At 72.6% G+C, this 115,343-nt stretch carries 80 protein-coding genes (2 of these 80 running past the window's edge); 47 read left to right on the top strand and 33 right to left on the bottom strand.

The window, feature by feature from the left end; genetic code table 11:
- From WMF26_RS14330 to WMF26_RS14305, 6 genes are all read left to right on the top strand, one after another.
- On the top strand, positions 1-7,795 hold the 3' portion of the coding sequence (locus WMF26_RS14330; protein WP_438000793.1) for an amino acid adenylation domain-containing protein. Its footprint begins 4,697 nt before the window's first position; 7,795 of the gene's 12,492 nt are visible here — the last part of the coding sequence; its start codon lies off the left edge, out of view; its stop codon occupies positions 7,793-7,795.
- A gap of 105 nt (positions 7,796-7,900) precedes the next feature.
- On the top strand, positions 7,901-8,491 hold the full coding sequence (locus WMF26_RS14325; protein WP_061623551.1) for a cysteine hydrolase family protein: 591 nt from the start codon (positions 7,901-7,903) through the stop codon (positions 8,489-8,491).
- Positions 8,492-8,609: 118 nt separating this feature from the next.
- The gene (gene hypE, locus WMF26_RS14320; RefSeq protein ID WP_437337598.1) at positions 8,610-9,638 is read left to right on the top strand and encodes a hydrogenase expression/formation protein HypE; all 1,029 of its coding nucleotides are present in this window, start codon (positions 8,610-8,612) and stop codon (positions 9,636-9,638) included.
- On the top strand, positions 9,610-12,000 hold the full coding sequence (hypF, locus tag WMF26_RS14315; RefSeq protein ID WP_438000792.1) for a carbamoyltransferase HypF: 2,391 nt from the start codon (positions 9,610-9,612) through the stop codon (positions 11,998-12,000). The genes hypE and hypF overlap by 29 nt, the downstream gene beginning before the upstream one ends.
- On the top strand, positions 11,997-13,637 hold the full coding sequence (locus WMF26_RS14310; protein WP_438000791.1) for a cyclic peptide export ABC transporter: 1,641 nt from the start codon (positions 11,997-11,999) through the stop codon (positions 13,635-13,637). Before hypF ends, WMF26_RS14310 begins: the two co-directional genes overlap by 4 nt.
- Before the next feature lie 50 nt (positions 13,638-13,687).
- Positions 13,688-14,326 (top strand): glutathione S-transferase family protein, encoded by a 639-nt coding sequence (locus WMF26_RS14305; RefSeq protein ID WP_061623547.1) that lies wholly within the window; start codon positions 13,688-13,690, stop codon positions 14,324-14,326.
- Positions 14,327-14,467: 141 nt separating this feature from the next.
- Here the strand turns inward: WMF26_RS14305 and WMF26_RS14300 are convergent, their stop codons facing one another.
- From WMF26_RS14300 to glgX, 4 genes are all read right to left on the bottom strand, one after another.
- Positions 14,468-15,880 (bottom strand): c-type cytochrome, encoded by a 1,413-nt coding sequence (locus tag WMF26_RS14300; RefSeq protein WP_438000790.1) that lies wholly within the window; start codon positions 15,878-15,880, stop codon positions 14,468-14,470.
- Positions 15,877-18,234 carry a PKD domain-containing protein gene (locus WMF26_RS14295; RefSeq protein ID WP_438000789.1) on the bottom strand — a complete coding sequence of 786 codons (2,358 nt, stop codon included), beginning with the start codon at positions 18,232-18,234 and terminating at the stop codon, positions 15,877-15,879. The genes WMF26_RS14300 and WMF26_RS14295 overlap by 4 nt, the downstream gene beginning before the upstream one ends.
- Positions 18,235-18,237: 3 nt before the next feature.
- A complete protein-coding gene (locus WMF26_RS14290) occupies positions 18,238-19,941 on the bottom strand; it encodes an Ig-like domain-containing protein (RefSeq protein WP_438000788.1) in 1,704 nt (567 codons plus the stop codon).
- 608 nt (positions 19,942-20,549) lie between these two features.
- A complete protein-coding gene (gene glgX / locus WMF26_RS14285; RefSeq protein ID WP_438000787.1) occupies positions 20,550-22,880 on the bottom strand; it encodes a glycogen debranching protein GlgX in 2,331 nt (776 codons plus the stop codon).
- A gap of 292 nt (positions 22,881-23,172) precedes the next feature.
- Between glgX and WMF26_RS14280 the strand changes: the two genes are divergently transcribed.
- From WMF26_RS14280 to WMF26_RS14265, 4 genes are all read left to right on the top strand, one after another.
- Positions 23,173-24,825, top strand: a complete 1,653-nt coding sequence (locus WMF26_RS14280; RefSeq protein ID WP_438000786.1) for a 4-alpha-glucanotransferase — start codon at positions 23,173-23,175, stop codon at positions 24,823-24,825.
- A 351-nt stretch (positions 24,826-25,176) separates the two neighbouring features.
- Complete coding sequence (locus WMF26_RS14275) at positions 25,177-25,497, top strand: ArsR/SmtB family transcription factor (RefSeq protein WP_061623556.1); 321 nt, start codon at positions 25,177-25,179, stop codon at positions 25,495-25,497.
- Complete coding sequence (locus WMF26_RS14270) at positions 25,490-25,921, top strand: SRPBCC family protein (protein WP_437337590.1); 432 nt, start codon at positions 25,490-25,492, stop codon at positions 25,919-25,921. Before WMF26_RS14275 ends, WMF26_RS14270 begins: the two co-directional genes overlap by 8 nt.
- A 199-nt stretch (positions 25,922-26,120) precedes the next feature.
- On the top strand, positions 26,121-27,431 hold the full coding sequence (locus WMF26_RS14265) for an ammonium transporter (protein WP_437337589.1): 1,311 nt from the start codon (positions 26,121-26,123) through the stop codon (positions 27,429-27,431).
- A 251-nt stretch (positions 27,432-27,682) separates the two neighbouring features.
- On the opposite strand, the gene WMF26_RS14260 is transcribed toward WMF26_RS14265, so the two are convergent.
- The 3 genes from WMF26_RS14260 to WMF26_RS14250 form a co-directional block, all read right to left on the bottom strand.
- Positions 27,683-28,426: a hypothetical protein gene (locus tag WMF26_RS14260; RefSeq protein WP_438000785.1), complete on the bottom strand. Its 744-nt coding sequence runs from the start codon at positions 28,424-28,426 to the stop codon at positions 27,683-27,685.
- A gap of 39 nt (positions 28,427-28,465) precedes the next feature.
- Positions 28,466-32,374, bottom strand: a complete 3,909-nt coding sequence (locus tag WMF26_RS14255; RefSeq protein WP_438000784.1) for a protein kinase domain-containing protein — start codon at positions 32,372-32,374, stop codon at positions 28,466-28,468.
- Positions 32,375-32,621: 247 nt separating this feature from the next.
- The gene (locus WMF26_RS14250; protein WP_438000783.1) at positions 32,622-34,796 is read right to left on the bottom strand and encodes a substrate-binding domain-containing protein; all 2,175 of its coding nucleotides are present in this window, start codon (positions 34,794-34,796) and stop codon (positions 32,622-32,624) included.
- A gap of 469 nt (positions 34,797-35,265) precedes the next feature.
- Between WMF26_RS14250 and WMF26_RS14245 the strand changes: the two genes are divergently transcribed.
- The 7 genes from WMF26_RS14245 (at position 35,266) to WMF26_RS14215 (ending at position 42,667) form a co-directional block, all read left to right on the top strand.
- The gene (locus WMF26_RS14245; protein ID WP_438000782.1) at positions 35,266-36,336 is read left to right on the top strand and encodes a hypothetical protein; all 1,071 of its coding nucleotides are present in this window, start codon (positions 35,266-35,268) and stop codon (positions 36,334-36,336) included.
- Positions 36,336-36,941, top strand: coding sequence for an RNA polymerase sigma factor (locus WMF26_RS14240; RefSeq protein WP_061621260.1), 606 nt, complete (start codon positions 36,336-36,338; stop codon positions 36,939-36,941). Before WMF26_RS14245 ends, WMF26_RS14240 begins: the two co-directional genes overlap by 1 nt.
- Positions 36,938-37,678, top strand: a complete 741-nt coding sequence (locus tag WMF26_RS14235) for a hypothetical protein (protein WP_438000781.1) — start codon at positions 36,938-36,940, stop codon at positions 37,676-37,678. Before WMF26_RS14240 ends, WMF26_RS14235 begins: the two co-directional genes overlap by 4 nt.
- Positions 37,679-37,982: 304 nt before the next feature.
- The gene (locus WMF26_RS14230) at positions 37,983-38,228 is read left to right on the top strand and encodes a hypothetical protein (RefSeq protein ID WP_438000780.1); all 246 of its coding nucleotides are present in this window, start codon (positions 37,983-37,985) and stop codon (positions 38,226-38,228) included.
- 316 nt (positions 38,229-38,544) lie between these two features.
- The gene (locus tag WMF26_RS14225; protein WP_438000779.1) at positions 38,545-40,536 is read left to right on the top strand and encodes a hypothetical protein; all 1,992 of its coding nucleotides are present in this window, start codon (positions 38,545-38,547) and stop codon (positions 40,534-40,536) included.
- Between the two features lie 295 nt (positions 40,537-40,831).
- Positions 40,832-41,398, top strand: a complete 567-nt coding sequence (ssuE, locus tag WMF26_RS14220; protein ID WP_437337582.1) for an NADPH-dependent FMN reductase — start codon at positions 40,832-40,834, stop codon at positions 41,396-41,398.
- 108 nt (positions 41,399-41,506) lie between these two features.
- Positions 41,507-42,667 (top strand): sigma 54-interacting transcriptional regulator, encoded by a 1,161-nt coding sequence (locus WMF26_RS14215; RefSeq protein ID WP_438000778.1) that lies wholly within the window; start codon positions 41,507-41,509, stop codon positions 42,665-42,667.
- Positions 42,668-42,857: 190 nt separating this feature from the next.
- Here the strand turns inward: WMF26_RS14215 and ssuD are convergent, their stop codons facing one another.
- Positions 42,858-43,997: an FMNH2-dependent alkanesulfonate monooxygenase gene (ssuD, locus tag WMF26_RS14210; RefSeq protein WP_438002408.1), complete on the bottom strand. Its 1,140-nt coding sequence runs from the start codon at positions 43,995-43,997 to the stop codon at positions 42,858-42,860.
- Between the two features lie 359 nt (positions 43,998-44,356).
- On the opposite strand from ssuD, the gene WMF26_RS14205 reads away from it, so the two are divergent.
- From WMF26_RS14205 to sfnG, 3 genes are all read left to right on the top strand, one after another.
- Positions 44,357-45,565 carry an acyl-CoA dehydrogenase family protein gene (locus WMF26_RS14205; RefSeq protein ID WP_437946735.1) on the top strand — a complete coding sequence of 403 codons (1,209 nt, stop codon included), beginning with the start codon at positions 44,357-44,359 and terminating at the stop codon, positions 45,563-45,565.
- 157 nt (positions 45,566-45,722) lie between these two features.
- Positions 45,723-46,904: an acyl-CoA dehydrogenase family protein gene (locus WMF26_RS14200; RefSeq protein ID WP_438000777.1), complete on the top strand. Its 1,182-nt coding sequence runs from the start codon at positions 45,723-45,725 to the stop codon at positions 46,902-46,904.
- 32 nt (positions 46,905-46,936) lie between these two features.
- Entirely contained in the window at positions 46,937-48,091 is a 1,155-nt protein-coding gene (gene sfnG / locus WMF26_RS14195) for a dimethylsulfone monooxygenase SfnG (protein WP_438000776.1), read from the top strand.
- A gap of 87 nt (positions 48,092-48,178) precedes the next feature.
- Here the strand turns inward: sfnG and WMF26_RS14190 are convergent, their stop codons facing one another.
- From WMF26_RS14190 to WMF26_RS14175, 4 genes are all read right to left on the bottom strand, one after another.
- Positions 48,179-48,955: an SAM-dependent methyltransferase gene (locus WMF26_RS14190; RefSeq protein ID WP_438002407.1), complete on the bottom strand. Its 777-nt coding sequence runs from the start codon at positions 48,953-48,955 to the stop codon at positions 48,179-48,181.
- Between the two features lie 67 nt (positions 48,956-49,022).
- Positions 49,023-49,838, bottom strand: coding sequence for a class I SAM-dependent methyltransferase (locus WMF26_RS14185; protein ID WP_438000775.1), 816 nt, complete (start codon positions 49,836-49,838; stop codon positions 49,023-49,025).
- A gap of 17 nt (positions 49,839-49,855) precedes the next feature.
- Positions 49,856-50,524: a methyltransferase gene (locus WMF26_RS14180; RefSeq protein ID WP_438000774.1), complete on the bottom strand. Its 669-nt coding sequence runs from the start codon at positions 50,522-50,524 to the stop codon at positions 49,856-49,858.
- 113 nt (positions 50,525-50,637) lie between these two features.
- Entirely contained in the window at positions 50,638-55,656 is a 5,019-nt protein-coding gene (locus WMF26_RS14175; protein WP_438000773.1) for an AAA family ATPase, read from the bottom strand.
- 212 nt (positions 55,657-55,868) lie between these two features.
- On the opposite strand from WMF26_RS14175, the gene WMF26_RS14170 reads away from it, so the two are divergent.
- Both WMF26_RS14170 and WMF26_RS14165 read left to right on the top strand, forming a co-directional pair.
- Entirely contained in the window at positions 55,869-57,434 is a 1,566-nt protein-coding gene (locus WMF26_RS14170) for an AbgT family transporter (protein ID WP_438000772.1), read from the top strand.
- A gap of 317 nt (positions 57,435-57,751) precedes the next feature.
- Entirely contained in the window at positions 57,752-58,192 is a 441-nt protein-coding gene (locus WMF26_RS14165) for a hypothetical protein (protein WP_438000771.1), read from the top strand.
- Positions 58,193-58,209: 17 nt separating this feature from the next.
- Here the strand turns inward: WMF26_RS14165 and WMF26_RS14160 are convergent, their stop codons facing one another.
- The gene (locus tag WMF26_RS14160; RefSeq protein ID WP_437946725.1) at positions 58,210-58,644 is read right to left on the bottom strand and encodes a hypothetical protein; all 435 of its coding nucleotides are present in this window, start codon (positions 58,642-58,644) and stop codon (positions 58,210-58,212) included.
- A gap of 276 nt (positions 58,645-58,920) precedes the next feature.
- On the opposite strand from WMF26_RS14160, the gene WMF26_RS14155 reads away from it, so the two are divergent.
- Positions 58,921-62,844, top strand: a complete 3,924-nt coding sequence (locus WMF26_RS14155; RefSeq protein ID WP_437946723.1) for a protein kinase domain-containing protein — start codon at positions 58,921-58,923, stop codon at positions 62,842-62,844.
- Positions 62,845-62,875: 31 nt separating this feature from the next.
- Here the strand turns inward: WMF26_RS14155 and WMF26_RS14150 are convergent, their stop codons facing one another.
- Together WMF26_RS14150 and WMF26_RS14145 are read right to left on the bottom strand one after the other, a co-directional pair.
- Positions 62,876-63,697, bottom strand: a complete 822-nt coding sequence (locus WMF26_RS14150; RefSeq protein WP_438000770.1) for an NAD(P)H-binding protein — start codon at positions 63,695-63,697, stop codon at positions 62,876-62,878.
- Between the two features lie 260 nt (positions 63,698-63,957).
- Positions 63,958-64,659: a helix-turn-helix transcriptional regulator gene (locus WMF26_RS14145; protein ID WP_438000769.1), complete on the bottom strand. Its 702-nt coding sequence runs from the start codon at positions 64,657-64,659 to the stop codon at positions 63,958-63,960.
- 580 nt (positions 64,660-65,239) lie between these two features.
- Here WMF26_RS14145 and WMF26_RS14140 point away from each other — a divergent pair.
- From WMF26_RS14140 to trxA, 8 genes are all read left to right on the top strand, one after another.
- Positions 65,240-67,963: a DUF2169 domain-containing protein gene (locus WMF26_RS14140; protein ID WP_438000768.1), complete on the top strand. Its 2,724-nt coding sequence runs from the start codon at positions 65,240-65,242 to the stop codon at positions 67,961-67,963.
- Positions 67,964-68,058: 95 nt separating this feature from the next.
- Positions 68,059-70,485 (top strand): type VI secretion system Vgr family protein, encoded by a 2,427-nt coding sequence (locus WMF26_RS14135; protein ID WP_438000767.1) that lies wholly within the window; start codon positions 68,059-68,061, stop codon positions 70,483-70,485.
- 100 nt (positions 70,486-70,585) lie between these two features.
- On the top strand, positions 70,586-73,252 hold the full coding sequence (locus WMF26_RS14130) for a DUF2169 domain-containing protein (protein ID WP_438000766.1): 2,667 nt from the start codon (positions 70,586-70,588) through the stop codon (positions 73,250-73,252).
- Positions 73,249-74,292, top strand: coding sequence for a pentapeptide repeat-containing protein (locus tag WMF26_RS14125; RefSeq protein ID WP_438000765.1), 1,044 nt, complete (start codon positions 73,249-73,251; stop codon positions 74,290-74,292). The genes WMF26_RS14130 and WMF26_RS14125 overlap by 4 nt, the downstream gene beginning before the upstream one ends.
- Before the next feature lie 35 nt (positions 74,293-74,327).
- Complete coding sequence (locus WMF26_RS14120; RefSeq protein WP_438000764.1) at positions 74,328-74,978, top strand: DUF3540 domain-containing protein; 651 nt, start codon at positions 74,328-74,330, stop codon at positions 74,976-74,978.
- Positions 74,979-74,990: 12 nt separating this feature from the next.
- On the top strand, positions 74,991-75,380 hold the full coding sequence (locus tag WMF26_RS14115) for a DUF4150 domain-containing protein (protein ID WP_437337562.1): 390 nt from the start codon (positions 74,991-74,993) through the stop codon (positions 75,378-75,380).
- 7 nt (positions 75,381-75,387) lie between these two features.
- Complete coding sequence (locus WMF26_RS14110; protein ID WP_061622775.1) at positions 75,388-75,834, top strand: hypothetical protein; 447 nt, start codon at positions 75,388-75,390, stop codon at positions 75,832-75,834.
- A 139-nt stretch (positions 75,835-75,973) separates the two neighbouring features.
- Positions 75,974-76,372, top strand: coding sequence for a thioredoxin (gene trxA / locus WMF26_RS14105; protein ID WP_061622774.1), 399 nt, complete (start codon positions 75,974-75,976; stop codon positions 76,370-76,372).
- A gap of 56 nt (positions 76,373-76,428) precedes the next feature.
- Here the strand turns inward: trxA and WMF26_RS14100 are convergent, their stop codons facing one another.
- The 3 genes from WMF26_RS14100 to WMF26_RS14090 form a co-directional block, all read right to left on the bottom strand.
- Positions 76,429-77,547 carry a DUF3089 domain-containing protein gene (locus WMF26_RS14100; RefSeq protein WP_438000763.1) on the bottom strand — a complete coding sequence of 373 codons (1,119 nt, stop codon included), beginning with the start codon at positions 77,545-77,547 and terminating at the stop codon, positions 76,429-76,431.
- Positions 77,548-77,575: 28 nt separating this feature from the next.
- On the bottom strand, positions 77,576-77,986 hold the full coding sequence (locus WMF26_RS14095) for a GFA family protein (RefSeq protein WP_061622772.1): 411 nt from the start codon (positions 77,984-77,986) through the stop codon (positions 77,576-77,578).
- Between the two features lie 106 nt (positions 77,987-78,092).
- Positions 78,093-78,485, bottom strand: a complete 393-nt coding sequence (locus tag WMF26_RS14090; RefSeq protein WP_438000762.1) for a DUF2809 domain-containing protein — start codon at positions 78,483-78,485, stop codon at positions 78,093-78,095.
- Between the two features lie 256 nt (positions 78,486-78,741).
- On the opposite strand from WMF26_RS14090, the gene chvE reads away from it, so the two are divergent.
- The 3 genes from chvE (at position 78,742) to mmsB (ending at position 82,812) form a co-directional block, all read left to right on the top strand.
- Positions 78,742-79,866, top strand: coding sequence for a multiple monosaccharide ABC transporter substrate-binding protein (gene chvE / locus WMF26_RS14085; RefSeq protein ID WP_438000761.1), 1,125 nt, complete (start codon positions 78,742-78,744; stop codon positions 79,864-79,866).
- 140 nt (positions 79,867-80,006) lie between these two features.
- The gene (gene mmsA / locus WMF26_RS14080; RefSeq protein WP_438000760.1) at positions 80,007-81,539 is read left to right on the top strand and encodes a multiple monosaccharide ABC transporter ATP-binding protein; all 1,533 of its coding nucleotides are present in this window, start codon (positions 80,007-80,009) and stop codon (positions 81,537-81,539) included.
- A 7-nt stretch (positions 81,540-81,546) separates the two neighbouring features.
- Entirely contained in the window at positions 81,547-82,812 is a 1,266-nt protein-coding gene (gene mmsB / locus WMF26_RS14075) for a multiple monosaccharide ABC transporter permease (RefSeq protein WP_438000759.1), read from the top strand.
- Between the two features lie 24 nt (positions 82,813-82,836).
- Here mmsB and WMF26_RS14070 read toward each other — a convergent pair whose 3' ends face one another.
- Genes WMF26_RS14070 through WMF26_RS14060 form a run of 3 tightly spaced genes read right to left on the bottom strand, consistent with a single transcriptional unit; the run spans position 82,837 to position 84,061 of the window.
- Complete coding sequence (locus WMF26_RS14070; RefSeq protein ID WP_437337556.1) at positions 82,837-83,385, bottom strand: hypothetical protein; 549 nt, start codon at positions 83,383-83,385, stop codon at positions 82,837-82,839.
- A complete protein-coding gene (locus WMF26_RS14065) occupies positions 83,375-83,917 on the bottom strand; it encodes an RNA polymerase sigma factor (protein ID WP_437337555.1) in 543 nt (180 codons plus the stop codon). The genes WMF26_RS14070 and WMF26_RS14065 overlap by 11 nt, the downstream gene beginning before the upstream one ends.
- 12 nt (positions 83,918-83,929) lie before the next feature.
- Complete coding sequence (locus tag WMF26_RS14060; RefSeq protein ID WP_257792777.1) at positions 83,930-84,061, bottom strand: hypothetical protein; 132 nt, start codon at positions 84,059-84,061, stop codon at positions 83,930-83,932.
- Between the two features lie 204 nt (positions 84,062-84,265).
- On the opposite strand from WMF26_RS14060, the gene WMF26_RS14055 reads away from it, so the two are divergent.
- Entirely contained in the window at positions 84,266-85,771 is a 1,506-nt protein-coding gene (locus tag WMF26_RS14055) for a L,D-transpeptidase (protein ID WP_438000758.1), read from the top strand.
- 60 nt (positions 85,772-85,831) lie between these two features.
- On the opposite strand, the gene WMF26_RS14050 is transcribed toward WMF26_RS14055, so the two are convergent.
- On the bottom strand, positions 85,832-86,695 hold the full coding sequence (locus WMF26_RS14050; RefSeq protein ID WP_438000757.1) for an STAS domain-containing protein: 864 nt from the start codon (positions 86,693-86,695) through the stop codon (positions 85,832-85,834).
- A gap of 267 nt (positions 86,696-86,962) precedes the next feature.
- On the opposite strand from WMF26_RS14050, the gene WMF26_RS14045 reads away from it, so the two are divergent.
- Positions 86,963-87,652 (top strand): NUDIX hydrolase, encoded by a 690-nt coding sequence (locus tag WMF26_RS14045; protein ID WP_437337552.1) that lies wholly within the window; start codon positions 86,963-86,965, stop codon positions 87,650-87,652.
- Between the two features lie 12 nt (positions 87,653-87,664).
- Here the strand turns inward: WMF26_RS14045 and WMF26_RS14040 are convergent, their stop codons facing one another.
- On the bottom strand, positions 87,665-88,033 hold the full coding sequence (locus WMF26_RS14040) for a carboxypeptidase-like regulatory domain-containing protein (protein WP_438000756.1): 369 nt from the start codon (positions 88,031-88,033) through the stop codon (positions 87,665-87,667).
- Positions 88,034-88,422: 389 nt separating this feature from the next.
- Here WMF26_RS14040 and WMF26_RS14035 point away from each other — a divergent pair, with 389 nt between their 5' ends.
- The 4 genes from WMF26_RS14035 to WMF26_RS14020 all read left to right on the top strand — a co-directional run bounded on the left by WMF26_RS14035 (position 88,423) and on the right by WMF26_RS14020 (position 93,251).
- A complete protein-coding gene (locus WMF26_RS14035) occupies positions 88,423-89,286 on the top strand; it encodes a protein phosphatase 2C domain-containing protein (RefSeq protein WP_438000755.1) in 864 nt (287 codons plus the stop codon).
- Between the two features lie 75 nt (positions 89,287-89,361).
- Positions 89,362-91,278 carry a hypothetical protein gene (locus WMF26_RS14030; protein WP_438000754.1) on the top strand — a complete coding sequence of 639 codons (1,917 nt, stop codon included), beginning with the start codon at positions 89,362-89,364 and terminating at the stop codon, positions 91,276-91,278.
- A 57-nt stretch (positions 91,279-91,335) separates the two neighbouring features.
- Positions 91,336-92,382 carry a nicotinamidase gene (locus WMF26_RS14025; protein WP_438000753.1) on the top strand — a complete coding sequence of 349 codons (1,047 nt, stop codon included), beginning with the start codon at positions 91,336-91,338 and terminating at the stop codon, positions 92,380-92,382.
- A 44-nt stretch (positions 92,383-92,426) separates the two neighbouring features.
- Positions 92,427-93,251, top strand: coding sequence for a hypothetical protein (locus WMF26_RS14020; protein WP_438000752.1), 825 nt, complete (start codon positions 92,427-92,429; stop codon positions 93,249-93,251).
- A 6-nt stretch (positions 93,252-93,257) separates the two neighbouring features.
- Here the strand turns inward: WMF26_RS14020 and WMF26_RS14015 are convergent, their stop codons facing one another.
- Positions 93,258-94,226, bottom strand: coding sequence for a hypothetical protein (locus WMF26_RS14015; protein WP_438000751.1), 969 nt, complete (start codon positions 94,224-94,226; stop codon positions 93,258-93,260).
- A 437-nt stretch (positions 94,227-94,663) separates the two neighbouring features.
- Here WMF26_RS14015 and WMF26_RS14010 point away from each other — a divergent pair, with 437 nt between their 5' ends.
- Entirely contained in the window at positions 94,664-96,049 is a 1,386-nt protein-coding gene (locus tag WMF26_RS14010) for a lipase family protein (RefSeq protein ID WP_438000750.1), read from the top strand.
- Between the two features lie 20 nt (positions 96,050-96,069).
- Here the strand turns inward: WMF26_RS14010 and WMF26_RS14005 are convergent, their stop codons facing one another.
- Positions 96,070-97,065, bottom strand: a complete 996-nt coding sequence (locus tag WMF26_RS14005; protein WP_438000749.1) for an AraC family transcriptional regulator — start codon at positions 97,063-97,065, stop codon at positions 96,070-96,072.
- A gap of 231 nt (positions 97,066-97,296) precedes the next feature.
- Here WMF26_RS14005 and WMF26_RS14000 point away from each other — a divergent pair, with 231 nt between their 5' ends.
- Positions 97,297-97,806, top strand: coding sequence for an NUDIX hydrolase (locus WMF26_RS14000; protein ID WP_438000748.1), 510 nt, complete (start codon positions 97,297-97,299; stop codon positions 97,804-97,806).
- A gap of 70 nt (positions 97,807-97,876) precedes the next feature.
- Positions 97,877-98,845, top strand: coding sequence for a Uma2 family endonuclease (locus WMF26_RS13995; protein WP_438000747.1), 969 nt, complete (start codon positions 97,877-97,879; stop codon positions 98,843-98,845).
- A gap of 10 nt (positions 98,846-98,855) precedes the next feature.
- On the opposite strand, the gene arfB is transcribed toward WMF26_RS13995, so the two are convergent.
- The 3 genes from arfB to WMF26_RS13980 form a co-directional block, all read right to left on the bottom strand.
- Positions 98,856-99,284: an alternative ribosome rescue aminoacyl-tRNA hydrolase ArfB gene (gene arfB / locus WMF26_RS13990; protein WP_061623050.1), complete on the bottom strand. Its 429-nt coding sequence runs from the start codon at positions 99,282-99,284 to the stop codon at positions 98,856-98,858.
- Between the two features lie 185 nt (positions 99,285-99,469).
- On the bottom strand, positions 99,470-102,427 hold the full coding sequence (locus WMF26_RS13985) for a DUF2169 domain-containing protein (RefSeq protein WP_438000746.1): 2,958 nt from the start codon (positions 102,425-102,427) through the stop codon (positions 99,470-99,472).
- Positions 102,428-102,634: 207 nt separating this feature from the next.
- Entirely contained in the window at positions 102,635-104,155 is a 1,521-nt protein-coding gene (locus WMF26_RS13980; RefSeq protein ID WP_438000745.1) for a DUF1990 family protein, read from the bottom strand.
- Between the two features lie 95 nt (positions 104,156-104,250).
- On the opposite strand from WMF26_RS13980, the gene WMF26_RS13975 reads away from it, so the two are divergent.
- The 3 genes from WMF26_RS13975 (at position 104,251) to WMF26_RS13965 (ending at position 107,193) form a co-directional block, all read left to right on the top strand.
- Entirely contained in the window at positions 104,251-104,649 is a 399-nt protein-coding gene (locus tag WMF26_RS13975; protein WP_438000744.1) for a hypothetical protein, read from the top strand.
- 345 nt (positions 104,650-104,994) lie between these two features.
- Positions 104,995-106,182: an FIST signal transduction protein gene (locus WMF26_RS13970; protein WP_438000743.1), complete on the top strand. Its 1,188-nt coding sequence runs from the start codon at positions 104,995-104,997 to the stop codon at positions 106,180-106,182.
- Between the two features lie 6 nt (positions 106,183-106,188).
- The gene (locus tag WMF26_RS13965; protein ID WP_438000742.1) at positions 106,189-107,193 is read left to right on the top strand and encodes an STAS domain-containing protein; all 1,005 of its coding nucleotides are present in this window, start codon (positions 106,189-106,191) and stop codon (positions 107,191-107,193) included.
- A gap of 102 nt (positions 107,194-107,295) precedes the next feature.
- Here the strand turns inward: WMF26_RS13965 and WMF26_RS13960 are convergent, their stop codons facing one another.
- The 3 genes from WMF26_RS13960 to WMF26_RS13950 form a co-directional block, all read right to left on the bottom strand.
- A complete protein-coding gene (locus WMF26_RS13960; protein ID WP_061629006.1) occupies positions 107,296-107,700 on the bottom strand; it encodes a hypothetical protein in 405 nt (134 codons plus the stop codon).
- Between the two features lie 272 nt (positions 107,701-107,972).
- On the bottom strand, positions 107,973-109,343 hold the full coding sequence (locus tag WMF26_RS13955; protein WP_438000741.1) for a hybrid sensor histidine kinase/response regulator: 1,371 nt from the start codon (positions 109,341-109,343) through the stop codon (positions 107,973-107,975).
- A 51-nt stretch (positions 109,344-109,394) separates the two neighbouring features.
- A complete protein-coding gene (locus WMF26_RS13950; RefSeq protein ID WP_438000740.1) occupies positions 109,395-110,666 on the bottom strand; it encodes a hybrid sensor histidine kinase/response regulator in 1,272 nt (423 codons plus the stop codon).
- A gap of 109 nt (positions 110,667-110,775) precedes the next feature.
- Here WMF26_RS13950 and WMF26_RS13945 point away from each other — a divergent pair, with 109 nt between their 5' ends.
- Positions 110,776-111,393 carry a response regulator transcription factor gene (locus WMF26_RS13945; protein ID WP_438000739.1) on the top strand — a complete coding sequence of 206 codons (618 nt, stop codon included), beginning with the start codon at positions 110,776-110,778 and terminating at the stop codon, positions 111,391-111,393.
- Positions 111,394-111,549: 156 nt separating this feature from the next.
- On the opposite strand, the gene WMF26_RS13940 is transcribed toward WMF26_RS13945, so the two are convergent.
- Both WMF26_RS13940 and WMF26_RS13935 read right to left on the bottom strand, forming a co-directional pair.
- On the bottom strand, positions 111,550-113,544 hold the full coding sequence (locus WMF26_RS13940; protein ID WP_438000738.1) for a hypothetical protein: 1,995 nt from the start codon (positions 113,542-113,544) through the stop codon (positions 111,550-111,552).
- Between the two features lie 33 nt (positions 113,545-113,577).
- Positions 113,578-115,343: the 3' portion of a DUF6603 domain-containing protein gene (locus WMF26_RS13935; RefSeq protein ID WP_438000737.1), read on the bottom strand. Its footprint extends 1,300 nt past the window's final position; the window shows 1,766 of its 3,066 coding nt (coding positions 1,301-3,066); its start codon lies off the right edge, out of view; its stop codon occupies positions 113,578-113,580.

The following is a 115,343-nucleotide window of genomic DNA, read 5'->3' as shown; positions in this document are numbered from 1 at the left end:
GTACCGGACCGGCGACCTGGTGCGGCGCCTGCCGGGCGGCGAGCTCGTGTTCCTCGGGCGGATCGACCACCAGATCAAGCTCCGCGGCTTCCGCATCGAGCTCGGCGAGATCGAGGCGGCGACCGCGCGGTGCGCGGGGATCCGCGATGTCGTCGTGGTCGCCCGCGAGGACGCGCCGGGCGACCCGCGGCTCGTCGCGTACGTGGTCCCGGAGGCCCCGTCGTTCGATCCGGGCGCCCTCAAGGAGCAGCTCTCGTCGCGCCTGCCGGCATACATGATCCCGGCGGCGATCGTCCCGCTCGACGCGCTCCCGCTGAGCGCGAACGGCAAGGTCGACCGCAAGGCGCTGCCCGCGCCCGCGTGGGGCGCCGCGGGCGATCTCGCGGCGCGGACGGCGCCGCGCACCGGCCTCGAGCAGGCGATCGCCGAGGTGTGGCGCGCCGTCCTCGGGGTCGAGCGCGTCGGCGCGCACGACGACTTCTTCGCGATCGGCGGGCACTCGCTCTCGGCCACCCGCGCGGCGGCCCGCCTGCGCGACGTGCTCGGCGTCGACGTCGCCGTCCGGTGGATCTTCGAGGCGCCGACCGTCGCCCGGCTCGCCGCACTCGTCGAGCGGCAGGTCCAGGGGGGCGCGCGCCCTGCGCCCCGGCCGATCTCGCCGACGCCGCGCGAGGGCGAGGTGGCGCTCTCGTTCGCGCAGCAGCGGCTCTGGTTCCTCGATCAGCTCGAGCCGGAGAGCGCCACGTACAACGTGCCGGCGGCGCTCCGCCTGCGCGGCGCGCTCGACCCGGAGGCGCTCGGCCGCGCGATCGCGGCGGTGGTCCGGCGGCACGAGGTCCTGCGCGCCACGCTGCACGCCGTCGACGGCCGCCCGGTCCAGCGCTTCCACGGCGCGCCGGAGGCGTGGCCCCTCCCCCTCGTCGACCTCTCGGGGCTCCCCGCGCCCGAGCGGGAGGCGTCCGCGCGGCGCCGCGCGTCGGAGGAGGCCGCGAGGCCGTTCGATCTCTCGCAGGGGCCGCTCCTGCGCGCGGCGCTCTTCCGGCTCGCGCCCGACGACCACGTGCTGCTCGTCACGCTCCACCACATCGCCTCGGACGGGTGGTCGCTCGGCGTGCTCGCGGGCGAGCTCACCGCGGCCTACGAGGCGTTCGCGCGCAAGGAGGAGCCGCGGCTCCGCCCGCTGCCGATCCAGTACGCCGACTACGCCGCCTGGCAGCGGCAGGAGCTCACCCAGGACCTGCTCCAAGCCGAGCGGGAGGTCTGGCGCCGCCGGCTCGACGGCGCGCCGCCGCTGGAGCTGCCCACGGACCGCCCCCGCCCCGCGGCGCGCTCGTCCCGCGGGCGCACGCACCGGTTCGAGCTGCCGCGCGACCTCACCGCCGCGCTCCGGCGCCGGAGCCAGGAGCTCGGGGCCACGCTGTTCATGACGCTCCTCGCCGGCTTCGAGGCGCTGCTCCACCGCTACAGCGGCCAGGAGGACTTCTGCGTCGGCACGCCGGTGGCGGGCCGCGGGCGGGCCGAGATCGAGCCGCTCATCGGGCTGTTCGTCAACACGCTCGTCCTGCGCGCGCGGCTCGACGGCGACCCGAGCTTCGAGGAGCTCGTCGGCCGCGTGAAGGCGGACGCGCTCGAGGCGTACGCCCACCAGGATCTCCCCTTCGAGCTCGTCGTCGACGCGCTCGCCGTCGCGCGGGATCTCCGCCGGAACCCGCTGTTCCAGGTGATGTTCGCGCTCCAGAACGTCCCCCCGCCCGCGCTCTCGCTGCCGGGCGTCGAGGTGTCGCCGGTCGAGCTCGACGTCGAGCAGGCGCGGTTCGACCTGACGCTCTTCCTCACCGAGACCGGCGATGTCATCGAGGGCGCCCTCGAGTTCGATCTCGACCTGTTCGACCCCGCGACCGTCGCGCGGCTCGCGGGGCACTACGAGACGATCCTGCGCGCCGCCGCCGCGGCGACGTCGGCGCGCGTGGGCGAGCTCCCGCTCCTCACGCCGGCCGAGCGGCGCGAGGTGCTCGTCTCGTGGAACGCCACGAGCGCGCCGCCTCCGCCCGCCGCGTGCCTGCACGAGCTCTTCGACGCGCAGGCCGAGCGGTCGCCCGACGCCGTGGCCGTGGTCTCCGACGGCGGCGAGCTCACGTACGGCGAGCTCCGCCGCCGCGCCGACGCGCTCGCGCAGCGCCTGCGCGCGCTCGGGGTGGGGCCCGAGGTGCGCGTGGGCCTGTGCGTGCGGCGGACGCTCGACCTTGTCGTGGCCCTCTGGGCCATCTTCAAGGCCGGCGGCGTCCACGTGCCGCTCGACCCGGGTTACCCGCGCCAGCGGCTCGCGGTGATCCTGGAGGACGCGGCGGCGCACCTGCTCGTGACCGAGCGCGCGCTCTCGGGGCTCGTGCCGGCCGGGTCGTCCGAGGTCCTGCTGCTCGACGAGATCGCCGCCGGCGCGGCGGACCCGGCCGCCGCACCGCTCGCCCCGCTCGCCCCCCTCGAGCCGGGGCGGCCGGACCAGGCGGCCTACCTCATCTACACCTCCGGCTCGACGGGCCGGCCAAAGGCCGTCGTGATCGAGCACCGCCAGGCCGTCGCGCTCGCGTGGTGGGCGCGGCGGGCGTTCTCGGACGAGGAGCTCGCCGGCGTGCTCGCGTCCACGTCCACGTGCTTCGACCTCTCGGTCTTCGAGCTCGTCGTGCCGCTCTGCTGGGGCGGCAAGGTCGTCCTCGCCGACAACGCGCTCGCGCTGCCCGCCCTCCGGCGCGCCGGCGAGGTCACGCTCCTCAACACCGTGCCGTCCGCCGCGGCGGCGCTGCTCGCGGCCTCCGGCATCCCCGCCTCCGTGCGGACCGTGTGCCTCGCCGGCGAGCCGCTCCGCGCCTCGCTCGCGCGCGACGTGCTCGCGCTGCCGCACGTCGGCCGGCTCCTCAACCTGTACGGCCCCAGCGAGACCACGACGTACTCGACCGGCGCGACCGTCACCGCCGACGCGCGCCCCACGATCGGTCGGCCGATCGATCACACCCAGGTCTACGTGCTCGACGCCCGCAGGCAGCCGGTGCCCGTCGGCGTGGCCGGCGAGATCTACATCGCCGGCGCGGGCGTCGCGCGCGGCTACCTCGGGCGCGACGAGCTCACGGCCGAGCGGTTCGTCCCCTGCCCGCTCGACGAGGCCCGCGGCGCGCGCATGTACCGCACCGGCGACCGCGCGCGCTGGCTCGCGAGCGGCGAGCTCGAGTACCTCGGCCGTCTCGATCACCAGGTGAAGATCCGCGGCTTCCGCATCGAGCCGGCGGAGACCGAGGCCGCGCTCGCCGCGCACCCGGACGTCCGCGAGGCGCTCGTGCTCGCGCGCGACGACGGCCCCGCCGGCCGCTGGCTCGTCGCCTACGTCCTCGCCCGGCGGCCGCTCGACGCCGAGGCGCTGCGCGCGTTCGTCGCCGAGCGGCTCCCGGAGCCCTTCGTCCCGTCCGCCTTCGTCGAGCTCGACGCCTGGCCGCTCAACCCGAACGGCAAGGTCGACCGCAAGGCGCTCCCGGCACCCAGCCGGCCCGCCCCCGCGGCCCTCCCGCGGCGCGCGCCGGCGACGCCGACCGAGCAGGCCCTCGCCGGCGTGTGGGGCGAGGTCCTCGGCCGAGACGGCCTCGGGACGACCGACGACTTCTTCGCGCTCGGCGGCCACTCGCTCCTCGCCGTGCAGGTCGTCGCGCGCGCGCGGCGCCTGTTCGGCGTCGACCTGCCGCTGCGCGCCGCCTTCGACGCGCCGACGATCACCGCCCTCGCCGAGCGCATCGATCGGGCGAAGCAGGACGGGCGCCGCGCCGCGCCCCGGCCGCTCCGCCCGGCGCACCGCGGCGCCGACGCGCCGCTCTCCCCCGCCCAGCAGCGCCTCTGGTTCGTCGAGGCGCTCCAGCCGGGCACCGCGGTCTACAACATGCCGATCGGGGTCCTGCTCCGCGGCCCGCTCGATCGCGCCGCGCTCGCGCGGAGCCTCGAGCAGATCGTCGCGCGCCACGAGGTGCTGCGGACCCGGTTCGAGGTGCGCGGCGGCCAGCCGGTCCAGATCGTGCTCCCCGAGGCCCGGATCGAGCTGCGCCACGTCGACCTGTCCCGCGTCCCGCCGCAGGACCGGGCCCGGGCCGCGCGGCGCGCGGCGGAGGAGGAGGCGCGCCGGCCGTTCGACCTCGCCGCGGGCCCGCCCCTCCGCGCGGCGCTGTTCCGCCTCGCCGACGAGGAGCACGCGCTCCTCGTCACCGCGCACCACGTCGCCTGCGACGGCGGCTCGATCCCCGTCCTGCTCCGCGAGCTGTCCGCCTGCTACGAGGCCGCGCGCGCGGGCCGCGCGCCGGACCTGCCGCCCCTCCCGGTGCAGGTCGCCGACGTCGCGATCTGGCAGCGCGCCCAGGCCGACGCGTGGCGCGGCCAGCTCGAGTACTGGAAGCGCGCGCTGGCCGACCTCGAGCCGCTGGAGCTCCCCACCGACCGGCCGCGCGGCGGCGCCCTCTCCCACCGCGGCGACACCGTCCCCGTGCGCCTGCCCGCGCCGCTCGTCGAGGCGCTCCGCGCCCTCGGCCGGCGCGAGGGGGCGACGATGTTCATGCTGCTCCTCGCCGGCTACGTCGCCCTCCTGCACCGGTACACGGGCCGCGCCGGCGTGGCCGTCGGCTCGCCGACCGGCGGCCGCACGCAGGTCGAGATGGAGCCGCTCATCGGCTTCTTCGTGAACATGCTCGTCCTCCGCGTGCGCGTCGACGACGACCCCACGTTCGCCGAGCTCGTGCGGCGGGTCCGGCAGGTGACGCTCGAGGCCCAGGAGCACCAGGACGTCCCGTTCGAGCAGGTGGTGGACGCCCTTCAGGTGAAGCGCGACCTCGGCCGCACGCCGCTCTTCCAGGCCGCCTTCGCGTTCCAGGGCGCGCCGGAGCGGCCGCGCGCGCTCGGGGGGCTCGCGGCCTCGCCGTTCGAGGTCGACACCGCGACCGCGAAGTTCGACCTCCTGCTCGCGCTGGAGGAGGGCGAAACGGACATCTCCGGCGGCATCGAGTTCAGCGCCGATCTGTTCGACAGGTCCACGATCGAGCGCTGGCGAGGCCACCTCGAGGCCCTGCTCGCGGCGAGCGCCGCGCGGCCCGAGCTGCGCGTCAGCGACCTGCCGCTGCTCGGGCGCGAGGAGCGCGATCTCGTCGTGCGGACGTTCAGCGACGGCGGCGCGGCGCAGCCCGCCCCCCAAGCCGCGTGCGCGCACCGCCTGTTCGAGGCGCAGGCCGGCGCGGCCCCCGAGCGGACCGCGCTCCTCTTCGAGGGCGCGGCGGTGAGCTACGGCGAGCTGAACCGCCGGGCCAACCAGCTCGCGCACCACCTCCGCGCCCGCGGCGTCCGGCGCGGCGCGCTGGTCGGCGTGTGCATGCCGCGCTCGTCCAACATGATCGTGGCGCTCCTCGCGGTGCTGAAGGCCGGCGGCGCGTACGTGCCGCTCGACCCGACCTACCCGCGCGACCGGCTCGCCTTCATGATCGAGGACGCGCGCCCCGCGCTGCTCATCGCCCAGCCGGAGCTCCTCGAGGCGCTGCCCGCGGCGCTGCCGCCGGTCGTGCGGCTCGGCGAGAGCGAGCCCGCCTTCCCCCACGAGCGGGCCGACGATCCCGACGCCGGCGCGCTCCCCGAGGACCTCGCCTACGTCATCTACACCTCCGGCTCGACGGGCCGCCCCAAGGGCGTGCTCATCGAGCACCGCTCGCTCTCCGCCTTCGCCGAGGCGCAGCGCAAGCAGCTCGGCGTCGAGCCGGGGACGCGCGTCCTCCAGTTCACCCGGCTCAGCTTCGACGTCTCCGTGATGGAGATCTTCGTGCCGCTCTCCGCCGGCGGCGTCGTCTGCCTCGCGCGCGCCGAGGCGCTCATGCCCGGGCCCGGGCTCATCGATCTCCTGCGCCAGGAGCGCATCCAGATCGCGATGCTCACGCCCTCGGCCCTCATGGCGGTCGGCTTCGACACGCTCCCCGACCTGCGCGTCCTGTGCGTCGCCGGCGAGGTGTGCCCGGTGGAGCTGCCGCGGCGGTGGGCGCGGGGCCGGCGGTTCCTCAACGGCTACGGCCCCACCGAGGCCACGGTGCTCGCGACGTCGGCCGAGTACACCGCCGACGTCGCGCGGCCCACGATCGGCCGCCCGCTGCCGAACACGCAGGTCTACGTGCTCGACGGCCGCGGCCAGCCGGCGCCCGTCGGCATCCCCGGCGAGCTCCACATCGGCGGCGTCGGCCTCGCGCGCGGCTACCTGAACCGCGACGACCTCACCGCCGCCCGCTTCGTGCGCGCGGCGTTCCCCGAGGCCGAGGGCGCGCGGCTCTACCGCACGGGCGACCTCGTGCGGTGGCTGCCGAACGGCGAGATCGACTTCCTCGGCCGCCTCGACGAGCAGGTCAAGATCCGCGGCTTCCGGATCGAGCTCGGCGAGATCGAGGCCGTGCTCGCGTCCCACCCGGACGTCGCCGAGGCGGCGGTGGTCACCCGGGAGCACGCGCCCGGCGACGTGCGGCTCGCGGGCTTCTTCATCCCGCGCGGCGGGCGCGCCGACGCCGACGCGCTGCGCCGCTTCCTCGCCGCTCGGCTGCCCGACTACATGGTCCCGCCGGCGCTCGTGCCGGTCGAGCGGTGGCCGCAGACGCCGAGCGGCAAGATCGATCGCCGGGCGCTCGCCGCGTCCGCGCCCGCGGCGCTCGCGGAGGGCGCGCGCGTGCCGCCGCGGACCCGGCTCGAGCTCGAGCTCTGCGCCCTGTTCGAGGAGCTCCTCGGCGCGCCCGGCGTCGGCGTGACCGACGACTTCTTCTCGCTCGGCGGGCACTCGCTGCTCGCCGTGCGGCTCATGACCGAGATCCGCGGCCGCTTCGGCCGCGATCTGCCGCTCACCAGCCTCTTCCGCGCGCCGACGGTCGAGGGCCTCGCGGCGCTCCTGCGCGACGGGGGCGGCGCGACGCCGGGCCGCGCCTCGGTCGTGGTCCCGCTCCACACGCGGGGCGCGCGCCCGCCGCTCTTCTTCGTGCACCCCGTGGGCGGCAACGTCCTCTGCTACGCCGACCTCGCCGCCGCGCTCGGGGACGAGCGCCCCTTCTACGGCATCCAGGCGTACGGGCTGGAGACCCCCCCGCGGCCGCTCGGCAGCGTCGGCGAGATGGCCGAGGCGTACTGCGAGGAGCTCCGCCGCGTCCAGCCCGAGGGGCCGTACCTCCTCGGCGGCTGGTCGATGGGCGGCGTCGTGGCCTTCGAGATGGCCCGCGTCCTCGAGCGCGGCGGGCGCCGCGTGGCCGCCGTCGTCCTCCTCGACGCGTACCTGCCGCCGTTCGACGAGCCCGGCGACGAGCTCCCGCCGATCGCGCAGCTCGCCGCGGATCTCGCGGGGATCTCGGGCGCGTCGGCCGCCGCGGCGCTCGCCGAGCTGGGCGACGGCGCGCCCCACGCCGCGTGGCTGCTCGAGCGCGCGCAGGAGCTCGGCGCCCTGCCCCGCGGCACCACGCTCGCCGAGCTCGAGGCGCTGCTCGACGTGTTCCAGCGGAACGCGGCGCTGCTCGCGCGCTACGCCCCCGGCGCGGTGTCGGCCCGGGTCGAGCTCTTCCGCGCCGAGGCCTCGCCGCGCCGCGACCCGCGGCCCGCCTGGGCCAGGTGGGCCCCCGGCCTGAGGAGCCACGTCGCGGCCGGCGATCACTACACGCTGCTCCGCAAGCCGCGCGTCGGCGCGCTCGCCGAGCGCATCCGGGCGGCGCTGCTCGAGGCCGACGCCGGCGCGGACCGCGAGGGCGCCGCCGGGCCGCCCGGGTGATCGGCGCTCGCGCCGCCGCGCTTCACCGCCCTGCCGCGCCCGTCGCGGGCAAGGGCCTTTGACCGACTCGTCTCGAATCCATCAACCGAATCGAAGAGGACCATCATGCCCAACATCGCCGTGCTCACCAACGACCTTCAGTACGAGTTCATCGACAAGATGCCTGGAGGTCGCGAGCTCCTCACCCGGGTGGCGCCGCAATTCAACATGTTCCTCGGCGCCATCCGCGCCCTGGGGCACGTCGTCGTCCACCTCCAGCTCATCAACGATCCCAACGATCCGCAGATCCAGCGGCGCTTCCGCGGCAAGGAGATCCCCGCGATCAAGGGGACGCCGAACGCCGAGCTGATCAAGGACTTCGTCCATCCGTCCGACCTCGTGATGGTCAAGGGCCGCGACAGCGGCTTCTACGAGACGCCCCTCGACGACAAGCTCAAGGAGCTCGGCGTCAAGACGGTGCTCGTCACGGGCATCCAGACCCAGATCTGCGTGCAGACCACGGCGGCGGACGCGTTCTTCCGCGGATACAAGGTCTGGGTCCCCGAGGACTGCGTGTTCTCGCTCAAGGAGGAGGACAAGAAGCGCTCCCTCGAGTGGATGGCGTCGTACTGCGCCGCGATCGCGCCCGGCGCGGAGATCATCAAGCGCCTGCGCCAGAGCGACGACCTGCCGAGCCGGGAAGAGCTGCTCGGCTGACGGCGCGCGACGGGGCCGAGGGGCGGGCGGCCTCGTCGCTTTTACGCGCTCGTGCGCGCTTTTACGCGCGTTTACACCCCCTCACCGCACACCTGCGGAGTCAACGCTGGAGCCTCACATGACGAAAGAACACGCGAGAGAGAACGAAGAGGTCGTCCTCGACCACGGGACCGGCGCCCGCCTGAGCCGGGAGCTCGTCGAGCGGATCGCCGCCACGCTCGGCGACACGTACATCGGCGCGATGGAGGACAGCGCGATCCTCGACGTGCCCGCGGGCCGGATCGCCATGACCACGGACTCGTTCGTGGTCACGCCGCTGTTCTTCGGCAACGGCGATATCGGCAAGGTCGCCGTCTGCGGCACGGTCAACGATCTCGCGGTGAGCGGCGCGAGGCCGCTTTACCTGACCCTGGGCCTCATCATCGAGACCGGCTTCCCGATCGCCTCGCTCGTCCGCGCCCTCGAGTCGGCGCGCGACGCGGCGCGGGAGGCCGGCGTGAAGATCGTCGCCGGCGACACGAAGGTCGTCGGCAAGGGCGAGGCCGACCGGCTCTTCATGAACACGACCGGCGTCGGCGTCTTCGAGCGCCCGCCGCTCGTGAGCCGCGCCGTGAAGCCCGGCAACAAGATCATCGTGAGCGGGCAGCTCGGCAACCACTCGATCCACCTGCTCTCGGTGCGCGAGGGCCTCGGCTTCGAGAAGCGGGTGCAGAGCGACTGCGCGCCGCTCAACGGCCTCATCGACGCCGTCCTCCGGGGCGTCCCCCAGGGCGCCGTCACGGCGATCCGCGACGTGACCCGCGGCGGCCTGTGCGCCGTCCTGCACGAGTTCGCCCGCGCCTCGGGCGCGGAGCTCTCGTTCGCGCGCGCGGCGCTGCCCGTGCTGCCGGAGGCCGTCATGGCCGCGGACATGCTCGGCATCAACCTCATCCACCTCGCCAACGAGGGGTGCCTCTGCCTCTTCGTGGAGGCGGACAAGGCGGGCGACGTGCTCGGGATCCTCCGCGCGCACCCGTACGGCCGCAACGCGGCGGTCATCGGAGAGGTCAAGAGCGCCCCGGCGCCGGCCGTCTCCATGATCGAGCCCGATGGGACCCAAACCCTGCTCGAGGAGCTCTATGGAGCCGAACTCCCGCGACTCTGCTGAGCCGCTGCCGGCGCTCGTGACCCGCCGCTTCCGGGTCTCGGGCATCGTCCAGGGCGTCGGCTTCCGGCCGTTCGTGCACCGGCTCGCGCGCGCCGTCGGCGCGCGCGGCTGGGTCCTCAACGACTCTCAGGGCGTGCTGCTCGAGCTGCAGGCCGGCGACGCCGAGATCCAGGCGTTCCTGCGCGCCCTCGTCGAGTCGCCGCCGCCGCTCGCCCGGATCACGGCCGTCCGCGAGGAGGCGCTGGCCGAGCCCGCCCCGCGGTACGACGACTTCCACATCAAGGACAGCGTCGATCTGCGCTACACGGACACGCTCATCCCGCCCGACTCGGACGTGTGCGCCGACTGCCTGCGGGAGCTGCGCGACCCCGCGGACCGCCGGCATCGCTACCCGTTCATCAACTGCACCCACTGCGGGCCGCGCTACTCGATCATCTGCGAGATGCCGTACGACCGGTCGCAGACCACGATGCGCAGCTTCCCGATGTGCCCCGCCTGCGCGCGCGAGTACGAGGACATCGAGGATCGGCGCTACCACGCCCAGCCGAACGCGTGCCCCGCGTGCGGCCCCCGGCTCACCCTCACCGATCGGCTCGGCGCCCCGATCGCGGCCGAGGATCCGGTCCGCTTCGCGATCGCCCGGCTGCGCGAGGGCGCGCTCTTCGCGGTCAAGAGCCTCGGCGGCTTCCACCTCGTCGCGGACGCGCGCAACGAGGCGGCCGTGCGGGAGCTGCGCCGGCGCAAGCGCCGCGACGCCAAGCCGTTCGCGATCATGGTGGCCGACTGCGAGGCGGCGAGCCGCTACGTCGCCCTCAGCCCGCCCGAGCGGGCGCTGCTCGAGAGCCGGCAGCGCCCGATCGTGCTCCTGCGCCGGCGGCCCGGCTCCCTCCCCGACGCGGTCGCCCCCAGGAACCCGAGCTTCGGCGTCATGCTCCCGTCGACGCCGCTGCATTACCTCCTGCTCGAGGACCCGGCGCTCGACGTCCTCGTCATGACGAGCGGCAACCTGTCCGGACACCCGATCGCGTTCGACAACGACACGGCGCTCGCGCAGCTGCGCGACATCGCGGACTACTTCGTCCTGCACGACCGCGACATCCGCACCCGCGTCGACGACTCGGTCGTCCGGCTCACCGAGGCGGAGGGCCTCGACGGCCCGCTCCTCTCCTTCATCCGGCGCTCGCGCGGCTACGCCCCGTACCCGATCCACCTGTCCCAGGGCGTCGGCGCCGTCGTCGCCCTCGGCGGCGAGCTCAAGACCACCGTCGCCGTCGGCAAGGACAACCAGGTCTTCATCAGCCAGCACATCGGCGATCTGAAGAACGACTCGACGTTCGGCGCCCACGTCGACTGCTCGTCGCACGTCCAGCGGCTCCTGTCCGTGCAGGCGGACACGGTCGCCTGCGACATGCACCCGGCGTTCCGCTCCACCCGCGCGGCGAAGGACCGGAGCGGTATGCAGGTCACGACGGTGCAGCACCACCACGCCCACATGGCGGCGTGCATGGCCGAGAACGGGCTGAACGAGCGGGTGATCGGCGTCATCTTCGACGGCTCGGGCTACGGCCTCGACAACACGATCTGGGGCGGCGAGTTCCTGGTCGGCGACTACCGCGATTTCGTGCGGGCCGGGCACCTCCGGCCGATGTACCTCCTCGGCGGCGACAAGGCGGTCAAGGAGCCCATCCGCGTCGCCATCTCGCTGCTCGTCGAGACGTTCGGGGACGAGCTCGGCGGGGTCCGCGTCCCGGCGCTCGCGGACATCCCGGAGGAGCGCCGCGACGTCTTCGTGAAGATGGCGCAGCGGCGGCTGAACGCGACGGCGACGACGAGCATGGGCCGGCTGTTCGACGGCGTCTCGTCGCTGCTCCGCGTCTGCCACGAGGTCGAGTACGAGGCGCAGGCCGCCATCGAGCTGGAGGCGCTGCTCGAGCGGGACTTCGGCACCGCGCCCCCGCTCGACTACGGGATCGAGGAGCGGGACGGCCGGCTCGTCGTCGACTACCGGCCGCTCGTGCGCGATCTCTTGCGCGCGACCGAGGAGCATGGCGCCACGCCGGCACATCTCAGCCGCCGGTTCCACTCGACGGTGGTGGATGTGATCGCCAACGTGTGCTTGCGCCTGGCCGAGCGGTACGACGTGCGCCGCGTGGTCATGAGCGGCGGGGTCTTCATGAACGAGTTCGTCGTGATCAACGCGCTCCGCCGCCTCTCGCGGGAGGGGCTCGCGCCGCACTGCCACAGGCTGGTCCCCCCGAACGACGGCGGCATCTCGCTCGGCCAGATCCTCGTCGCGGCCGCCCGCGCGCGCGGCGCCGCGCCGGCGCGGGGAGAGCGCCCCGCCCCCCCCGATCGTCCATGAAGCTCATCGCCTTCATCGCCGGCTACTCCCGGCGGATCCTCGTCCTCGCGGTCCTCGCGGGGGTGCTCTGCGGCGCCTGCAACACGGCGCTGCTCGTGCTGATCAACCAGGCGCTCCAGGGCGAGCGCGGCGCGGTGATGTGGGCCTTCGCCGCCGTCTGCCTCTTGCTCCCGTTCGCCCGGTACCACTCGGAGATCCTGCTCACGCGCCTCAGCCAGGGGGCGCTCTTCGATCTCCGGGTGAAGATCTGCCGCAAGATCCTCGGCGCCCCGCTCCGCCAGCTCGAGGAGATCGGCCCGCCGCGGATGCTCACGGTGCTCACGGACGATGTCCCGGTGATCACCGCCACGCTGCAGCACATCCCGATCATCTGCATCAACCTGGTCATCGTCGTCGGCGGCCTCCTCTACCTGGGGTGGCTGTCGCCGGTGATGCTGGCCTCGGTGGTCGCGCTCATCGTCCTCGGCGTCGTCGGGTACCAGCTCCCGATGAGCCGGGCGACTCGCCACTTCCGCCGCGCGCGCGAGGCGACCGACGAGCTGATGAAGACGTTCCGCGCGCTCACGCGCGGCGTGAAGGAGCTGAAGCTCCACGCGCGGCGCCGCGAGGCGTTCCTCGCCACGTCGCTCGACGAGGAGGCGGGGGCGGTCCACGCGAGCAACCTGCGCGGAATGGTCGCGCTCACCGCCGCGAACGGGTGGGGCCAGGGGATGGTGTTCGCCATCATCGGCGTGACGCTCTTCGTCCTGCCGCTCTTCCAGGTGGCGAGCGCGGAGACGCTCGTCGGATATGCGATCATCCTCCTCTACCTGATGACGCCGATGCAGGTCCTCATCGGCTCGCTCCCGGCGCTGAGCCGCGCGGGCATCGCCGTGCAGAAGGTCGAGGACCTCGGCGCGGGCCTCGCGGTCGACGCGGGCGAGGCCGAGGCGCCGGCCCCGCTCCCCGAGAAGTGGAAGCGGCTGGAGCTCGCCGGGGTCACCCACGCCTACCGGTCCGAGGGCAAGGACGACAGCTTCACGCTGGGCCCCATCCACCTCACCGTGCGGCGCGGCGAGCTGATCTTCCTCGTCGGCGGCAACGGCAGCGGCAAGACGACCCTGGCGAAGCTGATCACCGGCCTGTACACGCCCGAGGCGGGCGAGATCCGGCTGGACGGCGAGGCGATCACGGACAAGAACCGGCAGGCCTACCGGCAGCTCTTCTCGGTGGTGTTCTTCGATTTCCACCTGTTCGAGCGCCTGATCGGGCTCGACTCTCCGGAGCTCACCCGGCGTGCGCGGGGGTATCTCTCTCGCCTGCAGCTCGATCACAAGGTGTCTGTCGAGGGGGGCGCGCTCTCGACGACGTCGCTGTCGCAGGGGCAGAGAAAGCGCCTCGCGCTGCTCACGGCGTACCTGGAGGACCGGCCGATCTACCTGTTCGACGAGTGGGCGGCGGACCAGGATCCCGTGTTCAAGGACGTCTTTTACCGCCAGATCCTCGCGGAGCTCCGGTCGAGCGGCAAGACGATCATCGTCATCAGCCACGATGAGAAGTATTTCGGACTGGCGGATCGCGTGATCAAGATGGACTTCGGTCAGCTCGTGGGCGAGGCGCCGGCGGCGCGTTCGGACGAGACGCGCGCCAGCGCATGAGATAGAACCCGCCGCGTTCGTCGCAGGGCGGCGAGCCGACGGGAGGTGTCATGGAACCGCTGGTCCTGTATCTTGGTACGAAGACGTATTCGACATGGTCGCTCCGCGCTTGGCTCGCGCTGAAGCACACGGGCGCGCCGTTCTCGGAGGAGGTCATCGCGCTGTATCAGCCGGGCTCGCGCGAGGCGCTCCTCCGGCGCTCGCCGTCGGGGCGCGTCCCGGCGCTGCGGCACGGCGATCTCGTCCTCTGGGACTCCCTCGCGATCTGCGAGTACGTCGCCGAGCTCTTCCCCGAGGCGCGGCTCTGGCCGGCCGACCGCGCGGCGCGCGCGCTGGCCCGGTCGGTGTCGAGCGAGATGCACTCCGGGTTCGCGGCGCTGAGGAGCGCCATGTCCATGGATCTTCGCCGGGAGATCGCCCCGATCGCGCACGACGCGGCGGCGGACGCCGACATCAGCCGCGTGACGTCGATCTGGAGCGAGTGCCGGGCGGCGCACCGCGACAAGGGAGACTACCTGTTCGGGCATTTCACGATCGCCGACGCAATGTTCGCCCCGGTGGTCACGCGGCTCCGCACGTACGCGGTCCCGCTCACGGGCGCCGCGGCGGAGTACGCCGAGACGATGTGGCGGCACCCGGGGCTCGCCGAGTGGGTGGCCGCGGCGCAGGCGGAGTCGCTGACGGGGTAGCGCCTCGCCGGCCGAGGTGGTGGCCCAATTTGCCCCGGAGTGATTCCCATGAAGGCGGGAAGGCAGGAAGATCAATGATCTTTCTTCCCGCCTTCCCGCCTTCATGTTCAAATCCGGCCCTAGGCCGACGGGTCGACAGCGCTACTTGCGCAGCTCTTCGATGGCCGCGGCGAGCTCCGCGGGCGGCAGGGGGTCGGCAGCGCGCCAGGGCGGCATGCGCAGCGGCGAGGTCGCCGGCTCCTGCAAGCGAAGGATGGCCGCGTCCTTGGTCTCCCGCGACATGCCGTCCAGGTTCTTCACGTTGAACCTGGCGCGGTTCAGCGCCGGGTTCACGCGACCGTCGTGGCAGCGCGAGCAGAGCTGCGTGAGCACGGCGCGCCCGCTCGCCCCCGGCGGCGGCACCAGGCCCAGCTTCACCTTCGCGTCCGCGGAGAAGAGGTCGCGCGAATCGAGCAGGGATTGTCGCGGGGCCGCCCCCGTCACCACGTCGAGGTAGGACCGGGTCCGCTCCGCGCGGAGCGCGGGATCCGTCACGTCCACGAGCGGGTAAGGCACCGAGATCGAGTCCCCCGCCAGCGACACGGCGAACTGCTTCTCCCAGGTCGGGCTCGACGGGCCGACCTCGATCTCGGCCTCGATGCGCGGGTCGAACGCGTTCGGCTGCGCCGACTGGCCCTCGGCGGCGAGCAGCGCCTCGAGGTGGGCGCCGCTGCCCTCGTCGATGGCATTCTGGATGGTCGCGATGGGGATGCCGCCGTACTGCGCGTCGTGCGCGTGGGCCTCCGCGAACTGCGCCGTGAGCACCCGATCGGACTCCGTGCGCTGCACGAAGCGCTGCGGGAACCAGTGCATCCAGGGGAACTCCAGCTCCTGCATGCGCAAGATCTTCCTCGTGCCGTGGCCGTCGGGCTGGTGGCACGAGCGACAGTCGAACGACGTATTCTCGACGTCCTCCTCGCTGTAAACGCTGAACGCGGTCCAGCCGTGCTCCACCTCTTCGGTGAGCAGGCTCGCGAGATCGCAGCCGCCGTCGTAGTCGCACTGCCGCTCGAACGTGAACAGGTAGAAGTTGTAGTCGCCGGTCGAGAGATCGCGGCTCACGATCTCGACGAAGGGCTCGCCGCGGACGAAGCCGAGCGCGGTCATCTCAGCCGGCCTTTCGCGCATCTCGGACACGCGCGGAAAGATGATGATGCGCGGATTGACGGCCGAGACGGCCCTCTTCACCAGCGAGGTGGAGTTGCCGGTGAGCGCGAAGGCGCGATCTTCGTCGAGCTTCGCGACCTTGAGCAAGCTGGCGAAGTCGGTGATGCTCGGCCGCGGCGTGGCGCACACCGCCCGGAAGAAGCTGTCGCCGCGCGGCGACGCGCAGAACGCGCGGTACTGCGCCTCGCGCGTGGGCAGGCTCCACAGCTCCGGGTCGGGAGCGCTCACGGGCGGCAGCGTGTCCCAGTCGATCGTCGCCTGGTCCGTGGCGAGCTCCTCGCCGATCTCGCCGACGACGCAGCCCGACAGCAGCAGCGAAGCCAGGCACAGGCTCGGAAGGTACTTCATGACGGCCTCCTGCGGCGGGCGCCGAACGTCATCCAACCGGCAATGAGCGCGAAGGCCAGGAGCGGCGCGCGGCGCTCGGCAGGCCCGCCCGTCGCGCTGCAGCCCAGGCCCAAGAAGCCTCCGTCCTCGCTCGGCGCCTCGCCCGGCGCCTCGCCCTCGCTCGGCCCCGCGTCGACGGTGCCGTCCAGCTGCTGCACATAGGCGATGAGCTGCCCGAGCTCGGCTTCGCTGAGCCCGCTGATGAAGGCGTGGCGATCTTCCGGGTTGGCCGTGACGAGGACGTCGCGCAGCGTCGGCGCGGAGCCGTCGTGCAAGTACGGCGCGGTCTCCCACACGCCGTTCAAGGTCGGCGTGTCGATGCCGAGCAGCGGCTCGCCGGCGCGCATCCCGGAGGACGGCTTCACGGTGCCCACGTCGTGCAGCTTGCCGCGCGCGCTGTCGGTCCCGTCGAGCCCCGTGTGGCAGAAATCGCAGCCCAGGCGCTTGAAGATCGCGCGACCCGCGACGCCGTCTTCGGTGAGCGAGCCGTCGGGGTTGCGATAGGGGCTCGGGCGGTACGTGTCGAGCGAGCCGAGGAACGCCGCCAGCGCGTCGAGCTCGGGGCTCAGGCCGGCCTTCTTGTCGCCGCGCGGCGTGCCGACGGTCCCCACGGCGAGCTGCTCGGCGGTCAGGAAGCCCTTCCCGCCGAACAGGTGGCGGATGTTGTCGTCCGAGTCCTGGATCTCGTCGAAGCTTCCGCTCCAGTTGACGTTGCCGTGGCCCGTGCCGCGCCGCCCCAGCAGCGAGACGGTGTTGCGGAGCCCCTCCCCCGCGCTGCCGAAGTCCCAGACTCGCCCGTCCTCCGCGCCGTCGAAGTGACACGACGCGCAGCTGATGTAGCCCTGGTCGCTCATGCGGATATCGGCCGAGTTGAAGAACAGCTGCTTGCCGCGCAAGACCTGCGGATCGAGCTTCTCCACGGCGACGGTCGGGATCTCGACAAGCTTCTTGGTGATGAGGTCGTGCGAGCTCACGATGTCGGCGACGTCGTACACCGTCACCGCGCGGCTGAGCGACGCGTGCACGAACAGCTTGTTGGTTTCGGTCAGCGCCAGGCCGCGCGGCGCGAAGCCCGTCTCTTTCAGCGCGGTCACGAACTCGCCCGTGTAGGCGTCGCGGACCTCCACCAGGGCCGAGCCGGCGACGCTGACGAAGGCATAGTCGCCGAGCGGCGTGAACACGACCTGGTTCGGCAGGTTGCGATCGTCCAGATCGATGCGCCGCGCGACGTCCTCGACGCCCTCCGCGAGGTTCAGCAGCGCCACGAGCGGACGCACCGTGTTGTCGTCGGTGAGGTCGAGCCCATCGCGGAATGGCCCACGAAAGATGTTGTCCTTCTTGCCCGGCACCCACGCGAACGCGCCGTCGGGCGAGAGCCCCACCGAGAACAGGTAGTTCGGCAGGCCGCGCCCTTGTTGGTCCGTGTCCTCCGTCGTGGTGTCCGCGGCGAGCGCGAAGCGCGTGCTCACCTGGAAGGTCGCCGCGTCGATGCGCGCCACCTCGCCGTGGCTGTCCTCGGAGAGGAAGCGCGTGACGTAGATCTGCGCGCCGTCGTGCGACACCGAGACGCCCCGCGGCGTACCGCCGAGCGCGAGCTCGGCCACGACGGCGCCGCTCGCCACGTCCAGCTTCAGCACCTTGCCGACCGCCATCAGCGTCACATACGCGGCGTCTCCGGTCGGGCTGATCGCGAGGCCCATCGGCTGCGACGCGTACGGCAGTGCGATCTCGCGCTCCACCAAGAGCGACGCGGTGTCGAGGATGGAGACCGAGTGCGCATCCCGGTGCAGCACCCACAGCTTGCCTTGCGCGGTGAGCGCGAGCCCGACCGGGCCGCGCGCCACCGGCACCTCCGCGATCTTGGTCAGCGCGCTCGCATCGAGCACGCTTACGCTGTCGTTCTCGTAATTGGCCGTGTAGACCTTCGCGTTCGGCGGGTCGTACACGAGGTCGGTCGAGCCCGCCGCGCTCCCCGCGACGAGCGGCCGATGCACCGTGTGCACGAACGAGACGCTGGTGAACCCGACATCGTCTTTGACCGTCGCCAGCACCGGGTAGTGGCCGGGAGCGGCGTAGGTGTGCACCTGCTGCACGTCGTCGACCGTGAACTCGGTGCGTGTCTCGTCTCCCATGTCCCAGCGCACCTGCACGGGGCCGACCGCGTCGGCGATCGTCAGGTCGAACGTGACGGCCTCGCCGGCGACCGAGGACGCGCGGTCGGCGATGCTGGCCGTGATGGCCAGCGCCTCGGCCGGCCAGGCCGCGACCGAGCAGATGCCTCCGAGCAGACCGAGGAGCTTCGGGAGCGAGCGCATGACTCAGGGACCGGTCGTGAACGTCGACTTGAACTCGGCCGCGATGCCGTTGCCCACGAGGTCTTTCATACCGTCCTTCGGCAGGACGATCTCGTAGGTCGTGTTCGGCATCAGGTCCTCGTCGGGATCGAAGTTGACGATGCCCATGTACAGGCCGAACTTGCCCTTCACCTGCTGCCCGCCGACCGGCCTCACGATGAAGCTGCCGTGGTGAACCGTGGCGATCTCGACGTTGTCGGTGAGGCTGAGGCCGATGCGCGACTTCCTGGACAGCCCCGTCGCCCCGTTCTTCGGCAGCACCGTGTCGACCGCCGGGGGCGTGGTGTCCGGCTCGGTGGAGTGCGCGGCGATGACCATGCCGCGGTAGGGCAGCTCGTCGTCGGCCAGCACCAGCAGGCTGCCGACCGGGATCGAGAACTGGTCGTCGCCGTTCGTGAACTCGAGCCGGCCCCAGACGCGGCTCTGGATCGACATCTTATGGATGTCGCGCACGTCGATCTTGGAGACCCCGGCGTCCGGCCGCAGGTGACCGAGGAACATCGTGCCGTCGGAGAAGCTCATGTACTCGGACCCGGCGGGGTAGCCCTTGGCCCTGAACGCCGAGTCGGGCAGCGTGGCGATGGGCGAATTGGCCGAGCCGATGTCGGTGGGGTCGGTCAGCACGTCCCACACGCGCAGCGGCGACTGCACGTAGACGTGCTTGCCGTACAGGCCGCAGATGTAGCTCTTGCTCGGGGTGATGAAGTCGAGCGCGACCGGGTTCATCGGATCGCTGATGTCCATCGTCGCGATGCCGCCGTTGTCCTTGGGCGTCGTGATGACGAGCGTATTGCCCACGGCCCACAGCGGACCGGCGCTCACGCCGCCGAACTGCGAGATCGGGATCTTCTTGACGAACTTCACGTCCTCGGGATCCGCAGCGTCGAGGATGTGCAGGCCCGTGTTGGTGCCGCCGATGTAGATGACGCTGCCCTGCCAGTACATGCCCCAGACGGCGTCGGTGAAGTCCCCGTAGTTGACGCCGTCGAGCTTGACGAGCCTCACGTGACGCGGCGCGCGGGCGTCGGTGACGTCCCAGATGTCGACGCCGGTGCCCGAGGTGGTGACCTGGTAGAACTTGTCGCCATAACGGCCGAGCGAGGTCTGATGCGACTCGGCCTCGCCGACGCCCTTGGGCCCTCCCCTGGGATCGAAGCCAGGGCTCTGCTTGCGCGAGAGCATCTTCGGATTGGCCGGATCGGCGATGTCGTAGAAGACGATCTCGGCGTTGCCGGCGCCTTGAACGTAGCCGTTGACGACGATCGGCTGGTTCTGGTGGTGGCCCGCCTCGAGCGTCGGCGACACCAGGCCATCTCGCCACTTGTCCCGCGGCAGGTTGACCTTGTTCGCCGGCATCGGCGTGTTCGGGATCGTGCCTTCCGGAGCGGTGATCGCGTCCGGCTCGACGCCGACCGGGCCACCGCCGGTGCCGGTCGTGGCGTCTCCGCCCGAGCCGCTCGTGGCGCCGCCGCTCGTGGAGCTGCTGCTCGTGGAGCTGCTGCTCGTGGCTCCCACCGTGGCCATCGGCGCCCCGCCGCCAGTGCCCGTCGCCACGGAGGTTGTATCGGCGGTGCTGCCGCCGTCTCCTTCCGGCGTCGGGCCGAGGTCGGCGCCGCCGGAGCACGCCGCGAGCAGGGCGGCGAACGAAGGAAAGCCGAGCCAACGCATCCGAATAGTCTTCGTACGCATCCCTATCCTCTTGAGTAGGCGTAAGTAATGAGTAATGATGGATGGCCAGCCCGCGGAAACCTCGAGCCGACGGTATCCACCGCTGTCGCAGCGGACACGCGGGGCGCGCGGACACGCGGGCGACCTGTTGAGGAACATTGTGAACGCTAACATTTCACATGTCAACAGCGATCGATATCCGCCGAATTCTAACATGTTTCTCATGTTAACGTTAACAAATGATGCAAGGCGGCATGCCCGCCTGTCGCGGAGAGCTGGCCCACGTCGCGAACACGCGCGTAGGCCGAGCCGCGACGCCGGTGGCGCCGCGCTCGTCCCTGGCTCCTGGGGCGAGCATAAGAAAATTTAACCAATAGTGATATTTGACCCCGGCTCCCGGGGCGACATCAGAAAATTGGAGTGATATTGAGATCTCCGGGCTGCGCTCGGGGCTCTCCCCCGGTGCATCCGCGTCCACCGCGGCGAGGGCGAGCGTTGGCAGGCGCCCTCTTGGGTTGCCGCAGGCGGCGCTGCGCCCGGTCGTCGAAGCCCACCCCGGCGGCCGGATCACCGGCCGCGCGGGGCGCGGGGGCGTCGTGGCCAGTCGGCTACGTCCGCGCCTTCACGCGTTTGACCTTCTTCTTCTCCTTGCGCTCCAGGAGCCGCAGCACCGCCACGGACCTGTCGACGAGCAGGTAGCGCTCGCCCCCTGCCCTCGCCGGCACCGTGCGCGCCGGCTCCGCGGCGGTGCGGGTGTCGATGAGCACCTCCCACCGCTCGCCGAACTCGATCGCGGGCAGCACGAACTCCAGCGGCGAGTGGTTCGCGTTGATGAGCACGAGCAGCGTGTCGCCCGTGATCGGCTCGCCGCGCGGGCCGCACGACCAGAGGGCGTCGCCGCCGAGCAGGTAGCCGATCGCCCGCGCGTTCGGGTGGGTCCAGTCCTCCGGCGTCATCTCGCCGCCGTCGGGGCGGAACCACACGATGTCCTTGAGCCCGCTCCCGTGCACGTAGCCGCCCGAGAAGAACGTCCGCCGGCGCAGCACCGGCTGGCTGCGCCGGAGGGCGATGAGCCGGCAGGTGAACTCGAACAGCTGCCGCCGCCGCTCGTCGAGATCCCAGTCGTGCCACGAGAGCTCGTTGTCCTGGCAGTAGGCGTTGTTGTTGCCGAGCTGCGTCCTGCCGATCTCGTCGCCGGCGTTGATCATCGGCACCCCCTGCGAGAGGAGCAGCGTCGCGAGGAGGTTGCGCTTCTGGCGCTCGCGCAGCTCGACGACCGCCGGGTCGTTCGAGGGGCCCTCGACCCCGTGGTTGTAGCTGTGGTTGTTGTTCGTGCCGTCCCGGTTCCCCTCGCCGTTCGCCTCGTTGTGCTTCTCGTTGTACGAGACGAGATCGTTCAGCGTGAAGCCGTCGTGCGCCGTCACGAAGTTCACGCTCGCGTACGGCCGGCGCCCGCTCGACGCGTACAGGTCGCTCGACCCGGTGAGCCGGTAGCCGAGGTCGGCCGCGAGCAGATCCCCCTTCCAGAAGCGGCGGACCGAGTCGCGATAGCGATCGTTCCACTCCGTCCAGAGGACGGGGAAGTTGGCGACCTGATACCCGCCCTCGCCCACGTCCCACGGCTCGGCGATGAGCTTGACCCGAGAGAGGACCGGGTCCTGGTGGATGATGTCGAAGAACGAGCTCAGGCGGTCGAAGTCGTGGTGGCCGCGGGCCAGGGCCGACGCGAGGTCGAAGCGGAAGCCGTCGACGTGCATCTCGGTCACCCAGTACCGCAGGCTGTCCATCACCAGCTTCAGCGTCTGGTAATGGCGCGTGTTCACCGTGTTCCCGCAGCCCGTGAAGTCCATGTAGTAGCGCGGGTTGTGCGGCACGAGCCGGTAGTAGGCCCAGTTGTCGACCCCCTTCAGGGAGAGCGTCGGGCCGAGGTGGTTGCCCTCGGCGGTGTGGTTGTAGACGACGTCGAGGATCACCTCGATGCCGGCGGCGTGGAGCGCCTTCACCATCGCCTTGAACTCGGCCACCTGCTGGCCGAGCCGCCCGCTCGACGAGTAGCGGCCCGCGGGCGCGAAGTACGAGAGCGTGTTGTAGCCCCAGTAGTTGATGTGCCCGCGCTCCCAGATCTCGCGCTCGCTCGCCATCTCGTGCACGGGGAGCAGCTCGAGCGCGGTGACGCCGAGCTTCTTGAAGTGGGCGATCGCCGCCTCGGAGGCGAGCCCCGCGTAGCTGCCGCGCAGGTGCGCGGGGACGCCGGGGTGCCGCTGGGTGAACCCCTTGACGTGCACCTCGTAGATGATCGTGTCCTGCCAGCGGGTCGCCGGCGGCCGGTCGCCGTCCCACGCGAAGCGGTGGTCGACGACCACGGACTTCGGCGCGCCCCAGGCGCTGTCGCGGTGGCAGATCTCGAGGTCGTCGAGCGCGGTCGGCGGCGGCGGCGGCGTCGACGCGCCCTGCTTCACGCGCGGCTGGCGCTCGCCCGACTTGCCCGCGCGGCCGCCCTCGCCCTTCTCGGCCGCCGCGCCGTCGCGCCCCGCGTCCTTGGGCCGGCCGCCGCCGCCGTCGCCGCGCTCGGACGGCCCGCCGCGGTCGTAGGCGAAGAGCGGCGCCTTCCAGTTCGGCTCGCTGGAGAGCGCGTACGCGTACGGATCGACGAGGAGCTTCGCCGGGTTGAAGCGGTGCCCGGAGCGCGGATCGTACGGCCCGTGCACCCGGTAGCCGTAGAGCTGGCCGGGCTTGAGCCCCGGCACGTACCCGTGGAAGACGTGGGCCGTTCGCTCGGGGAGCTCGATGCGCTCGCGCTCCACGACGTCGTCGACGGCCTCGAAGAGGCAGAGCTCGACCTTCGTGGCGGACTGAGAGAACAGCGTGAAATTGACCCCCTCGCCGTCATAGACGGCGCCGAGGGGGGTCGGCGTGCCGGGCCATATGCGTCTGGTCATCGGAAAAACCTGTGGAGTCGCCCTATTCGCGAAATCGGCGCCGCTGTCGAGACACAAGCGCGGCCGGCTCGATTTTTCGCCCCCAGGGCCCGGATCGCCCGCCGGGATCGGGCGCCGCCCGCCGCCGGGATCAGGCGCCGCCTCCGCGCCTGCCCGGTCCTGCGCCGACGCGCACAGGCAGGGGCATGACGCGGCGGCGCCGGGGCGGCCCGACGAACAGATGGAGCATCGCCAAGCGCGCGAGCCGGGATAGACTCCGCCCCGAACGCCTGGAGCCAAGCGAAAAACGCCCATGTCTTCTCCCTCTGCCGAAAACCAGTCCCAGGGCTCGTCCCAGAGCTCGCCTCCTTCGTCCGGCGCGCGCCGTCGCATCTCCGGCGTGACGGTGCCGCTCTTCTCGCTCCGCAGCGATCGCTCGTGGGGCATCGGCGAGATCGGTGATCTCCCCGAGTTCGCCGCGTGGATGCGCGGCGCGGGGCTCCGCCTCGTGCAGCTCCTGCCGCTCGGCGAGGTGTCGGGCGGCGAGACGTCGCCGTACATGGCGCTCTCCGCGTTCGGCATCGACCCGATGTACATCTCGCTCTCGGCCGTGCCCGAGCTCCCGCCGGAGCTCTACGGCGAGGCGCTCGGCGACGACGCGGCGGCGCTCGATCGCGCGAAGCAGAGCGCGCGCGTCGACTACGATCTCGTGCGCCGCGTGAAGGGGCGGGCGCTGCGCTTCGCCTTCGACCGGTTCGAGCGGGAGCACCACGCGAAGCAGACGCCGCGCGCGGCCGAGCTGGCCGACTTCGTGAAGCGGCAGTCGGACTGGCTGCCCGACTACGCGCAGTTCCGCGCGTTCAAGGACGGCTTCGGCGGCGTCGCGTGGTGGGACTGGCCCGAGGAGATCCGCGAGCGGAGGCCGGAGGCGCTCGACGGGCTGCGGCAGGAGCGCGCGCGGGACATCCTCTACTACGAGTACGTCCAGTGGCTCGCGCACACGCAGTGGGAGGCGGCGCGCGCGGATCTCCGGGAGAAGGGGGTCGAGATCATGGGCGACCTCCCGTTCATGGTGTCGCGCGACAGCGCCGACGTGTGGGCGCACCAGGACGAGTTCCGGCACGACATGTCGGTCGGCGCCCCGCCGGATCAGTTCGACACGGAGGGGCAGAACTGGGGGCTCCCGCCGTACTACTGGGCCCGGATGCGCGAGAACGGCTTCGCGTGGCTAAGGCGGCGCTGCCGCTACACGGGGCTGCTCTGCGACCGGTTCCGGATCGATCACCTGGTCGGCTTCTACCGGACGTACATCTTCCCGGAGCGCAAGAGCCAGGGGCAGGGGGGCGAGCGGCCCAGGGCGACGTTCGATCCGGCGGAGGAGCCGGAGCAGCGCGAGCACGGCGAGCGCGTGGTGCGGGCGATGATCGAGGGGGCGGCGGAGACCGGGGCGCAGCTCGTGGCCGAGGATCTCGGCGCGGTGCCGCCGTGGGTGCGGGCGTCGCTGACGGCGCTCGGGGTGCCGGGGTACAAGGTGCTGATCTGGGAGAAGGACGACGTGGTGTTCCGCAATCCGGCGGAATACCCGCCGCTCTCGGTCGCGTGCTTCGGGACGCACGACACCGACTCGGTGGTGGCGTGGTGGGAGTCGCGGGACGACCGGGAGCGCGCGGGGGTGCTCGATCTGCCGCAGCTCGCGCCGCGGCGGCACGAGTTCGGGCGGGAGTTCACGAAGGAGACGCACCGGGCGCTGCTCGACCTGATCCACGGGTCGAAGAGCGAGCTCGTGCTGCTGCTCGTGCAGGACGTGCTCGCGACGCGGGATCGGGTCAACACGCCGGGGACCGTGGGGCCGGAGAACTGGTCGCTGCGGCTGCCGGCGCCGCCGGCGGAGATGGACCGGGATCCCGAGGTGCGGGGGGCGCTCGATCGGGTGCGGGAGAGCATCGAGGCGAGCGGGCGCGGCTAGGCTCGCCGCGCCAGCGCGCCGGGTACAGAAACGCCCGGCCCGAGGGGGGTGAGCTCGTGCGGGCGCGGGGTGGGGGCCCCGCCGAACTCGCCTGAGCCATGGGCCAGCCGGCTTCGCCGGCTAACCCATGGCTCAGGCTCAAACATCGGCCCATCCCCCACCCCGCGCCCGCACGAGCTCACCCCCCTCGGGCCTACCGATGTGCAGAGGGGCGGCGGAGATCAGACCCCTCGAGAGCACAGACCCTCGGCCGTCGCGCGGAGCGATCGCGGACTTGCTTGACATGCAACCGATTGGTTGCATATTGACAGGCAACCGATCGGTTGCATGATGGGGCCGGTGAGCGGCTCGATGGACAAGGTCTTCAAGGCGCTCGCGGATCGGAGCCGCAGGAAGCTGCTCGATCGGCTGCACGCCGAGAACGGGCAGACGCTGGGGCAGCTCTGCGAAGGGCTGGACATGACACGCCAGGCGGTCAGCAAGCACCTGGCCGTGCTCGAGGACGCGAACCTCGTCGCCGTCGTCTGGCAGGGGCGGGAGAAGCTCCACTACCTGAACCCGGCGCCGATCGGCGAGATCTACGAGCGATGGATAGGCAAATACGAGCGCCAGCGCGTGCGGGCGCTCGACGCGCTCAAGCGCGCGCTGGAGGGAGAGAGCAACGATGAGTAAACCCGAGTTCGTCTACGTCACGTACATCGCCTCGACCCTGGACAAGGTGTGGGAGGCGCTGACCACCGGAGAGTTCACCCGGCAATACTGGGGCGGCAGGACCATCCAGTCCGAGTGGAAGCCCGGGTCCGCCGTGAAGCACGTCAAGGAAGACGGCTCGTTCGACTGGGAAGGCGAGGTCCTCAAGGCCGAGCCGCCGAAGCTCCTCGCCTATACCTTCGGCAACGTGCTCGGAGAACGCCCGTCGCGCGTCACCTTCGAGCTCGCCCAGTTCGGCGCGCACGTGAAGCTCACCCTCACCCACGACCAGTTCGCGGAGAACAGCAAGGTGCTCCCCGCCATCAGCAACGGCTGGCCCGCCATCCTGTCGAGCATGAAGAGCCTCCTCGAGACCGGGAAGGCCCTCTACCCCGAGTGGCGGTGACCCCACCGGCAGGTGGCCGCACTGCAAATCCATCGACCCGCTGGAAACACCGGTCCGCCCCGCGCGCCGGCGGTCAGGGAGCCCACGCGGCCTGACTCGCTGCGTCGTGGCGGCATGATTCACGCGCTCGTGAAGTACATGCCGGCGAAACATTCCGGAAAACTGCCTCCTCTTACCTTCGCCGTCGAGGAGGCCACCAGTGAACGAAATCAACGCCTCGGACACCACCTGGCTCCTGGTCTCGTCGGCAATGGTCCTGCTGATGACGCCAGCGCTGGCCCTGTTTTACGGGGGCATGGTCCGAACCAAGAACACGCTCAGCACTTTCATGCACAGTTTCTTCGCCATGGGCATCGTGACCCTGGCGTGGGTGACCATCGGGTACTCGATGGCGTTCGCCGAATCCAAGGGCGGGTTGATTGGCGGCCTCGATTACGCGTTCCTGAACGGCGTCGGCACCGAGCCGCGCGCCGGGACGACCGTGCCTCACCTCCTGTTCATGGCGTTCCAGATGATGTTCGCCATCATCACGCCGGCGCTGATCTCGGGCGCCTATGCCGAGCGCATCAAGTTCTCGTCATACGTGGTGTTCACGCTGCTCTGGTCGCTCGCGGTGTACAGCCCCATCTGCCACTGGGTCTGGAACCCGGGCGGCTGGCTCCTCGCGCGCGGCGCGCTCGACTTCGCCGGCGGCACCGTGGTGCACCTCGCCTCGGGCGCGAGCGCGCTCGTGATGGCGATCGTGATCGGCAAGCGCAAGGGGTACCCGACGCGCAAGATCGTGCCGCACAACCTCACCATGACGCTGCTCGGCGCCGGCCTGCTGTGGTTCGGCTGGTTCGGCTTCAACGGCGGCTCCTCGCTGGCGGCGAACGGGCTCGCGAGCGTCGCGTTCGTGAACACGCACATCGCGGCCGCCATCGGCGCGCTCGCCTGGGCGCTCATCGAGGCCGTGCGCTTCGGCAAGCCGTCGCTCCTCGGCGTCGCGTCGGGCCTCGTGGCGGGCCTCGTCGCCATCACGCCGGCCGCGGGCTTCGTCGGGCCGATGGCGTCCGTCGCGATCGGGCTCGCGGCGGGCGCGGTGTGCTACGGCGCGGTGATGCTGAAGGGCAAGCTGGGCTATGACGACAGCCTGGACGCGTTCGGCATCCACGGCGTCGGCGGCCTGCTCGGCGCCCTGCTCACCGGCGTGTTCGCCTCCAAGGTGTGGAACTCGGCCGGCCAGGACGGCCTCATCAAGGGCAACTCGGCGCTGCTCACCGAGCAGGTGATCGCCGCCGCGGTCGCGGCCGGCTACGCGGCGCTGGTCACCTTCGTGCTCGTGAAGGGCATCAACGCGGTGATGGGCTTCCGGGTCGACCCCGAGACGGAAGACGAGGGCCTCGACGGCATCCTCCACGGCGAGGAGGCCTACGCGCTCGGCGAGGGCAGCGCGCACGCGGTCGAGTCGATCCCCCCGACCTCCTCCGCGCCCGCCCCGTCGCCGGTCCTGGCGCGCGAAGGCGCCTGATCCAGCGCAGCGGAAGCGCGCCCGCGAGGGCCGCCTGGCGAGAGCCGGGCGGCCTTCGCCGCTTTGTCCCCCAGCCCTCGCTCCGGAGCGCCGAGGCCGTCGTTTGAGCTCGAGAGATTGAACCCCAGAGGCACAGAGGGCACAGAGGAAGACAGAAGAGAAAGCTCAGAATCTCTTCATCCCTCTGTGCCCTCTGTGCCTCTGGGGTTCAAATTCTCTCGCTGGCACGAGCGCCGCGCAGCGCGAGCGCCTCACCTGCACGCGAACAGCGGCTCGCCGGTCTCCTCGCAGCCCCGCTCGCAGGAGATCTTGGCGCACCCGCAGCGGCGCAGCGCGCCGCGGTCGCCGGCGCGCTGATCGCAGCCGTCGCTGAGGCTGCGGCACTCGGCCTCGCAGCGCGCGGCCTGAGCAGGCGACGGCGCGCAGTCGACGACATCCGTCCGTCCAGCGGCCTCAGCGCCGCTGCACACCTCGACGGACGCGACCTGCTCGAGCAGCGGGATGCGTCCTCCCGTCATGCACTGCGCGTGCGGCTCACAGACGTGGTCCCGCAGCACCGCCATCACGCGAACGCGCTGACCGGTCAGCGAACGCCAGTCGGGACCGAGCCAGCGCTCGGCGTCCTCCCGCGACAGGATCCTCCCGGCGATGAGCGGCTGAGCGCCCTTCGTCAGCTCCAGCGTCCCGACCCAGCGCTCGCGCGGTGACGCATCGCCAGATCGCTCGCGCTCGGCCGGCGGAGCGACGGGGAGCGCGCCGGCGGGCGCGGGCGCGGCGGCAGGCACGGAGCTCGCCGCCGGCGCCGTCGATGCGGCCGACGCCGCGTGCGCCGTCGAGGCGACCCGCGCCCCCCTCGCCGGCGCGGCGGGCGCGCTCTCCGCGCAACCGATCGCCCCGGCGCCGCACGCGCCGGCCAGCGCCCCGCAAAGCCACAGCCAAGCCCCCGCCGCGACGGGATCGCGCCGCGCGGCGCCCACCGGGATGGAAGAGAGCACGCGTCGTTCTACCACGCGCAGGCCGCGCGGCGCGCCGCCTCAGCTCGCGGCGCGCAGCCACTGCCGCGACAGCTCGAGCACGCGCGCGTTCTCGGGGATCTCCCCGAGGAAGCTCCGGCGGTGCGCCGCGGGCAGCCGCTCCGCCCGCGCGCGCAGCCGCTCGCCCACGCCGGCGATCGCCGCGCACGCGGCCTCGCGCTCGCCCGCCGCGTGGAGCGCCTCCGCGTGGACGAGGCGGGCGAACGTGCCCTTGTAGCCGGGCGCGCCCCAGCGATCGTGCGCCGACACCACCTCCGTCGCCGTGGCGAGCGCGTCCTCGACGCGGCCCGCGGCGAGCCGGATCGAGGAGAGCAGCGCCCGCGCGCCCGCCTGCTCCAGCGGCAGGAACGCGAGCAGATCGATCGCGGTCAGCGCCTCGCGCTCCGCCGCCTCGAGATCGCCCTCGCGGCGGAGCAGGCTCGCGAGCGCCCAGCGCGCGAACCCCTGCTGCAGCGGGTTGCGCCGCTCCAGCCCCATCCCGAGCATCGCCCCCGTCTCGTCCCGCGCCCCGTCGAGCGCGCCGCGATCGATCAGCATCTCGATGCGCAGGAACGTCCGCAGCCACGACACCGGGCCGAGCTCCTCGCCCGCGGACATCGTCTCGAACAGCTCGCGCTCCGCCCGGTGGAGATCGCCGAGCAGCCGGGCGTTCATCCCGATCGCCACCTGCGACACGATCGACCCGCGCCAGTAGCCCGCCTGCACGAAGCTCGCGCGCGCCGCCTCGGCCTGGCACAGCCCCGCCCACAGATCCCCGTCCCGCCACGCCTCGTGGAACGCGTGCGCGATCTGCAGCCACCCGCGCGCCACGGGCTCGCGATCCGCGACCGGCTCCGCCACCTCGCGCACCCGCCGCGTCAGCGCCTCGGCGAGCCGGAACTCGCCCAGCTGGGCCGCGTAGTAGCTCCCCACCCCGAGCGCGAACGCCGCCACCCCCGTCGCCTCCGGCGCGAGCTCCACCGCCTGCAGCGCCCGCACCGTCGCCGTGAACTCGTCCATCCGCCCGAGGTGGATGTCCGCGGTGATCTTCGCCGGCACCGTCCGCACCCACGGCATGCTCCCGGGCGTCAGGAAGCGCTGCGCCTGCTCGAGGTAGAGCAGCGCGTAGTCCCACTCGCTGCGCCACGCGTGCACCTCCGAGAGCACGCCGAGGAGGCTCAGCTGCACCGCGTCCGGCACGCCGCACTCGAGCCCGCGCCGGGCGCGCGCGATCGCCGCGTCCGCGTCGCTCCCCCGCAGCGCCTGCTCGGCCGCGCGCAGGTAGAAGCTCCCCGCGCGCAAGAGGTCGAGCCCCCGCTCGTAGTGCTCGGCGAGCATCGTCGGATCGCTCGCGCCGTTCTGCTCCAGGAACGTCGCCGCGAGCCGGTGCCCGAGGACGCGATCGGTGTCCGTGAGCATCTCGTAGGCCCCCTCCCGCAGGAGCGCGTGCCGGAACATGAACTCCTCGTCCCCGGGGATCCGGCTCTCCTTGCGGCGGACGATCACCTCCCCGTCGCAGAGCTCCGAGAGCACGTCGTGCGGAGCTGCCCACGGCTCCGCGCTCCCGAGCAGCGCCTCGACGCCGCCCCGCCAGAAGACGTCGCCGAAGACGCTCGCCGCGCGCAGCACCTTGCGCGCGTCGCCGTCGAGCGCGGCGAGCCGCGCCTGGACCATCGCCAGCACCGTCTCCGGCAGCACGTCGCCCTTGCCCTCGGCCACGGCCCGGATCAGCTCCTCCAGGTAGAACGCGTGGCCGTCCGCGTGCGCCACGAGGCGCGCCACCGTCGCCGCGTCCAGCTCCTCGCCGAGCGCGTGGCGCACCAGGCGCTCGCACGCCTTCTTCGGCAGCTTCGCGAGGTGAAGCACGCTGAGCGCGCGCCCGCTCCAGAGCGACGGGAACAGCTCGCGGACCTCGGGGCGCGCCAGCCCGAGCACCATGAACGGCTGCTCGCCGAGCGCGCCGAGCACCGCGTCGACGAAGCGCACGGTCGGCAGATCGCCCCAGTGCAGGTCCTCGAGCACGAGCAGGACGGGGCGCGCCGACGTCTCGGCGGCGAGGAAGTCCTCCCACGCGCGGCGCATCTGCTTGCTCATGGTCTCCGCGTCGTCGCGGGCCGCCCGCAGCAGCGCGCTCTCGGCGCCCGGGAACGGGACGCCGGCGATCTCCCCGAGGAACACGGCCACGCGCTCGCGGTCGGGGCCGGGGACGTGCCGCGCGACCCGCGCGACGATCTTCTGCTGGCGGGCGGCGGCCGCCTCGCCGCCGTGGATGCCGCACGCGCCGCGGATCGCCTGCCCGAGCAGGCCGAACGCCGAGCCGACGCGCAGCGCGTCGCCGCAGCCGGTCCAGATCTCGACCGGGCCGCCCTCGGCGCGGAGCGCGCGCGTGAACTCGTGGGCGATCCGGGACTTGCCGACGCCGGGGGGCGCCGTCACGAGCACGGCGCGGGCGACCGGCATCTCGACGCACTCGGCGAAGATCGTCTGCAGCGTGAGCAGCTCGCGATCCCGGCCGACGCACGCGCTCGCCCTGCCGAGCAGCGTCTGCGCGCCGCCCGCGAGGTCGCGCTCGCCGTGGAGCTCCCGCCGCTCGCCCTCGCCGGACACCTCGAACCGCGCGCCGAGGAGCCGGGCCGTCACGTCGTCGATCGCGATCGGCCGCGGGCGCGTGTCGGGGTGCCGCTGGACCGCCCGCCGCGCCTCGCAGGCGCCGAGCAGCCGCGCGGCCCGATCGATCGCCTCCCCCATCGGCAGGTGCCGCGCCATGTGCGCCCGGCCCGTGGAGAGCGCCATCGGCCGGGTCGGGGCCAGCTTCCGCAGCGCCAGCGCGCAGCGCGCCGCGTGCGCCGCCTGATCGGTCGCGTCCCGGCTCGCGACGATGGCGATCACCGCCGAGCCGTCGGCGAGCGCCTCCATGTGCCCGCCGTGCGCCTGCACGACCTGCCGCAGCTGCGCGTCCACGGTCACCTGCAGCGTCTGGTCGAGCGGCGCGGTGTCGGCCTCGACCGGCGCTGGCTCCTTCCCCACGAGCAGCACGGACAAGAGCCGCAGCTCGCTCGAGGTGAGCGCCTCGGGGCGCTCCGACGCGACCCCGCGCGGGGGCCCGCAGCCGGCGGACCGCAGGGTGCTCAGGATCACGGCGACGGTCGCGCCGTCGCTGAGGCGCTCGTCCGGCTCCTTCGCGAGCATCAGGTGGATCACCGCGTCGAGCTGCGGGGGGACCTCGGGGCGGAGCGAGCGGACCGCGGGGACCTCGCCGAACAGGATCTTCGCGAGGATCGCGGGGATGTTCTCGCCGACGAACACGGGGCTGCCCGTGAGGCACTCGAAGAGCACGCAGCCGAGGGCGAACACGTCGGCGCGCGGCGTGAGCGCGTTGTACCCGACGCGCGCCTGCTCCGGGGCCATGTAGGCCGGCGTCCCGAGGGCGACCCCCGTCAGGGTCATCGGCGTCGCGTCGAGCCGGCGCGCGATCCCGAAGTCGAGGATCTTCACCTGGTCTATCTGCCCGTCGACGAGGAACAGGTTGCTCGGCTTGAGATCGCGGTGGACGACGTCGTGGGCGTGCGCGGCCGCGAGCGCCTCGCCGGCCTTGACCCCGAGCGTCAGCGTCTCTTCGATGCTGAGCCGGCCGCGCAGGAGGCGCCGCGCGAGATCCTCGCCTTCGAGCCACTCCATGGCGAGATAGGACTTGCCCGACGAGGCCCTCCCGTGGGCCACGTGCCGCACGATGCCCGGGTGGGAGAGCTCCGACAGGAGCCTTGCCTCCCGCTCGAACCGCGCCTCGTGCGCGCCCTCGCCGAGCACCACCTTGAGGGCGACCGTCTCGCCGGTCGCCCGATCGAGGGCCCGGAACACCTCCCCCATGCCGCCGGAGCCAGCGCGCGTGAGGAGCTCGAACCGCTGCCCGACGACGTCGCCGACGCGCATGAAAGAAGTATTGCCCGGCTGCCGATGCGATGTCCAGCGCGCGAGAAGGAGAGTCGGTCGCTCGCGCCGCTCGCGCCGCCGTACTTGCGAACCTCGTAGGATTTCTCGCTCTACGTCTCTCGTGCTCGACAATCACACTGGCAGCCGACATGCACGTTCATGACGTGCTTATGTCCAGGCGTGTCCGCGCCGAGCGAGCGTGGGAGTCCACAGCGCTGCGCGCGCGCTCAGCGCGGCCTGTGGAGTGTCACTCCGATCCTCGGCGACGGCGCGGCTCCGGCGGCGCGCCGCGCGGCGGCGCCTCGTCGTTACGTCTCGTGCGGAGCGCGCGGACCCCCTCCGGCGCGAGATCCTCGAGCGCGGACGACAGCGACTGATGCGTGGACAGATCGCCGAGATCGATATCGAGGGCGACCAGGCTCATCGCGATCTCCGGGCGCACGCCGACCAGGATGACACGGGCGCCGAGCAGGGCAGCCGCGCGGTGGATCTGCTCCAGCGCGTGGGCGGCCGGGGCGTCGAGGCGCAGGACGCCGGTGACGTCGAGCAGCACGCAGCGCGCCCGGTGCAGGTTCACGCCCTCGACCACGCGCTCGAGCACCTCCCGGGCGCGGCCGGTGTCGAGCTCGCCGATGAGCGGGACGAGCAGCACGCCGCGCAGGAGCGGGATGAGCGGGCAGCCGAGCTCGCGCACGGCCGCCGAGAGCGCGCGCTCGCGCAGATAGGCCTCCTCCAGGCTCGCGTGCTGCTCCGAGAGCGACTGCATCAGCGCGTCGCGCTCGAGGGCCGCGCTGAGGAGCGCGCCCCAGATCGCGACGGTGCCCTCGTCGCCGGCGCTCTCGATCGAGCCCGGGCCGACGATCGCGAGGACCCCCCAGTCGCGGTGGAGCGTGCGAATCGGCTGGAGGGTCACCATGAACGGGCCGCCGGCGGTCGAGGGCGGCAGCAGCTCGGCGGGCGGGAAGGCCTCTCGCGCGTGGACGCCGCCGAGGGCGGGAGTCGGGGTGCCATCGCGGCTGTACGCGCCGGTGACGACGAGGCGCTCGCGGGTCATCGGGTCTTCCCAGAGCCCGAGGCACCCCCAGACGGCGGTTGTCGAGTCGAGCCAGGAGAGCGAGCGGGACTCTTCCTGGGTGCCGCCGAGCAGCGCGAGGCTCACCTCGTGATCGGACCGCACGACCACGCCGAGCTCCTCGACGAACTGCCGCTCGGCATCGATCCGGGCCAGGGTGAGCGAGAGGCGCAGTCGCTCCAGGAGCTCCTCGACGCGCGCCTCGGCCGACTCCGCAGCTTCGGCGGTCCACCCCCCGCGCGGGCGGCGGTGCCGGCCGAGGAGGCGGGCGATCCCCATCAGGCTCTCCACGTCGGGCGTGAGGCGGACGGCCTGCTGGCAGGCCTCGTCGAGCGCGTCCGACGGAGGGGGGCTCGTGCCCTCGATCGCCGCGAGGTACCCCTCGATCACCGTGGCGACGCCGGGCCACACGGCGGCGGGGGGCGTATCGGACGGGAGCGGATGGCCGATGAGCAGCTCCACCATCTGCCGGGCGAGGACGCCGCCGGCGACCTCGTCGGGCGCGCCGCCCCGCCGGTGGAGGAAGCCCTGGAGCAGGTTGCACCCGCAGGTCCGCCGCGGAACGAGCGAGGTCGGCGCGAGCACGGGCCCGGGCGGGACGGCCTCGCCGGCGAGCTGCGCCAGCACGAGATCGCACGCGATCTTCCCGAGGCCGTCGAACCGCTGGCGCACGGTGGTCAGGGGCGGGGTGGACCACTGGGCCTCGGTGATGTCGTCGAAGCCGACGATCGCGAGATCGTCGGGGATGCGGCACCCCGCGGCCTGGAGGACGGACATCATGCCGAGCGCGTTCTTGTCCGTGGCGACGACCGCGGCGGTGAATTCGCCCCGGCGCGCGAGGACGGCCTCTGCGGCCTTGGCGCCGCCGGATTGCCAGTTATTCTCGGCCTCGAAGACGAGCCCGGGATCGAAGGGGATCCCGCTCTCGGCGAGCGTCTCCTTGTAGCTCTCGAAGCGCTCGCGGATGTCGTCCTGGTCCATGAAGCCGACGTAGGCGATGCGCCGGTGCCCGTGCTCGACGAGGTGGCGCACCGCGGCGCGCATGCCTTTGCGGTTGTCCGGCATCACGGTCGGGCAGCCCGCCTCGGGGGCGCAGGTGCTGATCGTGACGAGCGGGACGCGCGCCGCTGCGAGCCGCTCGATGCCGTCGGTGGCGAGCACGACGATCCACCCATCCACCTGGTCCCGGGCGAGCGAGGGAGCCTGGATGAAGTCGGGGGTGCCGCAGATCACCACGACGCGGTGGCCGCGCTGCTGCGCCGCCTGGTGGACGCCCCTGAGGATGGCGCTGAAGTAGAAGCCGTCGAGGAAGGGCGTGAGGACGCCGATGGTGGTCGGGCGGGAGGGCATGGGGGGTGCGCGCGCGCTCCGGGCGTCCGCATCGTCGCGGTCCGGGCGTCGGCATCGTCGGTGCTCATCCTACCGGACATCGAACCACCGGAGGAACGCCCCGGCGGCGAGATCGCCTCACGCGATGAGCGCGAATCGTGCTCCCCGCCCGCGGCGCGAAGCGCGCTGAGCCGCGCGGAACGCCGGGGCATCCGCCGCCTCGCCAGCCTCGGCGCGCGGCCCGCGAGCCTTCCCCACCTGGGTCTCCTCGTGTACACGCGATGGAAGCGAACCAGCATCGGCGCCCGTAAATCCCGTGTGACTTGTGATCTACCCGCGTGTACACAGGCCCCCCACAATTTGGCGACTGAGCTAACATTCTCTCCGTCATGACGCGCCGCACCATACGAAGTCGCCCCCTCCCCCGCCGCGAGCCCGGTCCGCCGGCGCGAAGGGGGCGGCGGTGAGCGAACCGGCCGTACGTACGCTGATGTCAGTCCTCGGCGCCTGCGTCGCGCTCGCCCCGGCCGGGGCGTGGGCCGAGGAGTGCGACCGCGGCGCCGCCGACGTGTCGTGGGTGCGCCTCGCGGGCGCGGAGGCGCAGTGCCCTAGCGCGGCCCAGTTCCGCGCCGAGATCTCGCGGCGGCTCGGGCGCGATCTCGTCACCACGGGCAAGGTCGCCTCGATCGAGGCCATGGTGCAGGGGCAGCCCGGCGCCTGGTCGGCCACGATCCGGACCCAGCTGTGCGACGGCGCCCCGCCGACCGTCCGCGAGTTCGCCGACCACGGCCAGAGCTGCGACGGGATCGTGGCCGCGGCGGCGGTGCACATCATGCTCACCACCGATCCCGAGGCCGCCCTCTCCCCCCCGGCCGAGGCCCCCCCGCCGCCGGCCGCCGCGCCGGCGCCGCCTCCTCCTCCTCCGCCGGCCGCCGTGCGGCCGCCGAGCCCGCCGGCGGCCACGCGGTCGCCGGAGCCGCCGTTCCCCTGGCCGGCCGAGACCCGGGCCGCGCCGCCGCCGGCCGAAGATCCGCCGCCCGTCGGGATCTCGGTCGCCTGGCGCGGGTTCGCCTCGGTGGGCCTCGTCCCCTCGCCCGGGGCCGGCGTCGCCCTCTCGGGCGAGTGGGCGGTCCTGTCGCGGTGGACCCTCGAGACCGGGGCGCTCTGGCTCCCGGAGCAGCACGCGACCCAGCGGACGTTCGCCTTCGGCCTCACCGCCGGCTGGCTCGGCGGGTGCCTGGAGGCGGTCCGGAGCCGATCGCTCGCCCTCGGGCTCTGCGGCCGCGTGGTGGCGGGCGCCATCCACGCCGTCGTCTACGGGGACGAGCAGATCACCCCGACGATCCTGCCGACCGACGTCGGCTCGCGGGCCTGGCTCAGCCTCGGGGCCGGCACCCGGCTCGGCGTCCGCATCGTCGGGCCGCTCCGGCTCGAGACCGGGATCGATCTCTTCGTTCCGATGACACGGTACAGCTTCCAGCTGCAGGACGGGCAGCCGGCGGGCTTCGAGCAGCCGGCCGTCGGCGGCGCGGCGTTCGCGGGGGTCGGGGTCACCTTTTGATGAAGGATCCCCCGGCTGGCAGCATCCACCAGACCGTGGAGCAAGCTTTACGAGCAGAGGTCCTGGGCGACGCCAAGCAGTCGCCGCGGAGCCTCGTCGCCCTACACGCCGAGCACGGCGGATTCGTCTGGGCCACCCTCCAGCGGTTCGGCATCCAGCATCCGGACCTGGAAGATGCCTTCCAGGACGTCTTCATCGTCGTCCAGCGGCGGCTCCCGTCCTTCGACTGGGCCTGCCCCATCACGACCTGGCTCTTCGCCATCTGCCGCCGGGTCGCCGCGTCGCACCGCCGCCGCGCGCACACGCGGCGGGAGCGCCTCGGCGAGGTGGTGGACGACGTGCCGGACTCCGCGCGCGGCCCCGAAGAGATCACCTCCCAACATCAAGCGAGATTGCGGCTCGACGGCATCCTCGAGGCCATGGATCTCGACCGAAGAGCCGTGTTCGTCATGTTCGAGATCGAAGAGATGCCCTGCAACGAGATCGCGAGCCTGGTCGGCGTCCCCGTCGGCACCGTATACTCGCGCCTCCACGCAGCACGGAAAGAGTTCGCCACGCTGTTGAAGAAGAGCGAGTCCGAGCGCGCGCGCAGGGGGGTCCAATGAGCGATCCGAAGCGATGGAAGCAGGAAGGTGGCGGCGCCCCGCTGGGAGCGCGCGAGCTCCTCCTCGCCGCCTCGCGCCCGCGCCCGATGACCTCCGCCGAGCTCGCGCGCACCGCGGCCCGGGTGGCGCCGCTCGCGACGAGCGCGGGCGCCGGGGCGACGGTGCCGATGTGGATCAAGGGGATCTTCCTCGCGGTGGGCCTCGGCGCCGGCGGGGCCGGGCTCTACGCCGCCCTCGACGACGGCCGGAGCGCCGCCGCGCCGGTCGCGCCGCTGACGGACCTGCCGCTGGAGCAGCTGTTCTCGAGCGCGCGGGGCGGCCTGCCCGCCGCCGCCCCGCCGCCCGCGCCCGAGCCGGCGCCCGCGCCGGCGGCGGAGCCGGCGCCCGCGCCCGTCGCCCGCCGGGAGGCGCCGCGGAACGCCCGGCCGGCCGCGCCGACGCCCGACGCGATCGCCGCGGTGGACAACGACGACCTGGTCCGGGAGTCGAACCTCGTCGACAAGTCGCGGGCCGCGCTCGCGCAGGACCCGGCGGCCGCCCTCGCCGCGCTGGCCCGGCACGAGGCCGATTTCCCCAAGGGACGGCTCGCGGAGGAGCGGGAGTTCATCGCGATCCGCGCGCTGATGCGCCTCGGGCGCGCCGACGAGGCGCGGGCGCGGGCGGCGGCGTTCGTGGCGCGCTACCCGTCGAGCTCCTTCGCCGAGCCGGTGCGCCGGATCGTCAGCGCGACGCCGTGACGCCCTGACGGCCCGAGGGCCGCGAGGCCGCGGCGCCGCGGCGGGCTGAAGAGCGACGCGCCCCTCACGATTTCGTGAAGGGCCAGCGGGCTCGGCAGCATTCACCGGGCATGTGGCGATCGTCGACGAGGTCGGGCCGGTGCGCCGCGCCCGGCGCCCGGGCTGGCCCCCCGGCGGCGACCGTCGTCCTCCCGGCGGCCTCCGCGCTCCCGCCCGCCGCGTGCCCGACCGACGTCGCCGTCATCGGCCGGGAAGCTGAGCCCCGCCGACGACGGCCGTGGCGGCGAGATCCGTACACCGCCCCATGAACATGCGCGTTCGCGGGACAGGCATCTTCCTCGACAGGGAGCTCTCCCCTATCGACGACCGCGGCCCGGGCAGCGAGGGGCGCGCGCAACTACGCTTCACGCACGAGCTCCATCCGACGTTCGAGCACATGAACGGCGAATCCCTCGTCCACGCCAGCGACGATGATCTCCGGGTGTTCATCGACGGCCGATCGGCGCCGCACGCGCGGCGCCTGGCATGTCACGGACACGACATCGGATAAGGCTTGCTCGAGACGTAAATACCACTATTGTTCAGCCCGCGTTCACGGGCAGCCGCTCCGGGAGATGAGGGCGTCACTTCGCCTCATCGCAGAGCCGTAGGCTCGACGCCATCCATGCGCGTCGTGCCCCGCTCGGGCGCGCGCTCGACTCGTGTCTTCGCAGGTCGAGGCGCGCGCTCGCCCGCGATCGTCGGGCTCTGTCCGCACGTCCAGCCGTCACCCGGGAGCGCGCGCGCCAGAGCGCGGGCTCCGTCGTTTGTCGTCGTCGTTCTCAGGAGGTTTCATGTTCTCTAAGCCGTCGAGTTCGAGCAATCCGGTGCGCTCTCATGTTGGCTCTGCCCCCGCCGGAGCGCTCCGACGGGCGCGGCGCGCCGCGCTGATCTCGCTCGCGATGCTGCCGGTCTCCTGCGCGGATCTCTCGCCGACGAACGGCGATCCGGCCGATCTCGCGGAGGGCGACGCCGCGTCCGCCGCACAGGAGCTCTCCCTGGCGTTCCCGATCGAGGGGCGCAAGTCGCTCGTCGTCACGAACGCCGATATCCTCAGCGCGTTCACGCTGAAGGACGTGCTCCAGCAGCTCATCGATCAGGCGGGCGTCAGCCTGACGCCCCTCCAGCTGTTCCAGCAGCTCATGGACACGAACCGGAAGGCCGCGGACGGGCTCGGGCTCGGCCCGAACTGCGATGACGTGGTGATCCCCGGCTCGGACGGGTCGATCAACGGCTGGCCGATCGACTGCCCCCGCGCCGTGGGCTTCGAGGCCGACCGGGATCCCTTCGCCGACGAGACCGCCGACAACGCGTACGTCGCCACGACCCTGTCGAACCGCTTCGACCTCGCCCCGCCGGACGGCGCCAACTGCGGTGAGTACCGCGTGGTCTTCGCGAGGCGCTCGGGCATGACCCCGGGGGCGTTCCAGCTGCGCAACTTCATCATCTTCGAGGCCCGGCTGCCCAACCCGACGCCGAGCCTGGGCCGGGAGGGCTGCCGCCCGGTCGTCGACTTCTGGTACGGCCTGTCCGACCCGGCGGAGACCCTCGCGGACCGGCGGGACGCGCTGCACGACTTCTACTTCGAGGGGCTGCCCGGGTTCGAGCCCGTCATCCACATCGATCATTACGGTCAGAACACAGGGCCGTTCGGCGGCCAGATCCGGACCAACGAGTTCCTCTTCGCCCCCGAGGTCGTCGGGGATCCGCCCGTGCCCTTCACGACGTGGAACCTGCGGGAGTTCAGGCTCCTGCACACCGGCTCCGGGACGAGCGCCACGCTGGTCGCGACCCCGTCCTTCGTGAAGGACACCCCGGCCGCGCCGCTCTTCGATCCCGCGTCGACCGACGCGCGCGCCGTCACCTTCCGGAACACGTCGTTCCCGAGCCTGGTGGAGCGGCTCGCCGCGGCCGACGACATCAACCGCTTCGCGTTCGAGCCGGGCTACCCGACGACCATGAACGCCGGGGAGAGCCAGATGATCGGGCTCCAGAACAACTACTTCGCCACGTTCGGCAGCGGGACCTCGGCGCTCAGGACCAGCATCCAGAACAAGCTCACCGCCATGGGCAGCACGCTCACGCCGGACCAGATCGTCGGGCGCGCGTTCTCGCTGTCGTGCAGCGGGTGCCATGAGCCCATCGGCGACGCCACCGGCTCGCCCACCGTCGATCTCGATCTCGGCACGACGGATACGCTGGCCAAGACGGCCCCGTTCGTCCAGACGACCGAGCAGCTCGAGAGCGACCCCATCGAGGGCGGGCAGCGCTTCGCCATCTCGGAGGCGCTCACCGAGGTGTTCATCCCGTTCCGGGAGAACGTGATGGCGGACTTCCTCCTCAACAACCCGATCCTCGGGTTCGAGAAGCCGGGCGCGTGGACGTCGACGCAGGCCCAGCTGTCGCTCCACACGGGCCGCGCGGTGGAGGGCATCTCCTCCCTCCAGATCCTGACGCCGGGCACGTTCCACGCGGTCGTCAGCCCGAATTTCAGCACCGCGGGGCTCACGATCGGCAACAAGATCACGGTCGACCTCTTCGTGTCTCCCGCGCAGCCGAACCCGAGCTGGGTCGGGAACGTCGAGGTGCTGATCTCGATCCCGTCGGCCGGCATCAACAACGAGTGGGCCGGGAACGTGCCGCTCACGCCGATCACGCGGGGGTCGTTCCAGAGGCTCCAGTTCGCCTCGCTGGCGACGGCGACAAAGAACGCGCTGAGCGCAACGCCGCGGCCCACCGACGTGAAGCTGCAGTTCAACTTCAACGTGACCACCAACTCGGGGCCGTACTACCTGGATAACGTCCGGTTCGAGAATTAGCGGGGGCGGGCGCTCGCGAAGGCGAGCGCCCGCTCAGGAAGAGGCGCCGGTGCTCTCCCCCCCGACCGGCGTCCTCTTCCTTTTTTCTTTTGTGGCCCACGCGCGCCCGCGCACGGCCAGGCCGCGGGGCGCCGTGCAGGTGCATGTAGGCACCAGGGAACGCCATGACACCCATCGTCTCCGCAGGCTCACGCGCAGGAGGGCCGCAGCAGCGATCCGTCGGGCACAGTCCGCCAAGGCGGATGAATCATCCGTTATAGTAGACAAGAGCCGTGGGCTTTGTTATGACGCGTTCATGTCAGGCATTGCCATCATCACTGGAAGTGTTTCTGCCCGTTCGAAGACGGCCGCGCTGGCCGCCCGGATCGCGGCGCGGCTCGGGCGCGAGGGGTTTCGCGTCACCACCGTCAACGTCCGCGATCTCCCCGCCGAGGACGTCCTCTTCGGCCGCGTCGATTCGCCCGCGGTCGCGGACGCGGTGCGGATCGTCGCGGAGGCGGCCGGGGTCGTCATCGCGACGCCCATCTACAAGGCCTCGTACACGGGCGCGCTCAAGGCGTTCCTCGACCTCCTGCCGCAGTTCGGGCTCGCGGGGAAGGCCGTGCTGCCGCTCGCCACGGGGGGGACGCTCGCGCACGTGCTCGCCATCGATTACGGGCTCCGCCCGGTCCTCCAGTCGCTCGGCGCTCGGCACGTGCTCGCCGGGCTCTTCCTCCTCGACAAGGCGCTCCGGCTCGGCGAGGACGGCGCGCTCGAGATCGATGACGAGCTCGGAAGCAAGCTGGAAGAGGTCGTGAGGCCCTTCATCGACAGCGTGCTCCGCGAAGGCCTCCCGCTCCCGGCGCGCGACGTGGCCGCCTGAGGTCCGGCCGGGGAGGAGGGCGCCCGCACGGCGCCCTCCGGTTCGATCGCTCGATCCCACGGAAGCGCAAGACACCAGCCAACAACTCCCGGTGCTTCGAGGTAGACCATGCGCTTGCTCACCCTCCCCACCCCGGAATCGACCACGGCCCCGACCGAGCGCGCCACGGCGCTCGCCTTCGAGGACCGCCGATCGCACCAGCTGCTCCAGCGCGTGAAGCAGGCGGCCGCGGGCGACGCGGCCGTGCTCCTCGCCGGCGAGACCGGGACGGGAAAGGAGATCCTCGCGCGCTACGTGCACGAGCTCGGCGCGCGCCGCAGCCGGCCGTTCGTCGCCGTGAGCTGCGCGGCGCTGTCGCCCGCGCTCGCGGAGAGCGCGATCTTCGGAGTCGAGCGCGTCGAGCGCGTCGAGCATGGCAGCGGCGCGAGAGGCCCCGCCCCGAGGCGCAGCCTGGTCGAGGCGGCCGAGGGCGGCACGCTCTACCTCGACGAGATCGGGTATCTCCCGGTCGGCGCGCAGGACAGGCTGCTGCGCTTGCTGCAGGATCGCGAGGTCGTCCGGCTCGGCGCCCGGCAGCCGGCGCCCGCCGACGTGCGCGTCATCGCCGCCGCCAGCGTCCCGCTCGAGGACATGGTCGCCGTCGACAGGTTCCGTGAGGACCTGCGCTCCCGGCTCTCCGGCGCGGCGATCGCGGTGCCGGCCCTGCGCGAGCGGCCGGGCGACATCCTCCCGCTCGCCCGGCATTTCCTCGCCATGTACGGGCGCCGCCTCGGCCCCGCGCCGTGCGTGCTCGCGTCGTCGGCGATGGATCGGCTGCTGGCGCACCCGTGGCCGGGCAACATCCGCGAGCTGGAGCACGTCATTCAACAGGCGCTCCTCGTCTGCCGCGCTGGCCGCGTGACAGGGAGCGATCTGCGGCTCGCGAGCCTCCCCCCCAAGGCGCCTCCGCCCGCGCTCCCCGGCGCGTCGAGCGGCGTCGACGCGTGGATGGCCACGCTCGAGGGCGCCATCACCGCCCTGTTCGAGGGCGACTTTCCCAACGTGCACGAGCGCGTCGAGGAGATCGTGATCCGCGCCGCGTACCGACGCTGCGAGCGCAACCTGGGGCACACGGCGAACCTGCTCGGCGTCACCCGCGACCTCGTGCGCGCGCGCCTCTTGCAATCCGGCGAGCTCGCGGCGCCCCCCACGTCGGAGTCCCCAGCTTCGCTGTCGAGGGCCGGGGAGGCGCGCGCGGCGGTGCGAGAGCTCCTGGCCCCCGAGCCCTGACCGCGCCGCCCGCGCCGCGCGCGGTCACGGCCCGGAGCCGCCCGGCGGCGCGCGACGGGCAGTGCTCAGAATTGAACATGAAGGCGGGAAGGCGGGAAGAAAGATCAATGCTCTTCTTGCCTTCCCGCCTTCATGGGGACTCTCTCCGGGCACATCTGAGCGCTGCCCGCGACGCGGCGCTCTGGCCGGCTCAGCTCTGCGACCGCTGGGGGAGGATGTCGTTGGCGATCACCTCGCCGAACGGCCCCGTGAGGTTGGTGCGCGCGTCAGGCCCCTTCCGCGCGACGGAGAGCCGCGGGAAGAGCAGCTCGGCGACGCGATAAGCCTCCTCGAGGTGCGGATAGCCCGACAGGATGAACGTGTCGATCCCGAGCTCGGCGTACTCGCGCATGCGGAGCGCGACCGTCTCCGGGTCGCCCACGAGCGCGGTGCCGGCGCCGCCGCGCACGAGCCCGACCCCGGCCCAGAGGTTCGGGCTGATCTCGAGCGCCTCGCGCCGCCCGTTGTGCAGCGCCGCCATGCGCCGCTGGCCCTCGGAGTCGAAGCGCGCGAACGCCTGCTGCGCCGCGGCGATGGCGCGGTCGTCGAGGTGCCGGATGAGGTCGTTCGCCGCGGCCCACGCGGCCTCGGCCGTCTCGCGCACGATGACGTGCAGGCGGATCCCGAAGCGCACCTCGCGCCCCTCCGCGGCCGCGCGGCGGCGCACGTCCGCGATCTTCTCGGCCACGGCCGCCGGGGGCTCGCCCCACGTCAGGTAGACGTCGTGGTGGCGCGCGGCCAGCGCGTGCCCCGCGGGCGACGATCCGCCGATGTAGAGCGGCGGGTGCGGCGTCTGGATCGGCGGATACAGGAGCTTCGCCCCCTTGACGCGCAGGTGCTTGCCCTCGAAGTCGACCGTCTCGCCGGCCATGACGCGGCGCCAGATGGTGAGGAACTCGTCGGTCACGGCATACCGCTCGTCGTGGCCGAGAAAGACGCCGTCGCCCTCGGCCTCCGCGGGATCGCCGCCGGTCACCACGTTGAGGATCAGGCGGCCGTCGGAGAGCCGATCGACCGTGGACGCCATGCGGGCAGCCCACGTGGGCGAGACGATGCCCGGCCGCAGCGCGACGAGGAACCGCAGCCGCTGCGTGAGCGGGATCATCGCAGACGCGATCGCCCATGCATCCTCGCAAGACCTCCCCGTGGGGAGCAGCACGCCGTAATAGCCGAGGTCGTCGGCGGCCTGCGCGATCTGGCGAAGGTAGGCGAGCGAGACGGGGCGCGCCCCCTCGGCGGTGCCGAGATAGCGGCCATCGCCGTGCGTCGGGAGAAACCAGAAGATGTTCATGAAATCGTGGGCTCCTCGCCCGTGGATCACCGGGCCAGCGGCCCGGAGGCACGTTTCGCGCCGCAGACGCGAGGTGACGGGCTTCCGCGCGAGCGCCGCCCGCCGTCCGAGGGCGCCCGCGCGCACCGCGACGCTGCCGCTGCTGCTGGAGCAGCAGTTGCTGCTGGAGCAGCAGCGCGCGCGCAGCGACTGCTGCTCCAGCAGCAACGCCGGACAGCCTTCATGGCGCAAGGACCGAGTCCGCGCGGGCTGCTCGATGGCACGGCTCATGCCTAGTTCTAAGGCAATTTCCGACTTTAGCCAGTGATGTGCCAATGGCGCGCGACGTCGCGACATCGCATGTCCACCGAGGCCGAGGCATGCAGGGCGAAGTGGCTCACGCAAGCAATGGACAGTCGCCTCCGGCGCCGGGCAGCGCGCTCGACGTCGCCGACGATCTCGCGCGCGCCTTCGCCGTGACGGCCGTCGAGCGGGACAAGCGGGGCGGGACGCCCAAGGAGGAGCGCGATCGGCTGCGGCGGAGCGGGCTCTTGTCGCTCTCGGTGCCGGCGCCCCTGGGCGGCTGGGGAGCGCCCTGGACCGTCGTGCTCGAGGCGGTCCGGCGCATCGCCCGCGCCGACAGCGCCGTCGCCCATGTGTTCGGCTTTCATCACCTGATGCTCGCGACGCTGCGGCTCTTCGGGAGCGCGGACCAGGCGAGCCGGCTCCAGGCCGCGAGCGTCGCGGAGCGCTGGTTCTGGGGAAACGCGCTGAACCCGCTCGACACGCGCGCGCGCCTCGTGCGCCGCGGCGACGGCCTCGCCGTGCGCGGCGCGAAGAGCTTCTGCTCCGGGGCGAGCGACTCGGACATGCTCATCGTGTCGGCGCTCGACGACGCGACATCCAAGCTCGTCGTCGCCGCCGTCCCCACCCGTCGGCCCGGGATCCGGGTGCTCGACGACTGGGACAACATGGGACAGCGGCAGACCGACAGCGGCACCGTCGAGCTCGACGACGTCGAGGTGCGGGCGGACGAGCTGCTCACCACGCCGGGGCCGCTCGGCTCGCCGTTCGCCTCGCTGCGCCCGTGCCTCGCCCAGCTCGTGCTGGTGAACGTGTACCTCGGCCTCGCCGAAGGGGCGTTCGAGGAGGCGCGGCGGTACACGGGCACGCGGCGGCGGCCGTGGATCGCCGCCAAGGGGACGCCCGCGACCGAGGACCCGTATGTCCTCCTCCGGTACGGCGACCTGTGGCTCGCCCTCGAGGGCGCGCGCCTGCTCGCCGATCGCGCCGGGGCGGCGTTCCAGGCGGCGTGGGAGCAAGGAGATCGGTTGAGCCCCGAGCAGCGCGGCGGGTGCGCGATCGCCGTCGCCGCGGCGAAGGTGGCGACGTCGCGCGCAGGGCTCGAGATCACGAACGGCATGTTCGAGGTGATGGGGGCGAGCGCGACGGCCGCCAGCGCCGGGATGGATCGGTTCTGGCGGAACCTGCGCACGCACACGCTGCACGACCCGGTCGATTACAAGTCGCGCGAGCTCGGCGCCTATGCGCTGAACGGCGCGATCCCGGAGCCGAGCTTCTACTCGTAAGGGAGCGCGACACGACCGACCCGGGCAGCGAGCCCTCCCGGGATGGCGACGTCGAGGCGCGGCGCGCGCGCGGCGGGGCGGCGCCGTGACGGGAGCTCGCCTGACCGGACCCTGGCAAGAGCGATCGGCGCGCGTGCGCCGTCATGAGGAGAGAGACATGGCGAGACGAGATGATGCAGCGATCCGCGAGCGCGTGGGGGCGATTGTCGCCGCCGTGATCGCGCCGAACGCCGAGCGGATCGATCGCGAGGGGGTCTTCCCGCGCGAGAACCTCGACGCGCTCGCGCGCGAGGGGTGGAATGGGGTCCTCCTGCCCGAGGAGCTCGGCGGCCTCGGGCTGGGCCACACGGCGTTCGCCATCGCGGCCGAGGAGATCGGGCGCGCCTGCGCGTCGACCGCGCTCGTCTACGTCATGCACATCGGCGCGGCGCAGACGATCGCGCTCTTCGGCAACGACGATCAGAAGGAGCGGTGGCTCAAGCCCGCCCGGCGAGGGCTCGTCGGCACCTACTCGACGAGCGAGAAGGCGTCGGGCGGCCACTGGTGGTTCAACTTCAGCGAGGCGGCGCGCGACGGGGACGATTACCTGATCTCCGCCGAGAAGTCGTTCACGACCAGCGCGGGGAAGGCCGACTATTACGTCCTCCAGACGCGCACGCCGGGCGCGAAGGGGCCGACCGACATCACCTTCTTCATCGTCGACGGGAAGCGGCCGGGCATCGAGGCGGGCCGCTGGGACGCCCTCGGGGTGCACGGCAACCACAGCGGGCCGATCCGCTATAGCAACGTGCCCGTGCCGCGCCGCGATCGGCTCGGCGCGGAGGGCCAGGGCAAGGACATCATCTATCACGGCGTCTCGCCGGTGTACCTCATCGGGCTCGGCGCCGCGTGGCACGGCGTCGCCCGCGGCGCGCTCGCGACCGTGACCCAGTACGCGCTCGGCACGGTGCACCGCGACTTCGATCGCCGGCTCGCCGACTACCAGGTCCTCCGCCAGCAGCTCGGGGAGGCGAAGGTCCTCGTCGAGAGCCTCCGCCCCTGGCAGGCGGCGCTCGCCGAGCAGCTCGACGAGCTCCAGGCGGCGGGCAGGCCGCAGGGCGAGCTGCTCATGCCGCTCACCGAGTTCAAGGTCCACGCCGCCGAGGTGGCCAACAAGGTGGCGCGCCTCGCGCTCGACGTGAGCGGCGGCTACGGCTACCGCCGCGGGCCGCTCGAGCGCGCCTTCCGCGACGCGCGCGCCGCGATCGGCATGGGGCCGTCCAACAACATCGCGCGCGAGTGGATCGGCAAATCCCTCGTCGGCCTGCCGCTCGAGCTCTTCGAGGCCGGCGGAGAGTGAGCCCCCGCGGGCATGCTTGGAGGAATGAAATCATGAGTGATCACGGAAATAGTGTGCTGACCGCGCCGACCGCGCTGACCGCGCTGCCCTCGACGGCGCCTTCGCGCGGCCCCGTGAAGTTCGCGTACTGGGTGCCGAACGTCAGCGGCGGGCTCGTGGTGAGCAAGATCGAGCAGCGGACGCACTGGGGCATCGACTATAACCGCAAGCTCGCCCGGCTCGCCGAGGGCAGCGGCTTCGAGTATGCGCTCAGCCAGGTCCGGTACATGGCGAGCTACGGCGCCGAAAACCAGCACGAGTCCACGTCGTTCAGCCTGGCGCTCTTGCTCGCGACCGAGCGGCTCAAGGTGATCGCGGCGGTCCACCCGGGGCTGTGGCACCCCGGGGTGCTCGCGAAGCTCGGCGCGACCGCCGACGACCTGTCGGGCGGGCGGTTCGCCGTCAACGTCGTGAGCGGCTGGTTCAAGGGGGAGTTCACCGCCCTCGGCGAGCCGTGGCTCGAGCACGACGAGCGATACCGGCGCTCGGAGGAGTTCATCCGGGCGCTCCGGGGCATCTGGACCGAGGACCACTTCTCGCTGCGGGGCGACTTCTACCGGATCAACGACTTCACGCTGAAGCCGAAGCCGGTGCAGAAGCCGCACCCCGAGATCTTCCAGGGGGGGAACTCGAAGGCAGCGCGGCAGATGGCCGCCCGCGTCTCCGACTGGTACTTCATGAACGGCAACTCCATCGAGGGCGTCCGCGCGCAGGTGAGCGAGATCCAGGAGCTCGCGGCGCGGGCGGGGCGCCGCGTGAAGTTCGGCCTGAACGCCTTCATCATCGCCCGCGACACGGAGGAGGAGGCGCGGCAGGTCCTGCGCGACATCATCGCGCACGCGGACGTCGAGGCCGTGAACGGCTTCGGCGACGCCGTGCGGCAAGCCGGCCGCGCGTCGCCCGAACGCGAGGGCATGTGGGCCAACTCCAACTTCGAGGATCTCGTGCAGTACAACGACGGCTTCCGCACGGGCCTCATCGGCACCCCCGAGCAGATCGCGCGGCGGATCGTGGCCTATCAGGCGGCCGGGGTCGATCTGGTGCTGGGCGGGTTCCTGCATTACCTCGAGGAGGTGGAGCAGTTCGGGAAGAAGGTCCTGCCGATCGTCCGCGAGCTCGAGGCCGACGAGGCGCGCAAAGCGGCCTGAGGGCGGCCGGCGACCGCGCGGGCGCCGGCGCCTTCCGGCGAGCTCGGTCCGGGCGGGGCGGGCGCCCCGCGGGCGGTCGGCCCCGGATCAGCCCTCCTCGTCGCCCGCACGGCGCGCCATGCACCCGTACATGAACGGCGGATAATCGGCGTCCTCTCCGTGATTGCGCCAGGCGCCGACGGGGGTGATCCCCTCGCTCGTCAGCCGCCACGGGCCGAGCAGCGGGCGGATGGCCTCAGGGGCGCGCATGTGGAACCGGAGCCCCGGCGCCTCGAGCAGCGCGACGATCCGCGGGTACCGGCGGCACATCTCGCTGTCGAAATCGAGCGCCATCAAGCTGCCGGGCGGCGCCAGGTCGTGGAGCGACGCGAACGTCGCCGCGAGCTTGTCGTCGGCGATGAAGGCGGCGACCCCGACGAACACGATCCCGAGCCGCCGGATCGGCCCGAGCACGCGCTCGACCGACGCCCGGTCCAGCGTGGTCAGGTCCGAAGCGTCGCAGTAGGCATACCCGACGTTCGGCAGGCCGGCGAGGATCCGCTGCCCCATCGCGATGTTGATGGGATCCACGTCGGTGTAGAGCACCCGCGCGTCCGGCACGGCCTCGTGGACGTTCCCGGAGGTCGGCAGCCCGGCGCCGAAGACGAGGAGCTGATCGATCCCCTCCGCGCGGATCGCCCTCGCGGCGCGCCCGATGTACGCGCGCAGGACGCGGAAGATGCCGCGGAAATCGCCGTACGCGGCCTCGTATTCCTTCGCCGCCTCGATGTCGACCGGCAGGTAGTGAATGCCGCCGAGCCAGTAATCGATCATACGCGCCGCGTTCGCGTGCGCGAACCGTCCCACGGATGCTGAACCGCTCATCATCTGACGTCTCCTGCCATCTCCGGCCATCTCCGCGCCGCGCGCCGGCCGGCCCCGGCGGGGCACCTCATCGGCGCGCGGCCAAAAGAACGCCATCGTTGCCGATCGCGCTCGGCTTCCTCGCGAAATGGGCCCTCAGCTCGCCTGCGAGCCGCCGCTTCATGAGCTCCGCCGCCGGGTGCCGGTCGTACCAGAACCGCTGAAGGACCTCCGCGGCGCCCGCTATCCTCTCCTCGAGATCGGCCTCCTCGCAGCGGAGCTCGACGTTCACCCTCGTCATCTCGATGCTCCTGAAGCCGCGGCCGAAGAGCACCTCCGCGGCCGTCGCGAGCAGGTATCCCTGATGATCGGCCGCGTCGCCCGCCACGGCGCAGCAGTTCCTGTTCAGCAGGCCGATCATCTCGTTGTCGGGGGCCCCTTGCACGATCAAGATCCTCGACCCGCGCTTGTCGCACACCCGGATCATCTCCTCCACGGCCCTCACGACGTCATCGACGTAGTGAAGCACCCAGGTCGATACGACCCCATCGAACGTGTCCTCCTCGATCGGCAGGCGCTCGGCCTTGCCGCGCAGCACGCAGATCCTGTGGCCCGCTCGCCCCTCCCCGATCGCGGACGCGCTCGCCGCGTCGGGCTCGACGGTCGTGCACCCGCCGAGCGCCTCCGCGATGCGCCGCACGACCACCCCGGTTCCTCCGCCGATATCCAGGACCCTCGTGCAGCCCTCCAGCCGGTCGAGGATGGGCGGGATGTCATTGCGGACGAACCGGCGCGACGCGAGGGCCCAGGCCTGGTGGGTCAGCCGATGCGGCCGGCGGGGGCGCGCGGGCATCGCCTCCGGCGCACCGCAGAGAGGATAGCGGCTGACGTCGAACCCGGTCATGGCCTCTCCCGTCGGCGTCAGGACGCGCCGCCCCGCGCTCGGATCTCGTGGATGACGTGCGCGTGAGGCCCGTCGTCGTCGCGGCGCACGATCCGGGACGTGTACCCGAGCCGCGCCGCGATCGCGCCCGGATCGTTCTCTGCTCCCGCCATCTGCGAGAAGGGCATGAGAATGACGGAATCGCGCGCGACGAAGCCCCTCGCCTGGATCAAGAACCTCTCGATGATGGCGCGGCCGCCGTCACGCCTCATGCCGAACACGCCTCGCGGCGCCGTGCTCGGATAGAAGGGTTGATTGAACACGATGAGATCGAACATCGTGCCAGGTGGGACCGACGAGAACAGATCGCTCTCCACCGCGCGGACCCGGAGCGGCGGGTTCCTCGCCACGTTCGCTGTCGTGCACGCGATCGCCGGCGGATGCTTGTCCACCGCCCAGACCTCTCTGGCTCCGTTCTTGCTCAACACCAGGGCGAGGTACCCCGATCCGCAGCCCATATCGAGGGCGCGACGAGGCGTGTACCGCCCGAGGACGGCCGCGAGCCGACGCGGCGAGTAGCCCAGATCGGGAGGAAAGACGTCTTGTGCGACCCAGATCCGAAGTCCGTCGACGTCGATCGCGTACGGCTGCCGGCGGCGGATCGCGCGGAGCTCGGCGTCGCGTCGAGTGTGTTCGCTCGACAACATGCCTCATCCATATAAGTACGAGATGCGCCGCAACAAGAGAGAAGGCGCGACTTCGTGCCTGCGCGAGGACGATTGTAGATGGTGGGACGCGACGTCGTGTCCTGGTCGGTCCCTCAGGACAGACGGCGAGCCCTCCTGCTCTGCTCCAGCGCGTAAGCGATCCCGCTCTGCAAGGTCCCCTTGGTCACGATCGCCCCGAAATCGATGTCCAGCGCGACCAGCGTCTGCGCCACGTCGCCGCGAACGCCCGTGATCACCGCCTGCGCGCCGAGCAGCCGGAGGGCGCTCGCCGTGCGGATGAGCGAGGCAGCGACGCCGGTGTCGATCGATTTGACGCCGGTGATGTCGATGATCACGACCTGCGTGCTGTTCGCGTCGACCCCTTGCAGCGCCGTGTGCAGCACCTGCTGGGCGCGCGCCGCGTCCATCGTCCCGATGAGCGGCATGACCATGATGCGATCGGTGATCGGGATGAGCGGCGTGGACAGCTCGGCCAGCCTGTCGTTCTGGACCCGGATGATCTCCTCCTGGAGCGACGCCCGGGTCTGCTCGGAGCGCGCGCGCTCGGCGAGCTCGATCTCCAGCCGCTCGCCGGCCACGCGCAGCTCCTCGGTGCGGTGCTGCAAGTGCGCGTAGAGCAGCGCGTTCTCCACGGCGATGGCCGCCTGCGACAGGAGCAGACCGAGGAGCTCGATCCGCGCCGCCGTGAAGGCGTTGCTGACGGCGTTGTTCTCCAGGTAAAGCACGCCCGTGAGCCGGCCCCGGTGGATCATCGACATGCAGAGGACCGACCGCGGGCGGCTCGCGACGATGTACGGGTCGGCCGCGAAGCGCGCGTCCTCGGTCGCGTCGCCCAGGACGACCGGCTCCCGGGTCCGGGCGACGTACTGCACGATCGAGACGGCGATCTCGGCGCTGTCCTCGACGGGCGTCGTCATGCCCGTGCGGACCGCGTCGGGATCGACGGTCGCGAGCGCCTCGACCACGAGCCGCTCGCCGCGATCGAGGACGAGCGCGCCCCGCTGCGCCCCCGCGTTCTCCACGGCGATCCGCATCAGCTGCTCGAGCACGTTGTCGAGCTCGACCTCGCCGGCGATCACCTGCGCCGCGCGGATCATCGCCGTCACGTCGAGCACCCCTTTGCGACCGGTGCTGGCGGTCGAGGAGCTCGACACCGTGAAGGACACCGGCGAGTCCGCGCGGCCCGAGCCGGCCGCGGGCTGGAGGGCGAGCGCTGGATACCTGTCCACGAGGGCCTGCGCCTTGGCCGTGGCCCCCCAGCGGACATACCCGTAACACGCGCTCGCCAGGTAGAACCGCGCCGTCTTGCGCCTGCCCTTCGCGAGGTGGAACTTCGCGCAAAGCTCGCTCGCGAGCGCCTCGTCCCGGACGAACCCGCTCTCTTGCGCTGCCTCGATCGCCTCTTCATAGCGCGCCATCGCCCCGAGCTCGTCGCCGGACGCGCGGGAGCGCTCGGCGGCGACCAGGAGGTGCTTGTGCCGGTAGTTCTCCGGGCAGCTCTCCGCCCAGCGCGCGAGCCGCGCGTGATGCTCCTCGAGCATCGCCGCGCCCCGCGCCGGCCCCTCCGGGGCGGCCTCGCCCAGGGCGAGCAGCGTCAAGCAGAGATAGAACGACAGCTCGGTCGTGGAGACATACCCCATGCTGCTCGCGAGGGCCCGCTCGGCCGCGAGCGCCTCCGACAGCGCGGCGGCGTACTCCTCGTCCAGGAACAGGAGCTCCAGCTTGACCACGTGATACCAGAAGGCCGTGAACATCGCGCTCGGCGCGCCGAGCGTCGCCACGAGCTCGGCCTCGTCGAGCTCGTCGTCGCTGAGCGACGCCCCGCCGTCGGTGCGCCCCTCGAGGCAGGCGACCATCTGCCTCGCGATGGAGAGGAAGGCCGTCGACAGGGCATTCTTGGTCCGCGCCATCAGGCCCAGGAATCGGTCGATCTCCTTCCTGACCGACGCGAGCTCATCGCCGAGGCCGAGGCGGGCCATGACGATCGCGTTGCACGTGTACGAGAGGTAGGCGAAGTCCGCGGACACCATCCCTGCCTCGAGCGCGCTCCGGAGGTCCTCGACCGTCTCGCGCAGCGGGGAGAAGAAATGCGCGTAGACGCCGAACGTGAAGTGGATCTTGCAGGCCAGCTCGACGTTGTCGAACCTCCGGTTGAGCTCGATGCCGAGCCGCCCGAACCGCCGCGCCTCGTCGTACCGATCGCGCAGCACCGCCATGTACAGGCCGTACAGCACGAAGCCGAACGCGGACACCTCCGAGTGCCCCTGCCGGAGCGAGAGGTTGACCTGCTTCGCCGTGACCAACGCCGCGAGCCTCGCGTCGGTGAGGTACGCCGGCGAGGAGAGGTTCGTCAGGAGCTTCAGGACGATCAGCGCCTCTCGGTCCCGGAGCGCCGGGGCGAAGGCCAGGTCCTCGATCCGCCGGCCCCCCAGGTTGACGGGCACCTCCGCGAGCTCCGCGTCGAGCGCCGCCTGGACCTGCTCCTCGGAGCGAGGCAGCTCGATCCCGAACAGCGCGAGGCCCGCGCGCCCGACGCTGATGCAGTCCGCGACCTTGAACAGGGTGAGGTAGAGGACGAGCCGCAGGTCGTGGACCTGCGCTCGCTCCAGGGTGGAGCTCGCGCGGGACAGCAGGAGATCGAAGAGCGACTCGGCGCGATCGAAGTTACCGCACATGTACTCGCACTCGGCGAGCGCGACGGTGAGCGCGAACATCAGCTCGCCGTCGCGGGCCCACGCCTCTTCGCCGAGCAGCGACGCCCCGACGGCGAGGTAGCCGGCGGCCGCCTGGTGGGCATTCGCCGCCTTCGCCCTCCTCCCCGCGGCCAGGTTCAGCCTGGCGAGCTCCGCGCGCTCGCCCGGCTCGGAGATCAGGTCGACGGCGAGGTTCATCTGGTGGACCACGGCGAACAGGGCGTCGTCGCGCGGGCTCGCGCCGGCGTTCGAGAGGAGCAGCCTGCCGATCCGGAGGTGCGCCGCCTTCCGGCGCTCGTCGTCGAGCAGCGAGTACGCGGCCTGCTGGACGCGCTCGTGCAAGAACCGGTAGGACACGTTGAACCTGGTCGAGGGCACGTCGTCCGCCGCGTCGCCGCGGGGAGAGGCGTGGACGAAGCGGTACTCGGTGCCCGTGGGCTGGATGAGCCCGTCGCGCAGGGCCTCCCAGAGATCGCCGGCCGTGTCCCGGCGCGATCGATCGCAGATCGCCGAGAGCACCTCCAGCTCGAACTCGTGGCCGAGGCACGCCGCGAGCATGAGGGCGCGCTGGGTGTCCGGCGCGAGCCGCTGGAGCTTGCCCGCCATGAGCGCCACCACGTTGTCCGTCATCTGCATCGCCTGGATCGGGGCGAGCTCCCATGTCCAGGAGCGGGAGCGCGCGTCGAAGCGCAGGAGATCGTCCTGGCGGAGCGACCTCAGGAACTGGCTCACGAAGAACGGGTTGCCGCGGGTCTTGTCGAAGACGACCTCCGAGAGCGGCGCCGCCTGCTCCGCCGCGCAGTCCAGCGCCTCGGCGACGAGCTGAGCGACGGCGGGCCGCGGGAGCGGCTCGACGGCGATCGCGTGGACGGCGACGCTCGCGCTCCGCAGCGCGTCGACCAGCAGGCGCAGCGGGTGGGCCGCGGCGATCTCGCCCTCCCGGGTCGTGCCGATGACGCCGATGACCAGCAGATGCGCGGTGCCCGGCCCGGTCATCAGCGCGTACATGAGCTTGAGCGAGGCCGCGTCCGCCCACTGGAGGTCCTCGAGCGCGAGCACGACCGGGTGCTCCCGCGTCGCGAAGACGCGGAGGAAGTTCTGGAACACCAGGTTGAACCGGTTCTGGGACTCGGTAGGTCCGAGCTCGGCCACGGCCGGCTGGGGGCCGATGACGAGCGCGAGCTCGGGGACGAGGTCGAGGAGCACCTGGCCGTTCGGGCCGAGCGCCTCGAGCAGCCTCTCCTTCCAGAGCTCGAGGGCGCTCGTGCGCTCGGCCAGGAGGCTCCGGACGAGGCTCCGGAGCGCGCTCGCCACGGAGGCATACGGGGTGCTGCGGCCGATCTGCTCGAACGCGCCTTCGATGAAGTACGCGCGGCGGTGCGCGATCGCCTTGTGGAGCTCCTGCACCAGCGCGGATTTGCCCACGCCCGCCTCGCCCGAGACCAGGAGGAGCTCGACCGCGCCCCGGCTCGCGCGGTCGAACGCCGCGAGGAGCGTCGCCGTCTGCTCTTCTCGACCGTAGAGCTTCTGGACGATCCGGAGCTCGCCGACGCGGTCGGAGCGCCCGAGCGCGAACGGCTGGATCTCGCCGGTCGCCTCCAGCTGGCTCAGGCACTCTTCGAGATCGGCCTTGAGCCCGGCGCCGCTCTGGTAACGCGCCTCGGCGGTCTTGGCGAGGAGCTTCATCACGATATCGGAGACGATCTGGGGGAGCTGCGGGCTCACCTCCGCCGGCGGCGCCGGCCTCCTCGCGATATGGTGGTGCACGAGCTCCATCGCGTCGTTCGCCTGGAACGGGAGCACGCCGGTGAGCATCTCGTAGAGGGTGACGCCGAGCGAGTAGAGATCGCTGCGGTGGTCGACGACGCGGTTCATCCGCCCGGTCTGCTCGGGCGACATGTACGCGAGGGTCCCCTCCAGCGCCTCCGGCGCCAGCGCGGCCTGGCTCTCGCGCGACAGCCGCGTGGCGATGCCGAAGTCGATCAGCTTGACCTGCATCGTCTCGGGGTCGACGAGGATGTTGTGCGGCTTGACGTCCTTGTGAATGACGTGGCGCTGGTGGACCGAGTCGATGATGTGGGCGACCGACGCCGCGATCCGCAGCGCCGACGCGAGGCTGAGCCGCTGCGACCGCATCATGTCGCTCAGCGACCGCCCGCCGCTGTCCTCCATGATCAGCGCGAGGCCGTTCCCGTGCTTCCCCACCTCGATCACCACGGGGATGCCCGGGACACGGAGGTCCCGCATGAGCGCGTGCTCGTGCCGTATCTTGGCGAGCTCTCGCGGATCCGGGTACTCGCTCTTGAGGAGCTTCACCGCGACAGGCAGCCGATCCGCGTTGCGGTGACCACGATAAAGAACGGACGTGATGCCCTCGTAGATCTTTTCCGTGGCAGTGTAGTCCTGAAGAATCAGCATGTAATGAGCCCCTCTGGGCCATCGTACAGCAGTCGAACGCTTGAGTTCCACCTGCCCTGTTGAGCAGCCCTGTTTGAAGAGACGACGGAATGAGGTGTGGAGTCGGGCCGCGTCGCGACGGCGCGCGCGCGATCGCGTTCGACTGCGACGGCCTGGACCCGTCCGCTACGAAACTGGCGACGCGCAGCGTGAATCGCCTTACCATGCGCGGCATGTCCAACCAGCCATCCGAGCCCGCCCCGGTCCCGCCCGAAATCAGGGCGGGACGGGCGAGCCGCGCCCTCGACGCGCTCGAGCGGGCGGGCAACAAGCTCCCGGATCCCGCCCTGCTCTTCGTCGTGCTCGCCGCCGTGGTCGTGGTCCTGTCCGCGGCGCTCGCGCCGCTCCAGTTCAGCGAGATCGACCCGAGGACGAAGCAGCCGCTCGTGATCCAGAGCCAGCTCTCGGGCAAGGCCGTCACCGAGTTCCTGGCGAGCATGGTCCCGACCTTCACGGGCTTCCATCCGCTCGGCGTCGTGCTCGTGGCCTTGCTCGGCGTCGGGATCGCCGAGCACTCGGGGTTCATCAACGCCGGCCTGAAGAAGCTCCTCGCGGTGACGCCGAGGGCGCTGCTCACGCCGATGCTGATCGTCGTGGCCATCGTCAGCCACACGGCGGCCGACGCGGGCTACGTGCTCGTCATCCCGCTCGGCGCGGTCATCTTCCACACCGCGGGCCGGCACCCGCTCGCGGGCATCTCCGCCGCGTTCGCGGGCGTCTCCGGGGGCTTCAGCGCCAACTTCGTCCCTTCCAGCCTCGACCCGCTGCTGCAAGGCCTGACCCAGGCCGGCGCCGGGATCCTCGATCCGAAGCGCACGGTCAACCCGCTCTGCAACTGGTTCTTCTGCAGCGCCTCATGCCTGCTGATCGTCGGGCTCGGCTGGTTCATCACCGACCGTGTGATCGAGCCGCGCATCGCCCGCACGCCGGTCGACGCCGCGCCGGAGGAGGAGCCTCGCGCGGCGGACCTCACGCCGCGCGAAGCGCGCGCGCTCTGGGCGGGGCTCGCGGCGATGGCGATCTGCATCGGCCTGCTCGTCGCCGCGAGCGCGCCCGCGTCGTCGCCCCTGCGCGCGCCGGGCGGTCAACTGACGATCAGCACGGCGCCGCTCATGAACGCGATCGTGCCGCTCATCTTCCTGTTCTTCTTGATCCCCGGGATCGTCTACGGCTACGCGGCCGGCACGTTCACGAGCCACCGCGACGTGATCGGCGGGATGAGCAAGACGATGGGTACGATGGCCTATTACCTGGTGATGGCCTTCTTCGCCGCGCAGTTCATCTACCTGTTCAACAAGTCGAACCTCGGCGCGCTCGTGGCGCTCAAGGGCGCTGCGGCGCTGCAGGCCATGGCGCTCCCGAGCACCGTGACGATCGTGGGCATCATCGCCCTCACCGCGACGGTGAACCTCTTCATCGGCTCCGCGTCGGCGAAATGGGCGCTGCTCGCGCCGATCTTCGTGCCCATGCTCATGTCGCTCGGCATCTCGCCGGAGCTCACGCAGGCGGCTTACCGCGTCGGCGACTCGACCACCAACATCATCACGCCGCTCATGGTGTATTTCCCGCTGGTGGTGGTCTACTGCCAGAAGTACGTGAAAGGCACCGGGATTGGCACGCTCATGGCGCTGATGTTGCCGTACTCCATGACGTTCCTCGTCGCGTGGAGCCTGTTCCTCCTCGCCTACTGGCAGCTCGGGCTCCCCCTCGGGCTCGACGCGCCCTACGTCTACCCCTGAGCGCCTGCGCCCCCCGGGCCGCGCCGCCCTCTCCGCCGCGCGCGCGCCGGAAACGGCGGCGGAGAGGGCGCAGCCCCGCGCACCCACCTCTGCGCCGCCGGTGCGCCCGACATTTCGACGAACGCGCATCGATTGCGTGCCCGGCGCGACAGATGCGCACGCGATGCGGCCTCAGCCGCAAGAACGACGTGGGCTCGCGTATTTAGCCGACGGCGCGCGATATGCAAGCGCGGACGGTATGCAGGGCCGGACGGCAAAGCGAGGAGGGTGTTGGTATGAGCTCAATGCATCGCGGTGCGGCAACGAACGCTGTCGTGGTGTCCTCGACGCCCCTCCTGACCGGCGGCGGGTCGGTCGTTCCTAACCCAACGGGGTGTGCGCCCGCCGACAAGGACGCCGAGCCGCCACCCTCGGTCGCGCGCGCGCTGACCGCCGCAGCGGAGGCGCAGGGCGCTGAGCGCTCCGAGTCCTGGGAGCTGTGCGGCGCGCTGCTCGCCCTCGCCACCGGGTGGCTCGCCTGGTCGCTGCCCGCGCCGAACCCGCGCGACGTCCTGCTCGTCGCGCTCTGCTTGACGCTCGTCACGCTCGAGTACCGCCGCGCCGGGGCGCGGTTCCGCAAGGCGATCGCCGCGGCCGCGGGGGCCCGCGGGCTGACGGCCGGCGAGGCGGCGCGCGAGGCGTGGCGGCGCGACGCGGCCTTCCGCACGGCCCGCGCGGAGGGGGAGGCCGCGACGGGCGCTGACGCAGAGCGCCGCTGAGCGGCCTCACCGGCCAGCTATCCGCACCGCGGGCGCCAGCCGCCCCCCACGTCGCGCTCGCGGAACTCGGCGCGCAATTCGCTGCGCGCGTCGGCCGCGAGCAGCTCGCACGGGTCGAAGTAATGCGACGTCCGGGCCTGCGCGGCGATGGGCGGCAGCGCGCCGGAGAACTCCGGGACCTCGGGGCAGCGATGGTGCCAGAGGGCATAGCGGTCCGGGACCTCGCCGAAGCACAGCACCTCCTTGACCCCGCCGTTGCAGTTCGTGCTCACGACGAGCACCGGACCCGGCAGCGGAGCGAAGCGATGGATCCGGAGGACCACGTCGTGGTGGAACTCGCCCTGCGTCCAGTGCGCCAGGAGCTCGAACTCGCCATGTCGATCCCGGACCTCCTGCAGCAGCGAACCGAGATCCATCGCATCGGCGAGGGCTTGAACACACGCGTTCCCCATGGCGCACGCTCCTTCACGGCAGGCGTTGCTTACGTTGTAGCACAGCGCCCGCTCGGCACGGGACGTGGGCCGCGCGACCGCCTCGCGAGGCGCGCGCAACGGCGGCGCGACACGATTTCACGGAGCTCGGGAGCGCGGATGGCCGCCGATCAGGCCTCGCCGCGGCCCCGGCGAGGATCGGCCGCGCTGGCGCGCGGCCGTCGAACGCCGAACGCCGCTGGCGGACACGCCCTCGTTCCGTGAGATACTCGAGCGCGCATGATACCGGGGGAGCGCTTGGGGGCGCGCTACACGATCGAGCGGCAGGCCGGCAAGGGCGGCCTCGGGACCGTCTACCGCGCGCGCGACGTCGAGAGCGGCGCGCCGGTGGCGATCAAGGTGCTGCGGGAGCCGACCGAGGAGAAGCGCAGCCGGTTCGCCCGCGAGGCGCGCGCGCTCGCCGCCCTGTCGCACCCGAGCATCGTCCGGTACGTCGCCCACGGGACGACGCCGGACGGCGAGCTCTACCTCGCGATGGAGTGGCTCGAGGGGGAAGACCTCGGGGCGCGGATCTCCCGGGGCCGGCTGGAGCCGACCGCCGCGCTCAGGCTCCTTCTCCGGGTGGCCGACGGGCTCGCGTTCGCGCACGCGCAGGGCATCGTCCACCGCGACATCAAGCCCCAGAACATCTTCCTCCCGGGCGGCGAGATCGAGCGGGCGACGATCGTCGACTTCGGCCTCGCGCGCCTCGAGGACGCGACGTCGTCGCTGACGCGTACCGGGGCGACGGTGGGCACGCCGTCGTTCATGGCGCCCGAGCAGATCATCGGCGATTGCGAGGTCGACGCCCGCGCGGACATCTACTCGCTCGGGTGCGTCCTGTACGCCTGCCTGACCGGCCGGCCGCCCTTCGCCGCGCCGCACCCGCTCGCCCTGCTGGCCCGGGTGGTCTTCGAGGAGGCCCCGCGCCCGAGCGCGCTCGTGGCCGGGCTGCCGCGGGAGCTCGACGCCTTCGCGGCGCGGCTGCTCGCCAAGCGGCCGGGCGATCGCCCCGCCGCGCGGGCCGCCGTCGACGAGCTGCGCGCGCTCGCCGAGCTCGTCGCCGGGTCGTCCTCGACCGCGCCCGCCTCGGTCGCCGGCCTGACGCGCCGCGAGCGGCGCCTCGTCAGCGTCATCCTCGCGTCCGAGGCGCCCGGCGGCGGCCAGCTCCCCGCGAGCGCCGACTCCTGCGAGCTCACCGCCTCGCTCAGCGACTCCCCGCTGCTCAGCACGCTCTTCAACACGTCGCAGGCGCTCCGGCAGGTCGCCGCCCGGCACGGCGCGCAGCTCGAGCTGCTCGGGGACGGCTCCCTCGCGACCGTCCTCGCCGGCTCGGGCTCGCCGACGGATCTCGCCGTGAACGCCGCGCGCTGCGCCCTCGCCCTCCGCGACCTCCTGCCGCACGCGCGCGTCGCGCTCACGACCGGCTGGGACGAGCTCGAGAAGACGCAGCCGATGGGGCAGGTCATCGACCGCGCGAGCGCGCTGCTCGCGGCGAGCTCGGCCGGCGCCGCCCCCGTCCTCCTCGACCGGATGACCGCGGATCTCCTCGGCGAGCGCTTCGACGTGTCCCTCGACGGCGCGGGGCTCGCGCTCGTCGGCGAGCGCGAGCCCGCGGACGAGGCGCGCAAGCTGCTCGGCAAGCCGACGCGGTGCGTAGGGCGGGAGCGCGAGCTGCTCCTCCTCCAGGCGACGTTCGACGAGTGCGTGGCCGAGTCCGAGGCCCGCGCGGTGCTGGTCACGGCCGAGGCCGGGGTGGGCAAGTCGCGCCTGCGCCACGAGCTGATGCGGCGCCTCGCCGCCCGCGGCGAGCCGTTCGAGCTGTGGATCGCGCGCGGCGACCCGATGCGCGAGGGCGCGCCGTTCGGCGTGCTGGGTCAGGTGGTCCGGCGGGCGGCGCGGCTGCTCGACGGCGAGCCGCTCGACGCGCGGCGGCAGAAGCTCGCCGCGCGCGTGGCGGAGCACGTCCCCGAGCCGCTGCGGCGGCAGGTCGCCGAGTTCCTGGGCGAGATGGCGGGCACGCCCTTCCCGGAGGACGACAACGTGCTGCTCCGAGCCGCCCGGCAAAACGCCAAGCTCATGGGCGACCAGATGCAGGCGGCGTGGGTGGAGCTCGTGCGCGCCGAGTGCCGGGTGCGGCCGCTCGTGCTCGTGCTGGAGGACCTGCACTGGGGCGACCGACCCACGGTCGAGTACGTCGACGCGGCGCTCCGGCTGCTCGAGGGCGAGCGGCTCATGGTCCTGGCGCTCGCGCGCCCCGAGGTGCGCGAGGCCTTCCCGGATCTCTGGACCAAGCGGGCGCTGACGGATCTGCGGCTCACGGCGCTGTCGCGGAAGACGTGCGAGAAGCTCGTCAGCGAGGCGCTCGGGGGGCTCGACGCGGAGGACGTCGCCCGCATCGTCGACCGCTCGGGCGGCAACGCGTTCTTCCTCGAGGAGCTCGTGCGCGCCGCGGCGGACGGCCACGTCGGCGGCGTCCCGGAGACGGTGCTCGCGATGACGCAGTCGCGCCTGGAGGGGCTGGCGCCGGACGCGCGGCGGGCGCTGCGCGCGGGCAGCGTGTTCGGGGGCGCGTTCTGGCGCGGCGCCGCGCGCGCGCTGCTCGGCCCCGAGGCGGACGAGGCGCTCCTCGACGACTGCCTTTCGGAGCTCGCGCGCAGCGAGCTCATCTCCCGCCTGCACGAGTCGACGTTCCAGGGCGAGGTGGAGTACGCCTTCCGGCACGCGCTCGTGCGCGAGGCGGCCTACGAGATGCTGACCGACGAGGACCGGCGGCTCGGCCACCGCCTCGCGGGCGCGTGGCTCGCCCAGGCCGGCGAGACCGACGCGATGGTCCTGGCCACGCACTTCGAGCGCGGCGGCGATCTGGAGCGCGCGATCGGGTGCTACCGGCGGGCGGCCGAGCAGGCGCTCGGGGGGAACGACTACGCGGCGGCGCTCGAGCGCGCCGAGCGCGCGGTCGCGTGCGGCGCGGCCGGCGAGGCGCTCGGCGAGCTCGAGACGATCCGGGCGGAGGCGTGCCGCTTCCGGGGCGAGAGCGCGGCGGCCGAGCAGCACGCGACGGCGGCGATGCGGGCGCTGCCCGAGGGGAGCGCGTGGTGGAGCCGCGCGACGGGGGTGGCGCTCTGGACCTTCCAGATGGCGGGGCGCGCCGCGGCGGTCATCGCGCTCGCCAGGCAGCTGTGCGCGCGGTGGTCGGAGGAGACGGTGACCGGGCCCGTGCTCATCTCGATGGCGCAGGCGGCGCTGGCCCTGCACTACATGATGGGCCAGAGCGACGAGACCGAGGCGCTCTGCCGCCGGATCGACGCGACCTTCGAGCGCTTCCGGCACGACCCGACCGTGGCCGCGCCGGTCCTGCGGCTGCGCACGCACCTCGCGATCGTGGCCGGGGACGTCGGCACCGCGCGTGAGCTCGGGGAAGCGACGGTGAGCTGCTACGAGGCGGCGGGCGACATGCGCAACGCCTGCATCGCGCGCGGCAACGCCGGTCATTTCTGCAACGAGATCGGCGCGTACGCCGAGGCCGTGCACCTGCTCCGCGCCTCGCTGGCCGACACGGAGCGGCTCGGCATGCCGCACATGGCGGCCTTCGTGAAGGAGAACCTCGGCCGCACGCTCGTCCACCTCGGCGCTCTCGACGAGGGGCGCGCTCTGCTGGACGACTCGCTGCGCTCGTTCGTGGCGTCGGGCGACCGGCGCATGGAGGGCGGCACCTACGTCTACCTCGCGGAGGCATCCCGCCTGGCGGGCGATCTCGCCCGCGCCGAGGCGGAGGCGCGCCGCGGCTGCGAGCTGCTCGCCGAGTGTCCGCCGCTCATGCCGTGCGCCCTGGGCACGCTCGCGGGGGTGCTGCTCGCCGCGGGGCGCGCCGAAGGGGCGCGCGAGGCGGCGGACAAGGCCGCAGAGCTCGCCGCCCCCATCATCGCCTCGCAGGGCCACCTCGAGGAGGGCGAGTCGCAGATCTACCTGGTGCGCGCGGAGGCCCTCGCGGCGTGCGGCGCGCGCGTGGAGGCTCGCCGGGCGATCGCGATCGCCCGCGGCCGGCTCCTGGAGCGCGCGGCGAAGATCGCGAACGCGGCGTGGCGGGCGAGCTTCCTGGACAACGTGCCCGAGAACGCCCGCACGCTCCTGCTCGCCCGCGCGTGGCTGGACGAGCAGGACGGCGCGCCGCCCGGGTAGGCGCCCCTGGCGGGATTTCTGAAACGCGGAGCTAGGCCGCGAACGCCGCCGCGTGCTCCTTCGCCCACTGCGCGAACGTGCGGGCCGGCCGCCCGGTCACCCGCTCGACGGTCGGGGCGACGGTGTAGCCGATTGCCGGCGTATTTCCGTAGATTTCCACGAAGAACTCGATGGCCTCGGGCGGGAATCCGGCCGCCGCCCACCGCTCGCGCGCCTGCTGCTCCGTCAGCGCGACGAGCCGGATCTCGCGCCCGGCGGCGGCGGCGAGCGTCTCGACCTTCTGGCGCAGGCTGAGCACCTCTGGCCCGGTGACGGTGTACGTCTTGCCCGCGTGGCCCTCCTGGGTCAGCGCCGCGACCGCGACCGCGGCGATGTCGGCCTCGTGGACCACCGCGCTCAGCCGGTCGCAGAACGGCTCGCGCACCACCCCCTCGCTGCGGATCGACGCCGCCCATTCGAGGTGATTGGCCATGAACTCCACCGGCTGGAGGAACGTCCAGTCGATGCCGCCGGCGGCGACCGCCGCGTCGAGCGGGGCGGGCGAGCCGCCGAGCAGCACCGTGATCCGCCGCACCCCGGCTTGCCTGGCGAGCGCGACGATCTGCTCCCCGGTCTGCAGCGGCGCATCATCGTCGCCGCCGAAGTTGATGAGGTGCAGCGCCTCGACGCCCTCCAGGGCCGCCGCGAACGTCTCGGGCGCGGCCAGATCGCCGGCCACGGCCTCGACGCCCGCGGGGAGCTTCGCCCTGCCCGGATTGCGGCTCAAGGCGCGGACGTGGTGACCGCCCGCGGCGAGCTGCTTCACGATCTCGCGGCCGACGGTTCCGGTCGCGCCTGTGACGAGGATCTTCATATTTTTCCTGTACCTCTGGAAACGCCACCGGGGTTCCGGCGGCCTGTGGATGGTCGTGCGCGCCGTGCGCGGGGTCTCGAAGCCGGGATCCCGTGCCCGAGGCGGGCGAACGGCGTCCGGCTCGCCGCGGGCGCCTCAACGGCGGCGCGCACCCGAGAGCCTGCGCCATCCCTCCTGACAACCCGTGGCAGCAGCGCGCGCGGAGCGAGCGCGCCGCGCCCGCGCCGGCCTCACGCCGGGGCGCCGCGCCCGCGCCGGCCTCACGCCGGGGCGCTGCGCTCGCGCTCCCAGGCCTGACGCCACTCCTTCGTCAGCGTCCGGCGCGGCTTGCCGTAGGGCTGCGCGGTGAGCGCGACGCGCTCGATGCGATCGGCGCGGAAATGCCGGAACGACGCGCGCAGGCAGCACCACGCGGCGACGATCTGCTTGCCGTCGTAGTACGCGATCTGCACCGGCCAGACGTCGCGCTCGGTGGTGCTCCCGGACTCGCTCTGGTAGCGCATCGCGAGCGCGCGCTCCTTGCGCATCGCTTGGCGCACGAGGCCGAGCACGGGCTGCGGCGCGTCGCCGGGCCCGTGGAGGACGACGGGCCAGAGCCCCGTGTCGTCGATGCGGCCGCGGAGGTCGTCCGGCGAGGCCGCCGCGATCTTGGCCACCGCGTTCTCCGCGGCGCCCGCGAGGCCCTCGTCGGCCTGCGCGCCGACCCAGCGCGCGCCGAGGACGAGCGCCTCGAGCTCCTCCGCGGTGAACATCAGCGGCGGCAGGAAGAACCCGGGCCGCAGCACGTAGCCGACGCCCGCCTCGCCCTCGATCGGCGCGCCGAGCCGGATCAGCGTCTGTACGTCGCGGTAAATCGTGCGCACCGAGACGCCCTGCTCCTCCGCGAGCTGCGCCGCGGTGACCGGACGCCGGTGGCGCCGGAGCGCGTCCATGAGCGCGAAGAGGCGCTCGGTCCTGTCCATCGCCGCCGACGATCGCAGGGCGCGCGGCCCGTGTCGAGCGCCGGCGCCGCCACGGCGCGCCGCTCCCGCCTCCGAGCGCGCGGCTGAAGGACCGCGACGCGCCCTGGCGACCGTACCCCGCAGCAATGTTCGATGTCGTGCCGCGTCGCCCGGGCTCGTTCGTGGTTGGAGGAGAGAGGGAGCCACAGAGGCACAGAGGACATAGAGGCGAGAAAGAGCCCCCCTCTCACGCCCTTTTATCTTTCCTTTTTGCGCCTTTGCGACCTTGCGTTGAACTCTCCCCCACGAGCTCGAAGTTTTCAGCCCAGCAAAACACATAAAGCGATCCAGCAAACCATGGATGCCCGCCGCGCGGCCTGCGACGCACCGGCGAGCCCGCAGGGAGTTGCCTACCATGCACCACAAATTCAGCGCCTCCGCCGATCTTCACAGCGCCATGGTCCCGTGAGCGCGAGCGCTCGACACGCGATGTCCTCACCGTGGACTCCCGCGCTTGCGTCCGAGAGACGCGCCGCGTATCGTCGTCAGTTCGAGAGCCCTCCGCGGCGGTGAAGGCGCGCGGGCCAGCCGAGATCACGCCGTGCAATCGCCCTGGCCCCTCCCGATCGTCGCCCTGACGCCGGCCTCCTGCGGGGCCGTGCTGTGGCGCATGCAGGGCGCAGAGCGGCTCACCGTCATCGTCAAAGCCACGTTCGCCCTCGTCCACGATCGGCACGCGGAGCTCGCCGCCCCGACGCCGCTGGTCCGCTCCGACCAGCTGCGAGAGGGGCGCGGCAGCCTGGAGGAGGCGTGTGAGACAGCGCCCTACCTGCCGGGCGCCGGGGTCCTCGTGCGCGGACACGCGGCCGCGCCCGCGGGGACGACCGCGACGGCGCTCTCGGTGCGGGTCGCGCTCTTCCGCGACGATCGCTGGGTCCTCAACAAGGAGCTCCACGTCTACGGCGAATTCACGCCACATGCGCCGAGCCCGCGGCCCTTCAGCCTCGTGCCGCTCGTGTACGAGCGCGCCTACGGCGGCCCGCACCTCGACGCGAACCCCGTGGGCGTGCCCCCAGGGGCTGCGCTGCCGAGCATCTTCGATCCGGCCGACCCGACGCGGCCCGCGGGCTTCGGGCCCATCGCGGGGCACTGGGCGCCGAGGAGAGCGCTCCTCTCGCGCGGCGAGGCGCCCGATCCCCTGGCGCCGGACCTCGATGGCAGCTTCGACTTTCGGTACTTCCACGCCGCCCCCGCGGACCAGCAGATCGAGCGCCTCCGCGGCGACGAGTGGATCTTCCTCCAGGGGCTGCACCCGCACGCGCCGTGGATCCGGTCCAGGCTGCCGTCGGCGCGCGCGCTCGCGCGGCTGCATCGGACTGGGCCGGGAGGCGACGACCCGGGGCAGCCGGTCGAGCTCGTCGCCGACACGCTGACCATCGACGCGGATCGCCTGCTCTGCTCCTTGATCTGGCGGGGGAATGTCGCCCTCCTGCCGGGCGACCTGCCGGCCCGGATGCGGGTGGTCGCAGGCGTCGAGATGCCCGGGCGGCCCCTCGCCTGGCCTTCGGTCGCGGCGGATCGCGCCTCGTCGCGCCCGTGGCCCCCGGCGGCCGGGCCGGCGTGTCCGGCGCCGGCGCTCGCCGGGGACGGGAGGGGGACCGAGCGGCGGACGGCGCCCGACGGCGAGGGCAGGCCCGCGGCCGGCGCGCGCGGCCCGGCGGCGGGCATCGATCTGCGGCTCGCGCCTGTCGCGATCGTGGATCCGGGGGGTGCGCTGGCCGAGCGGGGGGCGGAGCTGCCGGCGGGGCACTGGAGCGCCGTCACGCAGCAGGTGACGCAGCTGCATGCGCTGCCCCCGTTGCCCTTCTCGCAGCGGCAGGAGCCGCACTGGAGCGCCGTCACGCAGCAGGTGGCGCCGCTGCAGCCGCCGCCTCCCCTGCCCTTCGCGCCCGCGCCCGAGCCGCACTGGAGCGCCGTCACGCAGCAGGTGGCGCCGCTGCCGCCGCCGCCTCCCCTGCCCTTCGCGCCCGCGCCCGAGCCGCCGCCGCGCCCCGAGCCTGCCCCGGGCTCCGTGCCGTTCGCGATGCCCTTCGCCGCTTCGGGGGCCCACGCCGCGCCGCCGCCCCGGGTGCAGCCGCCGCTCGCCGGGCTCGACGAGACGCACCCCGTCATCGACCCGCCGCCTGCGCAGGCGCAGCCGGCGCCCACGCCGGACGGCGAGGCGGGCGCCGTCGCCGAGACGCCGCCCTCGCAGGCACAACCGCCGCCTGGCGAGGCGGCCGCCGTCGCCGGAGCGCCGCCCTCGCAGGCACAACCGCCGCCTGGCGAGGCGGGCGCCGTCGCCGAACCGCCGCCCTCGCAGGCACAACCGCCGCCTGGCGAGGCGGGCGCCGTCGCCGAACCGCCGCCTTCGCAGGCGCAGCCGTGGCCCGCGCCGGTCCACGACGCCGCTTCGGACGAGACGCGCTCTCCGGACGCCGCGGCGCCCGCGGCCGAGACGCCCGCGCCCGCCAGCGCCACCGCGCCGGTCGAAGCGGCTCCCGCCGACGTCGCGCCCCCTGACGCCCCGTCCGCCCTCTCTCCCTCGGACGCCTCCCCCGCCGAGCCGCCCGCGCCCGAGCCGCCCCCGCCCGAGCCAGAGGCGCGCGGCCTGCGCGCGGCGGTGCTCGCCCGCCTCAAGAGCGGCCAGCCGCTCTACGACCTCGAGCTCGCGGGCGCCGAGCTCGACGGCATCGACTGGAGCGGCGCCTCCCTCGAGCGCGTCAACCTCGCCGGCGCGACGCTCGCCCGGTGCAACCTCACCTCGGCCCGCCTCGCCCGGGCGAACCTGAGCGGCGCCGACCTCACCGACGCGCGCCTCACCGCCGCCGACCTCACCCGCGCCGATCTCTCCCGCGCCACCCTCGACCGCGCGCAGCTCTCCTCGGCGATCCTCAGGAGCGCAGACCTCACCTCGACGAGAGGCGCGCACGCGCGCTTCGACGGCGCGTCGCTGGACGGCGCCGACCTGCGGCAAGCGCGCCTCACCGACGCCGTCTTCGACGGGGCCAGCCTCGCCGACATCAACGCAACCAAGGCGGAGCTCTCCCGATCGAGCTTCGCGAACGCGAGCCTCGCCGGCGCCATCCTCCGCGCGGCGAAGCTCAAGGAGGCGAGCCTCCCCCGCGCCAACGTCGATGGCGCCGATCTGCGCGAAGCGGACCTCGCGGGCGCCAACCTCTATGGAGTCAAGCTCGCAAACGCGAAGTCGAGCGGCGCGATCCTGCGGTCCATCGTCGAAATACCGCCGGAGGGAGACGACATTAACGTTTCTTCACAAGGTTGACTCGCGGACTCCTTTACGTCTAGCTCCATGGAACGCGCTCCCTCGGGAACGAAGGCGGAGCATTCACCTCCTCGCAGCCTGGAAGAGACACGACCATGAGCGACCTCATCACGTTCTCCTCGAGCATCCTGCAAGGCCCGACGCGCGTCGTCGGCTTTCGCGGCGTGGAGGCGATCTCGCGCCCCTATCGGTTCGAGATCTTCCTGTCGGTCCCGAGCGAGGGCGAGGACGACACGGACTTCGCCGAGATGGTCGGGGCCAAGGCCCGGCTCGCGATCGACCGCCAGGACGACACGAATCCGCCCTACGTGTTCACCGGCGTGCTCGCCGGCGTCGACCTCGTGCACGAGTTCGGCGGCCGCGCGCTCCTGCGGGCGGTGCTCGTGCCGCGGCTCTGGGGGCTCACCCTGTCGAAGCACAGCCGCATCTTCACGAAGAAGACCGTGCCCGAGGTGATCAAGCTCGTCCTCGAGGAGAACGGCATCACGGGGAGCGACGTCGAGCTCAACCTCGGCAGCTACGAGACCGAGGAGCACATCTGCCAGTACCGCGAGAGCGACTTCGACTTCGTCTCGCGCTGGATGGAGCGGGAAGGCATCTTTTACTATTTCGAGCACACCGAGGACGGCGAGAGGCTCGTCCTCTGCGACGACAAGAGCTACCCCGCAGGGCCGCTCGGCGCGCCGGTCCGCTACCACCCGCAGACCGGCGAGGACCGCAGCGCCTCGGCCTCGTTCCGCACCTTCTCCTGCCAGCACGGGGCGCTGCCGTCGCGGGTGAAGCTCAAGGACTACGACTATGTCCGGCCGCACTTCCCCCTCGCGGGGGCGGCGCCGGTGTCCCAGTACGGCACCGGCGAGATCAGCCTCTACGGCGAGCGCTTCTTCAGCGCCGACGCCGGCAAGCGGCTGGCCCAGCTGCGCGCGGAGGAATACCTCGCTCGCGAGGCGGTCTATCAGGCCACCGGCTCGCGGCTCCACCTGCGCTCGGGGTACACGTTCGAGCTCGAGGACCACCCGCGCGCGCGGTTCAACACGAAGTACCTCGCGGTCGAGCTGCGCCACCACGGCAACCAGTCCGCGGGGCACAGCGACTTCGAGGAGCTCACCGGGCTCACGCACGAGGAGGTCTATTTCGTCGAGGTCGCGGCCATCCCGGCGTCGACGCAGTTCCGGGCGGAGTCGCGGACGCCGTGGCCGCGCATCTACGGTTACGAGAACGGCACGGTCGACGGCTCCGCGGCGAGCGAGTACGCGCAGATCGACGACCACGGGCGCTACCTCGTCAAGTTCAAGTTCGACGAGGCGAGCCCGCGCGACGGCAGCGGCTCGACGTACGTGCGCATGATGCAGCCGCACGGCGGCGGCGTCGAAGGGTTCCACTTCCCGCTGCGCCGGGGGACCGAGGTCGTGCTGAGCTTCCTCGGCGGCGACCCGGATCGGCCGGTGATCTCCGGCGTGGTGCCCAACGTGCTCACGCCGAGCCCGGTCACGAGCGGCAACCACACGAAGAACGTCGTCCAGACCGGCGGCCGGAACCGCCTCGAGCTGGAGGACCAGGCCGGGGCGCAGCGCATCACGCTCTCGACGCCGTACTCGAACACGTACATGCGCATGGGGTCGCCCAACGACGGGCACGAGCTCATCGGCAAGACGGACGGCAACATCCTGCTCGACAGCGGGGTGAACATGGACTTCCTGGTCGGCGCCAACTGGACCAGCATCGTGACGAGCAACATCACGACGACCGCCGCGTCAGGCAACATCACGACGACGGCGACCACGGGCGACATCACGACGACGGCCACCGCGGGCGACATCACGACGCAGGCCGTCGCCGGCACCCTCACCGACAAGGCCAAGGGGGACGCGACGTTCATCTCCGAGGCCGGCAGCGTCCACGTGAAGTCCCTGGCCGCCGACGTGAACGTCTTCGCCCAGGGCCACTACAACATCGAGGCGAAGGGCGACAAGAACGAGACCATCTCGGGCAACCACAACACGACGAGGTTCGGCAACTACAACCTCACCACGATCGGGAGCGTCCGCGCCATCGTGCTCGGGAGCGCCACGTCGATCACCATGGGGAACGGGCGCGACGTCAAGATGGGCACGTTCGAGTCGCACACGCACGGATCGACGAAGGAGTACAAGCACAGCGACGCCGAGAGCGTCACCAACGGCAGCACGTACGACCACAAGATCGGCTCCTTCAAGACGATCACCGAGGGGGCGTCCACCGACGTCAAGCTGACGCAGGCCTACGAGTTCACCTTCGGAACCAAGCTGTCGCTGTCGCTCAGCGCCACCGCGGAGGTCGTCGCTGGGTTCAAGTCGTCGATGAACCTCGCAGGCACGCTGGACCTCAAGCTGGGGCCCACGGCGACCATCAAGAACGGTCCGGAGCTCGTCATCCAGAACGCCATCTTCAAGGCCGATACGGTCACCATCGAGAACGAGAACTTCAAGCTGAAGAACGTCGCGGCCGAGATCAAGAAGAGCGGCATCTTCATCGTCACCTGACGCTCGGGCGAGCTGCGCCGCGCTCGCCCGCCTCCCGCCGGCGCTCGCCCGCGCCGGGCCCTCGCCAGGCGCTCCGGGCACAACTTACGATTCGAGATCCATGCGCGTCATCAAGCCTCTTCGCCTCTCCGTCCTGCAGCGGGTGCTCACGATCCGGCGCAGCCATCATTTGAGCGTCGGGCTCCTGATGTTCTTTCCGCTCGACGCCCCGGAGGTGCCGCTGCCCGAGGCCTCGATGTGGCAGCGGGTGACGCCCGCGCTCGGCAAGGACGGTCTCCTGGACGAAGGCATGCCCAAGCCGCGGGGCGAGGTCCTCGTCTTCGGCAAGGCGTTCTCTCCCGGGGGAGAGCCCCGGCCGGCCTTCGCCGCGGGCCTGACGGTCGGCCCGGCCGACAAGCCGCTCGTCGACAAGACGATCGCCGTCGTCGGCAAGCGGCGGTGGCACCACGGCGCGCCGACCGAGCCGGAGCCGATCACCGAGATGCCGCTCGTCTGGGAGCATGCGTTCGGCGGCCCGGACTACCCGCTGAACCCGAAGGGAATGGGGCTCGGGGCGATCGAGGAAGAGGGGGCCAGGGTGCATCACCTGCCCCACCTCGAGGACCCGCGGCACCTCCTCAAGTCGCCCGGCGACAGGCCGCCGCCCGCGTGCTTCGGCGCGCTCGATCCCACGCTCGCCTCGCGGATCGCCAAGCTCGGCACGTACGGCGCCGAGTGGCTGCAGCACGATTTCCCCGGCTACGCCCGGGATCTCGACCCCGAGTACTTCCAGGTGGCCCCGGAGGACCAGCGGCTGCCGGACTACTTCCAGGGAGGAGAGCCGATCAGCCTCAAGCACCTCCACCCGACGCGGCCGCAGCTCGGGACCCGCGCGCCGACGCTCCGCGCCCGGTGCTTCGTGCGCCAGCGGGGCGCCGAGGACGCGGACGGCGAGGAGGGCCTCCGGGAGGTCGCGACGCGCCTGGAGACGGTGATCCTCTTCCCCGACCTGGAGCGCGGCGTCGCGATCTTCCGCGGGGTCGTCCAGGTGGCCGAGGACGACGCCGACGACGTGCGCCTGCTGATCGCCGGCCTGGAGCGGGCGGACGCGCCGAAGCCCGTCGAGCACTACCGCGCCGTGGTGGCGAGGCGGCTCGACAAGGACAAGGGGCACCTCCACGCCCTGAACGACAAGGAGCTGCTGCCCGAGGCCGAGCCCGACGCCCCGTCGTTCCCGGACGAGGCGATCAGCGACATGGACGAGCTCATCCGCCGCGAGCGGGCCCTGGAGCAGCGGTCGTTCACGCGGGCGCAGCGCGAGCTCGACCAGGCGCGCCTCACCCTGCGCATGCTCGGGATGAACCCGGACGAGAAGCTCCCGCGGGAGATCAAGCGCCCGGAGGACCCGAAGCCCGACGAGCTGGCGGAGCTCGCCGCGCGGATGGATCTCGAGGCCGCGGAGCTCCAGAAGCAGGCCGACGCGCAGCGCAGGGACGCCGAGGACGAGGCGCGGAAGCTCTGCGCCGAGCAAGGGCTCGACTTCGACAAGGTGGTCGCGAAGAGCAAGCGCGAGGGGGGCGGCCCGTCGAGGTTCAGCGCCGACGAGGAGCTCGCCCGCCTGCGCGAGCTCGCCGAGGCGGGGCGCAAGGCGGGCGCGCCGATGGATGACCTCGAGGCGAAGCTCGCGGATCCGGAGTTCGCCGCGAGCCTCCGCAGGACCGAGGAGAGGGTCCTGGGCGCGTACCGCGCCTTCGCGCACCTGTACCCGCCGGCCGAGCCCGCGGAGGAACCGAAGAGATCCGATCTGCGCGCCGAGGTGGAGCGGGCGCTCGCCGCCGGCGAGTCGCTCGCGCGGCGCGATCTGACGGGCGCCGACCTCCACGGGCTCGGCCTCGCCGGCGCCGATCTGCGCGAGGCGCTCCTCGAGGGCGCGGATCTGTCGGGGTGCGATCTCGGCGGGGCCGATCTGACGGGCGCGGTGCTCACGCGCGCGAGGCTCGAGGGCGCGCGGCTCGGGAAGGCGACGCTGCGCGGGGCGAACCTCGGCGAGGCGCGCGCCGCGCGCGCGAGCTTCGAGGGGGTCGACCTCCGCGGCGCGGTGCTCCACAAGGCGAGGCTCGAGGAGGCGCGGCTCTCGGGGGCCGACCTCGCCGGGGCCGATTTCCTCGAGGCCCGCGTGCGAGGCGCGGACTTCAGCGGCGCCGCCGCGGACGACGTCCTCTTCTTCCAGCTCGACCTCACGGGCGCGCGCTTCGCCGGCGCGAGCCTGCGCAAGGCGACGTTCTTCCAGTGCGCGGGGGCGGGCGCGGACTTCGGCGAGGCCGACCTCGAGGACGCGGCCCTCGTCGAGTTCAAGGGCGAGAATGCCTCGTTCCGGAAGGCGAAGGCCACGGCGCTGCGCGTGGTCTCCGCCTCCGCGCTGCCCGGCGCGGACTTCTCCGGGGCCGAGCTCGCGCGGGCGAACCTCCGCGGGGTCGACCTGGAGGGCGCGATCTTCGAGGGCGCCTCGGCCGACGGCGCGGATTTCAGCGAGGCGAACCTCCGCAAGGCGCGCCTCGCGCAGATCTCGGGCAAGGGCGCGCGGTTCATGCGGTCGGACCTCGCCGAGGCGGATCTGACGGGCGCGAACCTCATGGACGCCATGCTGCAGAAGGCGAAGGTGCCCGGCGCCCGCTTCGAGAACACGAACCTGTTCCGCGCCAACCTGCTCGACGCGAAGGGCGATCCGCGGACCTCCTTCTCCGACGCGCACATCAAGCACGTCGTGTTCACGGGGCAGGGCAAGTGACCCGCGACGAGCTGCTCGCGAAGGTGGACGAGGGCGAGGTGATCGCCGGGGAGGACCTGTCCGGGCTCGACCTGTCCGGGCTCGACCTGTCGGGCGTCGTGTTCGAGAAGACGACGTTCCGCGGCGCCCGGCTGAGGGGCGCGAAGATCAGCGAGTCGATGTTCAACGGGTGCGATCTCTCGGGCGCCGACCTGTCCGGCGCGCGGGCCCGCCACGCGGTGTGGAGCGGGTGCGCGCTGCTCCACGCGCGCCTCGACGAGGCGGACCTCGTCTCGGCGAGCTTCGCCGAGTGCGACGCGTCGCGGGCGAGCTTCGACCGCGCGAACCTCACGATCGGCAGCATGATCAAGGGGCGCGCCGACGAGGCGAGCTTCCGCGAGGCCAACCTGGACCGGTTCTCGCTCGTGGAGACCGAGGCCGCGCGCCTCGCGCTCGACGGGGCGAGGCTCAAGCAGGCCTGCCTGCTCAAGGCGGACCTGTCGACCGCGAGCCTGCGCGGCGCGACGATGCACCTCGCGGTGCTGGTCGGCGCCCGCCTCCGCGGGCAGGATCTGTCGGGCATGGACCTGACCCTGGCGCAGCTCACCGACGCCGACCTCGCCGGGAGCGACCTGCGCGGCGCCCGGCTCGTCCAGGCGGGCTTCAAGGGCGCGGACCTCACCGCGGCGAAGCTCGACGGCGCCGACGCCGAGCGCGGCCTCTTCTTCGGCGCGCGGCTCGCCGGGGTCTCCGCCGCGGGCCTCAAGGCGCGGCAGGCGATCTTCTCGGAGGCCGACCTCGAGGCGGCGAACCTCGCCGGCGCCGACCTCTACCAGGCCATCTTCCACCGGGCGGCCTGCCCGCTGGCGAGCTTCCGCGGCGCGGACCTGACCTACGCCGACCTCTCGCACGCGAGCATCGAGAAGGCGGATCTCTCGCACGCGAAGCTCTTCCGCGCGCGCTTCCACCAGGCCCGCGACGCGGGCGCGACCTTCACGAGCCGGTCCGCCGCGCTCGGAGACGACCCGGATCTGCTCGAAGCCGAGCGCTGGACGCCCTGAGGGGATGCCCCTCCCGACAGCAGGAGAACGAGACCATGCGAGACAATCTGGCGAGACAAAGGGTGGAGACCTTCGCGATCCAGGAGGTCGGTACGGTCATCGGCGCCGTGGACCGGTCGTTCCAGGTGCGCGTCGGGTCGGGCGACTACGCCGCGAAGCGGGCGGTGAGCTGCCTCGTCGAGCCGGCGCTCGGCGACCGGGTGCTCGTCGCGCTGCACGACGCCGGGTGCCACGTGCTCGCGGTGCTCGACCGCGAGGGCGACGCGCCGACGCGGCTCGTGGCCGAGGGGGATCTGGAGGTGAGCGCCCCGGGCGGGCGCGTCACGGTCGCCGCGGGCCAGGGCGTGCGCCTCGTCACGCCGGCCGAGGCGTCGGTGGCCGCGGGCAAGGTGCGCGTCGCCGCGAGCGAGGGGTCGCTCGCCGTCGGGGCGATGACGTACGTGGGCGAGCGGCTGGTCGCGCAGGTGGATCGCGTGAAGACGGTCGCGCGGTCGGTCGAGTCGATCGCGGAGCGCTGGGTGCAGCGGCTCGATCGGGCGTACCGGTTCATCGCCGAGTCGGAGCAGGTGCGGGCGCAGTACTACGAGGTCACGGCGAAGGCCGCGGTCAACATCAAGGCGCAGGCGACGCTCGTCTCGAGCGGCGAGCTGACCAAGATCGACGGTGGGCAGATCCACCTCGGCTGACAGGAGGCACCGATGTTCGCGAACACGCAGATGGGAGGCCTGGCCCTTGGCGGGCCGGACGTGTGCTTGACGCCGCCGGCGCACCTGCCGGTGCCCTACCCCAACCTGTCGGCGCAGCCGATGGGGGTGCCGGCGGCCTACAACGTGCTGTTCATGTGCACGCCGGCGCACAACTTGACGACGCAGGTGCCGCTCACGAACGGCGACAACGCCGGCCTGGAGATGGGCCTGGTCTCGCACACGGTGATGGGCCCCTCGCGGCACGTCACCGCGGCGTTCACCGTGCTCGTGGGCAGCGCGCCCGCCACGCGGATGACGAGCATCACGACGCAGAACTCCGTCAACGCGGTCGGGGTCAGCCTCGTCCCGAGCCAGGTCAAGGTGCTGCTCCTCGCCCCGTAGGCCGCCGATGAAAGAGCACAACCGGCTCCGCATCGAGCGCCTCACGGCCCGCTACGCGCGGCGCATCGAGGCGGCGCGCGCCCCCGCGGAAGCCGATTTTCTACGTGAATTCGAAGACTTGCGCGAGCGCGTGCTCCGCCCCCAGATGGAGGAGTTCGCCGCCGAGCTGAGGAGAGCGGGCCACGCGCCGCGCATCGTGCTCGACGAGGGGCACGACACGCCGAGCATCGAGCTCGCCCTCGGCCTGCGCGAGGCCAAGGCGAGCCGCAACGTGGTCGGCTTCTGCGTCATCCGCTGGACCGGCTATCCGCTCCAGATCCTCGCCTACCTCGAGGTCAACCCCACGCCGTTCGATCTGGAGCGGTTCGCCCGCGCCGCGGACATAGGGCCGGACCGCGTCGAGCAGCTCCTCGTCGAGGCGATCGAGCAGATCATGGTCTGCAACGCGCCCTGAACGGGGCGGAGCGGCGGAGTCAGCAGGAACGGAGTCCGCGGGAGACGGCGGAGGGCAGAGCTCGGCGCGGGAGCGGAGGCGCGGAGTCGAGGGCCGGCCGTTCAGCGACAGGGGTGGGTTTCAGGGCTATGCTCCGCGGATGAGTACCCAAGAGCTCAGCGCGGCGAACTTCGAGCAGACGGTCGAGTCGAACGACATCGTCCTCATCGACTGGTGGGCGCCCTGGTGCGGCCCCTGCCGGGTCTTCGGTCCCGTCTTCGAGAAGGCGTCCGAGAAGCACACGGACATCGTGTTCGGGAAGATCAACACCGACGAGCAGCAGGAGCTGGCCCAGGCGTTCGGCATCCGCTCGATCCCGACGCTGTTCATCTTCCGCGAGAAGGTCCTCCTGTTCGCGGAGGCGGGCTCCTTGCCCGCGTCGGCGCTCGATCAGGTGATCGAGAAGGTGCGCTCGCTCGACATGGACGAGGTGCGCGCGAAGATCGCCGAGGAGGAGGCGAAGGGCGCCGAGGGAGGCGAGGCCGCCGAAGGGCCTTGAGGGACAGGCGGCCGCGAGGGAGCGCCGGGCGCGCCGGCGGGAGCGCCAGCGTCCTCCTACCGGGACTGGCGCGCCGACGCCGCGAGGAACGCGGCCAGCCGCGACGCGGCGTTCTCCCGGAGGTTCATGAAGAAGAGCTGGAACTCGATCGCGTGGTAGTTCTCCTCGCCGAGAACGCGATCGAGGATGCGGCTCGGCAGGTCCCGGGGCGTGGCGCCGACGTCGTGCACGAGGAGCGTGCCGTCCACGCACTGGGCGTCCCCCGCGAGCCCCGCGCGCGGCGCCTTGTCGTCGCTCTCGAGGAACACCGCGCCAGGGTTCAGGTCCGCGGGCGCGCGGGCCCCGTCCGTTCGCCATGACAGCGGGTTGGTGCAGAGCCGTTCCCGCGGGTCCGGCCGGTGCATCTCGAAGTCGGTCGGCACGTACGCCGCCCCGCGCGCGTTCCACGCGACGGCGCAGCGGACGTCGTCGGCCGCCTGGCATGGCGGAACGTCGGGCGCGCGCTCGCGCAGCCCGTCGACGGTGACCGCGCCGCCGATGAGGTAGGCCGCCACGAGCTGGTCCCGGAGCGCGGTGCCGGAGATGGCCTCGCGCAGCAGCCGCTCGGCCATGACGGTGCCCTGGCTGTGGGCGGCGAGGAGGAACGGGCGGCCGGCGCCGCGCCGCGCGTTGAAGGCGTCGAACGCCCGCCGGACATCGCCGTAGGCCACGTCGATCGCGCGGTCCCCGTCGGCGGAGGATCGCGTGAACGCCATGCCGTTCGCCTGCCGGTACCGGGGCGCGTACACCGCGCAGCAGCCGTTGAACGCCGTCGCCTGGATCCCTGTCGCGCCCCGGTCGGTGGCGTCGTTGACGGCTGTGTCGTTCGTGTCGGCGTTCCAGGAGCGGCCCACGTAAGAGGTCGAGTGGACATAGAAGACGTCGGCGGCGGCCCGGCGCTGGTCGACCGCCGGCGCGGAGGGGGGCGCCGCGTCGCCGGCGTCGTCGCGCTCCGGGAGCGCGCTCCAGCTCCGCGGATCCGCGTAGTCCGGCGCGGGCGGCAGCGCCGCCGCGTCGAAGGGAGCCCCTGGCGTCAACGCGCTTCGAGTCAGCGCGCCGACGTTCAGCGCCGCGATCGCCCCGCAGGCGACGACGCCCAGCGCGACCCGGAGCGCGATCCTCACCGATCTCTTCATGGGGATACCTCGCCTCGGTGCATCTAGACTACGTGGTGGTCTTGGCGCCGCGGTAGTCGGTGGCCCCGGGGATGGCGGGCAGCCAGGGCACGCGGTGCACGGTCCAGAGCTGGAACGACGGCGGCGGGAGGTCGCCCGGCCGGTCCATCGTGCCGAGGAAGATGTCGAGCTCCCGGGCCCCGTCGCGGCGCCAGAAGAGCGATGAGCCGCAGGTCGCGCAGAACTGGCGGATGGCGAAGCTGGACGACCGGTACGTCGCGGGGGCGCCCGAGAGCAGCTCGAACTGCTCGTCGGGATAGGTGGCGAACGACGGCATCGGCGCGCCGGTCTGGCGCCGGCACTGGCTGCAGTAGCAAACGTTGACGCTCGCCGGCGCGCCGCGGGCGCGGTAGCGGATCGCGCCGCACAGACAGCCGCCGGTGTGGTGAGCCTCGGTCATGGACGTCGCCTCCTTGCTCCTGGAACTCGCGCTCGCCAGCCTGGCCCCGGCCGGCGCACCGCGCAACCGGCGCAGCGGCGCAGCGGCGCAGCGGCGCGGCGGCGCGTCACGCAGCGACCCGGAGCGGCCGGCAGAGCGCGAGACCGAGGGCGGAGCCGACGGCGTACAGCGCGAGGTCGGCGGGATCGAATCCCCCGTTCGCGCCGAGCAGGAGCCGCCCCGGGGCGGTGCTGCGCGCGGCCCACAGCCAGGGCAGCTCGCTCAGCTGGAGCAGCTCGATCGCGCACGTCGCGGCGAAGACCGCGAGCGCAAGCCGATGGGTGCGGGCGGAGATCCACACGAGCTGCGCCGCGGCGATCCACACGACCTCATAGAGCACGGCGCCCGCGCTGTTGCGCAGCCAGACCGGACCGCCGTGGAAGCGCGCGGCCAGGCCGACGGGAACGACGGCGACGATGAGGAGGGCCAGCGCGAGGCGCTTGCGGGCGGCTTCCGGCATGAGACGAGCCTAACCGCAGCCTCTCCGCCAGTGCAGCTTCCGGCGACCGGCCGTTTGGAATTGACAAGCAAAATGTGAACGCTCACAATGCGGTCCTCAAGGGCATCTTTGCTTCGCCACGGTCGTGACGGGACGATGCCTCACCGACGCGGAAGCTCGCGCGATGTCCGGCGAGACGCGGGCCATGGGCCGAGTTCCTTACCTCACTGGCCGGTTCGACCGGCTCGGATCTGCACCGTTTGCAGCAGGAGCGACGATGAAGCTTGCGAGGTTTGCCGCCGCCGCGGTGGCCATGGCCCTGGCCGCGGGAATGGGCGCCTGCGACTCCAGCGAGAAGACGGCCGACAAGGGTGGTTCCGGCTCCAAGGCGGGCCCCCTCGTCGGCGTCAGCATGCCGACCAAATCGTCGGAGCGGTGGATCGCCGACGGCAACAACGTCAAGGCGGCGCTGGAGAAGCTGGGCTATCAGGTCCACCTGCAGTACGCGGAGAACGACATCCCGACTCAGGTCAACCAGATCGAGACCCAGATCACCAAGGACGCCAAGCTGCTCATCGTCGCCTCCATCGACGGCACGGCGATCACCACGCAGCTTCAGCAGGCGGCGGACAAGAAGATCCCGGTGATCGCGTACGACCGGCTCATCCGCAACTCGCCGAACGTCGACTACTACGCCACCTTCGACAACTACAAGGTGGGCGTGCAGCAGGCCACTTCGCTCCTCGTGGGCCTCGGGCTGAAGAAGGAGGACGGCTCCGACGGCGCCGCCCAGGGTCCGTTCAACATCGAGCTGTTCGCCGGCTCGCCCGACGACAACAACGCGACCTTCTTCTTCAACGGGGCCATGGACACGCTCAAGCCCTACATCGACAAGGGCACGCTCGTCGTCAAGAGCGGTCAGAAGGACTTCAAGACCGTGGCCATCCTCCGGTGGGACCCGGCGACCGCGCAGAAGCGCATGGAGGATCTGCTCACCGCGACGTACACCGGCGGCGCGAAGGTCGACGGCGTGCTGTCGCCCTACGACGGGCTGTCCATCGGCATCCTGTCGGCGCTGAAGAGCAACGGCTACGGCGCCGGCGGCCAGAAGTACCCGATCGTCACCGGGCAGGACGCCGAGAAGGCGTCGGTCAAGTCGATCATCGCCGGCGAGCAGTTCGCCACCATCTTCAAGGACACTCGCCAGCTGGCAGAGGTCACCGTGAAGATGGCCGACGCCGTGCTCAAGGCCGGCAAGCCCGAGGTGAACAACACCAAGGACTACGACAACGGCAAGAAGGTCGTGCCGTCGTACCTGCTCGAGCCGATCATCGTGTACAAGAGCAACTACAAGAAGGTGCTGGTCGACAGCGGTTACTACAAGGAGGACGAGCTCAAGTAGCCGCGCCGCGGCGCCGGCCGCGCGGGGCCGGTCGGCGGCGATCGCGCCGCGCGACGCCGGCCGGCGCGCCGCCTGGGACCGCCGGCCGGGCCAGCGCCGCCCGGCTCGCGCGTGCGACCCCCTCAAGGAGGCAGACCGGGATGGCCGACGACGCGATCCTCGAGATGCACGGAATCACCAAGACGTTCCCGGGTGTCAAGGCGTTGCAGGACGTCAGCCTGTCGGTGCGCCGCGGCGAGATCCACGCGATCTGCGGCGAGAACGGCGCCGGCAAGTCCACCCTGATGAAGGTGCTCTCGGGCGTCTACCCGCACGGCTCGTACGCGGGTGAGATCTACTTCAGCGGCGAGCTCTGCAAGTTCTCCAGCGTGCGGGACAGCGAGAAGCGCGGCATCGTGATCATCCACCAGGAGTTCGCGCTGAGCCCCCACCTGTCCATCGCCGAGAACATCTTCCTCGGCAACGAGCGGGTCCACCGTGGGCTGATCGACTGGAACCGCACCAACGCAGAGGCCGAAGCCCTCCTCGCCCGGGTCGGGCTGCCGGAGAACCCGGTGACGCCCGTGATGGACATCGGCGTGGGCAAGCAGCAGCTGGTCGAGATCGCCAAGGCGCTGTCGAAGCGCGTCCGGCTGCTCATCCTCGACGAGCCGACCGCCGCCCTCAACGACGACGACTCCGCGCATCTGCTCGACCTGATCCGGGGGCTGCGCGACGACGGCATCACCTGCGTGATCATCTCCCACAAGCTGAACGAGATCGAGGCCATCGCCGATTCGACGACGATCCTGCGCGACGGGCGGACGGTCGAGACGCTGGACATGAAGAGCGGTCAGGTGACCGAGGACCGGATCATCGCCGGCATGGTCGGGCGCGATCTGGAGCACCGCTTCCCGCCGCACGAGCCCAAGATCGGCCCCGAGGTGCTGCGGATCGAGGACTGGACCGTGCACGACCCGCTCCGGCACGGGCGGGTGGTGGTGTCGGGCGCGAGCCTCACGCTGCGCGCCGGCGAGATCGTCGGGCTGGCCGGCCTGATGGGGGCGGGCCGCACCGAGCTGGCGATGAGCGTGTTCGGGGGCAGCTACGGCGTCCGCGCCGGCGGGCGGATGTTCAAGGACGGCCGCGAGATCCGCCTGCGAACGGTGAGCGACGCGATCGACCAGGGCATCGCGTACGCGACCGAGGACCGGAAGGCCTATGGCCTGAACCTGATCGAGGACATCAAGCGCAACGTCTCGGCGGCCGCCCTGCGGAAGCTCGCCGAGCTGGGCTGGGTCGACGACAACGAGGAGTACCGCGTCGCCGACGAGTACCGGAGGCGGCTGAACATCAAGGCCCCCAGCGTGCTCACGGTCACAGGCACGCTGAGCGGCGGCAACCAGCAGAAGGTCGTCCTCGCCAAGTGGATGTTCGCGGACCCCGACGTGCTGATCCTGGACGAGCCCACCCGCGGCATCGACGTCGGCGCCAAATACGAGATCTACACGTTCATCAACGCGCTCGCCGACCAGGGCAAGGCGATCCTGGTCATCTCGTCGGAGCTGCCCGAGCTGCTCGGCATCTGCGACCGGATCTACGCCATGTCGGCCGGACGGATCACCGGTCAGCTCGCCCGCGCCGACGCCACACCGGAACGGCTGATGCAATACATGACCAAGGCAAAGGAGTAGCGGCGAGATGGCCAGCGTCGCGCCCACCGGCAGCACGGCCCCCACCACCAAGGCCCTGCCCGCAGACATGCAGTCACCTCCCGAGCGGCCGCTGAGCCACCGGTTCTCGATCAACCTGCGGCAGAGCGGCATCTACGTCGCTTTCGCGCTGATCGTCGCGCTGTTCACGGGCCTGACCGGCGGTCAGCTGCTGGCGCCCCAGAACATCTCGAACATCATGGTCCAGAACTCGTACATCCTGATTCTGGCCATCGGGATGATCTTGATCATCATCGCCGGTCACGTCGATCTGTCGGCCGGCTCGGTCGTGGCGGCGACCGGCGCGGTCGCGGCCGTGCTGATGGTCGAAAACCACGTGCCCTGGCCGCTGGCGGCCGGCATCACCGTCGTCGTGGGCGCCCTGATCGGCGCCTGGCAGGGCTTCTGGGTCGCGTACTTCCGCATCCCGGCGTTCATCGTCACGCTCGCCGGCATGCTCCTGTTCCGGGCCGTGACCCTCACGATCCTGGGCAACCAGGGCATCGGCCCGTTCCCGGACGAGGTGCGCACGCTGGCCAACGGCTTCACCGAGGGGTACCTGGGCAACGTTCGCCTCGGGGCGCTCGGCGGGGTCGACGTGGTCACGCTGCTCGTCGGGGCCGCCGGCGTGGCCGGCATCGGGGCCACCCAGTGGCGCGCCCGGGCCGCCCGGCTCCGCTACAAGCAGCAGGTCGATGCGCTGCCGGTGTTCGTCGCGAAGCTCGCCGCCGCGTCGGCCGTGGTGCTGTTCGTCCTCGTGCAGCTGGCCCGGTTCAAGAACCTGCCGTGGGTGCTGATCCTGCTGACCGCCCTGGCGCTGGGCTACACGCTGATGACCAACCGGACGATCTTCGGCCGCCACATCTACGCGGTGGGCGGCAACGTGCACGCCGCGATGCTGTCCGGGATCAAGGTCAGTTGGGTCACCTTCTGGATCTTCGTGAACATGGGCGTGCTCGCCGCGGTCGCGGGGATCATCTTCGCCGGCCGGCTGAACCAGGCGGGCCCGACCGCGGGGATCAACTTCGAGCTGGACGCGATCGCCGCGGCCTTCATCGGCGGCGCCGCCGTGCAGGGCGGCGTCGGCAAGGTGGCCGGCGCGATCACCGGCGGTCTGATCATGGGCGTGATCAACAACGGCATGTCGCTGATCGGCTCCCCGTCCGAGCGGGTGATGCTCGTCAAGGGACTGGTGCTGCTCGCCGCGGTGGCCTTCGACGTGTGGTCGAAGCGACGCGCCGGGGCGACCCGCTGACCGCCCGCGCCCCGCTTCACCCCGTCACGCGCCGCCGCGCGCGGGGCGGAGCGCGAGCGGCGCCGTGCCGGTGAGCAGCCCCGCCGCGAGGGCGACCACGCCGCCGAAGCCGACGCAGGCGCAGCCGAGGGCGCCCGTCAGCGCGGCGACGCCGCACGCCGAGGCCCAGGAGGCCCCGAGCCGGTCCGACCGGCGGAGCGCGCGCGAGAGCAGCACGCCGGCGGCGACCCCGCCCGCCAGGCAGGCCGGGACGCAGATGGAGACGCACCCCTCCGGCGTGCAGAGGTGACCGTAGACGCGCGCGGCGTGCGCCGCCGCGAAGGGCACGAGCCCCGCCGCGACGCCCGGGAGCACGCCCCGCCCGAGCTCGCGCCCCCGCCACGAGAGCAGCGCCGCGGCGACGTAGAGCGCCGCGCCGATGATCGCGGTGGTGAGCGGGCGGTCGCTCATCAGCGCGGCGACGAGCGCCACGGCGAGCGTCGGGGTCGCCGCCCAGGCCGCCTGTCGCGCCCTCCCGCGCTCGTAGGCTCGATAGGCCCTCTCCTTCAGGCCGGCGAGCGCCTCAGGTTCCATAGATCCTCCTCCACGCCTCCCGGAGGCGGGCAAATGCGCGCTCGCGGCGCTTGCGGAACGCCGCGCCCGAGACCGATGGATCGCGATCGCCCTCCAGCAGCGTCGCCCTCAGCGTCTCGCGATCCGCCTCGCCCAGCGCGCCGAGCACCTCGCGCGCCGCGTCGTCCAGATCCCGGGCGATCGCCGCGTCCTCCGGCGTGGGCGTGTCGGCCGCGAGCGACGGGAGTTGCTCGTCCGGCGCCTCCCGCGATCGGGTCCGCCGCCGCCGCGCCGTGCGGCACTCCCACGCCGCGATGGCGAGCGCCCAGGTGAGCGCGTCCGCCTCGGGATCGAACGAGCTGGCGCGGTCGAACACCTTGAGGAGCGCCTGCTGCGCCGCGTCCTCCGCGTCCGCGTCGCCCGCGAGCATGCGGCGGCAGAACGCGCGGATCGCCGGCCAGAGGGCGGCATAGACAGGGTCGAACGCCGCGCGATCGCCGTCGGCGAGGCGCCTCATCGAGGCGTTGAGCAGCGATCGCGCGCGCGGTTCCAAGAGGCTGGGTCCTCAGCCGCAGGGGCAGTCCGGGCACGGGCAATCCGCGCACGGACAGCCGCCGGCGAGCTGCGTTCCAGCATAGGCCATCGCCGGGATGCCGAGGACGGCCGCGAACAGGGTCACCTTGAGCCAACGACGCATGGGAGGTCTCCTTGTCTTCTCCGGCCGGCGGTCCTCACCGGCCTTCCTCGGCTCTAGGCGCGAGCGGGGCCGAGCGTGACACCCGCGCGATCGAAAATCGCGGCGGCCGGACGCGACCTCACCTGTGCGCGCGCCGCCGGCCCCCGTCGCGGCATTGGCAGATCATTCCGCCGGGCAGGCTCGGCGTGCTAGGGTGGCGCGCCTATGTCCGGCCGCTCGTGGTTCGCCGCCGTCGGCGTGCTCTGCCTCGCTTGCACGCCGTCGCGACACGACGCCGGCTCGGGCGCCGACCCGGCCGGGCGCGCGGGCGTCGCGGTCGCGGAGCCGTCCAGCGAGCGCCCGGCAGCCGACCCGGGCGCCGCCGGGCCGGTCGTCACCCCCGAGCCGCCGAAGGCGCCCGCCGCCGAGGCCCCGCTCGCCGCGGCCGAGGCGGCGCCGGAGGTCCCCTCCCGCGTGTACGCGAGGACCCGCGAGGTGTGGATCCGGTCCGCGCCGCGGCCGAAGGCCCAGTGGATCGGGTATCTCTCGATCGGCGGCTCGGTCCGCCTGAAGAGCCCCGAGCCCGTCCGGGCCGCCGGCGATTGCCCGGCGTTCTACGCCGTGGAGCCCCGCGGGTACGTCTGCGTCGACGGCGAGCGCGCCACCCTCGACGCGGCCGATCCCCTGCTGAAGACGCTGAGCGAGCACGCCCCGCTCGTCGATCAGCCCGTGCCGTACCGCTACGGCGAGTCGCTCGGTCTCAAGCGCCTCTTGAACGTCGAGGGCATCGACGCGCCGGCGTGGCCCGAGGGGATGCACGACCTGCGGCACATGCAGGTCCGCCCGCGCTCGTCGGTCGCATGGACGAAGGAGGTCGAGGCCGGCGGGGCGACGTGGCTCTGGGCCTCCGATCTGACGTTCGTGCCGAAGGACAAGGTGAAGCCGTATGAGCCCGCCACCTTCGAGGGGGTCCACCTCGGCGCCGACGAGCGGCTCCCGATCGCGTTCTTTCGCCGCAAGCCGCGCCCCAAGTACCGCCTCACCGAGGAGAACCAGCTCGCGAAGACGGACGCCGTGTGGGAGCGCCTCGACCGGGTCGGGCTGACGGGCAAATCGCGGCAGGTCGGCAAGCTGACGTACCTCGAGACCCGCGACGACGGGCACTGGGTGCTCGAGCGAGATGCGGTGGTGATCAAGCCGCGGAAGGCGAAGAACCCGTGGGGGCGCCGCATCCAGCTCGGCGGCGCGGCGCCCGCGGCGCCCGCCGAGGGGCCGAGGAACACGTGGATCGAGATCGCCGCGCTCGAAGGCTGGCTCATCGCCTACGAGGACGACCGGCCCGTCTTCGCCACGCTCATCTCGGCCGGGCGCAACGGGGCGGAGGAGCCGGAGAGGGCCGAGCCGTTCGTGCCGCCCTCCACGACCCCGCTCGGCCAGTACCGCATCAACCGCAAGTGGGTGACGAAGACGCTCATCACCCCTCACGTCGACGAGGACGACTGGATCGAGGCGGAGGTGCCGTGGAGCCAGCACTTCTTCAGCAAGTACCTCCTCCACGCGGCGTACTGGCACAACAACTGGGGCGACGGGCAGAGCGGCGGTTGCGTGAACCTCTCGCCGGTCGACGCCAAGTGGCTGTTCCACTGGACCGAGCCCCCCGTGCCGGAGGGGTGGTACGCGGTCCAGGTCACGCGCAAAGACCCGTCGACGCGCGTCGTGATCCACCGCTGATCGCCGCGGCCGAGCGCGAGGCGCGCCCGCGTCGCGCCTCGCGGGCGCCCGCGAAGGCGGCTATTTCACCGGGACGCAGCCGGCGGCGCCCGCGTCGCCCGCCGCGGCCATGCGCCGCATGCAGAGCTTGAGGCCGGCGCGGAGGTTGCCGACGGTCGTGACGCCGGACAGGTCGAGCCCGAGCGCGATCATCGTCTGGGCCACGTTCGACCGGATCCCGGTGACGATCCCCTCCGCGCCCAGCAGCCGGATCGCCTTGATCATCTCGATGATGTACCCGGCCGTCCGCGTGTCGACCGCGTCGACGCCCGTGAGGTCGAGGATCGCGTAGCGGGCGTCCTTGTTCACGATCGCCGTCAGCAGGTTGTCCATCACCTCGGCGATCCGCAGGCTGTCCACCACGCCCACCATGGGCAAGGTCAGCACCTTGTCCCAGACCTCGATGATCGGCGTCGAGAGATCGCGGATGACCCTCTGCTGCTTCTCGATCAGCTCGAGCTTGTTCCGGAGCTCCTGCTCGCGCTGCCTCGCCGCGGTGGCGTCCATGGTGATGCTGACCGCGCCGGGCTCCCCGCCGTGGCGCACGGGGACGTACCATGTCTCCCAGGTGAGGCCGTGCGCCTCGGTGACGACGTGCGACCCCTTCCCCTCGATCGCCTGCCGTATGGCCTCCACCCCCTCCGGCGCCCCCGCATAGAGCTCGTAGACGCTCTTGCCGAGGAGCTCTCCCGGCCGCACGCCGCCGGAGAGCTCCAGCCCCTTGCCGTCGTGGAACCTGAAGATCCCCTCGCGATCGTACCTGCACACGGCGACCGGGAGATTGTCGAGCACGGCCCGGAGGAGCAGCTCCGCCTCTCCGAGCTCCACCTCGGGCTCATTCTGGATCTCCGCGCCCGCCGCGACCGACGCCTCGTCCCCCGTCATGAGAGTTTTTTACCCCGCGTGCGCGCTGGCCGTCGAGCGTTTGTCGACGGTGGACGGCAAGTTTCGTGAACCCACCGGGGGAAACATCGCACCGCTTGCTGAGGCCGCTTGGCCCTCGCAGACGCGATGTCCCGGTGAAGCTATCGAGGCCCGCAGTCGCCGTGCCGCCGCGCCGCGCCGCGAGGCCGGGCGCGACGCGGCGCGGTGCGGGTTGACATGGTGTCCGGATTACACAAAGCTTCGTGTCCAGGTTACACGGAGGTCCGGATGTCCGTCGCATACGAGCACCCACGGCCGGCATTGACGGTGGATTGCGTCGTGTTCGGCCTCGATGAGGAGGATCTGAAGGTCCTCCTCATCCGGCGGGAGCTCGAGCCGTTCCGCGGCCGGTGGGCGCTCCCGGGCGGCTTCGTGCGCGTCGACGAGCCGCTGGACGACGCCGCGCGGCGGGAGCTCGCCGAGGAGACGGGGCTCTCGGGGGTGTACCTGGAGCAGCTCTACACCTTCGGCGCGCTCGGGCGCGACCCGCGCGAGCGCGTCGTGTCGGTGGCGTACTACGCGCTGGTCAAGCTCGGGGATCACCGGGTGAAGGCGGCGACCGACGCCCGCGAGGCCGCGTGGTTCTCGGTGGACGACACGCCGGCGCTCGCCTTCGATCACGAGGAGATCTTCTCGACCGCGCTGGAGCGGCTGAAGGGCAAGGTGCGGTATCGGCCGATCGGGTTCGAGCTCCTGCCGCCGAAGTTCACGCTGTCGCAGCTCCAGCGGCTCTACGAGAAGATCCTCGAGCGCCCGCTCGACAAGCGCAATTTCCGCAAGAAGGTCCTCGGCACCGGGCTACTCGTGGAGCTCGACGAGGTCGAGCAGGACGTCGCCCACCGGGCGGCGCGGCTCTACCGGTTCGACCGGCGGAAGTACGAGCGGCTCGAGAAGGACGGGTTCAGCTTCGAGATCTGAGGCGGGGCGGCGTCACAGGACGGCATCCAGCGTGACGACATTGCACGCTGCGCCGCATTGATATTTCCTGTCCTTGCAGTGATCGCGGACCATGTAGTCCTTCGACCTGCCATCTGGAGCTCGAATCGACACCTTGCACTCGAGCTCGAGGCAGCCGATCTTCGAGGGCACCTCGAAGTGCCCCGAAGCGTTGGTGGACGTCTTGCCGTCGAGGCGCGCGTCAGGGCACGTCAGCGTGACCTCCGCGCCCATGATCGGATTGCCCGCCGCGTCACGCACGACGCCGGAGACATCGATCCCCGGGTCGCACCCGACGAGCGCTGCCGCCGCCAAGGCGGCCATGCACGCGCTCCGCAACGCACACCAGACTTGAGAACCCATAGGTAGCTCCTCCGGAGATGACGCTGGCCTGGAACGGACACGGCGGGTTTTCATGGGGCCTTGCTCCAGCGAGCTCGCCTTCGCGGCCATCGTCGCCCGTCCGCGCCAGCGGGTCGACCCGCGCCAGGGCCCGCAGGGGAGTATACGCGCCCCCGGGCATTTCGCACCTGGCTCGTACAGGCCGCCCGCGGGCGATCGGGGTTGACATAGTGTTCATTCGACACCATGCTTAGTGTACGTTGAACACACAGCCGAGGGCGCGCCGCGTGCGCGCCCCCGCGGCCGGCATCGACCGTGGACCTCCCACGTCGGGATCCGACGGCCCGCTCGGCCGCGTCGTCCACGTCCGGTCGGCAGCGCGCCCTGGGACGGGCGCAGAAGGGACCAGCATGACATGCGAGGCCGCTTTCCCGGCTGACCTCGGAGGGGGATCGCGCTTCGAGGTCGCCGGCGGCACGGTGACCGGGACGGACCACCTCGCGGTGGGGCGGCCCAACCAGGACGCCTATGCCTTCCGGGCCGAGGGCGGCTGTCTGGCCGCGGTCGTCTGCGACGGCTGCGGCAGCGGCGCGCGCAGCGAGGTGGGCGCGGCGCTCGGGGCCCGGCTCGTGACCGAGCAGGTCCTCGGCGCGCTCCGGCGGGGCGGAGATATCGAGTCGCCGGAGACGTGGGAAGAGGTGCGGCGCGGGGCGCTCGCGCCGCTCCGGGCGATGGCGGCCGGCATGGGCGGGAGCCTCGCCGAGGTCGTGTCGACCTACTTCCTCTTCACCGTGGTCGGCCTCGCCGTCTCCGGGGACAGGGCGTGCGCGTTCTCCCTCGGCGACGGCCTGATCGCCCTCGGCGACGAGCTCCTGCGGCTCGGCCCTTTCCCGCGGAACGAGCCCCCGTACCTCGCGTATGGTTTGCTCGAGCGCCCTCCGGGCGGCGAGGCGCCGCGCTTCACGGTGCACCGCGCCTTCCCGTCGAGCGCGCTCCAGACTGCCCTGCTCGGCACCGACGGCGCGATCGATCTCCTGGAGTCGTCGTGCCGGCAGATCCCGGGCGGCGGCGGCGCGGTCGGCCCGCTCTCCAGGTTCTGGGAGGACGATCGCATGTTCGCCAACCCGGACGCGGTGAGGCGGCGGCTCGCGCTCATCAACCGCGCGGTGACGCGGCCGGTGTGGAAGGAAGAGCGGATGGAGCGCGAGGGCGGGCTGCTGCGCGACGACACGACGCTCGTCGTCGTGCGGAGGGCGCAGAGCGCGCGCGATTGACCCGCGGCCCTGCGCGGCTTCGCGCGGATCGCGGCGTGGACAACGAGGCTCTCGGGGCGCCCGGAGGAGGCGAAGGTGGACGTTTATCTCGGTGCAAAGCGGGCTCGGCTCGACCCTCGGGCCTCGATCGGCAAGGGCGGAGAGGCGGACGTGTTCGACCTCGGCGACGGCCGCGCGCTCAAGGTCTGGAAGACGCCGGATCACCCGGATTACGCCGGACAGGACGCCGAGCAGCGCGCCGCGCAGGACCGCATCGAGCGCCACCAGGACAAGCTGCGCGCCTTCCCCGGCGCGCTGCCCGCCCAGGTGATCGCGCCCGCCGAGCTCGCGACCGACCGATCGAAGAAGCGCATCGTGGGCTACGCCATGCGCCTCGTGCGGGGCGCCGAGCCGCTCCTGCGGTACGGCGAGCCGTCGATGCGCCACGGCGGGCTCTCGTCGGCCGCGGTCTCCGAGGTGCTCGCGGGGCTCCACCGGACCGTGGAGGCGATCCACGGCCGGGGCGTGGTGATCGGCGACTTCAACGATCTCAACGTCCTCGTCGCCGGCGGCGAGGCGTTCGTCATCGACGCCGACAGCTTCCAGTTCGGCCCGTTCCTGTGCCAGGTGTTCACCGAGCGCTTCGTCGATCCGCTGCTCTGCGACCCTTCCCTGCCCCGGCCGGCGCTGGGGAGGCCTTATTCGCCGGACTCCGACTGGTACGCGTTCGCCGTGATGGTCATGCAGAGCCTGCTCTGCGTCGGGCCTTATGGCGGCGTCTTCCGGCCGCGGTCCGCGGCGGCGCGCGTGCCGGAGTGCGCGAGGCCGCTCCGCCGCATCACCGTGTTCGACCGCGAGGTGCGGTATCCGAAGCCGGCCATCCCCTACCGCGTGCTGCCCGACGATCTCCTCGACGCGCTGTACCGCGTCTTCGTCAAGGATGAGCGCGGCGTCTTCCCGCGCCGGCTGCTCGAGGGGCTCGCGTGGGCGCGGTGCGCGTCGTGCGGCGTCGAGCACGCGCGCCCTGCCTGTCCGACCTGCGCGGGCGCGGCGCCGGCCGCCGTCAAGGCGTCGACGGTGGTCCACGGCGAGGTGCTCGCGACGCGGCTCCTGAGCACGCGCGGGGTGATCCTCGCCGCGTCCGCCGGGCCGGGCGGGCTCGCTTATCTCGTGCACGAGGGCGGGCGGTTCCTGCGGGAGGACGGGTCGGTCGTCCTGTCCGGCGCGCCCCACCCCGCGATGCGGTTCGCGGTGCAAGGGCGGGCGACGCTGATCGGCCGCGCCGGCGAGCTCGTGGTGCTCTCGCCGGGAGCGCCGCCCGAGCGGATCCCGGTGGACTGCCTGGGGACGAGCCCCGCGTTCGGCGTCAACGAGCGCGCCCGCTACTGGACCCGTGGCGGCAAGCTCCTGCGCAGCGGCAGGCCGGGCGCCGCCGCGCTGTCGGGCGAGGCGGGCGCCGTCGCGATGGGCGATGTCCTCGCCGGGCAAACGGTGTTCTGGGTCGGTCCCCGCTTCGGGCTCGGCTTCTACCGGGCCGGGAACGTCTCGATCGCGTTCGTCTTCGACGCCGAGCGGCCGGGCCTCAAGGACACGGTCAAGCTGCCTTTCCCCGGCGGCAAGCTCACCTCGGCCACCTGCGTGTTCGACGGGGCGGCGCCGCGCGCCGGCCGCGGGCGCGCGTGGCTCTTCCTCGCGGCCGAGCTGGCCGGCCGGACCGTGCACCGGTGCATCGTCGTGGGCGAGGACGGCGCGGTCGAGGCGGTCGCCGACGGCGAGGGGGGCGGCGGCTCGTGGCTCGGGGCGCTCACGGGCAAGTGCGCGGCGTCCGGCTTCCTGCTCTCGGCGACCGACGGCGGCGTCGTCCGCGTCGAGGTCCGAGGGGGAGCGCTCGTGGAGACGCGGCAGTTCCCCGGCACCGAGCCGTTCGTCACCCAAGCTTCCCGGCTGCTCGTCGGGCCAGAGGGCCTGTTCGTCGTCGACGCGCAGACGATCACCTTGCTTCGCATCGCGTGAGTTCGATTCTGAGCTGATTGGCCCGCTCCCGCGGGCCCTTGAGAGGAGAGAGAGACCATGACAACGACAGAGCTCCCGCTGCCCGCCTTCTACGATCCGAGGAACGCCGAGCGGTGGGGTTACCACCCCGACGAGACGGCGCTCCACGGCGCCGCCGCCGCGTGGCGGAAGGCGCACGGCGTCAAGCCGTCGGCCGCGGACGCGCGGAACGTGCACCTCCTGCTCATCGACGTGCAGAAGGACTTCTGCTTCCCGCAGGGGTCGCTCTACGTCGCCGGCAGGAGCGGCACGGGCGCGGTCGACGACAGCCGCCGCATCGCCGAGTTCATCTACAAGAACCTCGCGTCCATCACGAACGTCACGGTCACGATGGATACCCACTTTGCGTACCAGATCTTCTTCCCGTCCTTCTGGGTGGATCGCGAGGACCGGCCGCTCTCGGCGCACCGCGAGATCACGACGGCGCAGATCGACGCGGGGGAGGTGCGGCCGAACCCGGCCGTGGCGCGGTGGCTCTGCGGCGGGAGCTATCCGTGGCTGATGAAGCAGGTCCGGTACTACTGCGAGGAGCTCGAGAAGGCGGGCAAATACAAGCTGTACCTGTGGCCGCCGCACTGCATCCTCGGCAGCGACGGCCACGCGCTCGCGGGCGTCGTGCACGAGGCGCGGATGTTCCACGCGTTCGCGCGCGGGGTGCAGTCGTGGGTGGAGGTCAAGGGCGGCAACCCGCTCACCGAGAACTACTCGGTGATGCAGCCCGAGGTCCTGACGCGCCACGACGGCCAGCCGCTGGCGCAGCGGAGCACGGCATTCCTGAAGACGCTGCTCCACGCGGACGCGGTGCTCATCGCCGGCCAGGCGGCGAGCCACTGCGTGCGCAGCTCGATCGAGGACATCCTGACCGAGATCGCGCTCACCGATCGCGCGCTCGCGAAGAAGATCTACGTGATGACGGACTGCATGTCGCCGGTCACGGTGCCCGACGGCAAGGGGGGGTTCGTCGCCGACTTCACGGCCGAGGCGGACAAGGCGCTGAGCCGGTTCGCCGCCGCCGGGATGAACCTCGTGAAGAGCACCGACCCGATCGCGCGCTGGCTCGCCTAGCGCGGCGCTGGCCGCGCGGTGAAGCGAAGGAGAGGAGAGAGGCGATGAACATGAGCAAAGACGACCGTAAGACGATGAATGGCGGTGGCTCGCTCGACATCGAGCAGCTGTTCGAGGCCGCGCGGGACGAGGGCGCGCTCTCGCCCGAGGCGATGCAGGCGCTGCACATCACGGACCTGGGCGCCCAGATCCAGGCCGGCTTCGGCGTGCAGGTGGACGACGTGGCGTCGTCGGAGGTGGTGCTCGTCACCGTGATGCCCGACGACTCGGGATCCATCAAGTTCGCCGGCAACGCCCGGGCGGTGCGGGACGGGCACAACCTGGTGGTGAGCGCCCTCGCCGACTCGAAGCAGCGCGACTCCATCCTCGCGCACAACCGCTACCTGAACGGGACCGTGCTGTATCCGTATTGCCCGATCGCCCAGGCGGTGAAGATGGACACGAAGAACTACGACCCCCAGCTCGGCACGCCGCTCTACGACCAGACGGTGGTGCTCCTGGGAACGGTGATCGCGAAGGCGCAGGAGTTCGCGCTGAACGGCGTCCCGGCGCGCACGGTCACGCTGATCATCTCGGACGGCGCCGACGCGGGATCGACGTGGGCCAAGGCCAAGGACGTGTGCGCGCTCGTCCGCGACATGCGCCGCGCCGAGGCCCACATCGTGGCGGCGATCGGCATCGACGACAAGAACACCGACTTCCGGGCCGTCTTCCGCGACATGGGGATCGAGGACCGCTGGATCCTGACGCCGAAGAGCGACGCGGCCGACATCCGCAAGGCGTTCGCGCTGTTCTCGCAGTCGGCGGTGCGCGCCAGCCAGGGCGGCGCGTCGTTCTCGAAGACGGCCGCCGGCGGCTTCGGCGCGTGAGCCGCGTCAGGCCGCGGCCGCCCAGGGAAGGACGCCGTAACGGCGGCGCAGCTCCTCGACGTCCACGTCCATGACCGACCAGAAATCCCAGTCATCCATCAGGTCGATGTTCATCTTCGTGCCTCGAACGAACGAGCGCACGAGATCGTCGGCGAGCCCCGGCGTCGCCAGCATCCCCTGCTGCGACGGCGCGAGCACCGTGAGCGTTATCCCTTGCTGGAGCTGGACCAGCAGGAACACGAGGATTCCGAACGGGTTCTCGCGGCGATACCCCGCCTGGAAGGCGATCGTCAGCGCCTCGCTGCGGAGGTCGGTGCCGTAGCCGGCGAGGATGTGGCTGAGATCGTGGGTGAGCACGCCCTCGGGCACGCCGCGCTTCTCGCCGGGAAAGGAGAAGCCGTTCTCTCGATAGAAGGTGAACAGCGCCTTGCCGAGGGTGCCCTCCGGGTACCCCTCGAGGGCGCGGTAGCGCGCGGCCACGGGCTCGTTCTCCAGGAGGCCGGCGAAGCTCGCGAGGTTCCTGGCGAGCCCGGATACGCCGCCCTCGTCGAGCATGCGCCGCACGCTCTTGCCGAGCAGCGCGTTGCGGCTGATGTCGATGCGCAGGAGGAGCAGCCGCCGCTCGTAGAGGCGCTGGAGCTGGCGGACCGCGGGCGGGCGCGCCCCGAGCGCCGCGGCGAAGCGCTCTACCTCGAGCAGCTCGCGCTCGTCGATGCGCTCGCCGCACAGGGTCATCGCGCAGAGGCCGCTCACGAGCTGCTCGCGGAGCGCGGGCTCGCGGACGGCGGCCGCGAGCGCCTCGGGCGCGATCGGGGCGAGCGCGTCGATGTCGTGCGCCGTGTGGAGGAGGTGCCGCTGCACCGCGGCGATCGCGTCGCGCCGCGGCCCGTCGAGGGGACCGGCCGAGGTGAGGACGCCCTTGATGGCACGCAGACCCGCGTGCGCCTGCTCTTGGCTCGGAATGAGGTAGGTCATGCCGGAGAGGATGAGGACGAGCCCGCGCCCCGTCCTTGACCGGCGGCGCCAATGTGTTGACCGGGCGCGCCGCCAGGACGGCTCGCGGGCAGCGGCGCCTCGAGGGCCTCTGTCCACGCCGCTGTCCCGTTGTTCTGTCCCGGGAGCACGCGCCCGAGAGCGTGGTGCCGTAGCCAGATTGCGACTCACCGCGCGCGGGGCGGCCGTGGTACGGTGGGGGTCGCTTCTCCGCCGCTGCTGGGCCGCGCTCGTGCCTCGCAGATCGCGGAGCGCGGATCGACAGAGGGCCTCGATCGCGCAAACGGGCGACGACGTGCGCCTTCGCCGCGACAGCCGGCAATCGACAGGAGAGATGGGGGGTGGCCATGAGGTTTCAGGTCGCTTGTACGAACCGTGATAATCCCGAGATCGATCGCGAGCTTGGACGCGCAGAGACGGTGAGCGCCGACCGCGCGGACAGCAGCGATGGGCCGTTCGCGGTCCCTCGACGGCCCCGGGTCATCACGGCGTCGCGGGGCAGCGCCGGAGAACAGACGATGCTCGACGGTCAGGAGGCGCCGAGCGCCCGCGGGATCGTCGAGCACCTGCTCAAGAGCAGGCCGGGGGAGTACGACAGCCGGGCGGCGCAGCTCCTCGCCACCGCGTCGGCGTGGGCGTACTCGGATATCGACACCTTCACCAGGATCATGGGCCGCCGGGGCCTCCAGGGGGCGACGTGCGTCGAGGTCTCGCTCACCAACGAGGAGCTCTTCGTCGACACAAGCGCATACCTCGTCCAGAGCCCGTGCAAACAGCTGGCGATCCTCTGCTTCCGCGGGACGAGGCTGAGGAACGTGATCACCTGGCTGACGGACGCCGCCGTGAAGCCGGAGCCGTTCCACGCGGCGGGGACGGTGCATGGCGGCTTCTACCGGGCCGCCCGGGCCGTGTGGTCGCCCCTCCTGGTGATGCTGAGGGGCGCGCTCCACGGGCGCCGCGTCGACGACGAGCTCTCGCGGGAGATCGAGAGGACCGCCGTCCGCTCGGTGACGCTCGACGGGCTCGTGCGCAGCGTCGACGAGGCGCGGCTCGACAAGGTCCTCGAGGAGGTGCGCGCGGTCAAGAAGCTCATCGTGCAGGACGCCAGGGAGCGGCTGCTGGACAAGGTCGCTCCGGAGAGCGCCGGCAGAGGGCGGCCGGAGGACGCCCCCGCGACGCCCGGGTGTGACGAGAGCACCTCGTCCGCGCCGTCGGCGGCCCTGGCGCCCCACGCGGCTGCTGGACATCTGCGCGCGCGCGAGGCCGGGCCGAAGCGCGCGGAGAAGCCCGAGCTGAAGGCGCTCTACATCACCGGCCACAGCCTGGGCGGCGCGCTGGCGGTCCTCGCCGCGTCGCAGCTCTTCATGGCCAACGAGGCTCCGGAAGACGCGGTGGAAGACCTCCAGGCGCTGCAGGGGTGCCTGCGCGGCGTCTACACCTTCGGGCAGCCGATGGTCGGCAACAAGGTGTTCGCCGACAAGCTCGGCCGGTGCTTCGGGGACAAGCTGTTCCGTCATGTCTACGGGGTGGACGTGGTGCCGTCGCTCCCGCCGATCTCGACGGGGTCGTTCTCGCATTTCGGCCAGGAGCTGCGCGCCAACGGGTCCGGCTGGGGCGAGCACGCCGGGAAGGTGAACCAGACCTGGTCCGCCACCTTGGGCCTCGCGCTCGGGGTCGCGGCCTTCGTCATCGAGCAGCTGCCTTTCCTCCACTGGATCAAGCTGCGCTTCTCGCTGGCCGACCACTCGCCGCTCACCTATCTGCGCGTGTCCCAGCGGAGGGACTCGGTGACCGAGTTCGACTGACCGAGCCCGCCTCCGCGCCGTCAGGCGGAGCGGCGGTAGGCGGCGGGGCTGTGCCCGGTCCAGCGGCGGAACGCGCGCGAGAAGGCGCTCACCTCGGAGAAGCCCAGCAGGAACGCGATCTCGGCGATGGTGCGGCCCCGCTCGCGCATGTGGGCGGTCGCGAGCTTGCGGCGCGCCTCGTCGAGGACGCTCTTGTAGCTCTCGCCCTCGTCGCCGAGCCTCCGCTGCAGCGTCCGCGCGCTCATGCCGAGCGCGCGCGCGGCAGCGCCGACGTCGGGGACGCCGCGCCCGAGCGCCTCGAGGAGGTGGCGCTCGAGGGCGCCGCGCACGCCCGGCTCGGCCGGCAAGCGGGCGAGCAGCTCGTCGGCGTGCCGGCGGAGGACCGCGCCGAGCGCCGGGTCCGACCGCAGCGTGGGGGCGTCGAGGAACGCGGCGTCGAAGAGGATCGCGTTCTCGTCCGCGTCGAAGGCGAGCGGCGCGGCGAGGAGGCGGTCGTACTCGCCGCGCTCCGCCGGGGCGGGATGGGCGAGCGTGATCCGGTGCGGCGTGAAGGAGAGGCCGGTGAGGGCGCGGGCGCGCAGGACCCACAGGCCCACGATGAAGCTCGAGAGCTGCGGCGGCGCGACGGCGGCCGAGAAGCGCTGCGAGACGCGGGCCCGCGCGTCATCCACGGTGAGCCGCACGTCCAAGGCGTCGTGGATCAGGCGCTGATAGCGCAGCATGCAGCCGATCGCCTCGCGCACGGTGGCGCACTGGTCGGTGACGAAATCGACGACGTCGAACAGCTGGCCGACGAGCAGCTCGGCCGCGTGCAGGCCGAACGCCGGGTCGCGCGCGAGCTCGGGGACGTGGGTCCACGCGCGGACGACGGTGTCGTGGGGGACGCGGGCGGTGGGATCCTCGAGCAGGGCGGGGTCGACGCCGGCGACCGCGAGGGCCTCGCGCGGATCGACGCCGGCGCGCGACGCGGTGAGGACGCAGAGTCGGATGGCCTTGATGCAGCCGGTGGGGCCCATGGCGCTCGCTCCCTGTCGTATCCGATCTTGCGCCCGCCATCACGGCGGCGCGCCGTCGCGCGGGGGCGAGGCCGGCGCGCGGAAGCTCTCCCCGCCCCTTGTCGTCCGCGGTGACGCCTGGTAGCCGTGCCCGTCCCGCGGCCCTCGTCGCCTCGCGGCGGCGCCGGCGCGCGCGGGGCTCCGAGGTGGTTTCCGATGGCGGTCGTGCGGTGGAGAGCGTTGGAGCGGCGCGTGACCCAGCACTCGCCGTGGCGGAGGATCGAGGACGTCACCTTCGAGCTCCCGGACGGGCAGATCCGCACGTTCTCGCTCAAGAAGGAGGGGCGGGTCGTCTGCGTCCTCGCCATCTCCCGCGAGGAGCGGGTGATCCTGGCGCGCCAGTACAGGCCCGGCCCGGATCGGATCCTCGACGAGCTCCCCGGCGGCGGCGTCGAGCCGGGCGAGACGCCGGAGGACGCGGCCGCGCGCGAGCTGCTCGAGGAGACCGGGTATGTCGCCGGGCGGCTCCTGCCGCTCGGACGCCCGCTGGAGTGCGCCTACTCGACCATCGAGCGCCACGCGTTCCTGGCCGTGGACTGCGTGCGCGGGGGGGCGCAGGCGCTCGACGAGACCGAGTTCATCGACGTGATCGAGAAGCCGATCGAGGATTTCGTCGCGCAGCTCAGGGAGGGCGCCTGCACGGATCCGGAGGTCGGGTGGATGGGGCTGTACGAGCTGGGCTGTCTGCGGGCGAACGCCTGATCCGCGCCCGCCTCCCGCGTCGCGGGCGTCGCGAGCCCTGCCGGGCGCCGGCTGGGCTATGCTGGAGCGCATGCGCAGCAGGCACGACCACGTCCTCCTCGCTCCCGGCGCAGACGCGTCCGGCCGCACGCTGAAGGCGCCCTCGTCCAGGGCGCGCCCGCACGTCGACGACCGGCTGGCCCCGCCCGAGACGCGGGTGGAGTACCTCGACGGCGCCGAGATCTTCGCCGCCCCGGCCGACACGCCGCACGCGACGCAGCATTTCGATCTGACCTATGTCCTCGGCGCCCACGTCGCCCCGGGCTACCGGGGCGCCGTCGACATGCTCACCCGGGCCGACGAGGGCAGCGATTACGCGCCCGACGCCAGCGTCTTCGCGCAGAAGCCCGACCGGGGGGGCCACCGGCGGCTGGAGGAGCTGGCCTTCGAGGTCAGCGACAAGCAGGCCCTCGCCGTTCCGACCAGCAAGGCGCGCCGGCTGATCGATCGAGGCGTGCGGCGGGTGTTCTGCATCCTGGTGAAGCAGCACCGGGTGCTCGAATGGTCGCGCGAGACCGATGGCTGGCGGACGCTCCCGAAGGATGCGGTCATCGAGGACCCGTGCCTCGTGCGCCCGCTGCCGCTCCAGGCGTTGCTCGACGCCGCGTCCTCGGACGACGCCGTGGCCCGCGCGCTGCTCCAGAAGCGCGTGCCCGCGCTCGAGGCGGCGCTCGCAGAGGGCGAGGCCCGCGGGGAGGCGCGCGGCGTGGCGCTCGGCGAGGCGCGCGGAGAAGCGCGCGGCGTGACGCTCGGCGAGGCGCGCGGAGAAGCGCGCGGCGAGGCACGCGGAGAAGCGCGCGGCGCGCTGCTCGGCGAGATCCGGATGGCGCAAGAGGCCATCACCACGGTGCTCCAGGCGCGCGGGGTCGCCGTGCCGGCCAAGGTGGCGCGCGCGATCGCCGGCTGCGACGACCCGAGCAAGCTGCGTCGATGGCTCAAGCGCGCGGCCACCGCGGCGACGGCGGCCGAGGTCGTCGCGGGCACCCGGCGCAAGCGCTGAGGGTCGGCCGTCAGTCGGCGCCCCCGCCGCGGCGCACGAGCTTCTTCTCGCTCGTGCGCCGCTTGTCGTCGAGCCGCCTCGCCTTCGACGCCCGCGTCGGCCGCGTCGGCCTCCGCAGCGCCGGCACCTCGAGCGCGCGCAGGATCAGCGCGCGCAGCTTCTCGCGCGCGTCGTCCAGGTTGCGCTGCTGATCGCGCGTCAACTGGCTCACGATGAGCAGCCGCCCTTCGGCGTCGAGGCGGCCGCGCGCCAGCGCGCGCAGCCGCGCCTTGGCGCCCTCGTCGAGCTCCGGCCATGCGGCGAAGTCGAAGCGCAGCTCGACCTTGGAGGCGACCTTGTTGACGTTCTGGCCGCCGGGCCCCGACGCGCGCACCGCGCTCCAGCTGAGGAGCGCGGCCGGGGCGGTCAGCGCATCGTTGACGACGAGGGGGTGGGACACGGCGGCTCGCTCCTCCCCGCGGCGGGCGTGAGCGCCGCGCGGGGCACCTGACGCGTAGCACGCGCCGGCCCGCGGCGAGAGCGCAGCGCAGGCTGTCGGCGGCGAGAGCGTCGCTGCGCGCGGCGAGAGCGTCGGCCGCCCGCGGAGCGCCGGCTGCCCACGGGGCGCCGGCTCCCGGTGGAGCGTCAGGTCCCCGCGGCCCCGCCGCCGGGATCCCCCGACCGGGGCGGGACCTCGACCAGCCGCGCCTCGTCGCGCTTGCTCAGCTTCGCGCCTTGCCGCGAAGCCCCGTAGACGTTCGCCCCGTCGAGCTCCGCGTCGCGCAGGTCCGCCCCATCGAGCCGGGCGAAGGAGAGGTCGGCCCCGCGCATCCGGCTGGCGCGCAGGTTCGCGCCCGAGAGATCGGCGCGCACGAGGCGGCACCCGCCGAGATCGGCGCGGTGGGCGATCACCCGACCGAGCGACGCGCCGTCGAAGCGCGCCTCCGCGAGCCGCGCCTGCCGCAGATCCGCGCCGGTCAGGCGAGCGCCCTCGAGATCGGCGCCGTTCCCCTGGGCGCGCTGCAGGTTGGCGCCCGTCAGGTCAGCGCCCGCGAAGACCGACGACGCGCAGCTCGTGCGCGACAGGTCGGCGCCGGTCAGGTCGGCGCCCGCGAAGCGCGAACCGTCGAGCTTTGCGCCCTGCCAGACCGATCCGGGCGCGGCCGCATCCTGGAACGAGCACCCCGTGAGCTCCGCGCTCGGCGCGCGCGCGTTCCCCAGCCTGGCCCGGTCGAACGCGGCGCCGGCGCCGCGCGCGTCGTCGAGGCGGGCTTCCGGGAGCGACGCGCCCGTGAACCGCGCTGCCCCGAGCGAGGCGCCGGAGAGGTTGGGGGCGAGCAGGTCCGCGCCCTCGAACGAGGCGCTGTCCCAGACTCCCCGCGCGAAGCTCGCCCGCGCGCCGGTCACGGCCGCGAGGCTCGCCCCTGCGCCGCGGGCTGAGGCGAGGATCGCCTCGTGCAGCGTGGCGCCGTCGAGCCGCGCGCCCTCCAGCACGGCGCGCGACAGGTCGGCGCGGGTCAGATCCGCGCCCGAGAGGTCTGCCCCGCCGAGATCCGCGCCGGCGAGCTTCGCGTCGGCGAGGCGCGCCCCGGCGAGCTTGCTCCCGCGCAGGCTCGCGCCCTGGAGATCGAGCGCGGACAGCGAGGCGCCGCTCAGGTCGAGCCCGCTCAGGTCCGCGTGCGCGAGCTCGAGCCCTCCGAGCAGCTCGCCGGCCCGCAGCCGCGCGATCACCTCGGCCCGCAGGCGTTCGTCCGCGGGGTCCACGGCAGCGGCGCCCGCGGCCGGTGCCGCGCCGGCGGCGCCCGCGGGGTCCGGGGGCGCCACGACGCCGGCCGCCGGCGGATCGGCGGCTCGAGGCACGACCGCCGGCGACGCCATCACCGCCGGCGGCGCCTCCACCGCCGGCGGCGCCCCCACCGCCGGCGGCGCCTCCACCGCCGGCGGAGCGCCCTCTCCGGCCGGCGTGCTCCCGGCCGACCCAGCTGCCGATGGCCGCAGCGGCACAGGCGCGTCCTCGGTCTCCGGCACGACCTCTTGCGCGTCCGGCGGATCGAGGTCGACGAGCGCGGTCGCGCTCTCGTCCATCGGCCGGAGCAGCGCGGCGGGCCTGGGCTGCAGCGCGGGCTCCGGGGGAGCCCACGGCGCTCCCGGGATGGGCGCGGCCGGCTGCGCGGGCAACCCGGGCGGCGCCAGCGCGAACGGCGCGAGCGGCGCCTGCAGCTGCATCGCCAGCTCCGCCGGGTCCTGCATCCGCGTCTCCTCGTCCACGAGGGTGGCGCCCGACCACCGCGACGGCCGCGACTCCCGCGCGGCGCTCGCGGCGGGCCAGGCCTGCGCCTGGGCTGCTGGGCTCGGCAAGAACGGAAGCACCGGCGCGCTCGACCTCGACGCGCCGCCGACGGGGAGCGTCGTGCCGAGATCGCCCGGCGCGCTCGACCTCGACGCGCCGCCGACGGGGAGCGTCGTGCCGAGATCGCCCGGCGCGCTCGACCTCGACGCGCCGCCGACGGGGAGCGTCGCGCCGAGATCGCCCGGCGCGCTCGGTCGGCCGTGCGGCGGAGGCGCGGCCTGCTCCAGGCTGGGCCACGAGAGCGGATGGCCCGGCATCTCGAGGCCGGCGCACACCCGGATCGACGCCCCCTCCTCGGCGCGCTCGAGCGCGAAGCTGCCGCGCCACACGATGGAGCAGATCTGGCGATCCACATCGATGACGAGCGTGTCGGCGGCCAGATCGACGGGCTGCCCCTGCCCGCCCCCGCCCGCCGGATAGCGGCGCGCCATCGCCCGCGCCGCGGGGAGCTGCGTCTGCACCCGCGGCAGCTCGGGGTGCAGCCCGTCGAGCACGAGCCACTCGTCCCCGTGCAGGAACGGCAGCTGCTGATCGGGCGGCGCCGCGTGAAAATAACGCCAGTCGAAGCCCGCCGTCGGCCCGGCCTGCTGCGGCTCGCCCCCCCGCGGCTCTGCGCCGCCGAGCAGCCGCTGCCGCGCGGGCCACCGCGGCGAGATCGGCCCCATCCCGGCCGGCCGCGTGGGCTGGACGGGGTCGAGCAGGTTCGGCAGCGCCGGCGCGGCGCTGGACGCGGCGCCGACCCCCACGGGGTTCTCGGGCACCCCGGGCCCGCCGAAGGCGCGCTCGTAGACGAGCGGCATCCGCTGGAACGGCTGCGATCTCCACGGCGGGACGGGGGCGCGATCCCCGACGATCTTGAGCCGCTTGTCGAGCAGGCGCGCCTCCCCGCGGTAGATCGCCAGCCGGGCGATCATCGTCGCGATCGGCTGCCCGCCCGGCGCGTAAGCGTGGCCGGTCAGCACCACCCCCACGCTCGGCAGGTACGGCGCGACCTCGCTCGCCGCCTCGAGCGAGCCCGAGGGCCCGTGACGGTCCTCGCGCACGATCGGAAGCGGCGCGATGGGCCAGGCGAGGCGATCGTGCGCGAGGGCCAGCGTGGCCTTGACGATGACCGTGACCCGCTGCGCGCTCCCGGCCTGCCACAGCACCGAGCCGCACGACACGGCGTTCAGCGCGACGACTTGGACAGGCCACGGCGAGGTCACGTGCGGCGGATCGGGCCCGGCGAGGCAGACGCGAGGGCGAGCGTCCACTCTAAGCCCGCCGCCCCGCGGACGACAAGCGCGAGCCGTGGCGGGCTGCCTCGGTCCGCGCCCGATCGAGGCACGAAGCGACACCGCGCGGCGCCGCTTTCCTGCGGAGCGCTTCGGGGCTGGCGCGGGCCAGCCCACACCCAGGCCCCGGCCGCGCCGACCGCGTCTCGTGTCCGCTTTCCGCTTTCCGCTTTCCGCCCTCGGCGATCAGCCCGCGGCCATCGCGGGCGCGGGGGCGCCGTCGCGCCGGACGCGGCGGTGGATGAGCTCCTCCAGCCAGCGCTCGAACGCCTTGCCCTCGCGCTCGTCGGGGTCGTCGCGGATCACCTCCACGCCCTTCTCGGCGCGGCCGCCGCTGCGCTCGATGACGGTCTCGACGAGCGAGGTCCACGTGTACGTCTGGATCGCCCCGCCCAGCGTCTCCATGACCAGGAGGTCGGCGAGCGTCGAGGCGCGGTTCCACGTCTGCACCTCGAAGCGCACCGACCCGTCGCCGCCGGGCGCGGGCTCGGCCAGGAAGCGCACGGCGCCGGCCAGCGGGTGGCCCTCGAGGGTGGCGAGGGTGACCGCGCGGGGCGAGACCTCCTCGACGCGCACCTGGACGTGCCCGCGCAGCGGCAGGGCCATCGTGAGCGTCGCGCCCGGCGCGATGCGCGTCGGGCTCTCGGGCTCGGCGCCGACGACGACCGTCTTGCGCGGCGTCAGCTCCGGGAACTCGTCGCGCACGAGCGCGATGAGCCCCTCGGCGTCGAGGCGCGCGCCGCGGATCACGGCGCGGTAGATCTTGCGGTGCATCGGGCCGAGCCCCTCGGACGGGAGCCGCTCCGGGAGCGAATCGCCGAGCTTGGCCAGGCTCTCGTCGAGGGGGGTCGCCTTCACGCCGAGCACGTCGAGGGCGTTCTCGCGGCCCTCGGGGATGACGTTCCCCTCGGTCACCATCGTGATCTGGTCGGCGTTGACCGGCGTCTCGATGCCGAACTTCGCCGCGAGCTTCGCCCCCGTCGACTCGATCCACGCCGGCAACGGGATCCGGGTCGGGTGCCGGTCGGTCATGGCCTCGAAGCGGTCGAGCACCTGGTTCATCGAGGTCAGCTCCGGGCCCGCCAGGTCGAGCTCGCGCCCCGCCAGGTCGGCGCGCTCGGCCGCGATGGCGAGCGCCTCGCCGCAGTCCTCGCACCAGATCGGCTGGAACGGATCGTCGCCCTTGCCGACGAGCGGCACGACCGGCAGCGTGCGCACCATCTTGAGCAGGAGCGAGATCTGCTCGTCGCCCGGCCCGAAGACGTTGCCGGGCCTGAGGATGATCCACTCGCGCGAGAAGGTGCGGGCGATCTCCTCGCCCGCCTTCTTCGAGCGATGGTAATCCGACTCGCCGCGATCGGCGCCGAGCGACGAGACGTAGACGAAGCGCTGGACGCGCGCTCGCTCGGCCTCGGCGACGATGTTGCGTGTGCCCTCGACGTTCACGCGCTCGAACGTGACCTGCGGAGGCCGCTCGGCGACGGTCGCCGCCAGGTGAATCACCGCGTCGCACCCGTCGGCGGCGCCGCGGATCGACGCGGCGTCGCCGATGTCGCCGTCGAACGCCTCGACGTCGCCCTCGAACGGCTTGCGATCGTCGCTCGCGTGGCGCGACAGGAGCCGGACGCCGTGCCCTCTCCGCAGGAGCCGCCGCACCACCTCCGGGCCCACCACCCCTGTGCCGCCGGTCACCAGAACCTTCATCATCCGTTCTCCTTTGCACCCATCGGATGGGCGAGGACAGGCGAAGGCCGTGCCAGCCCCAGCTCGCGGCGTGCCCGGGACTTGCTTGCAGGCGCGGCATGAGCCCGCGCATCACCGGCGCGCAGCGCCCCGGCACCGCCTCGCCGCGCGGAGGCGCCTCGCAGGGGCCGCTCGTCACGCCCGACGGCCGCTACCTGATCGTGCGCGGGCGCCTGTGGCGTCGGGCCAACCCCGCGCTGCCGGAGGACGCGCGGAGGCGCCTCGTCTCCGAGCTCATGGCGGCGCGGCGCGAGGTCGGACGCGCGCTGCGCGCGGGCGACGCGGGGGCGCTGCGCGCGGCCCGCCGTCGCGTGAACGAGGCGAAGATCGCGCTCGGCGAGCGGGGGCCGCCGTGGTGGAGCGACGGCGCGCCCGACGAGAACCGACGCTTGGTCGCGTCCACGAGCTACGCGCGCTGGTACGACGCGCTCTGCGGGGAGGAAGGGCTCGCGCGGTAGCGTCTCCCGTGCAGGGCGAGCCTGCCGCTTCCCCTATCCGGCGAGGACCTCATCGAGCGAGCGGGCGCTCATCGCCCGCAGCAGCCAACGCTGCAGAGTCGCGATCAACCCGGGTCGGTTCGGCGGTGAGCGGCCCGACCTGGGCAGCGCCCGGGACGCAGCCGAATCGCGGCGAGGGACGGCGCCCGTTCGTGTATAGGTACCTGATGACCGCCCCGCTCCTCGCCAGCGGGAGAGCGACACGCGGGAGAGAGATGGTAGGACCAAGACCGAGGACGACTCCGCATCTCCGGCGAGCGCGCCGGTCTCGGCGGGTCGGACCGTGAACCAGGGAGGACAGGGCAGATGAAGATAGCGACCTCGGCGTCGACCGCAGCGACGGCGGGCGCGGCGTTCGACGAGGCCATGTCCGCGCTCCACGCGCGCCTCGGCGCAGCCCCCGACCACATCTTCCTGAGCTACACGGAGCGTTATGATGTGGACGAGCTCGCGCGCGCCACCGCGGCGCTCCCGGCGTCGGTTCGCGTCCACGGATCGAGCTCATGCCTGTCCGTCATGACCTCTGCCGGAGTCCACGGCATGTCCGGTCCCGGCCTCGCCCTGCTCGGGGTCGCCGACGCGCAAGGTGCTTATGGAGTCGCCGCCGAGCCGATCGGCGGGGCGCCGCGCGAAGCGGGCGCGCGCGCCGCGCGCCGCGCCATCGAGGACGCCGGGCGAGCCGGCGAGCTCCCGGCCCTGTTCTGGCTCACCGCGCAGACCGGCGCGGAGGAGGACATCCTGCTCGGCATCGCGGACGTGGTCGGCCCCAACGTGCCTGTGTTCGGCGGCTCCTCTGCGGCAGACTCCCTCGACGGGCAGCAATCGCAGCTGGAGCGCGGGCGCGCCTGCAAGGGATCGGCGCTGCTCTCCGCCCTCTACCCGTCGGGGGAGATCTCCTATGCATTCAGCAGCGGCTACGTCCCCACCGAGCACCGCTGCCGCGTCACCCGCGCCGCGGGCAGGCGCCTGCCCGAGATCGACGGGCTCCCGGCCGCCGAGGTCTACGACCGATGGACCGGCGGCCTGATCTCCGCGCAGCTGGGCGGCGGCACCATCCTGGAGCAGACCGCGCTGCACCCGCTCGGGCGGCCCTCGGGCTGGATCGGCAAGGTCCCCCAGTTCCTGCTCATCCATCCGAGCACCGTGGAGGAGGACAACTCCATGACGTTCAGCGCGAACATCCACGATGGCGACGAGCTCGTGCTCATGAGCGGATCGCGGGAGAGCCTGATCGGCCGAGTCCGCTCCGTGGTCGACGCCGCGCTGGCGTCCGCGCCGCGCCCGTTCCGCGCGCAGGGCGCGCTCGTGATCTTCTGCGCGGGGTGCATGCTCGCCGTGCGCGACGAGCTCGACCGCGTGGTCGAGGGGGTGATCGCGTCGCTCGGAGCGACACCCTTCCTGGGCAGGTTCACCTTCGGTGAACAAGGGTGCTTCACGCGGGGCAGGAACCAGCACGCGAACCTCTCCATCGCCGTCCTCCTGCTCGGGCAGTGAGATGTGATGGAGGACGAGGCTGCCCGAGAGACCATCGCCGAGCTGCAACGCGCGCGCGAGGAGGAGCGGGCGCTCCGCCTGGAGGCCGAGGGGCTGGCGGAGGCGCTCCTGCTCTTCACCGAGCCGGGGACCTTCGCGGAGACGCTGGCGCGCATCGTCGAGGCGACCGCGCGGACCGTCGGGGCCGCCGCCGGGCTCGTGATCGCCTTCGCCGAAGGCGCTGACGGCCACGTCGTCGCCTCCACCGATCCGCGCCTGTCAGCCACCGTGTGGCGGCGCGGGCCTGCGTTCGATCGCGCCCTCGCGGGCCGGCCGGTGGCCAGCTTCGACCTCGCCCAGCTCGCCGAGTGGCAGCGCCAGCCGGCGTCCGTCCTGGAGCGGTGCGGCTCCGCGCTCCACGCGCCCCTTCAGGCCGGGCCAGAGCGGGCGTTGCTCGTGCTCACCCATCCCGCCCGCGCCTACTTCGACGCGCGCCACGTCAGCCTCGTCCGTCGCCTCCTGCCCGCGGCCTCGCAGGCGCTCGCGCGCGTCCGCGCCGAGGAGGAGCTCGCCCGGGCGCGCGAGCTCGCCCACGAGCGGGAGATCCAGGAGCAGCTCACGCTCATCGAGCACCAGCGCGCCGCGATGCGCGCCCTGTCCGTGCCTATCCTCGAGGTGTGGAGCCAGATCCTCTGCGTCCCCGTGATCGGCTCCATGGACGAGGAGCGTTGCGGGCTCCTGATGGAGCGGCTCCTCGCCGCCGTGAACGCGACCAGGGCGCGCGCGGTGGTCATCGACGTCACCGGGCTCGACCGGATGGAGGCGAACGCGCTCACGCTCTTCGTGCGCGTGGCGGCGGCGGTGAGGCTCCTCGGCAGCGCCTGCGTGCTCGCCGGCATCGGCCCCGAGGTCGCCCGGGAGCTCGCGCGGGAGGGCTTCGCGTGGGGCGACATCACGACGCACCGCCGCCTGCACGACGCGCTGCGGACGCTGCTCTCCGCCCGCGGGCGTAGTCGCCGCTCGCGGGCGTAGTCGCCGCTCGCGGGCGTAGATAGCGGCCGCCGGCGCCCCGGCCAGGTGGACGGCGCGCCCAGCCCCGCGCGCCGCCCGCCGGGCCCGCTGCCCGCGTGCCGCTCAGGACGCCTTGCGGCGCGCCGAATCCCACCCGCGCCGGACGGCGCTCTTGGCCTCGTCCCACGTGCGCCCGCTCTTGAGGTCGTTCCACTCCTCCCGGAGCTTGCTCTCGACCCGGTCGTCCCAGTCGCGGTGCTCGGTGTACTGGCTCGCCGCGCCCCAGCCGTAGCGCAGGCCCGGCTCGACGTCGTCCCAGTCGCTGTTCGGCACGTGCCGCGGCGGGATCGGCTGCTTGCCGAGCGCCTGCTTCACCGTGTCGTCCACGTCCTGGTTGAGCTCCTGCCCCTTGTTGTTGGTGAAGTCCGCCTTGGTCTGCTCCCAGTCGCGGCGCAGCGCTTCCTTCACGCGCTCCCAGCCGGACGTCTTGTGCTCATCCCACCACCTCGGATTGATCGACTGCGTCATGGATACCTCCCATCGGTCGCGCGGAAAGGGGTCAGCACGGAGGCCGAGCCCGGCGCGTGAGGGGGGCCGTTACACGAACGGTGCCGCCGCGAGCGCATGCAGAAATGACCAGGAAATACAGACGCTTACAGCAGCGTCCGGGCCGCCGCCCCGCCGTCGCTCCGCGGCTGGAGGCGGCGCCCCCGCGGCAGGCAGCCACGGATGAGACAAGCTGCCTCAGCGCATCCCCGGAGGCTCCGGGCAGCCCCGGCGCCGGGCGCGACGCGCCGGGGTCACCCCGCGGGGCGCGCGCCCTCGTCCCACGCCGGCAGCGCGCAGCGGAGCGTCGCCCCCTCGCCGGGGACGCGCTCGGCCCACAGCCGGCCGCCGTGCGCCTCGACGATCGAGCGGCCGATCGCCAGGCCCACGCCGAGCCCCCGGGCCTTCGTGGTGAAGAACGGCTCGAAGATCCGCTCGAGATCCTCGGCCGGGACGCCCTCGCCGGAGTCCGTCACCGAGAGCTCGACGCGGCCCTCTCCGCCCGCGTGCGTCCGGACCACCACGCGGCGCGCCTCGGGCGGGCGGCAGGCGACCGCATCGAGCGCGTTGGCGAGCAGGTTGCTGAGCACCAGCTGCAGCCCGGCGGCGTCGCCCCGGACGCGCGGCAGGCCCGGCGCGAGCTCGCTCCGCACGGTCGCGCCGGCGCGGTGCGCGGCGCCCGCCAGCAGCCGGCGCACCTCGCGGACGAGCTCGTTCAGGTCCAGCGCGGCCGCGCCGAGCTCGCCCTCGCCGAGCCGCGCGCGCATCCGCCGGATGATCTCCGCGGCGCGGCGGTCGTCCGCCGCGATGTCGTCGAGCGCGGCGCGCACCTCGACGACGTCCGGCGGGCTCCGCGCGAGCAGCCGCTGCGCCGCCTGCGCGTTGCTCAGGATCGCGGCGAGCGGCTGGTTCAGATCGTGCGCGATCGACGCCGCGAGCGCGCGCATCGCCGACACCCGGCTCAGGCCCGCGAGCTCCTCCCGCGCCGCCTGCGCCTCGCCCTCGGCGGCCCGGCTCAGCGCGATCGTGCGCTCGAGGCGCTGGATCTCCGCGCGGAGCGCCTCCGTCCGCCGCGACACCTCGAGCTCCAGCGAGGCCCGGGAGCGCGCGAGCTCCTCGTGCATGTCCGACAGCGCCCTCGCCGCCGCGCGCGCGGCGAGCTGCGCCCGCACGCGGGCCACGAGCTCCTCGCGGACGAACGGCCTGGCCACGCCGTCGACCGCGCCGAGCTCGATCCCCCGCGCCCGGCCCGCCGCGTCGGCGAGCGCGGTCACGAAGAGGACCGGGATCTCGTGCGTCGCCGGATCCTCCTTGAGGCGGCGGCAGAGCTCGAACCCGGAGAGGCCCGGCACCGCGGCGTCGAGCAGGACCAGATCGGGCTCCTCGCAGCGGATCTGCTGGAGCGCCGCCTCCCCATCGCCGACCTCCGCGACGTCGAACGGCTGGCCCGAAAGGGCGTCCGCGAGCAACCCGCGGCTCTCGGGAGCGCCGTCCACGATCAGGACGAGCGGCGGTCGGCCTCGCGCCAGCCGGGAGCCCGAAGCCAGCGGGTCGGCGCGCGCGTCGAGCGCCTCGCCGCCCTGGACCCCCTCGGCGGCCTGAGCGCGGGATCGAGGTGCTGCCATGACAGACGATCTGTGCCACGCCTCCCCGCGGTCGACCATGGGACCTTGGTCTCAGGGCGCGCCCTCGCCCTCGCGCCACACCGGCAGCGTACAGCGGAACGTCGCCCCCTGGCCGGGGCCGCACTCGGCCCACAGCCGGCCGCCGTGCGCCTCGGCGATCGAGCGGCTGATGGCGAGGCCGACGCCGAGCCCCTGGGCCTTCGACGTGAAGAACGGCTCGAAGATCCGCTCGAGGTCCGCCGCGGGGACCCCCTCGCCGGAGTCTGCCACCGAGAGCTCGACGCCGCCGCCGTCGGCCGGGCGGGCCCGCACCACGACGAGGCGCGCCTCGGGCGGACGGCGGGAGACCGCGTCGAGCGCGTTGACGAGGAGGTTGAGGAGCACCTGCTGGAGCTGGATCCCGTCGCCCCGGACGCGCGGCAGGCCCGGCGCGAGCTCGATCCGCAGGGTCGCGCCCGCGAGGAGCGCCGCGCTGGCCAGGAGCCGGGCCACCTCGCGGACGAGCTCGCGGAGGTCCAGCGCGACCGCGCTGAGCTCGCCCTTGCGGAGCATCGCGCGCATCCGCTCGATGACCTTCCCGGCGCGGCGGCCGTCCGCCGCGATGTCGTCGAGCGCGGCGCGCGCCTCGGCGATGTCCGGCGGCGCCTGCCCGAGGAGCCGCTGCGCCGCCTGCGCGTTGCTCAGGATCGCGGCGAGCGGCTGGTTCAGCTCGTGCGCGATCGAGGCCGCGAGCTCGCTCATCGCCGACACCCGGTTGAGGTGGGCGAGCTCCTCCTGGGCCTTCCGCACCTTGAGCTCGGCGGCCCGGTTCAGCTCGAGCTCGTGCTCCAGGCGCTGGTTGGCCGCGCGCAGCTCCTCGGTCCGCCGCGCCACGTCGAGCTCCAGCGACGCCCGGGCGGCCGCGAGCTCCTCGTTCTTCTCCGAGAGCGCCCGCGCGGCGGCGTGGATCGCGAGCTGCGTCCGCACGCGGGCCAACAGCTCCTCGCGCACGAACGGCTTGCTCACGTAATCGACCGCGCCGAGCTCGAGCCCGCGCACCCGGCTCGCCGTGTCGGAGAGCACGGTCATGAACAGGACGGGGACGCCGCGCGTCGCCGGATCTTCCTTGAGCTGGCGGCAGACCTCGAAGCCGGAGAGGCCAGGCATCACGGCGTCGAGCAGGACGAGATCGGGCGCCTCGCGCCGGATCTGCCGCAGCGCCATCTCCCCGTCGATGGCCACGGCGAGGGTGATCGGCTGGCCCGCGAGGGCCTCGGAGAGCAGCTTGAGGCTGCTGGGGTCGTCATCCACCAGCAAGACGAGCGCGCGGCGGTCCGACCCCATGGGGAGAGCAGATGCCAGCGCGCCGTCGGGTGCGTCAAGCGCTTCGCTGCTCTGCCCGCCTGCCCGCGGTTGACGCCCTCGGTGGGTTCGGCGTGAATGCGGCGCTGCCATGGACGTGACCGGGCCCACGGTGTTCGTTGTGGACGACGACCCCTCGGTGCTGCGCGCCCTCGAGCGGCTGCTGCGCTCGGCGGGGTATGCGGTGGAGGGGTACGCGTCGCCCGAAGCGTTCCTGGAGCGCGCCCCCTCGGAGCGGCCGGGTTGCGTGGTCGTCGATCTGCGCATGCCCGGCCTGGGCGGGCTCGAGCTGCAGGACGAGCTCGCGCGCCGGGGGTGCCCCCTGCCGATCGTGTTCCTGACCGGCCACGGCGACGTGTCGAGCTCGGTGCTGGCGATGAAGGCGGGCGCGATCGACTTTCTGACGAAGCCCTGCGACGACACCGACCTGCTCGCGGCGGTGGAGCGCGCCATCGCGCGCGACGCCGAGGCGCGCGCCGCCCGGGGCGAGCAGCAGGCGCTGCGGACGCGCTTCGAGGCGCTGACCCCGCGCGAGCGCGAGGTGTGCCTGCGGGTCGCGCAGGGGCTCCTGAACAAGCAGATCGCCGAGGAGCTCGGCGCGGCGGAGAAGACGATCAAGGTGCACCGCGGCCGGGTGATGGAGAAGCTCGGCGTGGCGTCGGTGGCGGAGCTCGTGCGGCTCGTGGATCGGCTCGATCAGGGGCCGTGATCGGCGAGCGGACAGGCTCGATCGGTTCGCGGGCTGCGGCGACTTCACACGGGCCGCCGAGGGGCGCGCATCCAGCGAGACTCGACCTTGCTGTCGACCACGACCTCGCCGCCCACGTTCACGGCCGGGAGCCCCGTCCCCACCGCGACCCGCGCCTCAGCTGCTGGCCACGAATCGCACCCGCTCCGTCCCCTCGATCATCTGCAGCGCGAACTGCGCCGCCGTGAAGGGCAGCTCCGCCCGCACCGGCGCGAGCGCCGCCTTCATCCGCTCCGCCAGCCCCGCGATGTCGACCACCTGCCTGTCCGCGTGGCGCCACGGGACCACGACGGCCTCCGGCTGGCTGACCCCCGACGGGTCCCGCAGGTTCTTCGTGAACTCCTGCCCTCCGGCCTCCTGCGCGTCGAGCCCGTAGTGCATCGCCTCCGGCGCCTGGAACACGTCCAGCGTCTTCACCTCCCCCGCGAAGAGCACGAGGAGCGCGTCCGAGGCGAGCCGGTCGAACCGCAGCGGCGTCAGCGCGTCGGTCGCCGGCGGGATGACGCTCGGGTCCGGCAGCCGCTCCGGGTAGCCCTCCACGACCAGGGCCGGCCAGCCCGAGACCACGCTCGACCGCATCAGGAACCCGCTCACCCGCTGCGGCCCCTCCGAGCGGCTCGCCCGCACCGTGCGCGCGTGCTCGAGATCCGCGTTCGTCACGCGGCCCACGCTGCGCGCCCCGTCGAGCAGGCACTCCACCCAGGCCGGGTCCACGCAGAAGAACCGCAGCCCCTCGACGGGCAGCAGGCGCTCGTCCGGCACCAGGTAGCTGAACGGGAGCCCCACCAGGTGCTCCAGGTCGGCGAGCCACTCGGCCACGGCCTCCGGCATCTCCACCGGCTCCGACCGCGTTTGCCGCAGCGGCAGCCGCCGCGCCGCCCGCTGCCGCATCGCGTGCCGCTGCTGCGCGCTCTCGCGCGTCCAGCGCAGCAGGTCCAGCGCCACGCGCGTGTTCGCCAGCGTCCGCAGCCGCCCGAGCTCCCACGCGGCCGCGTACGAGACGTCGAACATGCCCGTGTCCGGGTCGTAGCGCACGAGCTCGTCCGCGCACTCCGCCGGCAGTTTGACCTCCTCCGCGCCGATCCCGGGCGCGAACGGCCCGCGGTAGAACGACACGCTCTTGCTCCCCCGGCGCATCCGGTGCGGCAGCGGCAAGTAGCCCTGCTCGAGGTACGGCGCCGCCGGGCTCGCCGGCGGCAGCGCCTCCGGCAAAGGCGCCCGCAGCTCGGCCGGCGCCCGGTCGAGCCCCTTGAGCAGCTCGCTGAAGCTCTGCTCCGGGTCCACGCTGTCGAACGTCCAGCTCGCGAGGCTCACCAGCCGGATCCATTCGTCCGGCCCGGCGCCCTGAGCATGGAAGACCCCGTTCGGATAGCACTTCTCCAGCGAGACCAGGTGCACGGTGCTCGTGCCGTTCGGCTCGGGAAGGCGATTGCAGACCACCGTCGCGTCGAGGTCCCCCTCGGGCACCTCGTTGCCGTCCTTGCGCTGGTGGGCGTGCGCGAGCAGCGCGAGCTCCGCCGCGGTCGGCAGCAGGTGCTGCAGCGTCTTCCACTGCACGTCGATCACCGTGACCTCGTCCGACGCCTGCTGTCCCTCCTCCAGCGCCATCTCCTCGGGGAAGCGCGCCGTCGTCGCGGGCGTCTTCACGAGCTCGCCCAGCGTGAGGGTCTGCACCCGCGGCTCCTCCACGCCTTGGTCGGCGAAGTCCGACGCGCGGAACAGGAGCAGCGCCATCCAGGAGCGGTTCTCGTCCACGAGGCCCGGCAGGCGCTCCCAGGGGAGCGTGCTGCGGCTCAGCGTGATGTGCGGGAGCACGTTCGCGTGCTCCCCCACGCTGCCGGGCGGAGGGAACATCGCGACGATGTCCTCCGGCCCGAGCGGGCCGAAGCGCTCCCCGAGGACCGCGAAGATGAGCCGCTTCGGGAAGACCTGTCCCGGGATCTTCCCGGCGGCCTCGAGGATCTGCTGGATCTCGACCTTGTACGTCCCGCTCTCCAGCGCCGGCTGGTGGAACTCCAGGAACTCGATCGTCCCGTCCTCGCTCGGCGTCCGGAGCGACCCGCGGACGCGCAGCCCCGACCCTCGCAACGCGCGCAAATTGACAGACGGCATGGCTCTCCCTCGTGCATCCGTGGTGGGCGCCGCCTACGCGGCGGCGCTCGTGTCCTTCACCTGCGGGGCGAACACGAAGGTGTCCGCGACGCCCGCGTCCAGCGCCACGTCCGCGGCCGGGTCGAAGCCCAGCGCGGCGAGCAACACGTCCCTGCCTGCGTGACCCGCGATCGAGCCCTGGATCGCCGCGCGCCGCGCGGCGTCGTCCCCCGCGGCCGCGCGGAACGCGGGCAGCGCCGCGAAGGCGTGGGCGCCGAGGGCGTCGCCCGGCTCGAACAGCAGGAGCCTCACGGCCACGTCGTCGGTGTCCCCGCCCTTCGGCGGCTGCGCGGGCTCGATGCGCAGGCCGCTCAGCGCGCCCTCCACGAACGGGGTCCCGTTGACGTCGGGGAAGCGCAGCCGGTCGCCGTTCATCCGCGGCTCCCCCCACACCGCGGCGGGCGCCCTCCGCTGCAGGGCGGTGAGCGTGAACTTGTCGCGCTCCACGCCCACCCCGTCGCGCCAGATGGAGACGTGGAGCTCGCTCCGAAGGTTGCCCGCCGTCACGCCCATGGGCGCCACGCCGAACTTGGCGTTGCCTTGCGCCGGCGAGTGCTCCCCCGGGTGGTAGGCCTCCTTGATCGGGATCACCGAGTCAATCGTGAGCGCGACGTCCTTCGGGTTGACCACCCACAGCGCATCGCCCGTGACCGTCTTGACCTGCCGCATCAGGCCCTCGGCCACCGCGACGCTGCAGACCTCCTCGTCCGCCGGCAGGAGCGACGCGCGGAACTCGGGCCATTCGATGGGCACCGGCCCGAACGCGTCCCGGTTGCCGAACCTGACGGTCACCGAGAACAGGAAGACCTTGAGCTTGGCGTAGCCGCCGAGGTCCGGGCCCCACACGTGCAGCTCGGCGCCCAGGCTGGCCGAGAGCGGGCCCAGCCCGAACTTGAAGTGCTGGCGCAGGTGCACGTCGTAGCAGTACGGCTTCCAGCAGATGAGGAAGTCGGCGCCCATGCGGAAGGACGCCCAGGCGGGGCCGGCCTCGAAGTCGGCCGCGAAGCTGCCGCCCGCCATCACCGCGTGGGCGCACAGCGCCATGTAGGCCTCGCCCCGGAGCGACAGCGTGCTCCCGAGCCTCAGGTCGAAGCCGACGCGCGGCACGGTGGGATAGTGCTTCGGGACCTTGAACGACGGGTGGTAGCCGCCGATCGTGAACACGAAGTCGCCGGCCTTCTCGCCCGCGAACCAGGTGGCGAAGGCGAACCCGCCCGTCAGCCGGCACGACGGCGACAGCAGGTACGACGCGTCCGTGAGCTGCCCCTGCACGAGGAGGGTCCCCTCGGACGGGGCGAAGCGCGCCTGCAGCGCCGTCTCCATCACGACGAGGGGCTCCGGGACGCCGAACGGCACCTCCAGCCGCGTGAGGCCGAGCAGGCCGAGCTCGAAGCGGTCGCCGAGCTCCGCCGTCAGCAGCGCGAACCCCTCGAGCATCTTGAACGAGGTGAACTTGACCCCGATCGCCAGGAAGCCCGCGTCCGGCGCGATCGTGATGTACCGGGAGAGCTCGCGGAGCTGGCCCGCGGCGACCACGCCGGGGTCGTCCGTGTCGTCGTCGCCGGTGTCGTCCACCGCCTGGGCCACCAGCGGGAAGCGCGCGACGTCCTCCAGGCGGGGGTCCTCGAGCGAGCGCCCGTAGCCGAAGCCGGCCGAGAGGCCGGTCACGAAGAAGAACGGCGGACCGCCGAGCGGGTACTTGAGCGTCGCGTACAGGAACAGCGACGGCCGGTCCTCGACGTAGGCGTAGGCCCCGATCG

The organism is Sorangium sp. So ce185, from assembly GCF_051526825.1.
In the GTDB taxonomy this organism is placed as follows: domain Bacteria; phylum Myxococcota_A; class Polyangia; order Polyangiales; family Polyangiaceae; genus Sorangium; species Sorangium cellulosum_D.
This window is presented reverse-complemented; position numbering and strand designations above follow the sequence as displayed.

What these genes read in the sequence shown, in the direction of transcription:
- WMF26_RS14325 (WP_061623551.1), top strand. Translation starts at nt 7,901, where the DNA reads ATGCCCAACATCGCCGTGCTCACCAACGACCTTCAGTACGAGTTCATC.
- hypE (WP_437337598.1), top strand. Translation starts at nt 8,610, where the DNA reads ATGACGAAAGAACACGCGAGAGAGAACGAAGAGGTCGTCCTCGACCAC.
- hypF (WP_438000792.1), top strand. Translation starts at nt 9,610, where the DNA reads ATGGAGCCGAACTCCCGCGACTCTGCTGAGCCGCTGCCGGCGCTCGTG.
- WMF26_RS14310 (WP_438000791.1), top strand. Translation starts at nt 11,997, where the DNA reads ATGAAGCTCATCGCCTTCATCGCCGGCTACTCCCGGCGGATCCTCGTC.
- WMF26_RS14305 (WP_061623547.1), top strand. Translation starts at nt 13,688, where the DNA reads ATGGAACCGCTGGTCCTGTATCTTGGTACGAAGACGTATTCGACATGG.
- WMF26_RS14300 (WP_438000790.1), bottom strand. Translation starts at nt 15,880, where the DNA reads ATGAAGTACCTTCCGAGCCTGTGCCTGGCTTCGCTGCTGCTGTCGGGC.
- WMF26_RS14295 (WP_438000789.1), bottom strand. Translation starts at nt 18,234, where the DNA reads ATGCGCTCGCTCCCGAAGCTCCTCGGTCTGCTCGGAGGCATCTGCTCG.
- WMF26_RS14290 (WP_438000788.1), bottom strand. Translation starts at nt 19,941, where the DNA reads ATGCGTTGGCTCGGCTTTCCTTCGTTCGCCGCCCTGCTCGCGGCGTGC.
- glgX (WP_438000787.1), bottom strand. Translation starts at nt 22,880, where the DNA reads ATGACCAGACGCATATGGCCCGGCACGCCGACCCCCCTCGGCGCCGTC.
- WMF26_RS14280 (WP_438000786.1), top strand. Translation starts at nt 23,173, where the DNA reads ATGTCTTCTCCCTCTGCCGAAAACCAGTCCCAGGGCTCGTCCCAGAGC.
- WMF26_RS14275 (WP_061623556.1), top strand. Translation starts at nt 25,177, where the DNA reads ATGGACAAGGTCTTCAAGGCGCTCGCGGATCGGAGCCGCAGGAAGCTG.
- WMF26_RS14270 (WP_437337590.1), top strand. Translation starts at nt 25,490, where the DNA reads ATGAGTAAACCCGAGTTCGTCTACGTCACGTACATCGCCTCGACCCTG.
- WMF26_RS14255 (WP_438000784.1), bottom strand. Translation starts at nt 32,374, where the DNA reads ATGCGCGTCGGCGACGTCGTCGGGCAGCGGTTCGAGCTCCTCACGCGC.
- WMF26_RS14250 (WP_438000783.1), bottom strand. Translation starts at nt 34,796, where the DNA reads ATGCCCTCCCGCCCGACCACCATCGGCGTCCTCACGCCCTTCCTCGAC.
- WMF26_RS14245 (WP_438000782.1), top strand. Translation starts at nt 35,266, where the DNA reads ATGTCAGTCCTCGGCGCCTGCGTCGCGCTCGCCCCGGCCGGGGCGTGG.
- WMF26_RS14240 (WP_061621260.1), top strand. Translation starts at nt 36,336, where the DNA reads ATGAAGGATCCCCCGGCTGGCAGCATCCACCAGACCGTGGAGCAAGCT.
- WMF26_RS14235 (WP_438000781.1), top strand. Translation starts at nt 36,938, where the DNA reads ATGAGCGATCCGAAGCGATGGAAGCAGGAAGGTGGCGGCGCCCCGCTG.
- WMF26_RS14230 (WP_438000780.1), top strand. Translation starts at nt 37,983, where the DNA reads ATGAACATGCGCGTTCGCGGGACAGGCATCTTCCTCGACAGGGAGCTC.
- ssuE (WP_437337582.1), top strand. Translation starts at nt 40,832, where the DNA reads ATGTCAGGCATTGCCATCATCACTGGAAGTGTTTCTGCCCGTTCGAAG.
- WMF26_RS14215 (WP_438000778.1), top strand. Translation starts at nt 41,507, where the DNA reads ATGCGCTTGCTCACCCTCCCCACCCCGGAATCGACCACGGCCCCGACC.
- ssuD (WP_438002408.1), bottom strand. Translation starts at nt 43,997, where the DNA reads ATGAACATCTTCTGGTTTCTCCCGACGCACGGCGATGGCCGCTATCTC.
- WMF26_RS14205 (WP_437946735.1), top strand. Translation starts at nt 44,357, where the DNA reads ATGCAGGGCGAAGTGGCTCACGCAAGCAATGGACAGTCGCCTCCGGCG.
- WMF26_RS14200 (WP_438000777.1), top strand. Translation starts at nt 45,723, where the DNA reads ATGGCGAGACGAGATGATGCAGCGATCCGCGAGCGCGTGGGGGCGATT.
- sfnG (WP_438000776.1), top strand. Translation starts at nt 46,937, where the DNA reads ATGAGTGATCACGGAAATAGTGTGCTGACCGCGCCGACCGCGCTGACC.
- WMF26_RS14190 (WP_438002407.1), bottom strand. Translation starts at nt 48,955, where the DNA reads ATGAGCGGTTCAGCATCCGTGGGACGGTTCGCGCACGCGAACGCGGCG.
- WMF26_RS14185 (WP_438000775.1), bottom strand. Translation starts at nt 49,838, where the DNA reads ATGACCGGGTTCGACGTCAGCCGCTATCCTCTCTGCGGTGCGCCGGAG.
- WMF26_RS14180 (WP_438000774.1), bottom strand. Translation starts at nt 50,524, where the DNA reads ATGTTGTCGAGCGAACACACTCGACGCGACGCCGAGCTCCGCGCGATC.
- WMF26_RS14175 (WP_438000773.1), bottom strand. Translation starts at nt 55,656, where the DNA reads ATGCTGATTCTTCAGGACTACACTGCCACGGAAAAGATCTACGAGGGC.
- WMF26_RS14170 (WP_438000772.1), top strand. Translation starts at nt 55,869, where the DNA reads ATGTCCAACCAGCCATCCGAGCCCGCCCCGGTCCCGCCCGAAATCAGG.
- WMF26_RS14160 (WP_437946725.1), bottom strand. Translation starts at nt 58,644, where the DNA reads ATGGGGAACGCGTGTGTTCAAGCCCTCGCCGATGCGATGGATCTCGGT.
- WMF26_RS14150 (WP_438000770.1), bottom strand. Translation starts at nt 63,697, where the DNA reads ATGAAGATCCTCGTCACAGGCGCGACCGGAACCGTCGGCCGCGAGATC.
- WMF26_RS14145 (WP_438000769.1), bottom strand. Translation starts at nt 64,659, where the DNA reads ATGGACAGGACCGAGCGCCTCTTCGCGCTCATGGACGCGCTCCGGCGC.
- WMF26_RS14135 (WP_438000767.1), top strand. Translation starts at nt 68,059, where the DNA reads ATGAGCGACCTCATCACGTTCTCCTCGAGCATCCTGCAAGGCCCGACG.
- WMF26_RS14130 (WP_438000766.1), top strand. Translation starts at nt 70,586, where the DNA reads ATGCGCGTCATCAAGCCTCTTCGCCTCTCCGTCCTGCAGCGGGTGCTC.
- WMF26_RS14120 (WP_438000764.1), top strand. Translation starts at nt 74,328, where the DNA reads ATGCGAGACAATCTGGCGAGACAAAGGGTGGAGACCTTCGCGATCCAG.
- WMF26_RS14115 (WP_437337562.1), top strand. Translation starts at nt 74,991, where the DNA reads ATGTTCGCGAACACGCAGATGGGAGGCCTGGCCCTTGGCGGGCCGGAC.
- WMF26_RS14110 (WP_061622775.1), top strand. Translation starts at nt 75,388, where the DNA reads ATGAAAGAGCACAACCGGCTCCGCATCGAGCGCCTCACGGCCCGCTAC.
- trxA (WP_061622774.1), top strand. Translation starts at nt 75,974, where the DNA reads ATGAGTACCCAAGAGCTCAGCGCGGCGAACTTCGAGCAGACGGTCGAG.
- WMF26_RS14100 (WP_438000763.1), bottom strand. Translation starts at nt 77,547, where the DNA reads ATGAAGAGATCGGTGAGGATCGCGCTCCGGGTCGCGCTGGGCGTCGTC.
- WMF26_RS14095 (WP_061622772.1), bottom strand. Translation starts at nt 77,986, where the DNA reads ATGACCGAGGCTCACCACACCGGCGGCTGTCTGTGCGGCGCGATCCGC.
- WMF26_RS14090 (WP_438000762.1), bottom strand. Translation starts at nt 78,485, where the DNA reads ATGCCGGAAGCCGCCCGCAAGCGCCTCGCGCTGGCCCTCCTCATCGTC.
- chvE (WP_438000761.1), top strand. Translation starts at nt 78,742, where the DNA reads ATGAAGCTTGCGAGGTTTGCCGCCGCCGCGGTGGCCATGGCCCTGGCC.
- mmsA (WP_438000760.1), top strand. Translation starts at nt 80,007, where the DNA reads ATGGCCGACGACGCGATCCTCGAGATGCACGGAATCACCAAGACGTTC.
- mmsB (WP_438000759.1), top strand. Translation starts at nt 81,547, where the DNA reads ATGGCCAGCGTCGCGCCCACCGGCAGCACGGCCCCCACCACCAAGGCC.
- WMF26_RS14070 (WP_437337556.1), bottom strand. Translation starts at nt 83,385, where the DNA reads ATGGAACCTGAGGCGCTCGCCGGCCTGAAGGAGAGGGCCTATCGAGCC.
- WMF26_RS14060 (WP_257792777.1), bottom strand. Translation starts at nt 84,061, where the DNA reads ATGCGTCGTTGGCTCAAGGTGACCCTGTTCGCGGCCGTCCTCGGCATC.
- WMF26_RS14055 (WP_438000758.1), top strand. Translation starts at nt 84,266, where the DNA reads ATGTCCGGCCGCTCGTGGTTCGCCGCCGTCGGCGTGCTCTGCCTCGCT.
- WMF26_RS14050 (WP_438000757.1), bottom strand. Translation starts at nt 86,695, where the DNA reads ATGACGGGGGACGAGGCGTCGGTCGCGGCGGGCGCGGAGATCCAGAAT.
- WMF26_RS14045 (WP_437337552.1), top strand. Translation starts at nt 86,963, where the DNA reads ATGTCCGTCGCATACGAGCACCCACGGCCGGCATTGACGGTGGATTGC.
- WMF26_RS14040 (WP_438000756.1), bottom strand. Translation starts at nt 88,033, where the DNA reads ATGGGTTCTCAAGTCTGGTGTGCGTTGCGGAGCGCGTGCATGGCCGCC.
- WMF26_RS14035 (WP_438000755.1), top strand. Translation starts at nt 88,423, where the DNA reads ATGACATGCGAGGCCGCTTTCCCGGCTGACCTCGGAGGGGGATCGCGC.
- WMF26_RS14025 (WP_438000753.1), top strand. Translation starts at nt 91,336, where the DNA reads ATGACAACGACAGAGCTCCCGCTGCCCGCCTTCTACGATCCGAGGAAC.
- WMF26_RS14020 (WP_438000752.1), top strand. Translation starts at nt 92,427, where the DNA reads ATGAACATGAGCAAAGACGACCGTAAGACGATGAATGGCGGTGGCTCG.
- WMF26_RS14015 (WP_438000751.1), bottom strand. Translation starts at nt 94,226, where the DNA reads ATGACCTACCTCATTCCGAGCCAAGAGCAGGCGCACGCGGGTCTGCGT.
- WMF26_RS14005 (WP_438000749.1), bottom strand. Translation starts at nt 97,065, where the DNA reads ATGGGCCCCACCGGCTGCATCAAGGCCATCCGACTCTGCGTCCTCACC.
- WMF26_RS13995 (WP_438000747.1), top strand. Translation starts at nt 97,877, where the DNA reads ATGCGCAGCAGGCACGACCACGTCCTCCTCGCTCCCGGCGCAGACGCG.
- WMF26_RS13980 (WP_438000745.1), bottom strand. Translation starts at nt 104,155, where the DNA reads ATGATGAAGGTTCTGGTGACCGGCGGCACAGGGGTGGTGGGCCCGGAG.
- WMF26_RS13975 (WP_438000744.1), top strand. Translation starts at nt 104,251, where the DNA reads ATGAGCCCGCGCATCACCGGCGCGCAGCGCCCCGGCACCGCCTCGCCG.
- WMF26_RS13970 (WP_438000743.1), top strand. Translation starts at nt 104,995, where the DNA reads ATGAAGATAGCGACCTCGGCGTCGACCGCAGCGACGGCGGGCGCGGCG.
- WMF26_RS13965 (WP_438000742.1), top strand. Translation starts at nt 106,189, where the DNA reads ATGGAGGACGAGGCTGCCCGAGAGACCATCGCCGAGCTGCAACGCGCG.
- WMF26_RS13960 (WP_061629006.1), bottom strand. Translation starts at nt 107,700, where the DNA reads ATGACGCAGTCGATCAATCCGAGGTGGTGGGATGAGCACAAGACGTCC.
- WMF26_RS13955 (WP_438000741.1), bottom strand. Translation starts at nt 109,343, where the DNA reads ATGGCAGCACCTCGATCCCGCGCTCAGGCCGCCGAGGGGGTCCAGGGC.
- WMF26_RS13950 (WP_438000740.1), bottom strand. Translation starts at nt 110,666, where the DNA reads ATGGGGTCGGACCGCCGCGCGCTCGTCTTGCTGGTGGATGACGACCCC.
- WMF26_RS13945 (WP_438000739.1), top strand. Translation starts at nt 110,776, where the DNA reads ATGGACGTGACCGGGCCCACGGTGTTCGTTGTGGACGACGACCCCTCG.
- WMF26_RS13940 (WP_438000738.1), bottom strand. Translation starts at nt 113,544, where the DNA reads ATGCCGTCTGTCAATTTGCGCGCGTTGCGAGGGTCGGGGCTGCGCGTC.